The 94,512-nt window shown below is 47.6% G+C and carries 78 protein-coding genes and 1 pseudogene (1 of these 79 only partly in view); 35 read left to right on the forward strand and 44 right to left on the reverse strand.

Going from position 1 to position 94,512, the window contains the following annotated elements:
* Positions 1 to 401: the start of an AraC family transcriptional regulator gene (locus R4537_RS04900; RefSeq protein WP_071179431.1), read on the reverse strand. Its footprint begins 409 nt before the window's first position; the window shows 401 of its 810 coding nt (coding positions 1-401); it begins with the start codon at positions 399 to 401; its stop codon lies beyond the left edge, outside the window.
* Positions 402 to 487: 86 nt separating this feature from the next.
* On the opposite strand from R4537_RS04900, the gene R4537_RS04905 reads away from it, so the two are divergent.
* Positions 488 to 730 carry a hypothetical protein gene (locus R4537_RS04905; RefSeq protein WP_071179432.1) on the forward strand — a complete coding sequence of 81 codons (243 nt, stop codon included), beginning with the start codon at positions 488 to 490 and terminating at the stop codon, positions 728 to 730.
* A 62-nt stretch (positions 731 to 792) separates the two neighbouring features.
* A complete protein-coding gene (locus R4537_RS04910; RefSeq protein ID WP_000733097.1) occupies positions 793 to 1,485 on the forward strand; it encodes an MOSC domain-containing protein in 693 nt (230 codons plus the stop codon).
* Between the two features lie 106 nt (positions 1,486 to 1,591).
* Here the strand turns inward: R4537_RS04910 and R4537_RS04915 are convergent.
* Positions 1,592 to 2,906, reverse strand: a pseudogene (locus R4537_RS04915) (DEAD/DEAH box helicase).
* A gap of 243 nt (positions 2,907 to 3,149) precedes the next feature.
* The gene (gene ctlX, locus R4537_RS04920; RefSeq protein WP_071179434.1) at positions 3,150 to 4,121 is read right to left on the reverse strand and encodes a citrulline utilization hydrolase CtlX; all 972 of its coding nucleotides are present in this window, start codon (positions 4,119 to 4,121) and stop codon (positions 3,150 to 3,152) included.
* A 371-nt stretch (positions 4,122 to 4,492) separates the two neighbouring features.
* Here ctlX and vcaM point away from each other — a divergent pair, with 371 nt between their 5' ends.
* Together vcaM and R4537_RS04930 are read left to right on the forward strand one after the other, a co-directional pair.
* Positions 4,493 to 6,352 (forward strand): multidrug efflux ABC transporter VcaM, encoded by a 1,860-nt coding sequence (gene vcaM / locus R4537_RS04925; protein ID WP_071179435.1) that lies wholly within the window; start codon positions 4,493 to 4,495, stop codon positions 6,350 to 6,352.
* A 151-nt stretch (positions 6,353 to 6,503) separates the two neighbouring features.
* Positions 6,504 to 7,208, forward strand: a complete 705-nt coding sequence (locus tag R4537_RS04930) for a DUF445 domain-containing protein (protein WP_001043276.1) — start codon at positions 6,504 to 6,506, stop codon at positions 7,206 to 7,208.
* A 100-nt stretch (positions 7,209 to 7,308) separates the two neighbouring features.
* Here R4537_RS04930 and R4537_RS04935 read toward each other — a convergent pair whose 3' ends face one another.
* Positions 7,309 to 8,352, reverse strand: coding sequence for an alkene reductase (locus tag R4537_RS04935; protein WP_000129732.1), 1,044 nt, complete (start codon positions 8,350 to 8,352; stop codon positions 7,309 to 7,311).
* 148 nt (positions 8,353 to 8,500) lie between these two features.
* On the opposite strand from R4537_RS04935, the gene R4537_RS04940 reads away from it, so the two are divergent.
* The gene (locus tag R4537_RS04940; RefSeq protein WP_001261552.1) at positions 8,501 to 9,076 is read left to right on the forward strand and encodes a TetR/AcrR family transcriptional regulator; all 576 of its coding nucleotides are present in this window, start codon (positions 8,501 to 8,503) and stop codon (positions 9,074 to 9,076) included.
* A gap of 71 nt (positions 9,077 to 9,147) precedes the next feature.
* On the opposite strand, the gene R4537_RS04945 is transcribed toward R4537_RS04940, so the two are convergent.
* Positions 9,148 to 9,777: a LysE family translocator gene (locus tag R4537_RS04945; protein ID WP_071179436.1), complete on the reverse strand. Its 630-nt coding sequence runs from the start codon at positions 9,775 to 9,777 to the stop codon at positions 9,148 to 9,150.
* Positions 9,778 to 9,980: 203 nt separating this feature from the next.
* Here R4537_RS04945 and R4537_RS04950 point away from each other — a divergent pair, with 203 nt between their 5' ends.
* The 3 genes from R4537_RS04950 to R4537_RS04960 all read left to right on the forward strand — a co-directional run bounded on the left by R4537_RS04950 (position 9,981) and on the right by R4537_RS04960 (position 12,005).
* The gene (locus R4537_RS04950) at positions 9,981 to 10,811 is read left to right on the forward strand and encodes a helix-turn-helix transcriptional regulator (RefSeq protein WP_001283930.1); all 831 of its coding nucleotides are present in this window, start codon (positions 9,981 to 9,983) and stop codon (positions 10,809 to 10,811) included.
* Between the two features lie 160 nt (positions 10,812 to 10,971).
* Complete coding sequence (locus R4537_RS04955) at positions 10,972 to 11,691, forward strand: AzlC family ABC transporter permease (RefSeq protein WP_071179437.1); 720 nt, start codon at positions 10,972 to 10,974, stop codon at positions 11,689 to 11,691.
* The gene (locus R4537_RS04960) at positions 11,688 to 12,005 is read left to right on the forward strand and encodes an AzlD domain-containing protein (RefSeq protein ID WP_000605633.1); all 318 of its coding nucleotides are present in this window, start codon (positions 11,688 to 11,690) and stop codon (positions 12,003 to 12,005) included. The genes R4537_RS04955 and R4537_RS04960 overlap by 4 nt, the downstream gene beginning before the upstream one ends.
* Before the next feature lie 50 nt (positions 12,006 to 12,055).
* Here the strand turns inward: R4537_RS04960 and R4537_RS04965 are convergent, their stop codons facing one another.
* Positions 12,056 to 12,670: a fumarylacetoacetate hydrolase family protein gene (locus R4537_RS04965; protein ID WP_071179438.1), complete on the reverse strand. Its 615-nt coding sequence runs from the start codon at positions 12,668 to 12,670 to the stop codon at positions 12,056 to 12,058.
* 115 nt (positions 12,671 to 12,785) lie between these two features.
* Entirely contained in the window at positions 12,786 to 13,244 is a 459-nt protein-coding gene (ohrR, locus tag R4537_RS04970; RefSeq protein WP_000098098.1) for a transcriptional regulator OhrR, read from the reverse strand.
* Positions 13,245 to 13,354: 110 nt separating this feature from the next.
* On the opposite strand from ohrR, the gene ohr reads away from it, so the two are divergent.
* The 4 genes from ohr (at position 13,355) to R4537_RS04990 (ending at position 16,749) form a co-directional block, all read left to right on the forward strand.
* Positions 13,355 to 13,777, forward strand: coding sequence for an organic hydroperoxide reductase Ohr (ohr, locus tag R4537_RS04975; RefSeq protein WP_000104644.1), 423 nt, complete (start codon positions 13,355 to 13,357; stop codon positions 13,775 to 13,777).
* Positions 13,778 to 14,032: 255 nt separating this feature from the next.
* Entirely contained in the window at positions 14,033 to 15,028 is a 996-nt protein-coding gene (locus R4537_RS04980) for a porin (protein WP_071179439.1), read from the forward strand.
* Positions 15,029 to 15,227: 199 nt separating this feature from the next.
* A complete protein-coding gene (locus tag R4537_RS04985; RefSeq protein WP_071179473.1) occupies positions 15,228 to 16,085 on the forward strand; it encodes a DMT family transporter in 858 nt (285 codons plus the stop codon).
* A gap of 46 nt (positions 16,086 to 16,131) precedes the next feature.
* Positions 16,132 to 16,749: a glutaredoxin domain-containing protein gene (locus R4537_RS04990; RefSeq protein ID WP_071179440.1), complete on the forward strand. Its 618-nt coding sequence runs from the start codon at positions 16,132 to 16,134 to the stop codon at positions 16,747 to 16,749.
* A gap of 132 nt (positions 16,750 to 16,881) precedes the next feature.
* Here the strand turns inward: R4537_RS04990 and R4537_RS04995 are convergent, their stop codons facing one another.
* The 3 genes from R4537_RS04995 to R4537_RS05005 all read right to left on the reverse strand — a co-directional run bounded on the left by R4537_RS04995 (position 16,882) and on the right by R4537_RS05005 (position 18,813).
* Positions 16,882 to 17,016, reverse strand: a complete 135-nt coding sequence (locus R4537_RS04995) for a hypothetical protein (protein ID WP_001058399.1) — start codon at positions 17,014 to 17,016, stop codon at positions 16,882 to 16,884.
* Between the two features lie 102 nt (positions 17,017 to 17,118).
* A complete protein-coding gene (locus R4537_RS05000) occupies positions 17,119 to 17,469 on the reverse strand; it encodes a hypothetical protein (protein ID WP_001187742.1) in 351 nt (116 codons plus the stop codon).
* Positions 17,470 to 17,601: 132 nt separating this feature from the next.
* The gene (locus R4537_RS05005) at positions 17,602 to 18,813 is read right to left on the reverse strand and encodes a multidrug effflux MFS transporter (RefSeq protein ID WP_071179441.1); all 1,212 of its coding nucleotides are present in this window, start codon (positions 18,811 to 18,813) and stop codon (positions 17,602 to 17,604) included.
* An 89-nt stretch (positions 18,814 to 18,902) separates the two neighbouring features.
* On the opposite strand from R4537_RS05005, the gene R4537_RS05010 reads away from it, so the two are divergent.
* Together R4537_RS05010 and R4537_RS05015 are read left to right on the forward strand one after the other, a co-directional pair.
* Positions 18,903 to 19,790 (forward strand): LysR family transcriptional regulator, encoded by an 888-nt coding sequence (locus R4537_RS05010; RefSeq protein ID WP_000383983.1) that lies wholly within the window; start codon positions 18,903 to 18,905, stop codon positions 19,788 to 19,790.
* A gap of 267 nt (positions 19,791 to 20,057) precedes the next feature.
* Positions 20,058 to 21,893 carry a putative bifunctional diguanylate cyclase/phosphodiesterase gene (locus R4537_RS05015; protein WP_000204839.1) on the forward strand — a complete coding sequence of 612 codons (1,836 nt, stop codon included), beginning with the start codon at positions 20,058 to 20,060 and terminating at the stop codon, positions 21,891 to 21,893.
* A gap of 101 nt (positions 21,894 to 21,994) precedes the next feature.
* Here R4537_RS05015 and shyA read toward each other — a convergent pair whose 3' ends face one another.
* Positions 21,995 to 23,245 carry a peptidoglycan DD-endopeptidase ShyA gene (shyA, locus tag R4537_RS05020; protein WP_001227341.1) on the reverse strand — a complete coding sequence of 417 codons (1,251 nt, stop codon included), beginning with the start codon at positions 23,243 to 23,245 and terminating at the stop codon, positions 21,995 to 21,997.
* Between the two features lie 233 nt (positions 23,246 to 23,478).
* Positions 23,479 to 23,778 carry an isoamylase early set domain-containing protein gene (locus R4537_RS05025; protein WP_000608712.1) on the reverse strand — a complete coding sequence of 100 codons (300 nt, stop codon included), beginning with the start codon at positions 23,776 to 23,778 and terminating at the stop codon, positions 23,479 to 23,481.
* Positions 23,779 to 24,115: 337 nt separating this feature from the next.
* Here R4537_RS05025 and R4537_RS05030 point away from each other — a divergent pair, with 337 nt between their 5' ends.
* The 4 genes from R4537_RS05030 to R4537_RS05045 all read left to right on the forward strand — a co-directional run bounded on the left by R4537_RS05030 (position 24,116) and on the right by R4537_RS05045 (position 29,378).
* Positions 24,116 to 25,777 (forward strand): SulP family inorganic anion transporter, encoded by a 1,662-nt coding sequence (locus tag R4537_RS05030; RefSeq protein ID WP_071179442.1) that lies wholly within the window; start codon positions 24,116 to 24,118, stop codon positions 25,775 to 25,777.
* A 435-nt stretch (positions 25,778 to 26,212) separates the two neighbouring features.
* The gene (locus R4537_RS05035; RefSeq protein WP_071179443.1) at positions 26,213 to 27,589 is read left to right on the forward strand and encodes a YjiH family protein; all 1,377 of its coding nucleotides are present in this window, start codon (positions 26,213 to 26,215) and stop codon (positions 27,587 to 27,589) included.
* A gap of 227 nt (positions 27,590 to 27,816) precedes the next feature.
* Positions 27,817 to 28,281 (forward strand): putative pterin-binding protein, encoded by a 465-nt coding sequence (locus R4537_RS05040; RefSeq protein ID WP_071179444.1) that lies wholly within the window; start codon positions 27,817 to 27,819, stop codon positions 28,279 to 28,281.
* Positions 28,278 to 29,378, forward strand: coding sequence for a GGDEF domain-containing protein (locus tag R4537_RS05045; RefSeq protein ID WP_071179445.1), 1,101 nt, complete (start codon positions 28,278 to 28,280; stop codon positions 29,376 to 29,378). The genes R4537_RS05040 and R4537_RS05045 overlap by 4 nt, the downstream gene beginning before the upstream one ends.
* Before the next feature lie 46 nt (positions 29,379 to 29,424).
* On the opposite strand, the gene pstB is transcribed toward R4537_RS05045, so the two are convergent.
* The 4 genes from pstB to R4537_RS05065 form a co-directional block, all read right to left on the reverse strand.
* Positions 29,425 to 30,180: a phosphate ABC transporter ATP-binding protein PstB gene (pstB, locus tag R4537_RS05050; protein ID WP_000858875.1), complete on the reverse strand. Its 756-nt coding sequence runs from the start codon at positions 30,178 to 30,180 to the stop codon at positions 29,425 to 29,427.
* Positions 30,181 to 30,208: 28 nt separating this feature from the next.
* On the reverse strand, positions 30,209 to 31,072 hold the full coding sequence (gene pstA, locus R4537_RS05055; protein ID WP_001912363.1) for a phosphate ABC transporter permease PstA: 864 nt from the start codon (positions 31,070 to 31,072) through the stop codon (positions 30,209 to 30,211).
* A 5-nt stretch (positions 31,073 to 31,077) separates the two neighbouring features.
* Positions 31,078 to 31,998, reverse strand: a complete 921-nt coding sequence (gene pstC / locus R4537_RS05060) for a phosphate ABC transporter permease subunit PstC (protein WP_071179446.1) — start codon at positions 31,996 to 31,998, stop codon at positions 31,078 to 31,080.
* Between the two features lie 78 nt (positions 31,999 to 32,076).
* The gene (locus R4537_RS05065; protein WP_071179447.1) at positions 32,077 to 32,898 is read right to left on the reverse strand and encodes a phosphate ABC transporter substrate-binding protein; all 822 of its coding nucleotides are present in this window, start codon (positions 32,896 to 32,898) and stop codon (positions 32,077 to 32,079) included.
* Positions 32,899 to 33,268: 370 nt separating this feature from the next.
* Here R4537_RS05065 and R4537_RS05070 point away from each other — a divergent pair, with 370 nt between their 5' ends.
* The gene (locus tag R4537_RS05070; RefSeq protein WP_071179448.1) at positions 33,269 to 34,912 is read left to right on the forward strand and encodes a methyl-accepting chemotaxis protein; all 1,644 of its coding nucleotides are present in this window, start codon (positions 33,269 to 33,271) and stop codon (positions 34,910 to 34,912) included.
* Positions 34,913 to 35,030: 118 nt separating this feature from the next.
* Here R4537_RS05070 and R4537_RS05075 read toward each other — a convergent pair whose 3' ends face one another.
* Positions 35,031 to 36,377 (reverse strand): DEAD/DEAH box helicase, encoded by a 1,347-nt coding sequence (locus R4537_RS05075; RefSeq protein ID WP_175463869.1) that lies wholly within the window; start codon positions 36,375 to 36,377, stop codon positions 35,031 to 35,033.
* Between the two features lie 389 nt (positions 36,378 to 36,766).
* On the opposite strand from R4537_RS05075, the gene R4537_RS05080 reads away from it, so the two are divergent.
* Positions 36,767 to 37,015, forward strand: a complete 249-nt coding sequence (locus tag R4537_RS05080; RefSeq protein WP_001038496.1) for an Lpp/OprI family alanine-zipper lipoprotein — start codon at positions 36,767 to 36,769, stop codon at positions 37,013 to 37,015.
* An 85-nt stretch (positions 37,016 to 37,100) separates the two neighbouring features.
* Here R4537_RS05080 and R4537_RS05085 read toward each other — a convergent pair whose 3' ends face one another.
* The 4 genes from R4537_RS05085 to R4537_RS05100 are packed head-to-tail and all read right to left on the reverse strand — an operon-like array spanning position 37,101 to position 41,189.
* Positions 37,101 to 38,021: a L,D-transpeptidase family protein gene (locus R4537_RS05085; RefSeq protein WP_000270234.1), complete on the reverse strand. Its 921-nt coding sequence runs from the start codon at positions 38,019 to 38,021 to the stop codon at positions 37,101 to 37,103.
* 8 nt (positions 38,022 to 38,029) lie between these two features.
* On the reverse strand, positions 38,030 to 39,439 hold the full coding sequence (phrB, locus tag R4537_RS05090; protein ID WP_071179450.1) for a deoxyribodipyrimidine photo-lyase: 1,410 nt from the start codon (positions 39,437 to 39,439) through the stop codon (positions 38,030 to 38,032).
* Between the two features lie 9 nt (positions 39,440 to 39,448).
* Positions 39,449 to 40,246 carry a MerR family transcriptional regulator gene (locus R4537_RS05095; protein ID WP_071179451.1) on the reverse strand — a complete coding sequence of 266 codons (798 nt, stop codon included), beginning with the start codon at positions 40,244 to 40,246 and terminating at the stop codon, positions 39,449 to 39,451.
* Positions 40,236 to 41,189, reverse strand: coding sequence for a YbgA family protein (locus R4537_RS05100; RefSeq protein ID WP_071179452.1), 954 nt, complete (start codon positions 41,187 to 41,189; stop codon positions 40,236 to 40,238). The genes R4537_RS05095 and R4537_RS05100 overlap by 11 nt, the downstream gene beginning before the upstream one ends.
* A 321-nt stretch (positions 41,190 to 41,510) precedes the next feature.
* Here R4537_RS05100 and deoD point away from each other — a divergent pair, with 321 nt between their 5' ends.
* The 4 genes from deoD (at position 41,511) to R4537_RS05120 (ending at position 46,958) form a co-directional block, all read left to right on the forward strand.
* The gene (gene deoD / locus R4537_RS05105) at positions 41,511 to 42,221 is read left to right on the forward strand and encodes a purine-nucleoside phosphorylase (RefSeq protein ID WP_000224891.1); all 711 of its coding nucleotides are present in this window, start codon (positions 41,511 to 41,513) and stop codon (positions 42,219 to 42,221) included.
* Positions 42,222 to 42,285: 64 nt separating this feature from the next.
* Entirely contained in the window at positions 42,286 to 43,755 is a 1,470-nt protein-coding gene (locus R4537_RS05110) for a lactate dehydrogenase (protein WP_071179454.1), read from the forward strand.
* A gap of 154 nt (positions 43,756 to 43,909) precedes the next feature.
* Entirely contained in the window at positions 43,910 to 45,397 is a 1,488-nt protein-coding gene (locus R4537_RS05115) for a tetratricopeptide repeat protein (protein ID WP_071179474.1), read from the forward strand.
* Positions 45,378 to 46,958: a GGDEF domain-containing protein gene (locus R4537_RS05120; RefSeq protein ID WP_071179455.1), complete on the forward strand. Its 1,581-nt coding sequence runs from the start codon at positions 45,378 to 45,380 to the stop codon at positions 46,956 to 46,958. The genes R4537_RS05115 and R4537_RS05120 overlap by 20 nt, the downstream gene beginning before the upstream one ends.
* A gap of 184 nt (positions 46,959 to 47,142) precedes the next feature.
* On the opposite strand, the gene R4537_RS05125 is transcribed toward R4537_RS05120, so the two are convergent.
* Both R4537_RS05125 and R4537_RS05130 read right to left on the reverse strand, forming a co-directional pair.
* Entirely contained in the window at positions 47,143 to 50,262 is a 3,120-nt protein-coding gene (locus R4537_RS05125; RefSeq protein ID WP_235859131.1) for a S41 family peptidase, read from the reverse strand.
* 367 nt (positions 50,263 to 50,629) lie between these two features.
* Positions 50,630 to 50,914, reverse strand: coding sequence for a GNAT family N-acetyltransferase (locus tag R4537_RS05130; protein ID WP_000024340.1), 285 nt, complete (start codon positions 50,912 to 50,914; stop codon positions 50,630 to 50,632).
* Positions 50,915 to 51,045: 131 nt separating this feature from the next.
* On the opposite strand from R4537_RS05130, the gene R4537_RS05135 reads away from it, so the two are divergent.
* Positions 51,046 to 51,813 carry a PilZ domain-containing protein gene (locus tag R4537_RS05135; RefSeq protein WP_071179457.1) on the forward strand — a complete coding sequence of 256 codons (768 nt, stop codon included), beginning with the start codon at positions 51,046 to 51,048 and terminating at the stop codon, positions 51,811 to 51,813.
* A gap of 68 nt (positions 51,814 to 51,881) precedes the next feature.
* On the opposite strand, the gene gltS is transcribed toward R4537_RS05135, so the two are convergent.
* Complete coding sequence (gltS, locus tag R4537_RS05140; protein WP_001071807.1) at positions 51,882 to 53,108, reverse strand: sodium/glutamate symporter; 1,227 nt, start codon at positions 53,106 to 53,108, stop codon at positions 51,882 to 51,884.
* A gap of 553 nt (positions 53,109 to 53,661) precedes the next feature.
* On the opposite strand from gltS, the gene R4537_RS05145 reads away from it, so the two are divergent.
* From R4537_RS05145 to sstT, 5 genes are all read left to right on the forward strand, one after another.
* Complete coding sequence (locus tag R4537_RS05145; protein WP_001108567.1) at positions 53,662 to 54,573, forward strand: polyprenyl-phosphate transporter; 912 nt, start codon at positions 53,662 to 53,664, stop codon at positions 54,571 to 54,573.
* A gap of 201 nt (positions 54,574 to 54,774) precedes the next feature.
* Positions 54,775 to 55,194, forward strand: coding sequence for a hypothetical protein (locus R4537_RS05150; RefSeq protein ID WP_000992654.1), 420 nt, complete (start codon positions 54,775 to 54,777; stop codon positions 55,192 to 55,194).
* A complete protein-coding gene (locus R4537_RS05155; RefSeq protein ID WP_071179458.1) occupies positions 55,191 to 55,772 on the forward strand; it encodes an SCO family protein in 582 nt (193 codons plus the stop codon). The genes R4537_RS05150 and R4537_RS05155 overlap by 4 nt, the downstream gene beginning before the upstream one ends.
* A 13-nt stretch (positions 55,773 to 55,785) precedes the next feature.
* Entirely contained in the window at positions 55,786 to 56,238 is a 453-nt protein-coding gene (locus tag R4537_RS05160) for a copper chaperone PCu(A)C (protein WP_000774101.1), read from the forward strand.
* Between the two features lie 341 nt (positions 56,239 to 56,579).
* Positions 56,580 to 57,797, forward strand: a complete 1,218-nt coding sequence (sstT, locus tag R4537_RS05165) for a serine/threonine transporter SstT (RefSeq protein WP_071179459.1) — start codon at positions 56,580 to 56,582, stop codon at positions 57,795 to 57,797.
* A 52-nt stretch (positions 57,798 to 57,849) separates the two neighbouring features.
* On the opposite strand, the gene R4537_RS05170 is transcribed toward sstT, so the two are convergent.
* The 5 genes from R4537_RS05170 to R4537_RS05190 form a co-directional block, all read right to left on the reverse strand.
* Complete coding sequence (locus tag R4537_RS05170; protein WP_071179460.1) at positions 57,850 to 58,602, reverse strand: phosphatase PAP2 family protein; 753 nt, start codon at positions 58,600 to 58,602, stop codon at positions 57,850 to 57,852.
* A gap of 141 nt (positions 58,603 to 58,743) precedes the next feature.
* Positions 58,744 to 60,621, reverse strand: a complete 1,878-nt coding sequence (locus tag R4537_RS05175; RefSeq protein WP_071179461.1) for a PhoX family protein — start codon at positions 60,619 to 60,621, stop codon at positions 58,744 to 58,746.
* 194 nt (positions 60,622 to 60,815) lie between these two features.
* Positions 60,816 to 61,652, reverse strand: a complete 837-nt coding sequence (locus tag R4537_RS05180; protein ID WP_071179462.1) for an arginase family protein — start codon at positions 61,650 to 61,652, stop codon at positions 60,816 to 60,818.
* 6 nt (positions 61,653 to 61,658) lie between these two features.
* Positions 61,659 to 62,393, reverse strand: coding sequence for an IclR family transcriptional regulator (locus R4537_RS05185; RefSeq protein WP_001006058.1), 735 nt, complete (start codon positions 62,391 to 62,393; stop codon positions 61,659 to 61,661).
* A gap of 376 nt (positions 62,394 to 62,769) precedes the next feature.
* Positions 62,770 to 65,316, reverse strand: coding sequence for a glycosyl hydrolase family 18 protein (locus R4537_RS05190; RefSeq protein ID WP_080483592.1), 2,547 nt, complete (start codon positions 65,314 to 65,316; stop codon positions 62,770 to 62,772).
* 432 nt (positions 65,317 to 65,748) lie between these two features.
* Between R4537_RS05190 and R4537_RS05195 the strand changes: the two genes are divergently transcribed.
* Positions 65,749 to 66,384: a DUF2057 family protein gene (locus R4537_RS05195; protein ID WP_071179464.1), complete on the forward strand. Its 636-nt coding sequence runs from the start codon at positions 65,749 to 65,751 to the stop codon at positions 66,382 to 66,384.
* Positions 66,385 to 66,480: 96 nt separating this feature from the next.
* On the opposite strand, the gene R4537_RS05200 is transcribed toward R4537_RS05195, so the two are convergent.
* Positions 66,481 to 67,869: an SLC13 family permease gene (locus R4537_RS05200; RefSeq protein ID WP_001081270.1), complete on the reverse strand. Its 1,389-nt coding sequence runs from the start codon at positions 67,867 to 67,869 to the stop codon at positions 66,481 to 66,483.
* A gap of 313 nt (positions 67,870 to 68,182) precedes the next feature.
* Here R4537_RS05200 and R4537_RS05205 point away from each other — a divergent pair, with 313 nt between their 5' ends.
* Together R4537_RS05205 and R4537_RS05210 are read left to right on the forward strand one after the other, a co-directional pair.
* Positions 68,183 to 69,139: an AEC family transporter gene (locus R4537_RS05205; protein ID WP_071179465.1), complete on the forward strand. Its 957-nt coding sequence runs from the start codon at positions 68,183 to 68,185 to the stop codon at positions 69,137 to 69,139.
* Positions 69,140 to 69,269: 130 nt separating this feature from the next.
* A complete protein-coding gene (locus tag R4537_RS05210) occupies positions 69,270 to 70,295 on the forward strand; it encodes an acyltransferase (RefSeq protein WP_071179466.1) in 1,026 nt (341 codons plus the stop codon).
* Positions 70,296 to 70,467: 172 nt separating this feature from the next.
* Here R4537_RS05210 and R4537_RS05215 read toward each other — a convergent pair whose 3' ends face one another.
* From R4537_RS05215 to R4537_RS05255, 9 genes are all read right to left on the reverse strand, one after another.
* Positions 70,468 to 70,869: an MAPEG family protein gene (locus R4537_RS05215; protein ID WP_000258882.1), complete on the reverse strand. Its 402-nt coding sequence runs from the start codon at positions 70,867 to 70,869 to the stop codon at positions 70,468 to 70,470.
* Between the two features lie 102 nt (positions 70,870 to 70,971).
* Entirely contained in the window at positions 70,972 to 71,700 is a 729-nt protein-coding gene (locus R4537_RS05220) for a hypothetical protein (RefSeq protein ID WP_071179467.1), read from the reverse strand.
* On the reverse strand, positions 71,701 to 74,961 hold the full coding sequence (locus R4537_RS05225; protein ID WP_071179468.1) for a T6SS effector BTH_I2691 family protein: 3,261 nt from the start codon (positions 74,959 to 74,961) through the stop codon (positions 71,701 to 71,703). It abuts the gene before it with no gap.
* Positions 74,958 to 75,845: a type VI secretion system accessory protein VasW gene (vasW, locus tag R4537_RS05230; RefSeq protein ID WP_071179469.1), complete on the reverse strand. Its 888-nt coding sequence runs from the start codon at positions 75,843 to 75,845 to the stop codon at positions 74,958 to 74,960. The genes R4537_RS05225 and vasW overlap by 4 nt, the downstream gene beginning before the upstream one ends.
* Positions 75,845 to 77,929: a type VI secretion system Vgr family protein gene (locus tag R4537_RS05235; protein WP_338952776.1), complete on the reverse strand. Its 2,085-nt coding sequence runs from the start codon at positions 77,927 to 77,929 to the stop codon at positions 75,845 to 75,847. The genes vasW and R4537_RS05235 overlap by 1 nt, the downstream gene beginning before the upstream one ends.
* Before the next feature lie 127 nt (positions 77,930 to 78,056).
* Positions 78,057 to 78,575: a type VI secretion system effector Hcp-2 gene (gene hcp-2 / locus R4537_RS05240; RefSeq protein ID WP_071179114.1), complete on the reverse strand. Its 519-nt coding sequence runs from the start codon at positions 78,573 to 78,575 to the stop codon at positions 78,057 to 78,059.
* A 394-nt stretch (positions 78,576 to 78,969) separates the two neighbouring features.
* Complete coding sequence (gene glgB / locus R4537_RS05245; RefSeq protein ID WP_071178898.1) at positions 78,970 to 81,159, reverse strand: 1,4-alpha-glucan branching protein GlgB; 2,190 nt, start codon at positions 81,157 to 81,159, stop codon at positions 78,970 to 78,972.
* A gap of 219 nt (positions 81,160 to 81,378) precedes the next feature.
* On the reverse strand, positions 81,379 to 83,559 hold the full coding sequence (gene malQ / locus R4537_RS05250) for a 4-alpha-glucanotransferase (RefSeq protein ID WP_071178899.1): 2,181 nt from the start codon (positions 83,557 to 83,559) through the stop codon (positions 81,379 to 81,381).
* Between the two features lie 85 nt (positions 83,560 to 83,644).
* Entirely contained in the window at positions 83,645 to 86,098 is a 2,454-nt protein-coding gene (locus tag R4537_RS05255; RefSeq protein ID WP_071178900.1) for a glycogen/starch/alpha-glucan phosphorylase, read from the reverse strand.
* Between the two features lie 576 nt (positions 86,099 to 86,674).
* Between R4537_RS05255 and malT the strand changes: the two genes are divergently transcribed.
* Complete coding sequence (gene malT, locus R4537_RS05260) at positions 86,675 to 89,383, forward strand: HTH-type transcriptional regulator MalT (protein ID WP_071178901.1); 2,709 nt, start codon at positions 86,675 to 86,677, stop codon at positions 89,381 to 89,383.
* Between the two features lie 65 nt (positions 89,384 to 89,448).
* Here the strand turns inward: malT and R4537_RS05265 are convergent, their stop codons facing one another.
* Positions 89,449 to 89,805 carry a YibL family ribosome-associated protein gene (locus tag R4537_RS05265; RefSeq protein ID WP_071178902.1) on the reverse strand — a complete coding sequence of 119 codons (357 nt, stop codon included), beginning with the start codon at positions 89,803 to 89,805 and terminating at the stop codon, positions 89,449 to 89,451.
* 279 nt (positions 89,806 to 90,084) lie between these two features.
* Between R4537_RS05265 and R4537_RS05270 the strand changes: the two genes are divergently transcribed.
* Positions 90,085 to 91,746 (forward strand): methyl-accepting chemotaxis protein, encoded by a 1,662-nt coding sequence (locus R4537_RS05270; protein ID WP_071178903.1) that lies wholly within the window; start codon positions 90,085 to 90,087, stop codon positions 91,744 to 91,746.
* A gap of 106 nt (positions 91,747 to 91,852) precedes the next feature.
* Here R4537_RS05270 and R4537_RS05275 read toward each other — a convergent pair whose 3' ends face one another.
* From R4537_RS05275 to R4537_RS05290, 4 genes are all read right to left on the reverse strand, one after another.
* Complete coding sequence (locus tag R4537_RS05275; RefSeq protein ID WP_262359484.1) at positions 91,853 to 92,800, reverse strand: NAD(P)-dependent oxidoreductase; 948 nt, start codon at positions 92,798 to 92,800, stop codon at positions 91,853 to 91,855.
* 42 nt (positions 92,801 to 92,842) lie between these two features.
* Positions 92,843 to 93,562, reverse strand: coding sequence for a YebC/PmpR family DNA-binding transcriptional regulator (locus tag R4537_RS05280; RefSeq protein WP_000533704.1), 720 nt, complete (start codon positions 93,560 to 93,562; stop codon positions 92,843 to 92,845).
* A gap of 87 nt (positions 93,563 to 93,649) precedes the next feature.
* Positions 93,650 to 93,859 (reverse strand): DUF3283 family protein, encoded by a 210-nt coding sequence (locus R4537_RS05285; RefSeq protein ID WP_071178905.1) that lies wholly within the window; start codon positions 93,857 to 93,859, stop codon positions 93,650 to 93,652.
* A gap of 288 nt (positions 93,860 to 94,147) precedes the next feature.
* The gene (locus R4537_RS05290; protein ID WP_000026548.1) at positions 94,148 to 94,345 is read right to left on the reverse strand and encodes a PA3496 family putative envelope integrity protein; all 198 of its coding nucleotides are present in this window, start codon (positions 94,343 to 94,345) and stop codon (positions 94,148 to 94,150) included.
* Between the last annotated feature and the right edge of the window lie 167 nt (positions 94,346 to 94,512).

The following is a 94,512-nucleotide window of genomic DNA, read 5'->3' on the forward strand; positions in this document are numbered from 1 at the left end:
CCGTGGCCTTCACACTGTCTTCGGATCTCTTGTAATAGCTCATTTAAAAATGGCGTGAGTGTGATAGTTCGAACTTTCGGCTCATACTGTGTACCCAAGGCCGGATTGAGATAAATACCGACAAAAGTGGTATGAGTGAGTGCGATAGACTCGTGTTGAATTCCCGCTGGCACAAATAAGGCAGAAGTATGAGGCACGAGATGCTGATAGTGATCAGTCTGGGTTTGGAGTAACCCCTTAATCGGAAAGATAATTTGATGCCATGTATGTTGATGTCGCAAATCAACATAGCCTTTAGGCATATCGATTGTTTTAGTCAAAGCGGGCGAACTTGGGTTAGCAGCCATCATTTGATTGGCTGTCATAACACTGGGTTGTGCTTTTACTTGGCGGCTTGGCATTGTTAACTGTCCTTACATCCCTACTCTGACATTATTAACCTAAGCTATGATACACGCCAGATCCAATAAAACCTTGGAGAATACACATGCGGTATCAAGTTGAAATATCCAAAAACAATCAACTGTTATTCAAAGTGGATATAGATAGCATCAACCAAAATCAATGCGAAACATCACTCAACTTAGTCCTAGAAAAATTCCCGCTAACGGAAGGCTACCATCGCCATGTGCTCTATGCCGACAGCGAAACTCGCTACCTGAAAAGTACCGATAAGAGCATCGAACTTTTAGCGGCAATTCCACTGTTTAAGTCATTAGGTGAACGTTAACGTTATAAACGTTTGCTCAGTCTGTACCAGACTGGATTGGGCAAAAAGAGTTGTTAGGGCATATGAAAAAATTAGGCGTAGTAAACTGCATATTAGCAGGTCAAACCGTGGCATTTGCTCATGGTTCACAAAGTGCTATCGATAAGAAAATCATGCACGGAAGACAACGAGTAACTCAACTTGGCTTTATTAACGACCAACAAGGTGATCCACGCTTTCATGGCGGCATTCAAAAAGCACTGCACATTTATCCAAGTGAGCATTATCCCATTTGGCAACAAGAGCTAGGTAACAAACCGATTTTCCAAACGGTTGGAGCCTTTGGTGAAAACCTCAGTTCAACAGGAATAACAGAAGCTTTCATTTGCTTAAAAGATAAGATTCGTATTGGATCTACCCTCCTCGAAGTCTCTCAAGGGCGTATGCCTTGCTGGAAACTTAATGTTCGATTCAACCAAAAAGATATGGCAACGCGGTTGCAAGATACCTTAAGAACAGGTTGGTACTTCCGTGTATTAGAAGAAGGCGATATCGGCGCAGATGATGAGATACTGCTGTGTGAAAGACCCTATCCGAATTGGTCATTGGCTCGGATTATGAGCGCTGTTTTTACTGGTCAGCTTGATCAAGAAGAATTGAGCGACATTGCCCAGCTGCCGCTTGTCGAGTCATGGGGCAAGCTGATTGCACGCCGTCTAGAAACAGGTCAAGTCGAAGATTGGGAAATGCGTTTGGTTGGCCCAACGGCTAGCTGAGTGCCCGAAAATGAATCAATAAGCCACTCTTTACTCGACAGCTGCAAAGAGTGAGGCTTATTGTTTATCAATTCAAACAAGCCCTCTAACTCGTTATAGCTTGTAGTTAACCACCCCCATTCGTTCGGGGTGATTGGGGCTTCGACTTGCCTTGGAACTGTTTAATACTGCTCTTACTGTTAGTACGACGATTGGCTTGTTTATCACGCGGAGCACGTTTGCTTTCACCCGTTGATGGCTGATCGGTCACTGGGAAACCTTCCAGATTCTGCACAGGTAAATCACGTTGGGTTAGGGTGCGAATGGCATTCAGTGCATCCATTTCTCCGTGACACACTAACGAGAGCGCAATGCCTTGCTGCCCCGCTCTGGCGGTGCGGCCTACACGGTGCACGTACGTTTCTGCGTGCATCGGCAACTCAAAGTTGATCACAACGGGAAGCTGCTCAATATGAATGCCGCGCGCGAGCAGATCGGTGGCAATCAACACTTGGGTTGTGCCGTTTTTAAACTCTGCCAGTGCAACTTCACGCTGCGCTTGGCTTTTATCACCATGCAGCGCAGTGGCTACCACTCCAGCTTTGTTGAGTTTTTTGGTCAAACTATCGGCATTCTCTTTTGCGCCGATAAACACCAGCACTTGCGGCCATTGGTGCTGCTTTAAAAGGTCTACCAAGGCTTGCGTTTTGCTGCCTTTGTTCACCAAATACAGCGTTTCTTGCACTGCTTGGTTGATGCTATTTTCAGGATTAGCAGAGACTTGGGTTGGCGCACGCATCAATTGCTGCGCTTTGAGTTTCAAATCATCAGAGAAGGTCGCAGAACACATCACAGTTTGGCGCACAGTGGCGGTTTGGCTTGCGAGCGCTTGCACTTGCGGCCAAAAGCCCATGTCGAGCAGACGATCGGCTTCGTCTAACACGAGCGTCGTTACGCGGCTCAAGCTCAATCCACTTTGAGTTAAATCAAGCAAACGCCCCGTGGTTGCCACCAGAATATTCGGGTTCTCAGCCAGCGCATTTTGCTGCTCAGTCTTATCTACCCCACCGCACAAGCAGAGCGTGTTCAGTCGTAACGGCGTACCAACCTGAGTGAGCACTTCGCTCACTTGCATGGCTAATTCACGAGTGGGTACCAACACTAAGGCTTGCTGCTCAGGGCTAGTTTTTAAACGTTCAAGCAGAGGCAGACCGTAAGCCAAGGTTTTACCACTTCCCGTATTCGCCAACGCCAACACATCTTTGCCCGTTAACATGGCTGGAATCACCAAAGTTTGAATGGCGGTGGGCTCGGTGATCGCTTTAGGCAGAGCTTGGATTAGATCAGCGCTTAACGCGAGAGAGGAAAATGACATGGGTTGGGTACCTGAGTATTCAAAAAAACAATGTGGGGCGAATTATCGCAGGCGTGGACTTTACCACAAGCGCATTTGAGAATACTCAGTATTTCAAGATCCAAACAACTTGGAGTTGTAGATATACCCTTCCTACTTGAAGCTGCAGCGGTGTTGGCTACGCTCGTTCACCCCAATCACATAGCTTGCCTATGCTCATGGGGATTCACTTACTTGCCGCCTACCTACAACTCCAAGTTGTTTGGGTATAGGTAGCTATATGTAAAGTAAAGGGAGATCACCTCATCTCCCTTTGTTTTGCTGATTCACCTTACGCTTGTTTTGGTAAAAACAACTCGGCCAACATACAGCGCACACTGCCACCGCCGATGGTTTCGATGGTCGGCACCGCAAAAGGCAGCAATTTACCGTGAGTGGCAAGTTGATTGAGTTGCGTAAGCGTAAAGGCTTCATAAGCCGATTGCGACATCGCGATCACTTTCTGGCCGTCAACAGTTTCGAGTTGCAAGATATTGCCGCAAAAGCGGTTCATCTGCTCAATCGAAATCGAAATTACCTGTTTATCTTTAGCCAGCGATTTTACGACAAATCGGCGCTCATATTCGGGGATAGCTTCATCGCAAATCACGCAAAAATGCTCACCTATCGCCATCATCACATTGGTGTGATAAATCGGTGAACCAGACGGCAATCGAGTTTGGAACGACACCACGCGCGAATAGCCGATCTGTTCGGCATACACTTCCAACACTTCACGATCGCAGCGCTGTGAAAGTCCCGCATAAATGGTGCGATTGGGGTGATCCATTACCATCACGCCAGTGCTTTCCAAAAACGCTTGCTGCTCAGTAAACGCCAGCAAAGAGTGCTGTTTTTTCACAGCAAAGCCTTGTTTTTGTAAGGTATCAATCAAAGCTTCAGGGCGCACTTCCAAACGGCGGTTGGCGCACGCCATCGGAAACAAAAACAGCTCGCCCGCCTCAGTGGTGCTGAACCAGTTATTCGGGAACACCGCATCCGGCGTTTCACCTTGGCCTAGGGGATAATCAAATACCACAACTTCAACGCCCGCTTGGCGAAGACCGTTTACCATGGCGTTAAACTCGCTCATAGCGCGCTGCAAAATGGTTTCAGCGCTGAGTGCCAACGGGTTTTGAAAGGCATTATCTTGCGCAGTTTGCGCATTAAAGCCGAACTCTTTTGGCGGCACCATAACGACAGCGCGAGCCGTTTGCGCAGCAGAGCGCGGAATCAACATATTGGGTTGTAGATGAACATTCATAATAGGCACTCATCACCGATTTCACCCCAAAAGTGTAAACAGAATGTTAACTAAAGATTTGCTGATTTTGATGAATTTCAATCGATAAATTTTATCTTTTTACTGGAAAAATGGCTCATAGCAGTCAAACTTGCTGGCGTTATGGATGACATCCGCTGGATTCGCTTAGGAATAACACGCCAAACAGATTGGCTCGCACAACCGAAACCAAACGACTTGGTGTGGTAGCTTCAACTCGCGAGGGTATAACTTCAAGTCACCAATGGATAACGTTATACTGCTTCCGTTTTAACAGAAAATCACATTTTGGCGGACGCTCGCACGCGTGCTCTCTCCCTCACTGCCGCCTTATCACAGCAAGGATCTTGTTCATGTTTAAGCTATTTGAAGGTTTCACCGAACCGTTTCCCAAAGGTGAACCCCAACGCCCACCCAACACTTTGTGGGCTTTTTGTCGCCACTATACTCGCGGGTTTGAAAAACCATTGATCGTGATGGCGTTACTCAGCACAGCGATCGCGATTATCGAGGTCTCTCTGTTTGGCTTTATGGGCCAACTGGTGGACTGGCTTTCCACCAGCTCGCCAGACACCTTTTTAACCGAAAACCAGAGCACTTTGATTGGGTTAGGCTTATTGGTATTGGTCGGCATGCCGCTACTGATCGCCTTCTATTCACTGCTGATCCACCAATCTTTGCTCGGTAACTACCCGATGTCGATCCGTTGGTTGGCGCACCGCTATCTGCTCAAGCAAAGCGTGTCGTTTTATCAAGACGAATTTGCAGGGCGCATCTCAACCAAAGTGATGCAAACGGCGCTCGCGGTACGTGAAACCGTGATGAAAAGTCTCGATGTGTTTGTCTACGTGATGGTTTATTTCACCGCGATTGTAGTGATTTTGGCGCAGGCCGATTGGCGCTTAATGATCCCAATGCTGATTTGGCTAGCGATTTACGTTACGGTGCAAATGTATTACGTGCCTAAGCTGAAAAAAGTGGCTTCCGAGCAAGCCGATGCCCGCTCACTGATGAGCGGCCGTATCGTCGATAGCTACACTAACATTATGACTGTAAAGCTGTTTTCGCATAGTCAACGTGAAACGCAATACGCCGAAGAAGGCATGCAAGATTTTCTGGGCACCGTCCATCGCCAAATGCGTTTGGTGACTGGCTTTAACATTTGGGTAGAAATGGCCAACTACTTGTTGGTATTTACCATTGCAGCCCTGTCGATTTATCTGTGGACCACCAGCGCCATCAGCGTCGGTGCCATTGCGGTTGCGGTCAGTTTATCCTTACGTATCAACGGTATGTCTAAATGGATCATGTGGGAAGTCAGCGCCCTGTTTGAAAATATCGGTACCGTTGTGGATGGCATGACCATGCTTGGCAAACCCATCACCGTCACCGACAAACCTGACGCTAAACCCTTGGTGGTTAAGCATGGTGGCATTACCTTTGATGATGTGAGCTTCCACTACGGTGAAAACAAAGGCGTGATCAACCATCTCAATCTCAACATCAAGCCGGGTGAAAAAGTCGGTTTAGTGGGACGTTCGGGAGCCGGTAAATCGACCTTGGTGAACCTATTATTGCGTTTTCATGATGTAGAGAGCGGCAGGATTCTCATTGATGGTCAACCGATTTCGGAAGTGACCCAAGAATCGCTGCGCAGCAAAATCGGCATGGTGACACAAGATACGTCACTGCTGCACCGCTCCATTCGCGACAACATTTTGTACGGCAATCCGAACGCCACCGAAGAGCAGCTTTTGAAAGCGACAGCGCAAGCCCACGCCCATGAGTTCATCCTCGGTTTGACCGATCCGCATGGTAACAGCGGTTACGATGCACAGGTCGGTGAACGTGGCGTCAAACTCTCCGGCGGGCAACGTCAGCGGGTGGCGATCTCTCGTGTTCTGCTCAAAGATGCACCACTTTTGGTGCTGGATGAAGCGACTTCCGCGCTCGATTCTGAAGTGGAAGCGGCGATTCAAGAGAGCCTCAATGAGCTGATGCAGGGCAAAACCGTGATTGCGATTGCGCACCGTCTGTCGACCATCGCAGCGATGGATCGCCTGATCGTACTCGATAAAGGCCAAATTGTTGAGCAAGGTACTCACCAAGAGTTGATTGCGCAAAACGGCATTTATGCTCACCTGTGGGCGCATCAAACCGGTGGCTTTATCGGTTGTGATGAAGACGAAGTGGAAGAAGCGATACTGGCATAATTCCAATCAGCACAGAATAAGCCCGCGACCATTCGCGGGCTTTTCTATTTCAGGGCTTTTGACTTAGAATTTCGCTACTTTTCCCATGCATTAACCGAGAAGCGCTTGGCCGTTATGCCAAGGTGAGACTTTGAGTAACCAAGAGAGCACCATGAACAAAAGTCTTATTACCAATGTAGTGGCGCTGGCACTGATGGGTGTCGGCTATTTCCTGCCTAACCACTATGCCTTTTACGCAGGGCTGTTTGCCTTTTCTGGCGCGATCACCAACTGGCTCGCCATCCATATGCTGTTTGAAAAAGTGCCGGGACTGTATGGCTCCGGCGTGATTCCCGCACGTTTTGAAGATTTCAAAGCCGCCATCAAAAACCTGATGATGGAGCAGTTTTTTACCGATGCCAATATCGACCGTTTCCTCAATAAAGAGATGAATGGCGCGTTGAACCTTGATTTGCAACCGGTGATCGCCAAAGTCGATTTCAACCCGACCTTTGATTCGCTCGTCGAAGTGATAAGCCAATCCTCCTTCGGTGGCATGCTGGCGATGTTTGGCGGCGCGACCGCGCTTGAGCCACTGAAACAGCCCTTTGTCGAGAAAATGCAAACGGCGCTTGTCGAGATGAGCCAAAGTGAGTCGGTACGTGAAGCCCTAAAAGGGCAACTCGAATCCCCAGCGATGCTGGATGAAATCAAAGCCAATATTGAAGGCATCATAGATCAGCGCTTAAATGAGCTGACTCCGCAACTGGTTAAAGAGATTGTGCAGAAGATGATCAAAGAGCATCTTGGCTGGCTGGTGATTTGGGGCGGCGTGTTTGGTGGCGTGATTGGTCTTGTTTCCGCGGCTTTGGTTTAACCTTGATTTAACCTTGGTTTAAACATCCGCACTGTAAACCTAAAAAATCAGCCCCAATAATGGGGCTGATTTTATCAATAAAGAAAGGTGAAACACCGAGTTAGTAAAGCTCAGTTAACATCGAATCTTGGTACGCTTTTAGCTCTTCCCCCTTTTGAACACGGGCGATGTAATCTGGGTTAGCGATAAATGGACGACCAATCGCGAGCAGATCAAACTCATTATTTTCAATCGCAGTGGCACCCGTTTCTGCGCTAAAACCACCGACACCCATCAGCGTTTTTGAGTAGTGCTGACGCAAGTAAGTCGACACTCGACCACCTAAGAAATCAAAGGTCACGCTGTCATCAAACATCCCTTCATGCAGATAGGCCAAATTGCGTTTTTCCAACTCAGGCAGTAAATAATCAAACACTTCACGATCACGCGGGTCGGCTTTGATGTTGAAATACGCCCCCGGAGACACACGCAGCGCAGTGCGCTCTGCGCCAATACGTGCGATCACCGCATCCACCACTTCCAAAGCAAAACGCGCCATATTGGCCGGCGTTTCGCCGTACTCATCGCTGCGTTGGTTCGAATCAAAATGCAGGAACTGGTCAATGAGATAGCCGTTCGCGCCATGAATCTCGACGCCATCAAAACCCGCCAAGCGTGCATTTTCCGCCGCTTGTGCGTAATCGGCCACCAGTTGCTTTATCTCCGCTTGGCTCGCCGCTTTCGGTACTGTGTACTGCAATTCACGGCGGCGTGGTACGCTGCCTTCGACACCGAGAGCTGAAGGCGCTAGAACGTATTCACCCGCAAAAAAGGCAGGGTGAGCCACGCGTCCGGTATGCCATAACTGAGCGAAAATCTTACCGCCATTGGCATGCACAGCGTCCGTTACTTTTTTCCAGCCGGCAATTTGCGCTTGCGTAAACAGCCCCGGAGTGTTCGGGTAGCCTTGAGCATCGGGGCGAATAATGGTGGCTTCGGAAATGATCAGTCCGGCATCGGCACGGCGTGCGTAATACGCCACCATGGCATCGGTCGGCACCAAATCATCATCAGCCATGCAGCGCGTCAGTGGCGCCATCGCAATTCGGTTGTTTAACGTAATCACATCATTGAGCGCGTATGGCTGAAAAAGAATATCGGTCATTTGAGTTGTCCTGTGGTTGTCTGTTGCGCTTATGCTAGATCATTCTTGAACAATCGTTCAAGAACTTTTTGAATGAACGTTCAAGATACTTTGTCATCGACTCGGTTTAGCGCTAGAATCGCGCCATGTTCGATGAAGAGAGTGTGTTGTGCGAGTAGCTGAATTTGACCGAGAGCAGGTGTTGCGATCCGCGATGGATGAATTTATGTCCAAAGGATTCAACAAAACCAGCATGCAAGATTTAAAACGCGTGACCGGTTTACACCCCGGCTCGATTTACTGCGCGTTTGAAAATAAGCGCGGTTTGCTGATTGCCGCCCTTGAGCAATACACCAAACAACGCGTCTCGGAATTTAATGCGATTTTCGCCGCACATCCCACCATCTTAGCGGGATTAGAGCAGTACATGGCGATGGTGGTGGATGAGTGTGAACGCGATGAGATCAAAGATTGCTTGCTGCAAAAAGCGCTCAATGAACTCTCTTGTCAGGATGAAGAAGTCGAAACGCTGATCCGCGCAACTGTCGGTACTTGGAAGCAAGGCATGCTTGCGCAATTACAAGAAGCACAGCAGCGCGGCGAAATAAACCCAGACAGTGACTGCGTGCTGCTCACCGAATATTTGGTGATGGGCATTTATGGTTTACGCTCGTTTGCCCACACTCGGCCGGAAAAGGGCTTACTCAGAAAGCTCGCCGATAAACTGTTGGACGCGATTCGCTGATCCGCCAGTGTTGGTAATTCCTACAAAAAAGCCACAGATGCGGTCTGTGGCTTTTCACTTTTTTGGCGATATCACACAAAATCGCTGAGCATCCAAAGCGCCAGCAGCAAAAACACCGCGCCCATCACTTTGTGCTGGTAAGTGCGAAAACGCTGATTGTCGACCAGCGAGCGACCAAACACGCCAATCAAAGCTACCAACAGCAAATTAAACAGCAAGCCGCACACATTCAGCAACATACCCAGCGCGAACATCTGTTCGGCGGAGCTCGCTGCGATATTGGTTGAAACAAACTGCGGCAAAAACAGCACAAAGAACACCAAGGCTTTGGGGTTCAGCAAATTGCTCACTAAAGCGCGTTGGTAAAAGGTTTTTGCTACCGCTTGTGCCTCATCCAAGGTGGGCGCTTGCGCCGCATCGGCGCGTAGGCAATCCCACGCCATTTTGAGTAGGTATGCTCCCCCCAACAAATGCAGCACATTGAGCGCCAACGGGTTCATCGCAATCAGTGCGGAAACCCCGAGCGCCGCGAGTAAGGTTAAAATCATCCCTGATGTGGCATTGCCCAAGCTGGCAAACAAACCGACTCGGCGTCCGTAGCTCATACTAGAGCTCGCAATCAGCAGCATATCTGGTCCTGGGATCAGCAACAGCGCCAATACCGCGGTGAGATAAACCGGTAATACCGAAACATCAATCATGTTGAAAATCTTGTTAAAGCTGGAAAGCGGCGGATTTTATAGGAGACATACCGCCATTTCCATATGAAAGATAATCCAAATAAACTCATTTCTAGCCAGAGATAAAATAGTGTGGATTTCGATTAGTACAGAAGCGCAATTTTGTACAAAAACTTTCCAGTACTTTGCAGTAGACTCATTAGGGAAAAACACAAGGAAGCGTGATGAGCGACTCAGCCGGCAAAATTAAAGAGCAAGCAAAATTTCAGATTGCCGAAGAATTTGGCGGCCTTGAGCTGCTTGATGCGCAATATGAAACGCAGAATTTTTCTCGCCACAGCCATGAAGGGTATACCGTGGGTGTGATTGAGCGCGGTGCACAATCTTTTTACCGTACTGGCGGCAATCATATTGCGCCGCAAGACAGCATTATTTTGGTCAACGCCGATGAAGTGCACACCGGACACTCCGCCGTCGAAGGTGGTTGGGCGTATAAAGCCATGTACCCGCTGCCCGAGCAATTTGCCACGGTTGCCAAAGAGATTGGCGCCAATACCGGCGCGCCTTATTTTCCACAAGCGGTGGTGTATGACCCAGAACTCGCGAGCCAACTGCGCTTAGTGTTTGAAACCCTTGAAAAATCGACTAACCGCTTGCTACGTGAAACCTTGATTTACGCAAGCTTAGTCAAGCTGATGACACGCCACGGCCGCACAGCGCCAAAAGCCGATCAACCGCTATCTGCACTGCGGCCATTGTTGCTGGTTAAAGAGTTTCTGGATGACTTTCCACAGGCCGATGTTTCACTCGAAGAGCTGGCACAACTGGCGGGATTAAGTCCTTTTCATCTGGTGCGGACGTTTCAAAAACAGTTTGGTTTGCCACCCCACGCTTATCAAATCCAAGCCCGCTTGCGTCTCGCGAAAACCCTGTTAAAGCAAGGCGTAAGTATCTCGGAAACCGCGCAAGAGTGTGGCTTTCACGATCAAAGCCATCTGCATCGTCACTTTAAAAAAGCGCTCGGCATCACCCCAAAACAGTACGCAAGACCTTAAATAATCCGCACTCATCACCTGCACGCTGCCCACACTGCCGCGCAAGATTATCCAAGCTTATCAGCTTATCTCTGTGTTCTGATAACCCAGACGATACCCAAACCACTTGGAGTTTCAGGTAAGAAGGGTATAAGGTTTTCTTCTATAAATTGGAAAGAGTATGAATAGCCAAGTGTTAACCATTGATGATTCACCTACCCCCACCCGGCTGTTTTGGCAGGGCACAGTCGCTATGCTGCCATTGAGCATTGCGGTATTACCTTGGGGTTTACTGGCCGGCTCGTTTGCGATTGAAGCGGGGTTATCGGTCATCGAGAGCCAAGCCTTGTCTGCAATCTTGTTTGCTGGAGCGGCACAGTTAGTCGCTATCGGCATGTTTAAAACGGGGGCGGGGTTACTGAGTTTGTTGATAGCCACTTTTTTTATTACCTCACGCCATTTTCTGTACAGCGTATCAATGCGCAGCAAAATCAGCCCATTACCCTTGCGCTGGCGGCTGACACTGGGCTTTTTGCTCACCGATGAGCTGTTTGCGATTTGCGGCGCGCAGTCCGACAAGCAGTTTAATCGCTGGTATGCGTTAGGCGCAGGGCTGAGTTTTTATCTGATTTGGAATTTGGCCAGTTTGGCTGGCATTGTCGCAGGCAGCTATCTGCCCGATCTCAATCAGTGGGGATTGGAATTCGCGGTCGCCGCAACTTTCATCGCGATTGTGATCCCGAATATCAAAAGCTGGCCTGTGCTGATTTCGGTACTGACCGCCTTGGTGTTATCGGTGTCACTCACCGTGATGGGGATTGAAGGCAGCTTGATGTTTGCCAGTATTGGCGCCATGCTCGCTGGCTACAGTGCTGAACGTTTATTAGGAGCTCGCCTATGATCATGCTTTCGATATTCGCGATGACAGCACTGGTGTTTCTCAGCCGTTATCTGTTTCTTGAACCTAAGCTGCCCCTGCGTTTGAGCCCCACGTTGCAACGCTTACTTAGCTACTCTGGGCCTGCGGTGCTTACCGCGATTTGGGCGCCGATTGTGTTTATGCCGGAAAAAACCTTGTGGTTAGAGTGGCACAACCCCTATCTTCTCGCCGCACTACTTTCCGGTGTGCTGGCTTGGTTAAGCAAAAATGTCCTGCTGACGACCGTCGTGGGGATGGGGAGTTTCTTACTGCTCAAGCTGGTAGTATTGGCCTAAGCCCGTAAAAACGGGCTTAGTGTATGTTGGGCGAGATAGCGAAAGCCCAGTTATTCAGCCAACCATTCCACTTCAATCAAGGTCTGTTCACCACATTTCAGGCGGCCAACAAAACGGTCGCCTTGATGTACTTCTCCAACGCCTTGTGGTGTACCTGTCATCACCACATCACCATCTTCCAAAGTCAGATAGCTTTTGAGCTCTTGCAATACCGCTTGAGGCGAGTAAAGCATTTGGCTGACATGGCCTTTTTGCACCCGCACGCTGTTGATCAGCAGTTCTAGATTAAGATCTGCCGCATCGAGTCCCTCAAGCGCAACAAATCGGCTCAATACGGCTGCGCCATCAAACGCTTTAGCGCGCTCCCAAGGCAAGCCTTTGGACTTGAGATAACTCTGCATTTGACGCTTGGTCAAATCTAGGCCAATTCCCACCGCGACATATTGCCCCTTTTCGACCAGAAAACAGATCTCTGCTTCATAATGCAAAGGCTCTTGATGGAAGGCGCGCAGCTGCGATGTAACCGCTGATGAAGGCTTATGAAACAGCACCATCTGTTCTGGAATGCTATTGTGCAGTTCCTGAATATGCTCAACATAGTTTCGCCCGACACACAGCACTTTACCGACAGATAGGTTTCGGTTGGCAAATTGGATATGACTCATCTCTCTTCCTTGACCAGACACAAAGCTGCGATTCTAAACTAACCGCTGATAAACTACGCAGAAATCAATCACACAATGATGGAAAATGCGTACCTCAGCCCATTCATTGCCCAAATCAGTCCAGAGTATGGAGAATTTTCTCGCACAGCGTTTTTAGGCTAATCAGCTCCTCTAAACTGAGATCAAATTTACACAGCATTTCATTCGGTACTGAACGTGCCTGTTCTTGCAACGCAAAACCCGCTGGCGTCAAAAATAGCTCACGAACTCGTTCATCACTGCTGCTGCGTCGCCGTTCCACAATTCCTTTCGCTTCCAATCTTTTAAGTAGTGGAGTCAATGTGCCGGAATCCAAATGCAGCTTAATACCGAGATCTTTCACATTTATCCCGTTTTGCTGCCACAGCACCAGCAGCACCAGATATTGCGAATAAGTGATATCCAGTTGTTCAAGCAGCGGACGATAAGCACGGATCACCGCATTCGATGCACTGTAGAGTGGAAAACAGACCTGATTTTCCAGCAGTAATGGATCATGCGTCGGCGTTTGGCAGCTCACTTGTGGAGAAGACATGATTTATCCTCAAAAAATAAATTGCGCACAATATACTTGCAAACAACAAAAGACTCGATATAAGATTGCAAGCAATTAAATTGCACGCAACTTAAATTGAGGAATAAAACATGAGTACGATTTATCAAACTTCCGCCACTGCTTCTGCAGGACGCAATGGAGTAGTCAGCACCGAAGACAAACTGCTTGAGCTCAATCTCAGCTACCCAAAAGAGATGGGTGGAAGCGGTACGGCAACCAACCCAGAGCAACTGTTTGCAGCCGGCTATGCTGCTTGCTTTTCGAACGCGATTTTGCACGTCGCTCGTGAAGCAAAAGTCGCCTTAAAAGAAGCGCCTGTGACCGCCACTGTCGGTATCGGACCCAATGGTCAAGGCGGCTTTGCGCTAAGTGTCGCCCTCGCCGCACACATCGCTTTAGAAGATGAGCAAGCCAGACAGTTGGTGACCGTTGCCCATCAAGTCTGTCCTTATTCCAATGCAGTTCGTGGCAACATTGATGTGCAAGTCAGCGTCAATGGCTTAGCCCTGTAATTTCGATTCCCCATCACTCACCACGGCGAAGCGCTTTTTTTACTCTAGAGAGCATACTTGAAAGCTCATCAGGAGGTACATGCTCCGCCGTGTGATTAAAGCCTGTCATCATTTTGCCTTATCTCTGTCATCCCTGCGCCATAAAAAATCAATCAAAACGTCACCAAATAGAAACGTATTATTCACTTTCAATCAGTACCTTAGCGGCATCACAAGTAGGGCAGTAAAGCCCAATCAAACTAATAGGGTAGAAAAATGAAAAAAGCAGCAATCGCAGTAGCAGTTCTTTCCGCAGTGGTATCTGGCTCAACCTTAGCCGCAACCGTTTATGATGCAGAAGGCACTTCACTCAAAGTGGGTGGTCGTCTGGAGTTCCGTGGTGACTTTAATGGCGACGACAAAGGCAAAGAAATTGAAGGCACAATGCTCAACAAGAGCCGTGTGCGTTTGAATGTAGCGGGTGAAACCGACATTGGTGCGGGCATGAAAGGCTTTGGCTTCTGGGAAGCAGAGCAAAAAGTAAAATCTACGGCTGGCTCAAAATCAGAAAAAGAAACCACATTTGAACAACGCTATATGTACGTGGGTATGAAAGGCGACTTTGGTAGCCTCTCGTTTGGTCGCCAAGATACCGCTGGTGTACAAATCTCCAACTTATCAGATATCGGTACTTTCACTGGCGATCAAAAAGCCTTTATCAATGCGGGTAACGAGCAGATCAACAACACTATCGCGTATGGGTATGACTTTGAAAGCTTCAAGTTAAAAGCCAGCTATATTGCCGATGATGAAAAAAATTCTGATGGTTACGCCATTTCCGGCATTTATTCAACACCCGTTGGCTTAGACATCGGTCTAGGTTATGCCGCCAATGATCTGGGTACAGACAAAGGTTCTGCGGATCAAATCATTGCGGGTTTGGGTTATACAGTGGGTGACCTCTACTTCGGTGCCACTTACACCACAGGTGATAAAGATGACAAAGCAGACACTGAATTTACTGGTATCGAAGTCTCTGCACAGTACAAAATCACTAAACAATTTCGCCTGATTGCGGCTTACCAAACCCAAGAAGAAGAGACCAAGAATGTCACTAAAGACACTGCGGACTTCTTTGAGTTAACTGGCCGCTATGATTTTACAAAAAACTTCCGCTCTTACCTCGCTTACAAAGCGAATGGACTGGATGAAAAAGACACGGGCTATAAAGTCGAAGACACCATCCGCCTAGGTCTACGTTACGATTTTTAATCACACTGCCTTAAACTCCTGAATATTGTCCTTCTTTGGCCAAGCGTTTGCTTGGCCTTTTTTGTTGCAGAATTTCGAACGTCATGAGCAACCACAGCGATTGGTTTTCTCACTGTTACCACGTATGATTCAGCCCACTTTTTGACTACCTCTTTGATTCATGAGCATTAAACATCACCCATTGCAAGGTGCGCTTTGGATGCTGACGGCTGGCCTCGCGTTCGCCATCGTCAATAGCGTCGCACAATACGCCAGCATTCAATTTGGCCTTCCTTCCACCACCGTTGCCTTAGTGCAGTACGCGATTGCGATTGCGGTTATCCTGCCCTATCTCAAAACCTTGGGCATTCGTCAGTCGCTGCGGACTCAGCAGTTTGGCTGGCATCTGCTGCGCGTCTTTCTGGCCGTGATTGGCATTCAGCTCTGGTTGTGGGCTCTCGCGTATCCAGTGCCGATTTGGCAAGGTATTGCGCTGCTGATGACTTCTCCCCTTTTTGCCACCATTGGCTCTGGCTTATGGCTACGCGAAAAAGTGGGCATGGCGCGCTGGGTAGCTACCCTCACCGGATTTATCGGTGCGATGATCATCCTAGAGCCTTGGGCGGATGATTTTAATCTCGCGTCACTGCTCCCTGTCGGCGCAGCCTTTTTCTGGGCGAGTTACTCCTTGATGGTGAAAAAACTCTCCTCTCACGACTCACCGTCCACCATGGTGGTCTATTTACTGCTGCTGATCACCCCGTTTAACGTACTGCTGGCTCTCCCTGATTGGCAAATGCCAAACGGACAAACCGTATGGCTGCTACTGATTGGTGCAGGGGTCATGACTGCGCTTGCTCAATGGGCGATAGCCAAAGCGTATGCGGTAGCAGATGCTTCCTTTGTCCAGCCGTTTGATCACGCCAAGCTTCCCTTAAACGTGCTGGCTGGCTGGTTAGTGTTTGGTTGGGTACCACCGGGCAGACTCTGGCTAGGCGCAGCAATTATCGTGTTATCTGTCGCGTTCATTACTCAATGGGAAACAAAAAAGTCACGGCGTGAAAGAAACATCGCCTAAAACCTTTCCTATCTTTTAATGAAAAGATTTATATGAGGAATACCTGATGACCACGCCAATTAAAGTCACACTCTATCGCTGGGCTGGCAGTTTTGGCCCATTTAAAGTCAACATTCCCTGTGGAGAATGCACGCTGACGAAAGATATTTTAGCCGATACCTTTGCCAATGAATTGGCTGGCGTGCCGATTGAATTAGAGGTGAAAGATTGGCTTAGCTACTGGTGGGAACCTTTAAAGCTTGGTGCATGGCATGCGCCGATTGTGGTCGTAGCAGGCAAAGTGATCAGCCAAGGAGAAGCCCTTAACCGCGGTGTATTGGTGCAATCCATCATCAAAGAGTGGACTAAACAAGACACGTTACAAGGCAATATTGTGTTTGGCAAAGCCACCTGCCCTTACTGCGTGAAAGCCAAGCAGTTGCTTGATACTGCAGGAATCGACTATCGCTACCACGATGTAGTGAAAGAGAGTGCTGCGCTATACCGAATGATCCCAGAAGTCAAAGCGATCATCGGAGAAAAAACACCCGTCACGGTGCCGCAGATCTGGTTAAATGGTCAGTATATTGGGGGCTGTGATGCGTTGGAAAAATGGCTGCAAGATAACCCGCATTCGCTACCTGATAACGTGGTAGAAATCGAAACTACGCGTCTAGCTCAGTAATTCAAATCGTTTGGATATAGCCAACATCAGCAAAAAAATCGCCCCACTCATTTGTGGGGCGATATCATTCTTAGCCTAGCGTTTTCCCGCTTTCGGCTGAACATTCAAACGCAAAAGCTTAATCAAATAAGCTTATTGGCTGAACTTTTGACGCATTCTCTGTAATAAAGAGCGCTTTTTCGTTTTGCTTTTACCAAACTGAGCTTGATGCATCGCTTGTTTAGCGATCATTTGGCCTAGATAAACAGAACCGAGTTCATTATTCATAACACATGCCTCTTGTTGTTGAGTGACATTTTGCGCTCAATATAACAGCGAAAAACAACAAAACAAGAGTATGGTCACGTTTTTTTGTAGTTTTATTACAAATTAATGGCGTTTTGGTTGTTTGTAAGTTTTACCTGCTGCTTGGTAAACGTCTTTTTGCTTGATATCGAAAAAGCCATCAAAGAACCAAGCAACAAATTTCACCACATCGTCACCTTCGTTCATGATGTGTTCGACATATTCTTGTTCTTCGCCCTGCTCATCCACTTCCGTGGTTACATGGTAAATACGTTGCTCACCTTCGACTTCAGCCAAAGCAAACTGACCTGAAAGCGATTGCGCCGCTTCAGCAATCGCCTCGTCTTCACTATTTTTCAGCAGTTCTAAGACTTGCGGTAACGTCGTTTGCTCACATAAAAGTTTAATTAAGGCTTCAAATTGACTCTGTTGCATGGTGTTTCCCCGTAGTAAGCACTTCCCCATAAAAATGAGCGGCGATTATATACACTTCTCCACCTAAGCGGCAGTGAATCTCGATTATCAAACTAACCATCACTAGCCCGAGATTCAAACCAAGCTAGGCAATTACATTGATATTTTCGCTGCGCTAGGCTGCGAGTGCGCTTTTTTCGTTGCGATCAACACACTCAACATCGTGATGCCAACCAGAATATAAAACACGCCCATTGCATTTTGGCTAGTCACCCAATGCTCCACCAAATATCCTCCCAATAAACCTGCGATCCCCATTTGAATCGAGCCAGAAAGCGCTGAAACCGCCCCCGCTTGTGATTTATGAGGTGATAACAAAAGCGTTGTAGCCAATGGAAAAGAGATGCCCTGCGCGATGCTCAGCCAAGTAAAAGCCCAAATCAGGTTAAACACGGAGAATTCGGTCAGCAGCAGCCAAAGGCCCGCAAATACCATCAAGCTAATCGCACACCCCAGCAATTGACGCACCGAAAAACGAGAAGTCAGCATGTTTACAAGCACGCTGCCCAGTAATAAACCTGAAGAGGGAATAATAAGGGTCGAGCCGTAATCGGCTGCAGTCATACCTAGCTGTTTTTGGAGCAGAAAGGGCAAAATGGATAAGGTGACCAAGCTGGCTAAATAACTTAACCAGTTGTAACTTGCACTACTGGTGACTTGTTGATTAGTAAGCAGTTTAGCGTAGTTAATCACAATGCCACGCCATTGAACTCGCCGTTTTGGGTAAGGCAGCGTTTCTGGCAGGATCATCAACCCGAGCGTAAAAATCGCTCCAATATAGAGCAGCACAAAAATAAACACCGACTGCCAGCTTAAATGGTACGCCAGCCATCCGCCAAGGACTGGTGCAATAATTGGCATGATTGACGCGGTGATTGAGAGATATGAGAGAGCTTTGGTCAGATGGAAACCATCATAGCTGTCTCGCAACACACTACGCCCAAGTACCGAAGCACTGCCCGCCCCTAATCCTTGCAATAAGCGTCCAAATTCAAGAGCTTGAAAATGATCCGACATCATCACGCAGAGCACAGTACCTAGCAAATAGATACCTTGCCCAAGCAAAAACGTCGGGCGTCGGCCTACGGCATCGGACAGTGCGCCATAAAATAGCTGTGAGCCACCAAAACCCAGTAAAAAGAGCGTGACGAGCATCTGCGCACTCGCTTGATCGACCTGTAAATCACGGCTAATCAGAGGCAGTGAGGGCAAATAAATGCTCACACCCACTTGGCCAGTAGCGATGATCATCATCGCAAGTAGCATGGGGGTGCGGCGAAAACGAGTAGAGGTTTGTGCGTTCATGGCAGAGAGTCTATATTGGCAACTCTCATTTGATAATCTCGCAAATTGGAAATAAATTAGTTCCAACTAAGAATAAATAAGGGCACGAGATGGACTGGCTGCAGAGCGCAAAAACCTACATCAAAGTCGTTGAGGAAGGCAGTTTCAATGGCGCAGCACGCAAACTCAACACCACCAGTTCGGCGGTCAGTAAGCGTATTCACTGGCTTGAGGAGCGTATTGGAGTTCAACTGCTGAAACGCACGACACGTTCAGTTACGCAGACCGAGGCCGGAGCGCTTTTTTATCAACGAGCCAAAGCACAGTTAGAAAGCTGGCAATCCGTGGTCGATGAAACACGCTCCGTCAACCAAACGCCCGCAGGCTTGCTGCGTATCGGTGCAACCTTAGCGGTCGGCTCTAAATTTTTGATGCAGTACCTCGATGAGTTTTTACAACGCTATCCCGATATCCGCGTTCAGCTCATCACCACCACACCGGGACAATTACCAGAACTGCATCTCGATCTTTTTATCAGCCGTGAAATTGAGCAGCTCAATTCGCTTAGCTTCAAAGCCACTCCCCTATTTGAGTATCAAGCGGCGTTTTATGCCTCTCCGAGCTATTTGGCTAAACATGGCGTTCCACAAACGCTACAGGAGTTAACTGAGCACAATGTGCTGTGCTGGGGGGAGCAAACATTTCGCGAAGTAAAAACAGCGCAAGGCAAACGCCTAACGTTAACGGGCAATTTCGCCACCACCAACCCTGAAGCCTTGTTTTATGCAGGGAAAGCCGGCATGGGGATTATTGTCACTGGGCATATTATGATCAAAGAAGAGCTAAAACAGGGCAATTTGGTTCGCCTATTGCCTGATGTCACTATAGATCAAGCGACCGTATACGCGTACTACCCCAAATTGGAGTACCAACATACCCGTACTCAGCTATTCCTTGATCATTTGAAGCAGAAGTTAGTGCAAAACAAAACCGAATAAGTGATTTTAATATCAATTAACAGATCGAAATTCCTGCCGGCAGTCTAATTTTTTTGCTCAGTAAACGATTGAAATAAAAAAGTAAGCCTAAAAATCCATGACTACTCCATAAAAATTGGGTGGAAAATCATCCAGAACTCATCAATAGTAACTACATGCATATAAATCCAAATGGCTTGGAAGCAAGGACTACCTTCCAACTTATTGGGCAGAGAGCTTCGCCGTGACGAGCTCCATATTGTCAGTTACCGCTAGAGAGATCAGAGTATGACGAGCACTCAATTGAAATCAGAGAAACTGAGTCTGGATGCCATACACCACTTCAATGGGCTTTGCGGTTCAGAGCTACTTTCTCAAGCCACGCAGTTTCTGCATAAAACGTTTAATAGCCACAGTTCAATGGTAATTGAGCTAGACAAAATGCGCTATAAAGCACACAACCTGTCTTGTGCCAGTATTGAACCCAGTGGTTTAGAGCCTGATTACGAATTGCATGGCACACCTTGTGAGCAAGTCGGGTTAATGCAGCAACCTTACTGCTTATTCACACACCAAGTCGCCGAACGATTCCCTACAGATGGCTATCTGGTAGAAAACCAGATTGAAGCCTATCTTGGGATCCCGATTTCGTTCTCCAATGGTGAAAACTACGGCATCCTGATCTCCACCTTTACTCGCCCATTGGAACAGTACGATAACTTAGTTTTGACCCATCAAATTTTGGCTCAAATGATCGCCCATGATTTGGAGTGCCAACAGATCGCCGCTCGCTCGCAAAGTTTAGTCAACCAACTACGCCATGAAATATCCCATGATAATTTAACAGGTCTAATGAATCGTAATGATTTAGCCGAGAAACTGACGGCTCTCGTTCAAGAAGATAGACATCATTTCACCCTGGCCTTTCTTGATATTGATGAATTTCGTTCGATAAACGATCTGCATGGGCACTATTTGGGAGATCTTGTGCTGAAATTTGTCGCGGATGCGATAAAACAAGCCGTCCCCGAAGAAGGATACGCCTTTCGCATCGCCGCTGATGAATTTGCTTTTTTAACCACAGATCGTGAGCCGATGAAAATCTGCCAAACCATACTCAACAAACTGGCGCAAGATTATATCGATCAAGATCGTCGCCTCAAAATTAGTGTCAGTATTGGTATAGCCAAGTACAGTGGTGAAAAACTCAATGCCGATCAATTACTGTTCAATGCAAGTCTCGCTTTAAAAGAGTGTAAACGGAACCATAACACGCGCATTCGTTTCTATGACAACTTACTGAGCAATCAATACTATCGGCGTACACAAATCATTGAAGCTTTGCGTAGTGAATTGAGTAAGCCAATTCATCAAACTGAGCTGTATGTGGTCGTACAACCGATCGTGAAAAAGCATCAAAGCAATTGGGACTATTTTGAGATCTTAACGCGTTGGAATAGCAGTACGCTCGGTGTGGTGACACCACTGGAATTCATTGAAGCAGCAGAGCAATCTGGCCTGATTGTCGAATTTGGCGAACGTATTCTCGAATTGGCCTGCATCGCGAAACAAGAATTAGAACAAGGTATTGACCAAAAAATTCGCTTAAGCATCAACTGCTCCGCCGATGAGCTGACGCATTCCAATCGTTACCTTGAGCATCTATTAAAAACCATTAAAGCCTATGGTTTTCAAGCCGACGAGTTCACCATTGAACTGACAGAAACGGTTTTACTCTCTAAGGCCGCAGAAGTGTGCAGTATTCTCACCATATTGCGTGAATTGGGTTTTAAAATTGCCTTGGATGACTTTGGGACAGGTTATTCGAGCCTTAACTACATCCACAGTTATCCGATTGATTGCATCAAGATTGACGCAGCATTTGTGCGTAACCTACTTACCAACCAAACCTCTGAGAGTATCGTGTGGTTAATTATTCAGCTTGCCAACCAGCTTAAACTCGATCTCGTCGCTGAGGGGGTAGAGAACCAACAAGCGCTGGATAAACTCTATCAAATGGGCTGTGAGCAAATTCAAGGGTATTACTTCAGTCGACCTGATTTACCGAGTGTGATGATTGAACGCTGGCAAAAAGGGACGAATGTAACTCAAATGGCGAATTAACCAATATTCTCAACGCAGGCTTCAATCCAAACGATACGCCAAAACAGCAACGGCTAGAAACGACAAAGCCCCGTGACGGGGCTTTGTATTAACACTCGATTTTATTGCGCTGCTAGCATGCTTTCTTGGCGAGCTAACATCTGGTCAAGCTCTTTGCGCTTGGCAATAAACTGCGCCATCTCCTTCTTCGGCACTGAGCTTGCCATCGGGATATTGGCTTTCATGGCGTTGACAGGACGACCACGCACGATTAACTCATAGTGCAGATGAGGACCGGTCACACGGCCGGTATTACCCGACAATCCTATGCGCTGACCACGCGATACTTTCTGCCCTTTCTTGACCAATATCTTGCTCAAGTGCAGATAGCGCGTCATGTAAGTATTACCGTGCTGAATCACCACATAGTTGCCCGCATAAGGGTGATTACGTGTCATGACCACAACACCATCACCTGAGGTATACACAGGAGTTCCAATTGGCATCGCAAAGTCTGTTCCGTTATGCGGCGCTACGCGCTTGGTCACTGGATGCAGACGTCTCGGGTCAAAGTTTGATGAAATACGCCACTTGCTGTCCACCGGATAACGTTGGAAAGCGCGTTGCAAGCTATCACCATTCTTATCGTAATACTGACCGTCCTGGTGCAGATACGCGGTGATCTCTTTGCCACGGTTGAAGATTTTAATCGCCTGAATTTCAGAATTACCGGTGAGCTTTTCTCCGACGAGCTGACGCGATAGTACGACTTCAAAGCGATCGCCACGACGCAAATCACGGCCAAAATTAATTTTGTCTTTCAGCAGAGTGACGATTTGATCAACATCGGCGGCACCAAGGCCAGCACGATTAGCCGAGAGAGAAAAGCTACCGTCCACTTCACCAATCAGCGGCTCAACCTTCCACGTACCAGGAATTTTGCGCTCTTCAAATTCGTAGCTACCATCGTTTAAACGCGTATAAACGGCGCGGTCAACGAGGCTAAATTCCAGCTCCATTTTGGCCAAGGTGTTATCGCTGCCTTTCCAAAAACGCAGCACGTTACCCGGCCGTAACGTATCAAGAGCGAGGTAGTTTAAGTCAGTTTCCATGACTTTCATTAGCTCGGTATAAGCAAAACCAAGCTGATTAAAAATAGTACTTAGGTTATCACCCGGCTTGATTTCATATTCATAATCCGGATGGCCCACTTTGACCACTTCTACAGTATGTTCTGCTGAAGAGAACTGTACGAGCGGAGATTCTGGAAGAGACAACTCAATACGTTGTTGCCGCGTGGGACTGTTTAGCGAAGAAGATATCGCGGCCACAGCCAAAAGCGGCAAACCTACTAGTGTCGCTTTCTTTCGCATTGAAAGCTCAGAAAATCGCAAAATAATAGATTTAGATATCACCAGTTTACCTGTGGAAAAAAGTCAAAACTCGGCCAAGAGTAAGGGTTTCAGCGCGGTTTGTCACCTACGCTTTCGTCAATTTAAAGCAAAAAAGGCACATTTGTGCCTTTCAAAAATAGAGGATTTTGTGTGCTAGCAGCAACTTAGTTGTTTGTGATTTTTTGAGCTTTCGTCAAAAAATGCTACCCAAATCACTGATAGGTGGTTAACAAACAGTTTTCTTCGCCAAAACCGTTAGCAATATACTGATCGGCATGGGGATCATTGACCCACTCTTGTTTATCGAGCAAATAGCGGAACTGAAATTCACGATCTTTCGGCAAACGAGTTTTAAATTTGAACGTGCTTGATTTGGCCGATTTTTTCATTGGCTCAGGCTGCCAACCTAAAAAATCGGCCACAATCGCCACTTCAGAGGCCGCTTGCGGGGCATCGCATTCAAAAGTGACTTCCACTTCATCTTTTGTTTTAAGGAACTTCTTGTTAATCATGTCAAACTCCATCTTCGAACAAAAAACAACCAACCGAAGGAATCATAGGTAATTTGTTATCTATACTCAACCTACAATCTCTCAATTAAGTGCATATCTTGAAAATCATCGGCGCTCTGTTTTTCCGCATGAAATTCTAATTAATCGCAGTCTTTTCCGTTAATGTTGGGAAAATGTGACGTTACATGAAGTTAATTCAATGAAATTAAAAGATTAATTTTTTGACTCTGCCCGCCTAGCGATAGGTCAGTCAACTGAAGCCGCCCTTTACAGCCTATAAAATGAGCGTAGAATCCTCGGCGTTTTCATTTCCCTATTTTTGTTAAGGTGATCAACTATGTTTGCCATCTATGAATCCTATAAAGCCGGTCAGTTGCAACCCAAACAATGGGTCAACAATATTACAGCGGGATTGATAGTTGGGGTGGTGGCACTGCCGTTAGCCATGGCGTTTGCCATTGCATCGGGAGTAAAACCAGAACAAGGAATTTATACCGCTATCATCGCGGGGATTATTGTTTCCCTGTTTGGTGGTTCACGCGTACAAATCGCCGGCCCAACCGGCGCGTTTATTGTTATTCTTGCAGGCATCGTAGCCGAACACGGCGTGGCTGGATTACAAATTGCCACCATCATGGCGGGCTTTATTCTCGTGGTATTGGGGCTCGCACGATTAGGTAGCATCATTCGCTATATTCCTGACCCGGTTATCGTCGGTTTTACTTCAGGCATTGGGGTGATCATTTGGGTGGGGCAATGGCGTGACTTCTTTGGCCTTCCTGAAATTAAAGGTGGGCACTTTCATCAAAAACTGGTGGCGATTTTTCATGCTTTCCCACAATTCCATCTCACAACAACACTGCTGGCTTTACTGTCTCTGGCTTTAGTGATTTTTGGGCCGAAAATTCCCAAACTCTCAAAAATCCCGGGGCCGCTTTTAGCCCTGGTGGTGGTCACGTCGCTGCAATATGTGGTGGGATTTGAAGGCGTCAGAACCATTGGGTCAGCGTTTGGCGGTATTCCACAAGGCTTACCTGAGTTTGCGCTACCGGATCTTAGCCTAAGCCAAATGATTCAACTGATTGGTCCTGCCTTTGCGATTGCGATGTTAGGTGCAATTGAATCCTTACTCTCCGCCGTAGTTGCTGATGGCATGGCTGGCACCAAACACAACTCGAACCAAGAGTTGGTTGGACAAGGGATTGCGAATATTGTGGCCCCTCTATTTGGTGGTATTGCTGCAACGGGTGCCATTGCGAGAACCGCGACCAACATTCGTAATGGCGGCAATAGCCCAATCGCTGGAGTCATGCACGCGCTGACGCTGGTCATTATTCTGCTCGTACTCGCACCTTTGGCGGTGAATATTCCTCTCGCGACGTTGAGCGCGATTCTATTTGTGGTGGCTTGGAATATGAGTGAAGCGCCGCACTTTGTACAACTGGCTAAGCGCGCACCGCGTGCTGATGTGGCGATTCTACTGCTCACCTTCGGTTTGACCGTGTTTGCCGATCTGGTCGTGGCAGTCAATATCGGTGTGATCATTGCTATGTTGCACTTTGTAAAGCGCATGGCATCGAGCGTTGAAGTGAAGGCCAACGGCTCGCAAGAGATGAGCTACGAACTGGCACAACACGGCAGAAGTACACTGCCTCGTGAACTGGCGGTGTACGCGCTAGAAGGCCCCTTCTTCTTTGCTGCGGCAGAAACGTTTGAACGTGTGATGGGCAGTATTCAAGAAACCCCTCAGATCTTAATCTTGCGTTTAAAATGGGTACCTTTTATGGATATAACGGGTATTCAAACGCTGGAAGAGATGATTCAAAGCTTCCACAAACGTGGAATTAAGGTTTTGATTTCAGGTGCTAATAGTCGAGTCTCACAAAAATTGGTCAAAGCAGGCATAGTCAAACTGGTCGGCGAGCAGAATGTCTATCCCGTTTTTGAAGGCGCTCTCAGCGCAGCATTAACGGAAATTGAAGCCCAACCCACCGAGTGATTGACGTAAACGACTTGATATTTCCGCATCGAGTCGAAGCGAAAGACCATACTTCAACCTAAGCCTCCGAGAGCAAGGAGGCTTTTTTATTTCTATTCTCTTCTTAATCGAAGCTACAGCAGTGCTGACTACCACACTCGTGGCTAACAATATGCTTTACGCCACACAATGACCAAGCAATCGCTTTGCGATCTTATTCATCAACAATGACACTTTTAACAATAAATATACAAAAAACCATCAAAGACTGAAACATCAGGAAATTAATTTGAATGCATACCCAAAATAAATGAATAGTATTGCGTAGGGTGTCAAAAATAGATATTCTTGCGCCCGCTGATTAAATACGGAAATGCAGTGAATTTTTATGCCAAGGTGTGGCGAATTTCGACTGAACAGTGTGTCTGAATGACGCAGCATGAATAGAGATAAATAATGCAAGATAACGCGCAAACCTTAGAGCCACCAGCGAAGGCTGGCACAGGTAATCTGTGGATGTTCCTGATCCCTTCTCTGATCGGGCTTTTCCTCTTTATGGCTCCCATCAGTTACGATGGATCGTTAACCATTCCAGTGGCGGTGTTGGCCAAGTCCGTTCAAGCGCTGTTTGGGGATTCTCTGGTGACTGTCGTTACGGCAATCATCGCCTTTATGTCGGTTGCCTCTGTTATCTGTAAAGTCTTTAAACCAAGTTGGGTCATGTCTCGTCCTTTCTTAAACAGTTTGTTTAATCCTTCTTGGCTTTGGTTAACCGTGCGTGTGATTGGCGGAGCTGCCGTGATCATGACATTTTTCCAAATCGGTCCAAAAGCGATTTGGGAAGAAAATACGGGGGGACTGGTTTTGCAAGGCCTGCTCCCAACGCTATTTTCCGTGTTTATTTTCGCAGGCTTACTGTTACCTTTGCTGCTTAACTTTGGCTTGTTAGAGCTGTTTGGCAGCTTACTGAGCAAAGTGATGCGCCCTTTATTCAATCTACCGGGTCGCAGCGCAATCGACTGTATGGCTTCATGGCTGGGCGATGGTAGCGTAGGCATCCTACTCACCAGTAAACAATACGAAGAAAAATTCTACACCCAACGTGAAGCAGCGGTAGTGGGCACAACCTTCTCTGCGGTATCGATCACTTTTAGCTTAGTGGTGATCGCCCAAGTCGAGCTTGAACACCTATTCCTACCTTTCTATGGTGCGGTCTGTCTAGCTGGTCTCGTGGCTGCAGTCGTGATTCCTCGCCTTCCTCCTTTGTCATGGAAAAAAGATACTTATATCGATGGCAGCAAACCTCATCCTGATGCCGATGCGATCCCGGAAGGTCACAGTGCGTTTTCTTGGGGCATGGAGCTGGCTTTAGCCAAAGCGGCAAAAGTTAAATCCGTCCAATCAGTGATCGGTGAAGGCGTGCGTAACGCGGTCGATATGGTGTTTGGCGTACTGCCTGTCGTGATGGGACTTGGCACTATCGCCTTGGTGATTGCTGAATATACTTCGGTATTCTCCCTGCTTGGCCAACCTTTCATTCCGTTTTTAGAGCTGCTGGGCGTACCAGAGGCTGCCGCAGCTTCAAAAACCATTGTGGTTGGCTTTGCGGATATGTTTATTCCGGCCATTTTAGCGGCTTCCATCGATAACGAAATGACACGCTTTGTGATTGCGGCAATGTCTGTGACTCAGCTTATCTATATGTCTGAAGTCGGTGCACTACTGCTGGGTAGCCGTATTCCAGTCAATATTGTTGAGCTGTTTGTCATTTTTATTTTGCGCACCCTGATCACTCTGCCGGTGATTGCCGCGGTCGCACATCTGCTGTTCTAATCTGTCTCCCTATTAAGAAGCGCCATCAATATGGCGCTTTTCTTATACAAAGTCTCATTTCTGAGTCTTTTTATCATCAATCTTGTTAATATCGGTGATTTTCATATCACCCGACTCCGCCTATAATTCAACCAAATATTAATGATTAGCCGTAAAGTTGTAATCAATACCGCTGCAACTTCAGGTTGAAAAGCAGAACACAATCAAATAGCGCGGAATAACAAATAATGAGATGGATGCTGATCTTGACCTTGTGGTGCAGCTCTTTCGCTTTTGCATCGGACATCACGATACAAGTAGCAGACACACCACCTAAGGTTTTTTCCTTGAAAGAGTTAGCCACTGTACTGCCTGAAGTTTCTTTTACCACTGAACTACCATGGATTCATGGAGCACGCCGCTTCACCGGTTTTAAGGTGGGTGATTTGCTTGAGTATTTACAGCAAGATCAAGTTAATTCGGTGACTTTTATGGCATTGAATAACTACGCTGCTAATATTTCGATAGAGGATATTCAACAGTATGAGCCGATCGTGGCGTACTACATGGACGGTAATGAGATGCAAATTCGCCACAAAGGCCCTTTTTGGTTGGTGTACAACTTAAATAAAAATCCAAAACTCAAGAACTCCGTTTACTACACCCATATGGTTTGGCAGATAAGTCAAATTTTGATTCATAAGAAGCCATGAATACACAAACTCAGAAAACGCTCCATCCGCTGATCTTACATGCCAAAACATTGCTGATCTTCATGTCGGCAGTTCTGATTTTGGCCAATTTGTATTTGATCAACAGTACACGCGATTTATCTAAGTCTTACTCTTCCCATACCAACCAAGCGATCTGGTTCTTATTTCAATTGAATAAAGAGTTTACTGAAATGCTTGCGCTCTCTCCCTACCTATTGGAGTCGGAGAGCAACCAGCGCGATGTGATGGTGAAATATGAACTGACTTGGAGCCGTTTTGATTTGATCCTCAATAGCCCAGAGGCCGACGGCATTATCGGCATGCCCAGCACTCGCGAATTCTTCCAAGCCGCGTTTGCTCGCTTTAAGCAACTTGAACCGCTACTGCTTGCGGCCAAAAACCCAGAAAGCTTACAAACTTTTATTGTTGCCGCACAGCAAGAGCTGGATATTTTTATTCAGTTCATAAACCGCACATTTGGTGTGCAAAGTCCTTTGTACGTAGAGCAAAAAGAGAAACTGAATTACCTCAGTCGCATTCAGTTTGCACTGATGTTGTTAATGTTTAGCTGTGTGGGGCTGGTGAGTTTTATTTTGCATAAAGAGGCCACGCACCACAGGGTTTTAGCCTTAACGGATCCGTTAACAGGGCTAGAAAACCGCACAGCCATGTTCGCCGAATTAGAGCGTCATCGCCGTAGTGGTGGTTTCTCCCTCTTTTTGCTCGATCTGAATGGCTTTAAACAGATTAATGATACTTACGGACATCCAATGGGAGATGCAGTTCTCAAACAGGTCGCCTATCGCTTAAATCATTCCATACCCGCTTTCGATTATCGTGTATTTCGGATGGGAGGAGATGAATTTGCCATCATTTTAAGCAGCATCAATTCCACTGAGCAGATGATGATGCAGCGCATGATCAAACAATGTTTCGACCAAGAATTTGAATTGAGTGGCGATTTACGAGCCAAGCTCAACACCAGTGTCGGGATCAGCACCTATCCGTTGGACAGCACTAATTTAAGCCAGTTGATCCATCTGGCAGATAAAAACATGTATGAAATGAAATTCTTACAAAAAAGCCCCTCATCGTGAGGGGCAAAGTTTACCATCGCTTATAGTTATAATTTGCCAGTATTCATTAACCAAAATCACCATTCACATAACCACGGGTACGGTCATCACGTGGGTTACTGAAAATGACTTGAGTGTCATCGTGTTCAACCAACTCACCCATTAAGAAGAATGCAGTACGGTCTGAAATACGGCGCGCTTGCTGCATTGAGTGAGTCACGATAACGATGGTGTAATTCTTCTTCAGATCTTCCATCAGCTCTTCAATTTTGTGGGTCGCAATCGGGTCAAGTGCCGAAGTCGGCTCATCCATCAAGATCACATCGGGTTCCATGGCAATGGTGCGCGCGATACAAAGACGCTGCTGCTGGCCGCCTGATAAACCAAAGGCATGAGATTTAAGACGATCTTTTACCTCATCCCACAGCGCTGCGCCACGCAGTGAACGTTCAACCACTTCATCAAGATGCTTTTTGTCCTTGATACCTTGCGCACGCAGACCATAGGCCACGTTTTCATAAATACTCATTGGGAATGGGTTGGGTTTTTGGAACACCATACCAACGCGGATACGCAGATCAGACACATCGATATTGCCATACACATCTTGGCCATCCATGGTCAGCTTACCAGTAATCGTGACTCCCTCAATGAGGTCATTCATACGGTTCAGGCAGCGCAACAGGGTTGATTTACCACAACCAGAGGGGCCAATCAGTGCTGTCACTTGACGCGTAGGAATCGGCAGATTAATCGATTTCAGGGCTTGGTTCTCACCGTAAAACAGGTCGAGGTTTTCAATGTTGAATTTGGTCGTTTTCATTGTGTTATCTCTAAATTCTGTCGATGACTTAATAGGTTGCAGTATTGAATCGTTTGGCGATTAACTTGGTAATCATATTGATCAGCAAAACCACAACAATCAGCACAGTGGCGGTGCCATAAGCTTGGTTCCATTCTTCAATGGTGAACAGCTCTGTGGTCAGTTTGTACAAGTGAACGGTCAAGGTGCGTCCAGAATCGAGCAGAGAATCTGGAATACGCGCCACCATACCCGCGGTTAAAAATACCGGGGCAGATTCACCAATGACACGGCCAATACTCAAAATGACAGAAGTTAAAATCCCCGGCATAGCACTTGGCAGAATTAGCCGACGGATGGTGTAAATTTTTGAAGCGCCCACGCCATACGAGCCTTCACGGTAGGTTTGTGGTACCGCCATTAAGGCTTCTTCCGTGGTACGAATAATTACTGGCAGGATCAAGATACTGAGAGTTAATGCACCGGAAAGAATCGAGAAGCCTAAGCCCAAAATCGCCACGAAGAAGGTCATACCAAACAGACCAAAAATGATCGAAGGGATCCCCGCCAGTGACTCGGTACAGAAGCGGATGATTTTGACCAAACGGCTGCCGACTTTGGCATATTCCGTCAAGTAAATCGCCGTCATGATACCGATAGGCGCGGCGACCGCGATCGAAGCAACAACCATATACACGGTCGAGACAATCATCGGGAAAATACCGTGTTCATCGCCCGTGTGGGTGTAATTATCAGTAACGAATTTCCAGTTAACGTGTTGCAGACCGTTGGACAAGATGTACCAGATGATCCAGAACAGGAAGCCGACGGTCAGCGCCGCAGAAATCCAAATAAACGTGCGCAAGATATTGTCTTTGAGCACACGCGCTTGTTTCAGTTTTACGCGATCCATCGTCATTACCTCGCTTTCTCACGGTTTAAATACAGCAACGCACCGTTTAGCATCATAATGAACACCAGCAGTACCACGCCTGTGGCGTAGAGTGCGTTAGCATGAATACCACTGGCGTAAGACATTTCAATCGCAATGTTGGCAGTCAGGGTACGCGCTGAATCGAGTATGCCTTCTGGCATCGCAGGAGCATTTCCCATCACCATGATGATCGCCATGGTTTCACCCAGAGCACGGCCAATACCCAAAATAACGCCCGTCATGATCCCGGAACGAGCCGCAGGAACCAGAAGTTTAAAGATGGTGTAGATGCTTGAAGCACCCAGTGCGAGCGAACCTTCTTTATAAGCACGCGGTACCGCGCGAATCGAGGTTTCAGAGACCGTAATCACGGTGGGAAGAATCATGACGCCTAGCACTATGATGCCCGCCAGAATCGTGTTACCCGCAGGAACATTAAAGACATCTTGAATCAGTGGAACGATGATCACCAAGCCAAAGAAGCCATAGACCACAGAAGGAATACCAGCGAGCAATTCAACCGCTGGGCGTATCACATCCGCCACCCGTTTAGGAGCCACTTCAGCGATAAAAATAGCCGTGAGAACACCAACCGGGACCCCCACAATCACAGCCCCAAAGGTTGAGACGACAGAAGCGACAATCATGGTCGCCACACCAAACAATGCAGGTGGTAACCAGTCTTGTCCAAGCACTATGCCGGTAACTCCCGCCTCTTGGAAAGCTGGGATACTTTCACTAACAATAAAGTAAGCAATGATGGCAAGAGACAGAATGCCGATCACGGCACTGGTTAAAAACAAACCGTGAAAGATACGTTCTTTCCAGTCAACGCGTCGTTGCTCACGCAGACTACGCATAGAGGTATTATCCATAAGCTTGTCACTATTTGTTGCGATGGTCATAAAATCACCTATCGAACTAAGGTCGATGTAAACAAAGTACCCGACCCAAATTGGGTCGGGCAAAGGGAGTAAAGCGTGTTAGTTAACTGCGATGTAGCCTTTGTCAACGACAATTTTCTGTGCTTCTGGAGACAGCATCCAGTCTAAGAATTTCTGTGCTTGTGCTGATGGTTTACCTTGTTGGTAAAGCACGAGGAACGGACGAGAAACTTTGTAAGTACCGTTTTTCACGTTATCAACGCTCGCTTCTACGCCATCGACAGACAGAGCGTGCACTGATGTATCGACAGTACCGAGTGAAATATAACCAATTGCATAAGGGTTAGAAGCAACGATGGTTTTGAGTGCGCCGTTACCGTTCGCGACTTGAGCACGTTGAGAAATGGCAGAGACTTCTTTATCCGCAATTTTCTTTTTCAGAGACATGATGTCTTCGAAAGCACCACGAGTGCCTGAAGCAGTGTCACGAGTTACCGCAACGATAGGCTTATCTTCACCGCCAACTTGTTTCCAGTTGGTGATTTCACCTTTGTAGATTTCAGAAACTTGTTCCGCTGTCAGGCCTTTCACCGCATTGCTTGGGTGAACCACGACTGCGATACCATCAAGCGCAATCGCTTCTTCCATTAATGTTGGCTCTTTTTCAGAGTCTTTCAGATTGCGCGATGACATACCGAGGTCTGCACTGCCATTTTTCGCGGCTTTAACACCCGCAGAAGAGCCTGGGCCTTGTACTTCAATGAAAACTTCAGGATTCTTTTTAGCATAGGTTTCAGAAAACACTTCCATCAATGGGGTAACACTGTTTGAGCCCACAGCTGAAATTGTCTCTTTTGCCATCACTGGAGTTACTGCAAGTGCGCCCATAAGAGCGATAGCACCGATTACTGTCTTTTTCATCACGAATTTCCTATAAGTGGCTGGGTTGCCGTTGTGTTTCACTTGAACGAGGCTCACTTTAGGCGGTGAATATGACAATTATGTTTCACTTAATTGAACCCTCTATGACACCTTTCGCTTATTGTTCATAAAATCCACAGACATAGCGTTTTCACCCAAGCCGTTATCAGGGTTGCAACAAAAAATTCACCCCCAAAGCTAACTATTTCTTCCATCAGCAAAATTAGGATAAAAATGTGATATTAATCAATATTTAATCATCAGACGTAGTTTGCAAGCGATTGCAATCTCATTATTGATGCTTATTATCGGAGGGCATTTATTTTAAATAACGATAATTATTCTTAATAACCTTTAGAAGAGGATCACCATGCGCCAGTTACTCAGCGGCTTGTCTATCAAGCTGCAGGTTGTAGTACCGGTATTTTTCACTCTGTTGTTACTGATCATTGGCATTACGTTCAGCACCTCCAGCTTAAAAACCGCCTTCCACCAAGTTACCGTCTCTACTGAACAGCTCATTACCGATAAAGATAATCTCACCACTCTGATTGATAACACTTACGCGATGCGCATTAGCGCCATTTATAGTCTGTTTCGTCCCGCAGAAGTGACCGCCCTTCCTAATGTGCTCAAAGAAAAACAAGCTGAAAACTTGGCGCTATTACGTAGCCTTGCGGTGGCTCCTGAGCTAAGAACCGAAGTGGCAGAGCTTACACAAGCGATGCAGCGTTATGTGGATTACTCAGTTCAAACCATGATCCCGTTGCTGAACATCGAACATAGTGACCAAGAGAAAGACGAGCGATTTACCGCCCGGTATGAACAGGCCACCGCCGAGTATCGCAAGGTGGGTAATGAGATGATTAAAGCCATCGATGTGCTATCCAATCGCTTAAACCAAGTGGCTATGAAGACTATTGATAAGAGTGGGCAGGAACACGATTCGGTCATGTCTCAATCCACTTTTGCCTTAATCGGTATTTTACTGGTCGCCGCGCTAAGCAGTTGGCTACTGGCGGGCATCATTGTCACTCCAATTCGTCAGTTGCAACAAACGGTGCGTGAAGTCGCAAAAGGCAATTTGCTAGTTAAAGCCCAAGAAGAAGGCAATAACGAAATCACCCTTCTGGCACATGATGTCAACGCTACGGTTACTCAACTGCGCCACACGGTAGAGAGCTTAGTGCGCATCAGTACCGATGTCGCTTCTGCCTCGACCGAATTAGCGACGGTAATGACTCAAGCCAGTGTCAACTCAGATCAAGAAAAGCAGGAAGTTGAACAAGTCGCGTCAGCCGTCAACCAGCTGCAAATCACCGCACAAAGTGTGACCGATCATGCACACAGTGCCGATGGCGCAGCACAGCAAGCCAATCAACTGGCATCCCAAAGTTTACGGATGTTTGAAGAGAGTCACCGCGCAACCGCGAAAATGGCAGAACAACTCACAGAAGCCGCGCAAGTGGTCAATCAACTGAAAGAACAGTCTGAGCGCATTGGTAATGTGACGGAAGTGATCCGTAGTATTTCTGAGCAGACTAACCTTCTGGCACTCAATGCCGCGATTGAAGCGGCTCGCGCGGGTGAAAGCGGGCGTGGCTTTGCTGTAGTGGCCGATGAAGTGCGTATGTTAGCCGCACGCACACAGACCTCGACTCAAGAGATCCAAGCCATTATTGAAGAGCTGCAAAACCAGTCCAATACGGCTAACAGCAGTATGCACTCAAGCTTAAGCCAGCTTGAGCAAAACCAATCTTTAGCAGCCAAAGTCAGTGCATCTCTGACTGAAATCAATCATTCGATCAGTGCCTTGGGACAGATCAACGCACAAGTGGCAACTGCTTCCGAAGAACAAAGCCAAGTGACCAAAGACATTAACCGCAACCTCAGCAATATTTATGAGCTCGTTAGCCAAAATGTTACTGGCATTACTCAATCGGCAGCGGCAAGCCATGAACTCTCCGATCTTGCTGAGCAGCAACACCAGCAGCTCCAGTATTTCCGAGTGTAAACGAGTCGACGTTCTTGATGACATAAAAAAGGTCTGGATAAACCAGACCTTTGTATTTTTCGTGCCACTTATTTTTGGAGCTAACAACATGTCGCTTCAAGTTGGGAGAGCGATAGGCTTAGTCGATGTCGTCTTCCAGATCCACTTCTGGTTTAGACGCGACTTTCTTTTTCGGGATAAAGACCGAGTCACCCACCGCCACATTTTGGTAGAAGCTCTTGTCACGCGGCGCCGCTTTTTTCGCTTTGCTTGGCGCTTTCGCTTTGTTGACCCGCTGACTTGGCGCGGCTTTAGGCTTCGCTTGACGCGGTTTCAACCCTTTAAACTTACCTTCTAAACCAGCTAAAACCTCAAATTGGATCTCTTGCTGTAAAAAAGCTTCCACTCGCTTAAAACTCTCCCAGTCCTTTGGCCCAACAAGAGACATGGCATCCCCTTTATTTCCGGCACGACCAGTACGGCCAACACGGTGAACATACTCTTCGGTATGTTTGGGCATATCAAAGTTGATCACGTGAGTCACCGCGGGAATATCAAGGCCACGTGAAGCAACATCCGTCGTCACGAGAATCTTAAATACCGCACGCTCAAATTGCCCCATGATGGTGTTGCGCTGCGTTTGATTGAGGTTACCACTGAGCGCAACTGCTTTGAGGTTGCTTTGATTGAGCTTCTCTGTCAAGCGATCGGTATCGGCACGCGTTGCTGTAAAGATGATCACTTGACGGTACTCAGCATCGGCCAAAATACGATCAAGCAGCGCTTCCTTGTGATCTAGATGGTCACACAAGTAGAAATGCTGGGTAATGTCTTTATGCTCTTCACTACCTACGCCGATCGCGATGCGTTTCGGTTCATTAAGCAGTTCCATGGCCATATCATTCACATCGGCATGATCTAAGGTTGCTGAGAACATCAAGGTTTGGCGACGACGATGCTTTGCAGCACTATGAATACGGCGCAACTCTTTAGCAAAGCCTAAATCTAACATACGATCCGCTTCATCCAGCACTAGTGTTTCTAGACCTTCCAAAAACAGCGAACGGTGTTCAAGATGATCGGCTAAACGTCCTGGTGTCGCAACAATAAAGCGAGGTCCACGCGCTAAGGCGTTCACTTGGTCATTAAAGTTTTCACCACCCGTGATCAAGGTTGCCGTATAGCTTAAACCACCCAACATAGAGCGCAGCTCACCATACACTTGCTTTGCTAACTCACGGGTTGGAACCAAAATCAAGCCACGCGGATCTTTAGCTGAAAAGGCTTTGGTTTTTAAAGATTTATGCAGCATAGGCAGCACGAATGCCAACGTTTTGCCCGAACCTGTCTTAGATGAGGCCAACAAATCACGTCCCGCAATAGTGAGCGGTATCGCCTGTTGTTGGATCTCAGTCGCTTGTTTGAAATTGTAATGCGCTAGATTTTTCAATAAGCGATTATCTAAGCCTAAATCTTTGAATTGCAAAGTACTCTCCATCTTTGGTTGTGCTTAAAACTGTAAAGCAGATCACGAAAAAGGCCATTATAATAGCGCAAATCGACGTACCATAGATAGCTGACCGACAAAATAATCCCAAAATCCATAAGGCAAGTCTGGGTACACCCAAACTACTTGGAGTTACACGTAGGCGGTAGGAAGGGGATATCGGTTTATCGAATAAAAAACGCATTATTCATAATACAAAAAGTAAGATGTCGGACAATTAATTGATTCATTGTCAAATTCTTGGATTTTTTTAGCTTTTTAGGGCTAGTTTTACGAGAAATAGCGACTACAATAATTCCGTCCATATTTTAATTTTTGATAAGTATAGGACGTCAATAACACCGACTTACCAAGTTAAGGAGTTCTCTATGAACAAGATGTTAATCGCAGCAGCAGCGTCTTCCGTACTTCTACTAGCGGGTTGCGCCTCTGGTCCTGATGAAGCTACCACTGCAAAAATGAACGAAATCAGCACTCAGGTCAGCGAACTGAATTCGCAAGTTGCTGCACTGGCATCAAAAGTGGATCAAGCTGCTGAAGCAGCGAAAGCCGCTCAAGAAGAAGCTGCACGCGCTAACGAACGTATCGACAATATTGCTCAGTCTTACACTAAGTAATCTTTGAGTGATAAAAATTGAAAGAGCCAGCATTTGCTGGCTCTTTTTTTCTCTCATACCACGAACGGTAACCAAAAGAACAAAGTTACTGGGCGATAGTTTCCCACTGCGGTGGAGCAATTTCGACCGGAACCCCGTTTTGTGCTAAAACTGCTGCGCGCGCTTTTGCATCAGAGATTTTATGCTCTTGCAGCCACCAACTCAGCTCTTCTGGTACCACCAAGTTTTTCTTCACGCCATTGCTGCGAGTGAGCGGCTCATGCACTTCAATAAAGACACTGCGATCCGGTTCAAGCGCAACTTTGATAGGCTCGTTGATGATCCGAACTTTTTCTCCACGCTCGACTTGTTGATAAAGCCATTCAATATCTTTCGGATCCATACGAATACAGCCAGCACTCACCCTCATGCCTACGCCAAAATCTTTGTTGGTTCCATGAATCAGATATTCTCCAGAACCATAAGCTAAACGCATCGCGTAATCACCGAGCGGGTTTTCTGGGCCTGCGGGCACGACTGGCGGCAAATCAATCCCTTTGGCTTTGTATTCTTTGCGAATCGATGCTGGCGGCGTCCAAGTTGGGTACTTGCGCTTGCTGCTGATTGACGTTTGCATCACAGGCGTATCGCGGCCGATACGCCCAATGCCGACGGGGAAGATATGCACTATACCTTCATTAGGGCGGAAATAATAAAGGCGCAACTCCGCAAGGTTAATCACAATCCCCTCATACGCCACTTTCGGCAAGATGATTTTTGCGGGAATCGAGATGACAAAACCTTCCTGCGGTAAGAAAGGATCGACCCCACGGTTGGCGGCCATTAATGCTAGGAAGCCAATATCGTATTTTTTTGCAATGTCGGCTAAGGTCTCGCCTTTCTCAACTTTATGATATTGCGTGTTGCCGACTATGCTGCTGCCTTCAATAGGTAGATCAAACACGGCGGCATTGATACTCCAACTGACCGCCAACGCACAACCGATTACCCAAACTTTCCACCACATCTTTTTGGTTATCCCTTCGCTGTTTTATACAAACGTAAGGTTACTTCTCTTTCCTGCTTGTGATCAACTAGTCGCGCAGGATATAACACGCTATTGACAGCCGGATAAGTCCAAGGTTGGTGAATATAGGCCGAAGAGACTGAACGCAGCTCAGGTACCCAACGGCGGATGAAGTCGCCATTCGGGTCAAATTTCTCCCCCTGACTGACCGGATTAAAAATCCGAAAATAGGGCTGCCCATCACACCCAGTGGATGCACACCACTGCCAACCACCATTGTTGGCTGCATAATCACCATCAATCAGGCGACTCATGAAATAGCGCTCACCCCAGCGCCAGTCGATGTGCAGATCTTTGGTAAGAAAGCTCGCCACGATCATCCGTAGCCGATTGTGCATCCATCCTGTTTGGTTCAGTTGGCGCATTGCTGCATCGACGATCGGATATCCTGTCTTGCCTTCACACCAGAGCTGGAACTTTTCGTTATCATTCCACCACTCCAAACGCGCGCCCCACTCCACAAAGTCACGACTTTTCGAAAGATTAGGTTCAATCGCAACCAAATGTTGGTAAAACTCACGCCAGATGAGTTCGCTCAACCAGACTTGTGCCCCTTCACTGAGTTCGCCCATTGATGACTCACGATACAAACGAGCCACGCATTGACGTGCCGATAACACGCCAATCGCCAAGTAAGGTGAGAGCGAACTGGTGCCTTCCCGAGCAGGAAAATCACGCGCTTGATGGTAGTCCTGCACTCGTTCACGGCAAAAATCGCGCAATTGAGCGCGCACAGTCTCAAAGTCCGCAGCCCATGGCATGCTGTCTATTCTGGGGTAATCGAATGTTTGTTCTGGATTCCAAACCAATTCGGCCAACGCACTCGGTACGTCCCAAAGCGCTGCGGGACGACTTTTTCCAATCACAGGCGGCTGAAATAGAGTGAGCCATGCGCGCTTGAAAGGGGTGAACACTTTAAAAAATTCGCCCTGCTTCGTACGCACCGAACCGGGAGGTAATACGCATTTATCATCAAAAGCAGACCATGTTATCCCTTGTTCGCTCAGTAATTGCTGTGCCGATTGATCACGTTGCTGCTCGTCCAATTCGTAATCACGATTGGCGAGAACTTGTGTGGCATTAAGCGTTTTCGCTAACTGGCTAACCGCCACAGCCGCCGCTTGAAAATCCGCGACTTGCTGATAAAAAAGTGTCACGTTAAGCGCAGCAAGCTCTTGTTGCAACTCTGCCAAACGTCGCCAAATCAAATCGGCTTGAATAGGCGCTAGATGGTGCTGATGCCACTGCTCTGGAGTAGCGATATACATCGCCGCAACCGGATCGCCACTGTTTAACGCGGCGGTGAGCGCTGTATTATCAAAGCTGCGCAGATCACGACGAAACCAAACCAGTCTCATACAAACTCCCTAAGATTGTAGCTGTTGTAGCACATTCGACAGTACACACTGCTCGCCAAACTGCTGTTGGAGGCTAGCTAAAGCTGACTGTTGAGCCGCAGGTAGTGCTCGATGGGCGTGCAGAGCCAGAATCTGGTATTGCGCTAATCCCGGATTCTCTAGCAAACCACGAATATCATCGACGGCTTCCAACAGCGTCACTTGGTGACCATTTTCAGCCCACGCCAGAGCCCATAACCAAGCATTCAGCGATCCAGCTTCATCCAAACTAATGCATAAGCATTTGCCTTTCGCCGCCGCTTTGTTCTCGGCATCAAGAATAAAAGCTAACTTGCTGAGCATGAGCGTGCGGAACAGGCCAATCTGTAGTGAACGCAAAGGGCCTTTCACTCGCTCAAGGGCTTCTGTGACGGGTTGTACAAACTGTGCTTGCATCACGCTGAGCGGATACTCTTTAAGCACGGTCGCAATAATCTGCTCCGCTTTGGAACGTTGTAGCGCTGCCAGCGCCGTAAGAAGTGTTTCGCACTCTTCGAGCTGACCCACAGGTTGCGGGATAGACTCACTCTCAGACACCCCACTTTGTAGTAACGCGCCCACTTTTCCAATCGCGACCCCTTTCGCCAACCAACTCTGGATCTGACGGATCATCTCAATATCCTGATCAGTAAACAGGCGATGCCCTTTCTCGGTACGATCGGGTTGCACCAGATTATACCGACGTTGCCACGCACGTAAGGTGACCGGTTTAACCCCAGTGATTTCCGCGACTTCTCTTATCGCGTAACGTTTTTCATCACAAACCATAACGTAGTTTCAACTCCTGAGGATAAGGGTTTAGGTAGCGCTGCTGAGCGAGATAAGCATCAGGAAACAGAGCGAGATAATGTTTGAGTAGCGTTATGGGCGCTAACAGTGGCAGCTCACCCACCCGATAGCTCTCGATCACTTGAGCAAGTTCGGCTTTTTGTAATTTGTTCAGCGAGCGCTTGAAATAACCTTGCAAATGCATCAGCACATTCGTGTTATTTTTGCGGCTGGCACGGTGAGTCAGGGCTTGCATCAAACCTAACCGGTACTCTTGGATAAAAGAATCCAGTGGATACTGTTTCACATTCGCCACTAAGCGGCCTAACGCGCGATACGCCTGCGGGTTATGTGCCATCAGGGTTAATTTGTAGCGAGAGTGAAATTCGACGATTTTTTTCGCGCTCGGTGCATCGCCCATGCTGGTGTAGAAATCATGCAAACAGAAAACTCGGGTGATGTAATTTTCCCGCAAGACCGGATCATTCAATCGACCATCTTCTTCAATCGGTAACCACGGCATTTTTTCCATCAAAATTCGGGTATAGACGCCAACACCCTCTTTTTCGGTGCCATTGTGCTTGTAGACTTTGACACGCTCCATACCACAACTGGGTGATTTTGCGCAGACGATGTAGCCACACAACTCAGCATGTTGTAACTCAGCAACTTTCTGCTGTGAGTAACTCTCTAACGCTGCGGTGTGATCACGCGAGCTGTCTTTGGTTTCCACCAACGCAATCCGTTCATTTTCCGAGATAAGTCGTAATGTGGGACGCGGGACAGGTAGCCCCATTCCCATTTCTGGGCACACAGAAACAAACTCCGCGTAACGATCAAGCTCATTGGTCACGAAGTGGCTAATTTTATGCCCGCCATCGAAGCGTACTTTTGCTCCAAGTAGACAAGCACTGATCCCAATTTTGAGTGGCGTGGTCTGCATACGAGTCTCCAACACTTATCTATACAATGAAAATTTCTGTACAAGATCTATAGCACGTGATTTTGCACTGTACAAATATTTTTTTTGTACAGAATTTTTCAACCCTACCAACCAAACGATTAGCTCAACGTTTGCCTTATCAGTTTCAACAGATTTCGTTATCAATTGGCTATTTCAATTTTAAAAGAGAGTATTTTGTGACAACCCTCTCAAGTAGCCTTGTGGATACTGGCTAGTATTGGCACAACAGATAAGCCTTGAGCCAACAGGATCCGTAATTAGTATCTTTGTCTGTTGGCGAAATTGAATTGGAGAGTAACCATGGCAACCCCACACATTAACGCTCAACCTGGTGATTTTGCTGAAACCGTATTGATGCCGGGCGATCCACTACGTGCGAAATACATTGCAGAAACCTTCTTGGAAGACGTCAAGCAAGTGTGCGATGTACGTAGTATGTTTGGCTTTACAGGCACATACAAAGGCAAAAAAGTCTCTGTGATGGGTCATGGCATGGGCATCCCTTCTTGCAGCATTTATGTACATGAATTGATTGCAGAATATGGTGTGAAAAACATCATTCGTATCGGCAGCTGTGGTGCAGTACGGGATGACGTCAAACTGATGGACGTGGTGATCGGTATGGGTGCATCAACCGACTCAAAAGTGAACCGCATCCGCTTCAGCGGCCATGATTTTGCGGCCATCGCCGACTACGACTTGCTGGAAACGGCGGTTAACCAAGCTCGCGCTCAGCAAGTGCCAGTAAAAGTGGGTAACGTATTTTCTGCCGATCTGTTCTACACCCCTGAGCCTGAGATTTTCGAAAAGATGAAAAAACTCGGCATTTTAGGTGTGGATATGGAAGCGGCGGGTATCTACGGTGTAGCAGCTGATCTCGGCGCACGCGCTCTGACGATTCTGACGGTATCGGATCACATTCTGCGTGGCGAAAAACTCAGCTCAGAAGATCGTCAAAAGTCATTTAATGACATGATGAAAGTTGCGCTTGAAACTGCCATCAACATCTAATCTATCTTGTTCTTACCGTCAGGCCACTCAGCCTGACGGCCTCGAGTACCCCGAGGGGGAGATCGTGCCTAACGACCAACTACCACCGGACGCAGAAGGTTTACAACTCAACTTTTGTAAAACATTGGCGTGTGACAACTTTGGATTGAGTGAAGCAAAACATTACGTTTTGCAACGCGTAAACCCGAAACGGCCAGCGATGGTTTGTCGTGAATGTGGAGCTTTCCCCCCCTTACTTAATAACCGCGATGTGGTGAACGAACTGCACCGCTTACGCCAATTGCACAGTGATGGCCTACCGGCTTGCCATAATCCGGCATGCCCGAACACGGGATTATCGGTCCATACTCACAAACAGCTTTATCACGCCTTTGGTTACAGTGGCGATCGCCAGCGTTATCGTTGCAAAGCCTGCCATTCTACTTTTGTGGATAAATGGTCAGGGGCCAACCATAAACTCCATTTTCAAGAGTCACTGCTTGGGTTGCTGTTTACAGGCTATTCGGTGCGCGAAATATGCCGCAAGCTGTCGATTAATCCGAAAACTTTTTACGACCATCTCGACCATATCGCCAGTCGTTGTCGTCGCAAATTGGCAATGATTGATGCACGCTGGGTAAACCATGCCAAAGCGTATCAATTTGCCTCGCATTACCAACCCTTGCAGGCACACAGCCATAATGGCGTTTACTGGCTTGCTACCGGTGATGCGCAAACGGGTTACATTCTGTGCCAACATCTTAACTACTCTGCCGATGAACAGCCGACGGGCAGCCTAGACCACGACCCTTACCAAACGCCCGCACGTTTTGTACCGCAAGGTTATGCCGCAGAAGCGCAGGCCACACCCCATAAAGCGTTAACCTTGTTACGGGAACGGATTGATAACCGCTACCAACTGATCTTGGCGCGTGCCAACGTCGAAGATCCGATGGGCAACTTGGCACAGTTTCACTACCCCTCAAAAGGCGCAGTGATCCGGCCGCCTTACACCTCCTACGCCCATTATCTGCATGTGCTAGATATGTGCGACCCAGGCAAACGAGTTTCAATCTTCATGCCGCAAGATCCTCTATTGCGTTCTGCGGCGTTAAGCGTCAGCTTGTCTCGTATCCGATGTCAAAATGTTGACCTTATGTACGTAGAAGAAGATCCGGATTGGCAGGCACAAAGTCCACTGGAGAAAACCGATATTGTGCACATGGGGTGGTGGCGTGATCGTTGGGCTATCGCTCATTCAGGCACCAAAGCCAAAGGGATTTGTTACTTAGCGGGCAGCAACCCTGACCCACAACACTGGTTACAGCACGCCTCGATAAGACAAATCGAATACTATCAGAATCGATTCCAGCTCTTGTTCGAGTCCTTCATCAATGAGCCACGTCGTAAACTGCGGCCGGGCGGGATCCAGCCTCTGCTGGACATATTCCGTGCATGGCACAATTTATGCTACCAAGATAAACATGGATTTACTGCGGCACAAAACCTAGGTTTATCGCAGCATCCTCTAACATTAAAGGAACTTTTGTCCTAAATTGCTTAGAGGAAGAGTGTGAGATAACACTAATTATTATCGAATGACTTGATAAAAGTGTCCGTTTTTTCACATGAAATCGTGTTTAATGGTGTCTTCTCCCTATAATGGGTAAGCCATGACGAGCATGAAATCGCCTAAGGACGACTGTATTTTGGACAAAAGCCAATATCTTCTTGAACTAGAAATAGAGCAGCTCAGAGCACGCATCGAATCTGAGCCTGAGAAGGTATTCGTCCAAGCGGAACAGTGCTTAATCCGAGCTCGGCAAATTCACTTTACCTCAGCGATTATCGAATCTTTGATCATTATGTCCCGCTGCCTCTGGTGCAAAATGGACTATCGCACAGGGTTTAAGTACATCAAAGAGGCTTACCAAAATCAGCTCAATCTTGAGACGGACCATTTCCTGCCTGAGATTCTGCATATCCATGCCTTACATCATTGGGGACAAGCCAAATACTACACCGCCCAACAATTTTGGATTAATGCCTTAGAGCAGTCCGCACTCGTGGATGAACCAGAGATTGAGATTGAGTGCCTGATTGGCCTTGGTAACATCTGGCGGATCACGGGCGAATATAAACTCGCATGTTCCACCCACGAACTGGCCGTCAAAGTTGCCAATAACACCCGCATTGATTGGCTGGAAGGCAAAGCGCGAATTTTGTGGGCATGGGATCTGTACCATCTCAATCAGTACGTGGATATGCTGACCGTGCTCGATGGCGCTGAAGAGGTGCTGCAAAACAACAGCAATGTGACATGGCAAGCCGAAGTGTGGGACTTCCGTGGGCTTGCTCTGCTTGGCTTGGAGCGGCTTGAAGATGCCGAAGAAGCCACTCGCAAAGCCCATGAACTGGCGGTTGAAAATAATCTCACTTGGATGAAAGCGCACTCGTTTATCAGCCGTGCTCGTCTAGAACTGCTGCGTAAAAATTTCTCGGTGGCTGCCGAGCTGCTCATCAGTGCGGAAAAAGCGGCCAGTTCATTCGATAACGGCGAGCTTCTTTCGCAGATCTGTTATCAACAATCCCGCGTTGCAGAAGAAAATGGCGACCCTCAGGCGGCCTTAACCGCGTTTAAAAAATACCGTCGCTACACGGTGATGATGCTGCGAGAACAAACTCTTCGCGTGGGCATGGACAAAGCTCGCTCATCGAAACGCCAACTTGAGCAGCGAGCGCGCAAACTGATCAACCGAATTCGTGGACAACACGAGTTTGACCCGGAAAAACATCTCTCCAACGTGGTATCGGAAACCTATTGGTGGGAACAATTGGTACTGTTCAAAACCGAGCTGAAAAAATCCAATCATGCCGTTGTCGTCATTCAGCACCCCAACGCCAAATACATCGATGTGTGCACCGAAGTGATTCACTCACTCTGCGCTCCGCAAGATTTACTGTCGCGGATCAGCAGCGACCGCTTGGGGCTATTGCTGGCAGAAAAAGGTGAGCCGGCACTCGAAATATTCCAAGTAGTGGCCAAAATGATTGAAATTTATCCTTGGCACCGTAAGGGATTAGATGGACCACTCCCCAAAATTATGCTGCAAGATATTCTGTCCTTCCCATTTACGCTGGAACAGTTGATTGGTAGCCAAGCACAGGAAAAGTCGTATGGAAACCCTGCTCAATAAGATCAAAGAAGCGGGACTGGATGCGGCCGCTGTCGCTGGTGAAGAGGCGATCATTTTCTGGAACCATGTCAGACAGCACGTGGCAACCACCGCCCAAGAGCGTGCACAAAGTTACGTCATCAGCGCCGAATACCGCCGCGAAATGAAACAGTGGCAAACCAGTATTGAAGAGCTACGCGCTGCCCTTTCCCTTTTAGAGTTACCCGCAGATCTGGAATTAATGCTCTCAGTTAAACACAGTTTGAGTGAGCGTTTACTCGATCATGGTGAATATGTCGCAGCACTGTCTGAATATGTGGCGATTTCCAATATTGCCGTTGAGCATGGCATGATTGATGACTATGTACTTGCTGTGCTCGGAATGGGCAATTTATGTGATGCTTATGGTGATCACAATCGCGCCTTACGCTACTACCAAAAAATTGACGGCATAGATCATGCGATTTCTAGCCGTTCACTGCGCCTGCGTTACAAGCTATACATGCTGGCTTGCTACATCAGCCTTGGTCGTTATGCGGCGGCCAATGATCTGATCAAAGAGTGTGAAGAGCTGAGCATTCTGGTTAGCGATAAACTGCTGACAGGGCAGATTATGCTCTATCAAGCCAAACTGTATCTACAGCAAGGTAAAGTGCAAAAAGCGATGATGATACTCGCTAATGCTCAGTACTCTTCATCGCTTACTCCATCAGATTGGCTATCAAGCATGCTGCGCATCGAGTTAGCGCATTGCCTCTCTAAAGCGGGTAAGGCGCATTTTGCCACCATGCTGCTGAGTAGCACTGAAAAACGCTTACAAAACATTCATTCACCTTTCCTTGAAAAACGCCTCTATGAAGCGTTCAGCGAAGTGTGTGAACTCGAAGGAATGTACAAAACCGCACTGGTTTACGAAAAGAAAGCATTTCGCATCGAAAGCGATTTGATGAAACGAATCCCCATCAGTGAATTAGGCCCAATTCAGCTGCGCCGCCTGTCACGCTTTGAGCTGCAACTTAAACTGATTTTGTCGGAATTAGAAAATCGTGAGCTTAAAGAAACCACCGAAAGCCAGAAGAATACGGTGTTGCAACTACAGCAAGATGTGTTCACCGACCCACTGACAAAACTGCATAACCGCCGTTGGTTGGACGTGAAGCTGAAAGATCTGCTGCTGCACGAAACCCCGTTTGCTTTCTTAGTCGTTGATATTGACCACTTTAAATCGATCAATGATGAATTGAGTCATTTGGTAGGGGATAAAGCGATTGTCAATGTATCCAGTGAATTGGCGAGTTACTTTAAATTCCGTGGTGCCTCCTGCGTGCGTTTTGGCGGCGAGGAATTTCTGGTGATTTTGGAAAACGTCACCAGTGATATGGCACAAATGCATGCAGAAACCTATCGCCAACGTATTTTTGATTTCCCATGGCAAGACGTGCTTGGCGAACGGGGACTGACGGTCAGTATCGGTATCACCTTGCATCGCGAGGGGGAAAATACCCAACGTACGTTCTACCGCGCTGACAAAGCTTTGTATCGCGCCAAAGCCAATGGCCGTAACCAAGTGTGTGTTGAATAAAGTTCTGACACCCAAGCTACTTGAAATTGCAGGTAGGCGGCAGAGCTTTCATCCCCATGAGCATAGATAAACACTGTGCTTGGGAGGAACGAACGTAGCCAACACCGCTGCAGCTTCAAGTAGGAAGAGGATAGAGTCATCGCCAAAGCCGCTCAATCGAGCGGCTTTTTTGTTGGCTTACTGTTTATTTTGAAGAGATCTCGAGCAGCAGGGCTTCTACGGCGGCAGCCAACTGGCGGTCCTCGCCAGCGACAACCGATTCCGGATCGTTATAAACCAAAATATCTGGGATAATTTCTTGGTTTTCAAACCAACGACCTTGCTCATCCTTGATACCGAGTTGAGGCACTCCGTAGATCAATCCGGGCTCTTGTTGCTGCTCCCAAATCACTGCCGTGCCAGTACCAGGAACCCTTTCGCCCACTAGCTTTCCTAGCCCTTCTTTTTGATAGAAATACGGTACGATCGAACCGTCTGAATAACTGTCTGCGTTGGCGAGCATAATGCTCGGTTTCGCCCAGCGACGCTCAGGGAAAGAGGAGACCACATAACCATCACGTGTCTGCATGACTGAATGTCGTGTTCCAGACAATATCTCCATCACTTGATCATGCAGCCAACCTCCAGCATTAAAACGCACGTCGACCACTAAGCCTAATTTGTCTTTTTCAAGGCCAAACATGTCATTTTGCATCTGCTCAAAACTGGCAGCATCCATCGCGGCAAGATGCACATAGCCAAGGCGTCCATCGGAGAGCGTCTCCACTAACGCTCGGCGCTGTTCAACCCACTGCTCATAAAGCAGCTCACTTTCCTCTTCAAGAGTGATCGGCACTAACGTAAAGTTCTGCGCTTTCTCCTCCCCCGGTACCAGCACACTTAAACGAGTTAATTTACCTTGGGTAAAATTCAGGAACGGATAAATATCCTGTTGATCGCTAATTTCTTTCCCGTTTACAGAGTAAATAATCGCTCCTGCCTTGATCGGAGATTGATAAGTATCTGCAGGGCCTCCGGGTAGCAGTGATTTCACACGCACGCCCTTACCTCGATAACGATCGTCATAGTAAAGCCCTAAGGATGCGGGCTCCTCCCAACTGGAGTTACCAGCCATAAAGAAGGCTCCTGTATGGGAGACATTCAACTCCCCGACCATTTCACTCAGTAACTCGGCAAAATCGCTGTAGGTACGGATGCTCGGCAGATGTTTACGATACAAATCACCGTACTGTTGCCAATCTACACCATGCATTTGCGGGTCATAAAATTTGGTTTGAGTAAGCCGCCAGACATGATCAAACAAGTAGGCGATTTCTGCACGAAAATCGAAATTAGCCTTGGCTTCATACCGGACAAACTTGCTCTCACCCGTCAAGACGTTCAGATTCTCGATACCGTGCTCCCCCATGATCAGAAGGCTCGCATCATCAGAAGCCATCGCAAGTAAAGCCGCATCTTCACTCAAGCGGTTAAACAGCGCCGTCATCTCCCCACTGCGCAGATTGATTTCTGAAATTTGTACAGAGTCTCCCAACTGATAAGCGATGATCAGTGCTTGGTTATCGTGTGTTAAGTGCTTGAAAATAATATTGAGTGAGGTAGGAGTCATACGCATAGTGCGCTGCTTAAGCCCTTTATTTTCCACCACCGTTAACTCTGCTGGTGGGTTTTGGCTAGGCTCAAGGTTTTTCTCTGCAGCGATTTCCTCTTCAAGCCACAACTGCTCTTGGGTTTTATTGAAATTGAATTTGGCTTTGCGATTGAGCGCAACACCGTACACATCATACTGCACCACCATATCATCAATATCGCGCAAACCTTTCGCATCGGTTAGCCAGTAAACCCACTGTCCATCGGCACTAAATTGTGGGGCAAACTCAGAAAAACCACTTTGGCTCAAATTGATAGGCGCTTCACTTCCATCAAATTTAAGTAGCTGAATGTCGCCATTCGACATCGCCCGATCGCGGGTGACGATATACTCGCTATCTGGTGACCACTGGTAACTCAGATCTTTGTCGAAATACGAGTAGAGGGCATGAGCATCCAGCAAGGTATAGGTTTTATCTTGTTCGATGTCATACACTTTGAGCGTATTACGATTCTCGCGATAAACAATCCGTTTAAGATTAGGAGAATAGAGTGGCTGAATGACATCTTGCTCCGTCGTCAGCACCGGCTCTTCGACAATATCCAATGAGGAGGAGAAGCTTTTCCCACCATCATTCACATAACTTTGATAAAGATTCCAACTGCCCTCACGCTCAGAAGCGTAGATCAAACGATACCCATCACTGGAAAAGGAAACATCACGCTCCGCTTCTGGGGTATCGGTGATTCGTTGCGTTAAACCGGAAAGCAAAGAGACCACATACACATCGCCACGTGCCACAATCGCCACTTCAGCGGCATTCGGCGCGACCACCATTTCCGTGGCTTCAAGGTTAAAATTCACATTATGACGGCCATCAGGCATCGCGCTGCGACGAATGGAGACCGGCACTTTTTCTGCTTGCTTAGCACCGGCTTTCAGTCGCCAAATTTCGCCATCAAAACCGTAGGCCAAATCGCCTTGTAAGCTGGCACTTAAGAAACGAACGGGCAGCTTTTGGTGGTCGGTGATTTGTACGGGTTCTGAACCATCAAATCGCTGCTGCCAGACGTTGAAACTGCCCGCTTGTTCAGACAGATAGTACATAGAGGAGCCATCTGCGCTCCACACAGGGTTGCGGTCTTCGCCACGAAAAGTGGTGATTTGGGTATGTTTGCCCGTGAGCGGGGACCATTGCCAAATGTCACGTGTAGCATCGGATACCGCACCTTTACGCCACGGCTGTTCATCAGAGGGTTGATTGGTATACAGGATGTCACTATGGGAAGGCGATATGGCTAAATCACTGATGGCTATAGGTAAAACGCGTTTCTCACGTCCTCCCGCTGCAGGCACCGAGTAAAGCTGAGCCATAAAGCTGCCCTGTTTAACATTCGCATTGGCTTTATCATCGCCCAGTCGGCGAGAAGAGAAATAGAGCTGCTGACCATCAGCCGAAAACGCATACGGAATATCTTTCGCTCCGTGGTAGGTCAAGCGCCGACTCTCACCACCTTGGATCGAGAGAATAAAAACATCACCAAGACCATATCGATCAGCCGTAAAAGCGATGGATTGGCTGTCAGGTGACCAAATCGGCGTTTCGCTGTACACACCACTTTCGGTGAGCGCCACGGCCTCACCGCCTTGAGCGGGCACCAGCCAAATTTGACCTGCATAAGTAAACGCTATCTTTTGACCATCAGGGGACAACGCAATATCCCTCAACCAAGTCGGCCGCGTCTGCGTGGAATCTTCAGTCTGGTCGGAGCTTGCAAAACCGAAATTCGGTATCGCAAACAACGTTAGCGAGAGCACTGAGCTCAGAGCAAAATGCGGCAAATGCATCGCCTTTCCTTATCAATGTGTTGAGTTTCAACAATAAGCTACCTCAATATGACTAGGACGTCTAAATCATTTAAAGCCAGCGATGCTCTTTATACCTTTCCTACTTGAAGCTGCAGCGGTGTTGGCTACGCTCGTTCACCCCAATCACATAGTTTGCCTATGCTCATGAGGATTCACTTACTTGCCGCCTACCTGCAACTCCAAGTTGTTTGGGTATAGCATGACCCTTTCACTAGGGACGATGGCGCAAATGCTGCCACTCAGGGTGACGCTCAAGGTAATGTGCAACATAACTACAGACGGGCACAATCGTTAAACCCGCACGTTCAATTTCAGGCAACACACTTTCCATCATCACTTTGCCGTATCCCTTACCTTGCAGTTCATCAGGTACACGGGTTGAGGTAATATGCAGCACCGCTCCCTGCTGCTGATATTTCACTACGGCTTGATATTCCCCTTCCAAAGCCACGAGATAACAGTGGTTATTGGCATCATGTTGCACTGTATTTGCCATGCTTACTCCCTTTCTGATAGATAGATCAAATTAGTTGGTGACTCGCTGAATTGAATCTACACTTATCTCACCATAGAATTCAATGGACTCTACGACCCCATCGACGTCGTATCGCAACACGGAGAAGTTAAATGAATTCACGGCCCGCTGAAAAAATTGATGATAATGATGGCCAAACAGAAGCTCCACGCAGTAAAACGGTGTCGACCATCAACAGCACGGATGCGCTGGCCATGGTTGAACACAGTAGTGAGCTGACCTTAAGTATTACAACCCCAGTCGGGACAAAATTCGTCTGCCGCACTCCGTTTATTGGTACTCATACGGATAAGTTTTTACTGGTGGAAATGCCCAAAATATCGGCGGACGATCTGCAATATTTCTTCCAAGAAGGGTTTTGGATGAATATTCGCGCGATTTCGCCACGCGGTGAAGGAGCGCTGATCCATTTCCGCAGCCAACTGATGCACATCTTACAAGAGCCTGTTCCCATGGCTTTTCTCTCCATTCCCAATACCATGCAAGTCTCTCAATTACGTAAAGAGCCGAGATTTGAGCTAAATTTAGCCGGCAAAGTACTGTTTGATGAGCATCGTGGGGATTGTGAATTGCGTGATTTATCACGCAGTGGTTGCCGTTTCATCACGCCGCCTTTAGGCAAAACGTACCAAGTTGGGGATTTGGTCGCGTTAGAGATTTTTTCAGACTTGCGGGGCACAAAAACCTTCCCGCCTTTGACCGGAAAAATCTGTAACTTACAGCGCTCACTGCACCATGCTCGTTATGGTTTAGAGTTCAATGAAGAGGGTCGAAATAACGCCAAAAACTTGCTCGCACAGCTTAAGTTTAACGGCACCAAACTGACTCTCAACACCGAGAAGAAAGCGTCACCTATTTAGATAGAAAAACCCCAGCTTCGATTATTTCGGCTGGGGTTTTTGTTTGTAAAGTGGAGGACCAACGGTCGCTATCCCAAAAACGAGATGTATCCCTGCAAGATGATTAGATTAACGATGTCGATAAAGAAAGCACCGACGATCGGCACCACCATAAACGCTTGTGGTGAAGGGCCAAAGCGTTTTACGACCGATCCCATATTCATCACCGCGGTAGGCGTTGCCCCCAAACCAAAACCACAATGCCCAGCCGAAATCACCGCTGCATCATAATTAGCCCCCATCACTTTGAAGGTGACGAAGTAGCAAAAGACGCCCAGCACGACCGATTGAATAGCGAGGATCACCAAAAACGGCAGTGCTAAATCGAAGATATTCCACAATTTCAGGCTCATCAGAGCCATAGCGAGAAACAGCGACAAAGAAACCGTGCCTAAAATATCCACCGTCTCCGCATCCACCTTACGCAGCTTAGTGACTTCGAGCAGATTGGTGATAAAGACACCAATAAACAGGGCGTAAACGAAATCGGGGATCATCAACCAACGAATTTCAAAGGTTTTAACCCAAGCTTCTAGGTATTTTGCTCCGGTAACGCATATGAGCAAGATAAACAAGATTTCAATCACCTTCTTGGCGGTGACTTTATCTTCTTCATATTCGTTATAAGTGACCAGTTCAGGAAAACGAGAGTGGGTTTGTGTGCCGCGCCCATACTCAGATTCAATACCATGTTTATCAACCAGTTTCTGCGCGACTGGACTACCGATAATCCCACCGATGATCAAACCAAAAGTGGCAGATGCCATCGCGATTTCTAACGTATTGGCTAGGCCATAATTTTCGGCAAACGTGTTTGCCCAAGCCGCTCCTGTACCATGGCCTCCGGAGAGTGTGATGGAGCCTGCGATCAAGCCCAGTAAAGGATCTAAGCCTAAACCTGCTGCCAGAGAAACGCCCACACCGTTTTGAATAATGATGAACACCGAAGCCACGGCTAAAAACAGAAACACCTTCGCGCCACCCTTAATCAGTTGGGTGTAGTTGGCCGCAAGGCCCACCGTACTAAAGAACATCAACATGAAGACATTTTGCAGCGGCAGTGAAAATTCCATATCAATACCGTGAAAGTGCAACGCAGTAATCACACAGGCGACGATAAGCCCACCCACAATCGGCTCTGGAATGTTGAACTTGGTTAAAATGGGCAGTTTGGCATTAATAAAGTGACCTAAAAACAGGACACTGATAGCAATAAGAAAAGACTCTAATGCTCCAATTGAAATGATCTGATTCATAGTACCTCTTTATTATTCAGGCTCATCTCTCCTTGATAAGCGGGTGTCTTGACCCGTTAGGCGACACCAGAACACAACATCAGCGATAGTTATCCTCTAATAAACGGCCACAAGGCCACATAAAGCAATGATATTGCACGGACAAATTTCCATTTAATGCTAATTATCAACAAAAAAGCAGTGAAAATAGCGGGCGATCATACCCAAAAGACAAAAAAATAGCCAATCGCAAGAACCGCGATTGGCTTATATATGATGTGAACAATACTATTCACTAACAACGTCAGTTGGCTAGGTGACCCTCGGCTTAACAAGGGTCACCTAAACTAATGCACGAAGCGTGCCAACTAATTAACCCCTGATTTTTGTGATACTTTGTCAGAAAACTCTCACTCATCTCATCATTTGTTGCAATTTGCAAATTGCAATTTGCAACAAACCGCAATATGAATATGAACCTTATTGTTAAGCATGCGGGAGACACATCGCGTCTGGCTGCAAGTTAACAAAGAACAGGTATAATGACGGCCTTATTCAATTGGCAGGAAAAACAATGAACTACTTGAGCACCTATTTAAAAGGTCTAGCTATGGGCGCCGCTGATGTGGTACCGGGTGTATCAGGCGGCACCATCGCCTTTATTACTGGCATTTACGATACTCTGCTTGAAAGCATTCGCCGCATCAATCCTAGCTTACTCAAGGTATGGAAAGCGCAAGGTTTGGCGGGGGTATTTCGTCACATCAACGGCCTGTTTTTGATCACGCTATTCGGTGGCATTTTTACCAGCATCGCAACCTTAGCCAAACTTATCTCTTGGCTATTAGTCACGCATCCTATTCCTATTTGGTCATTCTTCTTCGGCCTGATTTTGGTGTCGGTATGGCATATGCTGCGCCAAGTCGAACAAAAAAAGCTTTCTCGTCTCCTGTGGCTGATTGCCGGAGCCATTTTCGCCTACGGCATTACCGTGCTTAAACCACTACACCTTGAGCCCACTTACATCAATGTGCTGATTTCTGGTGCGATTGCGATTTGTGCCATGATCCTGCCTGGCATTTCCGGCAGCTTTATCTTACTGCTGATCGGTATGTATGCACCTGTTTTGGGCGCAGTGAAAACCTTCCAACTGGATATTCTGCTGATTTTCTTAACCGGATGTGTGATTGGGTTGCTCAGTTTTTCCCATGTTCTGTCATGGCTTTTACGCCGTTACCGCGATGTGACTCTGACTTTCCTAACCGGATTGATGCTCGGCACTCTGCCTAAAATTTGGCCATGGAAAGAAACGCTCTCTTGGCGGGTCAATTCCAGCGGAGAGCAAGTACCACTACTGCAACGCAACCTATCACCGTTTGAATTTGAAACGCTTACGTCACAGCCATCACAGTGGTTGTTAGCGCTGGTGCTCATGCTAGCCGCGGTCGCTTTAGTTCTCGGTTTAGAAAAATATGCCGAAAAGTAGCCAACCGCTTTGAAACTGGCTCACCACCGCACAATGCGGTGGTGAAGTTACCTTACTAGAACTGCGGTTTCTGCAAGTAGAAAGACAATATCACCTTGATTTTTCTAAGAGCCACGGCACATTTCCTCGGTGTTCAATCTCGAAACGGATAGAGAGCATGCTAACATCTTCCCCACTCACGCAACTTCGGAATACGATGTGATGAACGCACTGAAAGGGATTGCGATCCTGCTGGCTCTTGGGGCTGGCTTTTTTGCCAGCGACCTTGTTGCTTGGTTCCAGTCGCCTCAACCTGATCTTAACGATTACTGTCAACTATCACAGCAAAGCTGTGAGCAAGCGGGTGTCACCATGACCCTAGCTCAAGATAAAGCCCACCCATTAGTTGCCAATCGGCTCACCGTACACTGGCCCAATACGGATGCACAAAATTTGATCCTCACTTTAGAGGGACTTGAGATGAATATGGGCAGTGCCAAGTTTTCTTTATCCTCCAACGGTGATGGCCTATACAGCGCCGACATTATTCTGCCCGTTTGTACTTCGGATGCGATGACTTGGATTGGTGAGCTTAGCGATGGCAAACAGACGGTTTACCCAGCAATTAGGATGGAACGATGAGTAAGAATTGGTCATTGATATTAGTGGTGGCGTTTACCCTAGGATTTGGTGTCAAAGCCTATTTGGATAGCCAACACAAATTAGCCGCACAGGTGACTACCCCACTGACCTTATCGGGAGAAAATCAGCAAGCTGTCGCCATTTTCGATCAAGCCGACCCACGAATTCGAATTGTCTATTTTGGCTTTACACGTTGTCCAGATGTCTGCCCAACCTCTTTAGCTATGCTCTCCGCAGCCTTAAACCAAGTCGATGATAAAACGAAGGCGCAGTTACGCCCGATGTTTATCTCCCTTGATCCAGAGCGAGATGATGCCAAACTCGCCGCACAATACGCCCACTACTTTCATCCAATGATTGAAGGTTTATCTGGCTCCGTTGCAACCACCAACCAGATTGCGCAAAAGTACGGTGTGATTTTTCGTAAAACCGAATTGCCCAATTCGGAGCTGAAATACACCTTAGATCACAGCTCTTATTTCTATTTCTTGCAGCCGGATGGCACCTTGATCAATAAAGTGCCGCATACCCAAGACCCCACACCCATCGTGGATGCCATAAAGAAAATCATTCAATAAAAAGGATAATTTAATGAAACTGAATACCTTGCTTCTTTCTAGCCTGCTGCTTAGTACATCTGCCTTAGCTCAATCAGACATCATGATTCACCAAGCTTATGCGCGCGCGACTCCGCCTGCCGCAGTCAATAGCGCCTTTTTTGGTGAAGTCATGAACCACAGTGATGTGGAGCGCTACATTGTTTCCGCCAGCAGCGAAGTGGCTGCCAAAGTGGAGCTGCATGACGTCATTAAAGAAGGCGATGTGATGAAAATGCGCCAAGTTCCTGAGTTTGTGATCCCCGCTCAAGGGACTTTAGTGCTCAAACCGGGCAGTTTTCACATCATGCTGCTTGAATTGAAAAAGCCACTGCAAGAAGGCGAGAACATCGAAGTGGAAATCACATTTAAAAACGGTGAGAAGCAAATGATTACAGCACCGGTGAAAAAAGTGATGTCCGGTATGGCTGAGCACAGCTCACACTAAGCCTCTTGGATGCATACCTCGCTCAACAACAAACCTTCGACCAGATTGCAGTCCAAAGTGCGAGAGTTTCAAGTTGGAAGCGAATATCTCAAAAATTAAGGGTGATGGATTCACCCTTTTTTGTTGCCCTTGTTATACCCAGACAACAAAAACGATAAGGAATCCCTGCATTATCAACGTTAAGCAACAAATTACTTACTTCCTCTCAAAATACACAACTTATCACGGCAAATATCAATTATCGGTAGACACATTATCTTGTGCGGTTAATATTGGAGCCCTTCAGGATTAATGACTGAAGCTACAATAATTCAAATTTTTTATGATTCGCAGGGATAACTATGCAGAACAACTCGTTTCTAGCCCGTTTGGTGCGTGGAAATCTGGTCTTACAAATTTTAGCCGGCATCCTATTAGGTGCAGCGCTGGCTACTTTTTCACCAGAATACGCTCAAAAAGTGGGATTAATTGGTAATTTATTCGTAGGCGCACTGAAAGCCGTTGCTCCAGTGCTCGTGTTTATTTTGGTGGCTTCTTCCATCGCCAACCAGAAGAAAAACCAACACACCTACATGCGTCCAATCGTTGTGCTGTACCTATTTGGCACCTTTTCAGCAGCACTGACCGCGGTTATTTTAAGTTTCCTATTTCCGACCACGCTCGCACTCGCAACCGGAGTTGAAGGCGCAACACCGCCACAAGGCATTGCAGAAGTACTCAACACCTTGTTGTTTAAGCTGGTCGATAACCCAGTCAGCGCTTTGATGAATGCGAACTACATCGGCATTCTAGCTTGGGGCGTGGGTTTAGGTTTGGCACTGCACCATTCTTCATCGACCACCAAAACGGTGTTTGAAGACCTTAGCCACGGCATCTCCCAAATCGTGCGTTTTATCATTCGTCTCGCACCATTCGGTATTTTTGGCTTAGTGGCTTCAACGTTTGCTACCACAGGCTTTGATGCACTTGTTGGTTATGCGCAGTTGCTGGCGGTTCTACTTGGCGCAATGGCCTTTATCGCTCTGGTCGTCAATCCAATGATTGTCTACTACAAAATTCGCCGTAACCCTTTCCCTCTGGTTTTACAATGCCTACGTGAAAGTGGGGTTACTGCATTTTTCACGCGTTCAAGTGCTGCCAATATTCCGGTCAACATGGCACTGTGCGAAAAACTCAAACTCGATGAAGATACTTACTCAGTCTCTATCCCATTGGGAGCGACTATCAACATGGCGGGCGCAGCAATTACTATCACAGTACTGACTCTTGCTGCGGTACACACCATGGGTATTGAAGTGGATCTGATGACAGCATTACTTCTCAGTGTGGTTGCAGCGGTCTCGGCTTGTGGTGCTTCTGGAGTGGCGGGCGGTTCATTGCTCCTTATTCCACTCGCGTGTGGTTTGTTTGGGATCTCCAATGACATCGCGATGCAGGTTGTTGCGGTAGGTTTCATCATCGGCGTGATTCAAGACTCAGCCGAAACAGCTCTGAACAGCTCAACCGACGTACTCTTCACGGCAGCCGTATGCCAAGCAGAGCATGAAAAGCGCGCTTAACCTAAGCTAAGTGATTAATGAAAAGAAAAAATGGGCATTAAATGCCCATTTTTTATACCAGATGCCAACGTCGTAACCACGGCTTAAAACGTGGGTGTTGCAATGAATATTGCTGCGGAACCAATAAGTACAATACACCGACCAACAAAGCTGCACCAAGCAGATCCACCGGATGGTGCATACCAAGCCACAATCGACTATACGCGACTCCGCTCACCCAAATCAGCAGCGTACCGAGACTGAGATAGCGCTTTTTTTCCACCAATAAGCTACCAAAATAGAGTAAACAGACCATCGCAAACACCGTGTGCCCAGATGGGAAAGAAAAATCTGTTTCGCCCTGCCAGTGCATCACCCGCCAAGGGCTCACTTTCTCTTCCATCTCCAACAGTAAGGCTTCTTGTTTGGGTTGCGCTAACTTATAGAAATGGCCCGCATTAGGCAGCAGCAAGGATTGGGTCATCAGTTCCGTGTATGGCCTCGGCTCTTGAGTAACCGCTTTCATACCCACTTTCAGCACCATGGCTAAACCAAGTAACAGCATTAATTGAATGGATTTATTCAGCCATTGATGACGAGGAATTTGGCAACGCCACCCAACCCAGCACACCAAAAAAAGCAATGTGAATAGAAAGCCCTCTTTACCTGCAGAATGCGTTAAGTACGTCATTGCTCGGCCAACTGAATCACTCACAGGTTGCGTAAAATCCAACTGCAGCGACAACAGAGTTAAAGGAATTAATAGAAGGATAAATGTCAGCAGTAAAACCAAGGCACGTTTGCAGCTCATGATGCGTGCTTTCATAACCATTCTCCAATCAAATACAGTATGGGCATTGTAGAAAACCTCTATTCGGTAATGCCAATATCGTGTCAATTTGCTGGAAAAAAACATCCCAAGAAGAGGCTGATTCTTCTTGGGATGAAAAGGGTAATTGAAAACGTTTTATGCGCCGATCACACCGCCATCATCACGGGTGATCATCATAATGGTTGAACGAGGTTTGCTTGTACCACCGTAAGGGAAATGCGATGGAGCAGCCTCCTCACCTGGGTGCTGAACACCAACAAACATGGTTTTGTGATCAGGGCTAAAGGTTAATCCCGTGATCTCACATGCGATGGGGCCTGTTAAGAAGCGTTTCACTTCACCCGTGATTGGGTCGCCACACAGCATTTGGTTATTCCCCTGCCCAGCAAAGTCACCTTGGTTAGAGTAATTACCATCGGTTTGGATCCACAAACGACCTGCCGCGTCAAAACCAATACCATCTGGGCTGTTAAACATATTCTCTGCTGAAATATTTTCACTTCCAGCGTATGGCGTTCCAGCGTGAACGGTAGGGTTACCGGCAATTAAATAGAGATCCCAAGCGAACACGTCACTGGTGTGATCCCCTTGTGCTGGCATCCAACGAACGATCTGTCCGTAGTTATTATTCTCGCGTGGGTTAGGGCCACCAACAGGTTGACCTTCTTTACCACGATTTCTGTTGTTGGTAAGCGTACAAAACACATGCTTTTTATCAGGATGCACTGCCACCCATTCTGGACGATCCATGGTCGTTGCCCCCACTTGGGTCGCCGCCTGGCGAGCAAAAATCAGCACTTCGGCTTGATCTTTGAAGCCATTTTCAGGAGTGAGACCATTCTTGCCAAAGCTCAGCTCCATCCAGCGTCCGCTACCTTTCAATTCGTTATCGTTGATATCGAATTTGGCCACATAAAGTGTACCTTCCTCAAGCAGTTTACGGTTTTGCTCATCATTGCCAGCTTGATAGCGATATTTCGAAACAAACTTGTAGATATGTTCACCACGCTCATCATCACCTAAATAAACAACTACATATCCATCATTATTAACGACAAGCTCAGCATTTTCGTGCTTAAAGCGTCCTAAAGCCGTGCGTTTTAGTGGCGTTGAGTTAGGATTATGCGGATCAATTTCCACTACCCAACCGAAGCGATTGGGCTCATTAGGATTTTTTGCAACATCAAAGCGAGGATCATGTTTATGCCACTGGTATTCCGATTGTTCAGCTTTCACGCCATAACGCTTCAGTTGATCACTGAGTTTTACTTGCTCATCGTCAGAACCAAAATAGCCGTTAAAGTTCTCTTCACAAGTTAAATAGGTACCCCAAGGCGTTAAACCATTTGCGCAGTTATTGAAAGTACCCAGTGGATTAAGCCCAGTTGGATCGTCACGAGTTTTCAATAAATCATGCCCAGCAGCAGGGCCTGTCATCAACATAGGTGTATAAGCTGTGATACGACGGTTGCGTTTTCCGGAGCGATCAATTTGCCAAGTATTTCCTCGCTTGGTGATTTCCACGATAGTCACACCATGTGCTGCCTGCGCTTTACGTACATCATCCGCAGTCATCGCTTTACCTTGATGATCAAACAGATACTCGTAGTTGGTGTATTCATTGTTGATCGCGAGCACACCGCGATCTTCGCTGATCGGGAAAAAACTCATACCGTCTGTATTATCGCCAAACTGTTTCTCTTGTGCTTTTGAGTCTTGCTTGCCGCTTTGATCAAATTCAGGTGCATTAGCAAAAATAGGATCGCCCCAAGACATCAGCGGTGTTGCTTTGTAGCCTTTAGGTACAATCACTTTATCTTCTGTTGAAACAGGAATCGCTGAGAAATTAAGTAGGCTTGATTTAGATGGCGCAGCCACCGCACTCGCAACCGGATTTAAGGCTAAAAACGAACCGGCACTCACTGCCGCACTACCTGCTAAAAAATGGCGTCTAGACAGTTGCGCTTCAATCATTTCACTAAACTGGGATTCTTGCTCATCACGCTTCCACATTGGGGGCTCCTTGACTTTATGTTTATATCCTGAGAATTCAGGTTAATTAGATGTTGCGCAAGAGTAGCTGCCCAAGATGACTGCTCGGTGAAATTTCTGTTGCTAAAAAATGACAATAATAAAATAAAACAAAGAATTAGGGCGAAATCTCTTTCAAGATTGCGCCCTACTTTTGATTGGGAATGAGTAAAAAATTACGCTGCATGCACCAAGTGCGGGACCAGATTTATCAGTTCATCGACAATTTCTTTGGCCTGCTTTGAGTAAATCAGCTTATCTTTTGCGCCGACCAACTGGATGTAACGAACTTTGCCAGACAGTACCATTTGTCGCAGCACACGTAACACCACTTGATTGTCCAAAACCTTATGGGTTTCCAAACCGTTCCCAGGGACTAAAGAAGCAAGGTCAATATTGATCACCAACTGCTCACAGTGTTCAATATAACTACTCAGTTGGGCTTTGAGTTGAGTGCGATTTAAAAAACCACACTCTTCATGACTGGCCCAATCGCACCCCAGATCCTCGGCATACTCTAAGGTCTGGGCGTGGGTGTGCTCTGTATCAATCCCAATACAAAACAGCTTAGCTTGTGCAAAACGCGATAAAGCAAAGTGAAAAGCGCTGCCCACTTGCAGATCCAGTGTTTGCTTAAGTTCAAAGCCATGTCCGATATGCACCATTCCTACACTGGCGCCGTCTTGCGTTAACGCAGGCAAACTGTGCAATAGAATTTCATGGCAGTTAGCAAATCCAACAGGAATAACTCCCAACGCCACGGATTGATTCAAGGCTTGTTGGTATTTAGCCTGAGTTTGGCCATCCAACACATAATGACTGGCATCGGCGTATTTCGGCGTAGATTGCTGCTGATACAACCAATCTGAAGCGACATCTAGGCTTTGCTGCGCAAACTCAAACTCTACCAGCGACATCGGCTTTACGCGCTGACACACGGTCATAAAGCCAAACGTAGACGTTGGATGACTGGATGTACGATGTAAACGGTAGCGTTTGAATAAGCTAAGCATGATCAATTACCTTTCTGGTGGCAACGCCCGTGCGGCTTGCAATACATGTAAAATTATCCGTTGCTTGTTGCTTTCGACTCGGTGGGCTGGAGCCATCACCGAAATTGCACCAATCAACTTACTCCCTTTCATCACCGGAGCACTGATCCCCGAAACACCGGGATCAATTTCAGAGGTACTCACGGCATATCCATGACGACGTATTTTTTCAAACTCGCTCTGCCACTTGTCTAACGTCGGATCTTCGCCAAAATAACGCAGGATCTTTTCACAACGAGCTGCAGGCATGTACGCCAACATTACTTTAGATGAGGCACCTCGAAGCAGTGGTTGACTTTGACCCTGGACGAAGCTGCATCGAAGCGCCTGCATACTTTCTCTTTGGCTAACGCATAGGGCTCGATAACCGACAGGCACCATATACGCGGCCATTTCCCCAGTCTGTTTTTGTAGACGACTTAACACAGCTTCAACCGCATCGAGGTTATGTTGGCTGGTTTCGTAACTTCTCATCAGCAGCAATGCCGCCGGACCGATGATCAAGGTTTTGTCGTGCGGACTCTCTTCAATCAAGTTCCACTCTTTCAGCAGCTTCAAATGTCGATACAGGCTACTAAGCGGTACTTGCAGTTGTTCACTGAGTCCTTTTGCAGAGACAGGTTCTGGGTTTACTGCGACTTGCATCAGCAATTGCAGTGATTTTTCATTAACTTGGTTTGCTGAAATCTTTGTTTCGTTCATGTGTGCTTTTTAGCCTTTAATGGTGGGCACCTCAAATCTTGATTCTTGTATATCGAGAAATAGAGAAGAATTAAAGGATTGCATTCCCAATCAGTGAGAATGAGAGAGAAATTGAGCAAATTAACCAGAAAAATAAGGCTGACTCAGTCCAAAAACAAAGCCTGTTCAACGCAGCGACGCCTCTTTTGCTTTGCCGCTGTTTGTGCTTTGGGGAAGGGGTCGCATCACGCTATTCCCTTATCCAGCAAGAGAATGGCAATTCCCTTTACGACGAATGCATGGCGAGAGTGCACCAATAGAAAGAGGCTCTGCCTGTGCAGAGCCTCTCTTATCTGTTGAGAATCGTTACGTCTGAGGCCAGCTCAGATGCAGCCGATTAATGAGTAGAACAACTCGCGGCACCGAGGTCTTTCCATACACCCCACTGGCCTGACTTACTTGGGTCTTCTCCGCGGGTCCACCATTTGGCTTCCCACGTCTTACCTGCCCAAGTCACTTTCTGACCACCAGTATAAATGGCATCGGCATTCCACAAGTTAGTACACGCATCACCACCGCCAACTTTTTTCTCAACCAATACTGAGGTTGACGCCTTGCTGGTCGCTTTACCATCACTTACCGTCACAGTGAAGCTTAAGCTGGTGTCTTGGCTATACTCACCGGCGACAAACGTCACTTTGGCTCCTTGCACGGTGGCGTTAATGCCGACAGGCAGATCCCAAGTAAAACTCAGCGGATCTTGGTCAGCATCACTCGACGCGGAAGCATCGACCACCACTGTTGCTCCGGCTTTGGCTGATGCAGGAGCAGAAACTGCCGCAACAGGTGCCGTGTTCACAGGTGTGGTGGACTTCGGATTGACGGTGACCACCACAGTATCGGTTGCCGTAGCGCCTTTGTTATCTGTCACGGTCAGTTTGAAAGTAAGCGTCTGCTTCTCAGTCACTTCTGCAGCGTTAAAACTCGCTTTAGCACTGTTTGCCCCCGTCAAGGTCACCGCAGGACCTGCGGTTTGCTCCCACAAGTAACTTGCAATACTTCCATCACTGTCTTTTGAAGCGCTGCCATCCAAAGATACGGCGGCTGGCCCCGTAACCGTGATGTCCGCTCCAGCATTCGCAACCGGTGCTTTGTTTACTGGCGGTGTCGTTGTGCCACCCGCTAAACCTTCATGCATTGCATTCAGGATGTCACCATTGTCTGCATCGATTTCCCATGAGAACAGACCCGCTAAGCCAAGGTTACGTACGTAAGCCCCTTTTGCTTTCACAGAGCGATCATCATCAAAAGTGACGAGCTGACCGGTAGTACGGTTCCAAACCCAAGGTGCTTCTGCTTGCTCATCGTAGCCGTATTCAAAACCATTCACGCCAGTTTTATTAGCGCCGAGCATGTAAGTTTTGATCCCTTTGTAATCAATAACGCCTGCTTCCCAAACACCTTGTGTACTAGTGCCTTTCAACTTGCCATTACCAACGCCGGTCATTGGGTCGTTAGGATCTTTCAGTGAAGCCGGGGTCACACCTTCCCAACCACGGCCATACATAGCCGCACCAACAACAAGTTTGCTAGGTGGAACACCTTGGGCGAGCAGCAGTTGAATACCGTTATCGGTCGTGTATGCAGGGCCTTTGTACGGCTCGCCATTTTCATCCACGCCTTTACCGTCACATTGGCCAGGGCGCATAAATGAACCACAGTACAGCGCCGTTTGGTGACCCAGTACGTTATTCCAGCCGCCGTAGAAGTCATAAGTCATTGCGAAGATATAATCCATGTGCTGAACGGCTTGGCCGTAGTTCACATCTTCAATCTTGTCATGACCAACACCGATAGCCGACGTCAGTTCATACTTACGACCCGTTTCCGCTTCAAGCTCATCTAGCATAGCTCGCAGTTCTGCCATCAATGCTATATATGCTGGACCATCTTTTACAGGATCACCAAGATCTGGGGCTTGGCCGCCGCCGCCAGGGAATTCCCAGTCAATATCTACGCCATCGTAGAATTTCCACGTTTGCAGGAAACGTTTCACAGAAGCGACAAACACATCACGCTTCGCTTTATCGGTAAAGCTAAAGAAGGGATCTGAGAGTGTCCAGCCACCAATCGATGGAAGAATTTTAAGGTCAGGATAGGTTTTCTTCAGCGCCATCAGCATGGCGTAGTTACCTTTGATCGGTGAGCTGTATTGGTGACCCGCTTGTGGAAAACTCTTTTGATATGCAGCCCAAGGATCGTGAATGACCACTTCAAAATCTGGCACACCTTTACACGCAGTTTGCAGAGCATTAAAGCTATTGCCACCAACCGATTTCAACGATTCGTTTGGACCACAGATCGGAATAAAACCATACAAAATATGGGTCAGGTTTTGACCTGGGATGTTATCCACTGTGTATTTACGATCATAAATCCCCCACTCCACAAAATAACTGCCAACCACAGTATTTTGGGGAATGGTATAAGACTTGTTGTTAGGGTCTACATTCATCTTCAATGGTTTTAGGTGTGAACCATCGGTATCCGCAATAGTGATTTCGCTTGGTGCACTCTTAGTACAACCAGTGGCGTCACACGCTTCAATCACCAATTGATAAACGCCGCCCTTAGGATAGGTAAATTTGGCGGTAGTTTGGCTACCGCTGATAGGGCCAGTTGCCACTTCAACCCCATCAAAATAGATTTTATAAGTGTTGCCCGTCACACCGCTCCATTGGTTGAACTTGAGCGTGATCGGTGCTTCCTCATGGTATTTGACCATTTGGTTGTAACCTGCGGTGGTTTCCATCGCGAGTTCAATTTTCGAAAATTGCAGATTGTTCGACCCATACACGTCAACACTAGGAGCCGAGGGTGCTGCCATCGCGGTACTCGCTAAAGCACAAGCGATACTTGCGGCGCACAAAGTCATTCGATTCATAAGTTTTATCTCTCTTCCTTAGATGTTTCACTTTTTACACAAGCTGCCAATCTACGCATGAAATCCATGACAGCCTCGAACGTCAGTATCAGAGAGACTTTTTTATTTGCGAAAAAAAATTAATCACTTTTCGAGTCACAAGTCGCTAATTTTCCGAAACCCGCGAGGAGTTGCAGAAATTAAGCAATCTTGAGTCAAGAATTCAGAATTTTGACAAAACGAATTGGAATTATGAATTGATTTACGCTATCAGACTGCAGGTTGGCAGCACATATACCTTATCTTGTACGAAATGCATCCAGCTCAGTTTTCTTGTTAAGTTTCAGTGAATTTGCTTCACTTTGTGAGAGGAAAACCTTGCCTTTTCGCTATCAAAAGCGCACCCTTTGCCGCACTCGTCACAGAACGAAATACACCAAAAAGGATTGAAAAATGAAATCAATGCAGCGTCTTACTTGTTTGCTTGCCCTTTGTTTTGCTGCTTCAGCAAGTGCCAAAGTCACTATGGAGATCCCAGATACAATTGATCTACTGGTTGTGAATGGGAGCAGCCCTAAATTCTCTGGCGGCTTTTTTAATGCCACGAAAAAGCTAGAATTGGACGATGGTGAACAGCAAATTGTCTTTCGTTACTCACCTTATTTCAGCCAAGGCAATGATCGTATCATCATCGATAGTGAAGTGGTGATTGCGACTTTTGACGCTGCCAACCAAGAGCTCCGTTTTGATATGCCTAAGTATCGAGATGCACCGCAGGCGACTAAAGCCATCAAAACAATGCAGTGGCAACTGCTTGATCAAAAAGGTAAGACCATTGATCTTCGCCAGGATCGTCTCATCAAAGAAGGCATGCAGATTGGACGTAACTTTGAGTTTGAAACCGCTGAATATAATAAGAAAGGGGGCGTGGCAGCCTTAACCAGCTCAATGGCGGTTCAGCCTATCGCTCAGCAAGAGATTTCCAATGCGACGGCCATGGCTGCAGCCGAAGAAATGCTGCACTTTTGGTATAACAAAGCGGATACTGAGACCAAAGCTCGCTTTAAAGCCTTTGTCAATCAACAGTAAATACTCATTTTTCTGCTGATTGTTCTGCACAAAACGGAATACAAAACTAAACGAGGCCCCAAGGGCCTCGTTTTTTATCGTTTTATAAACAGTGACTTACTGCCAAAATAGCATCGCAATCGCGGTGAGCAGCCCAATACATGCAATATTGAGATAAAGCCCAACGCGCATCATCTCGCTCTGCTTGATATGACCGGAGGCAAACACAATAGCATTCGGCGGGGTTGCCACTGGCAGCATAAAGGCGCAAGAGGCCGCAACCGCAATCAATACCGACAAGAGCACTGGTGACATGCCAAACGCTTCAGCCACGGTGGCAAATACAGGGATCAGCAGAGCCGCACTAGCGGTGTTACTCGCAAACTCAGTTAAAAACACCACAAAGGTCGCCACGACTAGAATCACCACGAAGATCCCCATATGGGAAACCATATCGCTCAGAGCGTTGGCTAAAAATACACTGGTTCCGGTCTGTTTCAGCACATTACTCAAACACAGGCCGCCACCAAACAGCAGCAATACGCCCCAATCAGCGGTTTTCTGGATCTCTTTCCAATGCACAACACGTGCAAAGCTGAGCATTAAAATCGCTCCTAGCGCCACCAGCGTATCAAAGCTTTTGAAACCACCCAGTGCAGCGTTAATTGGGCTACTGAAAATCCATAAAAATACGGTTAAACCAAAGATACCAAGGGTAACGACTTTACCTTTGTCCCAATTGACCGGAGCACGGTCCAATTCAAACGTGCCATTGAGTGTCGGCTTTAACAGGAAGTAAAGGATTGCAATCGCCATTGGCAACATCATCATCGCCGTCGGTAAACCAAACTTCATCCAGTCAGTAAACGAGAGGCCGACCTCAGCCGCCGCAATCGCATTCGGAGGACTACCAACCAGAGTCGCGATACCGCCAATACTTGCGCTGTAAGCGACGCCCAACAGAACAAACACGTAAGTGCTGCGTTGTTTATCTGCATCGACTTTACTCAATACCCCCAACACGAGAGGCAACATCATGGCGGCTGTGGCGGTATTACTGATCCACATCGAGAGCAGCGCGGTCACACCAAACAGCATAAACACCGCCACACTCATTTTGCCTTGCGCCATTGCGAGGACTTTATCGGCAATCACTTTATCCAGTCCTTGATGGTGCATGGCTGCTGCCAGTGCAAAACCACCTAAAAATAGGAAAATGATCGAGTTGGCAAAGTTATTCAGCGCCGCTTGGGTTTCGAAAATACCGAAAAAAACTGCCATCACGGGGACAAGAATCGCGGTGACCGTCACGTGCAGCGCTTCGGTTAACCAAAGCACCGCAATGAAGGCGAGCATACTGATCCCCAACACCACATTGTGTTCAAAGGGGAGAAAATGGTAGAGCGCGAGAAAGAGTGCAACATCCGCCAAAACAATCAGGCTGTTACGATGAAGGAACCATTCTCGGGTATTGGTGGGCAAAGGGACACTATCGTTTCTGTTCATTATTATTTTCCTTATGAGGGCCTTTAGGCGACGCCATGATCCCACAGATTTAAACAGAAAAGATAATTATCATTGCAAAATTGTTAAGCTTATCAAAAGCGCGATTACAAATTTAACATATTGAAATTATTTGAAATTCATTGTTGGAACACTTTGCAATCAGGAAAGTTATACAAGCGTTTAAAACTTATTCACCACTTGGATGCTAGATGCACAAAAATCGCTCACTGAGAATTGCCGCAAATTCCAATTTGTCTTCACCGCGATCTGTGGAAGAATGCAAAGCTTGCGAGCGTATATCCAAAGGATTGATATGACAGACATCATTGCTCAACTACAGTTTTCCGCCACCATCACAGGCCCCATCTGCCTTATGCTCGGTTTGGGGGTGCTTTTTAAACGGATTAACCTGATCAATGAGAATTTTATTGAAGTCGCGTCGCGGATTGTTTTTCAGGTCACTCTTCCAGCGATGCTGTTTTTGAGCATCGTCAGTTCAAAGCACGATTTTTCCTCAAGCACTTCCTTAGTGGTATACAGCTTAATTGCCAATATGCTGTTTTTTCTCTTCACTCTCTTTAGCACTCGAAAACTGATCGACAGACCTCATGATTGGGGAGTCATCACGCAAGGTGGTTTTCGAGCCAACACCGCGATTATTGGATTGGCTTATGTTGCCAACACTTATGGCAACGCGGGGGTCGCCCTTGCGGCTATCTACGTCGCCTCGACCACGATTTTGTTCAACATTCAGGCGGTGATTGCTCTCACACCACGTGGAGAAAGTAATGGTTGGCAAGCGGGAAAATTGATGTTTAAAACACTCACCAAAAACCCGTTAATCATCTCGATTGTGCTTGGTTTTCTATGTTATCTCGCCAGTGTACCGATCCCTAAAATTGTCACTGATGCTGGCCACTACTTTGCCAATATGACCTTGCCACTGGCCCTACTTTGTACGGGCGGCTCGCTGAATCTCAACTCGTTGAAAGACGATCGCCATTCTGCCTGGTTTGCGACCGGTTATAAGCTAATTCTCTCACCTTTACTGATTACCGGTGGCGCTTGGCTACTTGGCTTTCGAGGCTTAGATCTCGGCCTACTCTTTTTGATGACCTCCGCGCCCACAGCAGCAGCCAGTTATGTGATGGCAAGAGCCATGGGTGGAAATGCGACACTGGCAGCCAATATTATCGCCCTGACCACTGTGTTTTCACTCTTTACCTGTACGCTTGGTATTTTCCTGCTTTCTAGTTTTAGTGTGATCTAATCACCACAGATGAGTACTGGATCGCAAATTGGCGATCTCCTTTTTTGACAGCAAAAAAAGGCGATGGAAATCAAAAGAATGACCATTTGATTAACGTAATGTCGGCCTTTTCATTTTGCCGAGTGTCGTTATGCCTAATCATCCGAAAATCGCCAGCCTTGAGCTTGGGCGAGTGATCGCCATGCTGGCCATTATTGCTTTGCATTGCCAACTGTTTACCACTTATTGGTACACCAATGAAGAACCATGGGTGGCCTACTTATTTAACCAATCCACCCGTTTTGCTGTTCCACTGTTTTTCCTTATTTCGGGCTATTTGCTCCAACCCAAACTCAGCCAGAACCCAATGCAAACCTTGCGTAATTACTGCTCACCATTACTGAGGATATGGGTGATTTGGAGTGTGATTAGCTTGTTGATGCCTTTTAATCTTGAAGTAGTGGCTAATCAAGGCTATCTCGCTGAGCGTTCAGGTTATTGGGGATTTTTGCTGCAACACCCGCTTAACTCACTATTTGAAGGCGGACTGGTACACCTTTGGTTTTTACCTGCACTGATGATTGCGGTTGCCATCATGGCACTGCTGATCCGCCAACAAAAAACACACTGGATGCTACCGTTTGCCATCGGGTTATACCTCTACGGTGAATTTGCAGGAAGCAGCGCCGTCGTCACTGGCATGAGTGCGCCCATCTATACACGTAACGGCCCATTTTTCAGCACTTTGTTTGTCGTGGTCGGTTATCTGATTCGTGAAAGGCACATCCTGTGGCAATCGCGCTCTGCGTTGTTATTGGCGATGCTGGGAATGGCTTTTCACTTCATCGAAGCCTATGGCTTACATCAACACGGGCAGGTGTTTAACACCAATGATTATCTGTTTGGCACCGCTTTGTGGGCAATTGGGCTGTTTCTTTTCCTACTCGCCAAACCCGATCTAGGCCGAAAGCCTTGGGTATTTTCACTATCACAAAGCATCCTCGGCTTTTACGTCAGTCACTTGTTAGTGGTGATCATGATGATGAACCTTGCCAGATTTTTAGGGCTTACTGGATTAGAAAAAGACACACTGGTTCTATTTGGCACTTTGCTCACCACTTATCTACTCGTGAAAGGCTTAGAACGTACACCACTTAAGCACCTGTTATTTCGATAGCAATAAACGTGCAACCGCAAAGGGAGCGAACGCTCCCTTTACTGTTTACCGGAAATAGTACTTATCCCCAAACAACTTGGAGTTGCAGGTAGGCGGCAAATGAGTTCATCCCCATGAGCATAGACAAACTCTGTGATTGGGGTGAACGAGCGAAGCCAACACCGCTGCAGCTTCAAGTAGGAAGGGGATAGAAGAACTTGCTATAAGGCAATACCCATAGGTTTAACACCATCAGTACCGCTAAGCAGCCAAAAGTGAGCTGCATACCGCGCACACGATTAGGAATGGTGGCTTTAAACATCGAATCAGCGTGTAACACCCGCCCTACCACAAAGGCCACGCCGAGTGCGTGAATCCACCATACATTAACGCCATTCATTTCAGCTAAACCGAGTAGGATTAGGAAAATGGGAATGTATTCCGTCGCATTACTCTGCGCACTGCGCGCCCGGACTAAGGCATCCACACCACCATCGGCAAACAGCACCTGATGTTTACGCCGCTGACGAATCACCTGTACGGCTAAATAAATCAACCAGCCGCACAGCACGACGGCATATCCTGTTGTGACCATAATCTATCCTTATTTCTTATTGGCTTGACACGATGAGTGTAAGTGCAAATCAGAGAAAAACAAAAGCGCCGCAATGCGGCGCCGAGCGTAAGTGGTTCTGAGCTATTCCTCTTTCAGCTCTTGATGATATTTACGATGCTCAAATTGATCATTAACCCGCTGTAGCGGACAATAATCGATATTATTGTGCACATTTTTTATTAACGCCATAACGCGGGTTTTCTCATCAAATGAATTAAAATAAACTTTCCCTATAAATATAAATATTGGGTCTCTCACTAATTCTGTATTAAAGATCAGCATCTTTTCTTTGATGGGATCAAAAACAATCAATTGCTCGGCAAAGTAAAACTCGTTCTGATGTACCGTTGGACGAAAATTAGTTAAACCAAAAGCCAACAGGGCAAAACCGCCTGCACCAACAAACGCTAACGGGCCAACGACGGCTAAGGCTAACAAACAGACCGCAATCCCCACCCAAGCAAAACCACGCACAAAAGTGTAGGCCGCATCTGGGATCACTTCTTGATCCGTATAATGAATCCCAGCTTTCGTTAAACTGTAGCAATAACGGTGGTCGGGCATAAAAAGATATCTCACCGCGGCCATGCCCGCTGCGCCAAAGCTGATAAAGCCCCAAAACTCTGTGCTGTTAAAAGCAATATCCCCAAACAAAAGAAACAGTGAGGGAAGCAAAAAACCAGCAAAAATAGCGCAAAACCAGCGAGCCATATTACTGATGTCTCCTGTTGTACACTCCCACTGATGGATCACCTCACTACTGTGCAAATTTTGCTTTAACAACTCTAACTCTTGTTTATCAATTAACATTTAACCCTTTCCTACAACGAGATTTCTTGTGGCAATATCATTCGCCTCTGCAGATTGTAAATCCAATTCTCCGGCGTGAGTTCCGCGGGCGCAAAATTTGAGACGCTGTACCTGGACCCAGCGCAGGGGCAGTTCAACGCAAACTCCGACAGTATCCTTCTCACTGCCACCCAGTGTAATACGATACACTGGCTGATTATCTTCAATACTCCATTTGCCCTGTTGTTCATTGATGAGTATTGGTGTTACCGCCTCTCTTTGCCGTTGATAATATGCCGGCTGCGCTGGCAAACGGGTGATTTGTAAGCCTATCGTCTGCCCCTTAAGATAATCGGGTAACGTGAGTTCTAACTGCCATTGTAAAGAACCTGAATCCATCCATTGCGCTGCTTTACGTTGCGTAACTTGACTCAACCGAAGACTCGGACGATGGAGAAGGCGCTCTAACTCGGTCAATTCTTGGCCCACTGCCCAATGAGCACTCTCTTTTCCCCACGTCGATTTTGATAACCAGATTTCTAACTCTGAGCGTTTAAACACATTGGTCAAAATCACCCCGATCAAATAGACAATACCAATCACAGCAAAACCGGTGAGCATCCAGCCAGCATTGATGGCAGCAATTGATGAGAAACCTAAGATGTTCTGTGTCAACCTCATTGTTTGAGCAACAAAAATCAGCATTTGTGCACCTGTCGCTCCACCTTTTAATAAATAGCCTAAGCGCTCAAGCTCGGTTTTACTGCTGTCATTAAACTTACCCCAGCTTTCCCATGCCTCTAACCCGCTGGCAATCATGCCCACGGTAGCCACCAAAGCGATCGATTTAGAAAAAGTTTTTAGGGCATCTTTGGCTTTAAGACTGGATGTCTCACCTAAGACTTCTTTAAGAGAAAGTGCTAAAAGTTGCTTATTACTGGTTATCGTCTTCCAAGCGCGCCCCGCACTGATGGCACCAGCGGCCACAATGGTATAGCCAGTGGCATAAATGGCTTCGCCCAACGCCGGATTCTTCGAAGGATCCCAACTGGGGTATTGTGCGACCTTATAGCGGATGTTCTCCAAAACCGCCATGGTATTCCATAGGTTCAGCGCAAACAGCAAGCCCCCTAATCCTCCCAGTTTCTGACTCACCGACGCGCTACTGGTTTTGACGTTTTTCGATAGCGCGCTCAGTTTCTCATTTACCGACTGCTGAAAAGTGTTCATCGCCGCTTGGTTTTTGAGCGTCAGCATCATCGGCAGTTCACTACTGAGTAATTGCCCTAGCTTACGTTGTGCGGATTGCGCGGTCGCAATTTGATGGTTTTTCGGACTCACATTACCGGGTTTGAGTTCCAGAGCATCATTCATCTCTTGCAAAATGGCATTCAGCTTAGTCTCAAATTGCTTAAGCTCAGCCGCATATTTGGGATTATGTTGCAACACCGCCTCTTCTCGAACTAGGCTTTCCACCAACAGTAAACGAAGGTTAGCCAGCAAACTGGGCGTCCCTCCTTTAGGCTGGTTCTGATAAGGAAACAGCAACTCCATCACCGCTTGCCAACTCTCTTTGGCTTGATTGGCGACCGCTTTTTGCAGTGCACTAAAACTCGATTGAACGGGTTCAATCCATTTCTTAAACCATGCTTTCTCCTGAATACGTCCATCCCCCGTGAACGTATCCCAGTTAGCGATTGCAGTCGAAAACGCAACCATATCACTAGGACTACTTGTAGAGAGAAAAGCGGTGCTAAACCCTTGGATATGGTTGTTAATGGCTTGATTTGCCTGCAGGGAAAAGCCGGTTGACGCGAGGGCCATGAGGTTTTTCGGTGAATCAAAACTGAGATCTTTTTTTAGGATCTCAAGCGATTTTTCATCATGATTGACTTGCGTAACCACCACTAAAAATTGGCTAGTTAATGCTAACAAATACGCTTGCTGAACCTCATCTTGGTTATCCATACCAAACAGAAGCGGGTCAAGGCCGAGCTGGTTGAAGGCAGACATAAACTGCGCATAGTGTTGTTTAATCTGTTCATCCAATCCTTTGAGCTCGGTGTAATGCTCCACCAAAAAGTTATCTAAATCCGCCCAACGCACTTCATCAATAAAGCTGTTGTCTTTTTTGCGCCACTTGCGCATCTGAGCACTGGTGGGTTCAAAGCGATAGAGTGTTTTCAATTCCGCCAGTTTCTGCTCCGCTTGCTGCTGCATGAAGGCATAGTTTCCCGATGGGGAATGCCCTTCACTGGCTAAATGATGAGATTCGATTTCGGCCAATTTTGCCTTAGCACAATATTCAGTAATGGCTCTTTCTAGCTCTAAAATACGGATCGGATCTTGTTTTACAAAATCGGGAATTTCTTTTTCTTCAAGACGAATTCGGCCTAATGTGCGTGTCAGCTCTGCCATCTGCATTTTATGCTGTTGCGTTTCATCACCAACCGCTTTAGTTCGCTTTGCTACTTGGGTAGTAAAAGTAACAAATAAATCTGACACGTCCGCTAAAGGGTCATTCAGCGCCACAAATAAACCGCAGTTTTGCTCCGGCAAATCTTGCAGATAATCTTTGCTGCTTACCACCGCTTTGTCGGCAACGAATTTGAATTCCGTACCTTTCACCGCTTCTTCACTTTTCTCTACTGGTAATGAAGGGGTACAGGTATCTTTAAAAATATCCTGCTCTGCTGGCGTCCCGATGTCCGCCACATAGTCTTCAAGATACTGAGCAAAATGCGCATGAGGGTGAGTACCATTGGACTCAAACTGTTTAAGGCTCACTTTACGCATCACAGCATGACGGCTGCTGGTATTGGAGCGCATATGCTCACACACTCGCCACGTCCATCGTTGATGCGCATAACCGATAGAGAGCGTGTGCTGGGCGGGATAGAGTAAACAGCTTTTGCTTTCACCTTTCGAACCGCGCTCGTGAGTGGGTTTGTTTGCCTCATCATCAGACCAATCAATTTTGGTCAACTTGCAGCCAACGACTTCATATTCGTGCAGTGTTTTTGCTGTTTCATCATAGACATAGAGCCAGCCATCACGCAGTTGCCTTAAAGTGTAACTGCGCTGCTTGATAGAGAATTGACCTTTCCACTGTCGATCCGCTTTGGGTAAAGGGTGTAATGCTTGACCTTGATCATCATAAACATCAAAGGCGTAACGAACAGGAATTATCCCTATTAACGGCTGTTTAAAAGGACATGCACTGGCGGGATTTTGCGCATCATTGGTCTGTCCTGTTTTCGCAGCTTGATTGGGATTACTCATCCTTGTACCTCCTGTGATGATTGTGAATGTTGATAAGCCAGCTCTGCGGCAGCTTCAATGCGTTGCGAAGGCGTACGACTTGAAGCCTGATGCAACAAAGGATCAATCTCGGGATACTTCCCTTTTTCAAGAGCATCAACACCTAAAAACCCCAACACATTAAAAAACAGCATTAAATCTCGCTCACTGCTAAAGCCCTGCTGGTAAGCCCATTGAGCATGACGATGAAATAGTTCAGGGTCAGACTGCCACTGCTGCGCTAAATCCGGGAACCACTGCTGCACATGCCGCTCGACCGTTTCTAAGGTATTAAGCCATGTGATGTTGCCAAGCCGTTGCCACTGCTCATCGGTTAACTTGAATCGCACAGGAGTGTCTTGAGTCTCCGTCAGTTCTGGTCGTTGCACATATTGCCAACCTTGACGTGTCGGCAACCAAGCTCGATTGATCACTTTCCACAGCGGTTGGCATTGGGTACTCAAAAGTACATAAGCGCATTCACTGTTCGCCATTTTAAGAAACACCGTTGAACCATAAGGGGACTCCACTTGGATCAAACGACGCAGTTGTTCAGCAATCTCTTCAATAGAGTCTAAAGAAGCAAAAAAGAACCCAGCTAACCCTTGATTCTGCTCAAGGAACCAGGTTTTAACCGTATCCGTTGCTAACACGAGATAAGGAGACACCTCTTTAAGCTGCTCAAAAGGCGGAAAAAGGTACAAAGGCTCCAAAACCAATTCACCCGATAGACGATACAAGGCTTGTGCTAGATGGCTGATTTGAGCACCATCAACCAAAAGGTAAAGCCTTTCTTGTGTATCCATTTCCATCTCTGGAACCGAGCTCACCCAGTTATGCACGACAAAGGAATTTGTTGAACGCATTAATTTCCCTTGGCCTCTTCACACACTTCACACACAGGTGCAGGACCTTTGAGTGCTTCAATTTGTCGCGCCTTAAGTAAAGGCGACATAGACTGCTGAGTGGGAGTTACCGCCGCTAGCTCAATCTCTTGCGGCGTTTTAGCTTTATCCACCCCTTGTGGCAACTCGGCCATTTTACCGCCATAGCCTGAGCCACTGCCTGCGCTGCCGCCAGAGTTGAGGTTAATAGCAGAGCCGACGACGTGCACACCGCCAGCATCGACTTTAATAAAACTACCGCCGGCTTTGATGGTGAGCTCGTTGCCTGCTTCCAAGACCAGTTTATTACCCGCTTTAAGGTGAACCTCAGTACCCGCATCGTAAATCGCTTTGCTGCCGATTTTTTGCTGCAATGAACCGCCGATTTCGCTGCTGCTGTCGAGTTTGACGAGCGTACGGCTTTCTCCCTCCACCGTCAGGTGTTGGTTGTGCTTAATCTCGGTGAACTGGTCGTTTTCAACGGTCAGGTGTTGGTCGTGACGAATGACCGTGGTGTGGTCGTTTTCAATCAAACCATCGAAGTCTTTCTGCGCATGCAGGTAGATTTGCTCTTTGCCTGCTTGGTCTTCAAAACTGAGCTCGTTAAAGCCCTCCCCTTGGTGCGTCTCGGTGCGCAGCACAGTTTTGGTTTTATGCTCAGGCAGGGTATACGGCGGTGTGTTGGTCGCATGATAGGTGCGGCCAGTGATAATCGGTTGGTCAGGGTCACCGTTTAAAAACTCTACAATCACTTCATGACCGATGCGCGGAATGGCGATAAAGCCGTATTGGCTGCCTGCCCAACCTTGTGACACCCGTACCCAACAGGAGCTTTGCTCGTTACCGTTCGAGTAGCGGTCCCACGGGAAATGGATTTTCACCCGCCCGTGTTCATCACAGAAGATTTCTTCGCCTTCAGGACCGACGACCGTGGCTATCATTGGACCATCAACTTGCGGTTTGGGTTGTGGCTCAGCGCGCCAGTGAAGATGCCCCGGAATTAAGCTGAACTGATTACTGTAGGTCGTTGCACCACTGCCGCCCTCTTCTTGTAACGCTTGCGGCTGCTCACCTTGGTGGTTAATCGACACCACCACCCAATCGCGGTTCATCGCGGGGTCAAGGTGCTCTTGTAGGTCAAACTTATAGCCAGCACGCAGCAGCGGCTCGTTACTCTGCCCTGTTGCAGTATGGGCATGGCGGCGCAGGTAGTCTAAACGGATTTGGCTAAAGGCGGCGCCGTTCACATCGTCTTTGTAGCGCCCCGGCGCATCAAAATGTTGGTAGCGGGTTTGCTGATAGCCAAGCTCTGTGCCTTGTACGGTATGCAAGAAGGAGTACGCCGGTTTTTTGAAGCTGTAGTCTTTGAGCTGAACTTCGCTCACTTCTGCTTGGGTGCGATAGGTTAAGCCGTGGATATACGGCGTATCCATCGTACCGCCCGCTAAGGCGTTGTACGGGATGGGCTCCGGCAGTTTGCTTAAGCTGTCACTGGCATCACTGAAATAGAGGGTATGTTTGCCCGCTTCATGGACAAAGCTGTACACCAAGCCTTCTTCAGCGGCGAGGCGGTGCAGAAAGTCGATGTCGCTTTCGCGGTACTGCACACAAAACTCACGCTGCACGCAATCACGCTTGAGCGCAAAAGCGTAATCGTGGATGCCCATTTCTTGCAGCAAGATAGAGAGAATTTCAGGGACGGTTTGCTTTTGAAAGATGCGGCTGTTGTGGCGCAAGGATAAGCGCTCTAAGGCAGGCACTAAAGTGAGTTCGTAGAAGGTGTGGTGATGGCCGATATCGCCTTGGCTGAAAGCACGTACAATGCCGTGCACGCGCTGCACCAACTGTGAATTACGGTAAAGCTTGAGCTCCGCACGCTTATCGACCATCTGCTCAGCAGTCAGATTGGATGCCCGACTCGCCAGTTGCACTTGATAGCGAAACCCGTAACAGGCTTGCCCTAAAAAAACACTGTTAGAGAGTGACTCCTGCCCGTGGAAGCCTCTGACCACCAGAGTCTCATCTTCCAGCCCTTCCACCTCAATGCTGTACGCTAATGTCGCCATCCTGCCTTTCCTTCCCCTACATTAAAAATGGCAAAACCTTAAACCCACAATACCGCGCCAAACGATACTCTGGGTTTAAGGTTCACAGCCGCCCACCCGAAGGTGAGCGACATACTCGCAGCGTAAATTACGCTTCGATTGGCTTACGCCAGTCATCCGCACCTGAAGTACCCGCGTTAACGTGGTCCCAAGTGATTTTGCGGTAAGACAGAGACACAGTCACATTCTGAGTAAAGTCAGATTTTGCTGGGTCTTGGCAGTGTGGCATTTCACAGTGGATATCGATGATAGACGCGTTTTCCAGCTTAGTGGTGAAGAAGTTTTCTTGTTTGCCTTCGATAGAAGTACGGTACCACTTCAGCTCAACCGACTTCAGCTTCTCACCTGAAGAGAGCGCGTTGTACAGCAGAGGAACTGCTTTGTTCAGCGCCACAGTGAATTTGAATGGCTTGTGCACACGTTGGCCTGAAGGCTGACCAGATTGTGGGTCAGTCGGTACAGTCACAACGTGGTCAAACTGCTGAACCAGCATCTCATCTTCGTGGCCTTCAACGAATGAATCGCCGATAGAGTCAGCAGTACATGCACCTGCAGTGATAAGACCCTGAGTTTGGCCTTCGATAGAGATATAACATGGAGTTGGCATGGCTATTTCCTTTCAATAAATCATTTTTAAGTCAATGAATGAGTTAACGCGCTCTGCGCACCGTCGCGATACAAAGAGCAAGTGGGATGCCAACTTTCACACTATTTAAAATCAATAAGTTATAGAAACAACCCCATCAACAAAGCAAAAAGCTGCCCAACGCTGAGCAAGATCTTGCTTGGCGGGCAAAAAGTCACGAGTTTAGGAAGCAGAGATCTTTGGCAAAGATCCCGTATTCAGAAAGATCAACTCACCACTTAGCGCTGCAGGTAAAAGATCATGAGTAGGGCATCAACAAAAAAACCGCCGCAGCGGTTTTTTTCATAAGGTATACCCAAACTACTTGCCGTTGCCGCTCCAAGTAGGAAAGGTATATAACGACAAACGGGAAGAGCTACTTCGCACTCCATTGATAAAATAGCGTCGCGAGCGGCGGCACACTCAATAGCAGCGATTGATCCAGACCTTCACTGCTGATCGCTTCAGTGCTCACATCCTGCAATACCCGATAATCACTGCCGTTGTACTGCTTAGCATCGGTATTGAGCAACAAGCGGTACTTCCCTGTTTTAGGAACGCCTAAGCGAAATGCCTGCTGTGGAACAGGCGTGAAGTTGGTGATCACTAACACACGGTTGCCGGCTTCATCCATCCGTTCATGGGCGATCACGCTGAGATCGGCATTATCTTGTAAGCGCCATTCGAAGCCACGCGGATCGCAATCAAGCTGATGCAACGCGGTTTGGGCTTGGTACAGATGGTTCAAATCGCGCACCAAACGCTGGATCCCGGCATGGCGCTCAAATTGCGTTAAGAACCACTGCAACTGACCATCGTGATCCCACTCCGCAGTCTGTCCTAACTCGGTACCCATAAAGTTGAGTTTTTTGCCCGGCTGACCATACATATAACCCAAGTAGGCGCGTAAGTTGGCGGTTTGCTGCCACTCATCACCCGGCATTTTGTACATAAGTGAGCGCTTACCATACACCACTTCATCGTGTGATAAAGAGAGCACATAGTTTTCACTAAACGCGTAAATCAGCGGGAAAGTCAGGGTATTGTGGTGGTATTTGCGATGCACCGGATCCTCTTTGATATACGACAAGCTATCGTGCATCCAGCCCATGTTCCACTTAAAACCAAACCCGAGGCCGCCCATAAAGGTCGGGGCAGAAACGCCAGGAAACGCAGTCGACTCTTCGGCAATCGTCATCGCATTCGGGAAGTGTTTGTACACCTCCTCGTTCATCCATTTGAAGGTAGCAATCGCATCGTAGTTTTCGCGTCCACCATCAACATTCGGGATCCATTGATCATGGCTACGCGAATAATCGAGATAGAGCATCGATGCGACCGCATCAACGCGAATGCCATCGATATGGAACATCTCAAACCAATACAGCGCATTAGCGACTAAGAAACGGCGCACATGCTCGCGACCAAGATCGTAGATGTAAGAGTTCCAGTCTTGGTGCCAACCGCGACGTGGATCCGGATCATGGAATAAGGGCGTGCCATCAAAATTGGCCAGACCGTGAGAATCCGACGGGAAGTGCGCAGGCACCCAATCGAGCACCACACCAATCCCCGCTTGGTGGCACAAATCGACAAAATATTTGAAATCATCTGGCGAGCCGTAACGGCTAGTAGGCGCAAACAGACCAACCGGTTGATAGCCCCAAGAACCATAAAATGGGTGCTCAGCGACAGGCATTAACTCAACATGGGTATAACCCATCTCAACCAGATAAGGCACCAATTGATCGGCCAATTCACGATAATTGAGGAATTCACCGTTTTCGCCTCGCTTCCATGAGCCAACGTGCAGCTCATAAAACGAGAGCGCTTGTTTACGCTTTTCAGTCACAGGGCGCTGCTGCCAAGCCGTATCTTGCCACTGATAACGACGGTGATCATAAGTCACAGAAGCAAAAGAAGGGTATTGCTCAGCATAAAAACCCCACGGATCCGCTTTATGCGGCAGACCTTCTCCATGTGGGCCTTTCAGCTCAAATTTGTATTGCGTGCCTTCCGGCAAGCCGGGGATAAAAATTCCCCAAATACCGTAATCGAGACGCTGCATCGGATGGCGACGCCCATCCCAATGGTTAAACGCACCAATCAAACTGCACGCCGCAGCGTGAGGGGCATACACCAGAAAACGTACGCCAGAGACCATTTTTCCATCACGCTCTAGGGTGACAAACTGCGCCCCCATATGGTGATACATCTGCTTTGGCGTATGCAGATCTTCATATTCAGCGTAGAGGCCGTGATATTGATACGGATCATCGAGTAACTGCTCGGTACCCGCCCAATCGACAGCCAATTGGTAGCGGGTAAAACGCAGATTACGGCCATCTTTTAGCACAAAGCCGCCCTCGCCTTCACGCTCTAACGCCACACGAGCTTGTCCTTCAACCACCAACGCGACGTTGTCAGCACCCGGCATCCACACTCGCAGCGCACCTTGTTCAGCGGGAATGTAAGGGCCTAGAAATGAAAAGGGATCAGCAAACGCTGCACGCGCCAACTGATCATAAAATTGTTGAACCTTGGATGATTTTTTTGTGATCTTCAAACCTGACTCCTAACCTAACTAGCGAATATCCCCTTCCGGCTTAAAGATCGGCGTGTTAGCGCCTCTTCAAGTTCTTTGGGTATAGTTATTTGGGTATAACAGAAAGCCCGCAAAGCGCGGGCAAAGCGTGTGTCCATCTTACCGGACTTCTTAAGGAGGAAAGAGTGACCAACCCTCAACTTCTTTCGGTCATAGTTAAGAAATTGGTCACTGAGTTCCTTATTGGCTGGCTTTGCTGCGTACTTCGGTCAGGCGTGCCGCAATGCGGTTCACTTCTTCGCGCGCAAAAATCTCGTCCAGATTCATCGATAACTTACGTCGCCAGTTCGGGTATTCGTTGACCGTTCCGGGAATATTGACCGGCTTATCCATCTCTAGCCAATCTTCCAACTGCACGCTCAGTAACGCGGAAGAACCTGCCGCCACATGCAGTTGCAGTGCTTCACTCAAGTAGGAATCCATCGGAACCTGAGTCGCATTACGTCCAACACCATCCGGCAGATAGCCGTGCCACGCCACCGAATCGAGAATGCCCTGTTTGGATTTCAAGCGAGAGTCAAACAAACCTTGCAGCTGCTCTTCATCGGGATAGAGGCCAATCTCACGTCCCATTTTAAGATCATCACAGTGCCAGAAGCCGCGCAGGGTTGGCATGTCATGAGTACAGAGTGCCGCCATGGATTGCTCTGCGTAATGCCCCGGAGAAACGTAACCGCCGTCTTCCTTCGACGTTTCGAAGAAGAAGACTTTGTACGAATGTACGCCTGCATCGCGCAGCAGCTCAACGATTTCATCCGGTACGGTTCCCAGATCTTCGCCAATCACGCTGCACTGGTGACGGTGAGATTCGAGCGCCAAAATCGCCAACATATCTTTGACTGGATAGTAGATGTACGCACCTTTCGTCGCGTTTTCACCTTTAGGTACCCACCACAAACGCAGCAAACCCAGTACATGGTCGATACGTAGTGCGCCGCAATGCTTCATATTGGCACGCAGCAGCTTGATGTACGCATCGTATGCGGTAGCTTGCAGCACCTGTGGATTAAGCGGCGGCAAGCCCCAGTTTTGCCCCAAAGGCCCAAGAATATCGGGTGGTGCGCCAATACTCACGTCTTGCAATAAATTTCCATGATCCGCCCAAGTTTCACTACCAGAATCAGCGACGCCAACGGCGAGATCGCGGTATAAGCCAACCGCCATGCCTTTTTCTTCAGCCAGTGATTGCACTTCGTGGATCTGTGTATCGGCAATCCACTGTAAGTACATGTAGATGTGCACCGCATCTTGATGATCTTCAATAAATTTTTGTACCGAACCATTATCAAAACGGCGATATTTCTCTGGGAAAACAGGCCAGCCCCACACCGATGCATCTTGTGCATGTAGTTCGGCATGCAGCGCATCAAACGCCGCTTGATGCAGCAAGCTTTCTCCGCCCTCTTCCACAAACTTTAAGAACGCGTGTGCGCGATCGGTCTGCTTATCCAGATGACGTTTTTTAAATTCGGCAAACAGCAGGGGTAAGACGCTCATTTTAAGCTCAGCCACTTCGCTGTAGTTTACCCAATGGGCATCACGCACTTTTTGTAGGCGCTGCTGGAACTCTGGACTACCCACTTTTTGCTGCGCTTCGGCGCTGAGGGCAAATTCAGGTACTGAGCTCACATCAATGTACAGAATGTTGAGCCAACGGCGAGAGGATGGGCTGTACGGGCTTGCGCCCTCTGGGTTGGCTGGAAACAGCGCATGGATCGGGTTTAAACCAACAAAATCGCCGCCGCGTGATGCAATATCCGCCACGAGCTGTTTCAAATCACCAAAGTCTCCCATGCCCCAGTTGTGCTGGGTACGCAGGGTATAAAGTTGAACGCTCGGTCCCCACAGCTTTTTGCCTTGTGCCAAGGCTGGTTGCTTGTAGCAAGCTTGTGGCGTCACAATAAGTGCCATTTCGTAAGGTGCTTTACGACGCTTACGGGCAATCAATAAGGTGTGATAACCCAAAGGCAGATCGTTAGGCAGAGCAAACACCAGTGGACCGCCTTCGGCACGTTCATCACGTACAATTTGTGATTGCAGATAGCCTTCCAGCACCTCGCCTTGCTCAGTCTGCAAGCGCCAATCAAATTCGCTTTCGCGCGCACTCACGCCAAGGTAGAGCGGGACTTCGATCGCCGAACCTTGATGTACAACGAGTACTGGATCCACCACATCTTTTTTGTGTTTCTTCTCTGCCGATTGCAGCAAAGCTTCATCGCTGCTGGTGTCATAGCCAAGAGACGCCAAAAGACGACGGATCGTGTCGTCTTCCACTTGAGCTTCGCTGCCCCACGCGCTGACGTATCGATCGGCAATTTTTGCCATTGCAGCGACTTGTTTTAATGCATTGTCTTGATTCATCGCTCTCTCCGAAGGGACTGCTTTCCCCTTCCGTGTAGGGTATGTAAAAAAGGTGAGCCAGAGGGGTCTGACTCACCAAAGGGGCTTAACGCTGTACAGCGCTCAGTTTCCAAATGTTATTCACGTAATCACGGATACTACGATCTGAGCTGAATTTGCCCACTAAAGCGGTGTTAAGAATGGCTTTCTTCGCCCAGCCCGCTTGGTCACGATACTGTTTATCGATCGCTTCATGCGCTTTCACGTAAGAGGCGAAATCTGCCAGCACCAAATACGGGTCGCCGCCATCGAGCAAGCTATCATAGGTCGCGCGCAGTTTGCCCGGAGCACCCGGCGTAAACTCTTCACCCACCAGCAGATCCAGCGATGCTTTGAGGAGCGGATCGGCATGATAGAAATCGTATGGGTTGTAGCCACGCGCTTTCAGTGCTTCTACGCCATCCACTTCCAAACCGAAGATATAGATGTTGTCATCGCCCACTTCTTCACGAATTTCGACGTTCGCGCCGTCCATGGTACCTATGGTTAGAGCACCGTTGAGCGCCATCTTCATGTTGCCAGTACCGGATGCTTCTTTACCTGCGGTTGAGATCTGCTCAGACACATCTGCCGCTGGAATGATGATTTCGGCCATGCTGACGCGATAGTCAGGGATGAATACCACTTTCAGTTTGTTGCCAACCCGCGGATCGTTGTTCACTTTCTGCGCGATCATGTTGATGGCGTAGATGATCTCTTTCGCCAAGTGGTAGCCCGGCGCCGCTTTTGCCGCGAAGAACACCACACGTGGATGCATGTCAAAGCTTGGATCATTGATGAGGCGGTGATAGAGCGACAAAATATGCAGCATATTGAGATGCTGACGCTTGTACTCATGCAGACGTTTGATCTGCACATCAAAAATCGCATTGGTATCGAGCTCGATGCCCATGTGATCTTTCACCCACTCAGCCAGACGCGCTTTGTTGGCTTTTTTCACTTCCATAAAGCGTTTTTGGAACGCCGCATCTTCCGCGTACTGCGCCACTTTGGTCAGTTGATCCAGCTTCGCAGGCCACTCATGGCCAATCTTCTCTGAAATCAGCGCCGACAAACCTGGGTTACAGAACTTCAGCCAGCGACGTGGAGTGATACCGTTAGTCACGTTCTGGATTTTGCCCGGATAGAGCTCAACAAATTCAGGGAATAGGTCACGCTTGACCAATTCTGAGTGCAGCGCCGCTACGCCGTTCACCGCATAAGAGCCGACCACACACAGGTTGGCCATGCGCACCATGCGGTGGAAACCTTCTTCGATGATCGAGAGCTTTTGCTGTTTCGCGACATCACCCGGCCATTTGGCACGCACTTGTTGCAAGAAACGGTGGTTGATCTCGTAGATGATCTCCATGTGACGTGGCAGCAGGCGTTGGATCAGTGACTCGCTCCACGTTTCCAGCGCTTCTGGCAGCAGAGTGTGGTTGGTGTAAGCAAAAGTGTGTGAACAGATCGCCCACGCCGCTTCCCACGACATCAGCTTTTCATCGATCAGAATGCGCATCAGCTCAGGAATCGCGATGGTTGGGTGCGTATCGTTAAGCTGAATGGTTTCGTATTTCGGCAGATCTGCCAACGCGTGCCCTGCCGCCTCATGGCGACGCAGAATATCGCGCACCGACGCTGCACTGTGGAAATACTGCTGCATCAAACGCAGGGTTTTGCCTTTTTCGTGGTTGTCATTCGGATACAGGACTTTGGTGATGTTACCAGCATCGATCAGCGCGTGCTGCGCTTCAAAGTAGTTACCGTTATTGAAGCTTTCTAGCGAGAAAGGTGCGATTGCGCGACACTCCCACAAACGCAGCGGGTAAACCGTATCACTTTGGTAGCCAACAATCGGCAGATCCCACGGCATCGCTTGCACCAGCATGCCCGGTACCCAACGACGACGCTCTTTGCCATTTTCATTGACGACTTCAACGTGGCCGTAAAAGCCAATCTCCTGCTTCAGCTCAGGACGCGCCACTTCCCATGGGTAGCCTTCGACTCCACACCATGCATCCGGCGCTTCTTTTTGACGACCTTCTTCAAAAGACTGTTTAAACAAACCATATTCGTAATGCAGACCGTAACCCACGGTCGGGTATTCTTGCGCCGCGCAAGAGTCCATAAAACAGGCGGCAAGACGGCCTAAACCACCGTTGCCTAGAGAAGGGTCTCGCTCTTCTTCCAGCAAGTCGCTCAGGTTCTGGCCAAGCTCATCCATCGCTTGTGCAACCGCTTCATACACGCCCATGCTGATCAAGTTGTTGCCCGTTAAGCGGCCAATCAAAAACTCCAGCGATAGGTAGTTCAAGCTTTTGCTATTGAGGATGCGTTCATCCTGTTCGGTTTCCAGCAAATCAAACGTGGTAAATTCAGCAAGGGCACGTCCCATCGCCAAATACCAAGCACGCGCCGAAGCGTGCTCTACTGTTGTGGCATAAGTCGCGGTCAAATGACGCTTTATGTTTTCTTGGAACAACTTCTTGTCAAACTGTTTCTGTTGAGTAGGTTTCATTGTGAACTCTCACTGTTTGGTTCTAATCCATCTGAGCCCTATCCTGCCTCTACGACTTTTGCAAAACATCCTCCCACTTTTCTCATCAATTGGGAGGAGGAGCCAAGGCGTAGAGGCGCAGGAGACCGGTAGTGAGTGATCTAGCTCCCATCAATGCGCCGTTCAGCCAGAGATAGCAGTGATTCGGATCACACCACCTGCCGATTAACCATAGCTAGGCTTTATGAAAAGTCAGAAAACGAGCCATCACTCATTTGCCCACTCTGCTAAATAGATCACAATAATTTCTCAGTTGTTACCCATTTTTCACTAAATAGCGTAGAGGCTTAAGCAATATGGTCCGTTTCAAAAAGATTGATTAGTGATAAGAATCACAAATATAGGGCGTAGTAACGTGCGAAACGTGAAGAAGACAAAAAACTCAGTATGGATCAATAAACGCACGGAATGACTTCAAGTAACATTCGCCCATCTGAGTGTGATGCGCCTCGCGTATTCACCTCCCCTTAGGCTTGGAACTTGCGTTTCAAGTTAAAAGAGCATGAGGCTCTGACAAAAATAGACGAGAGAAAGAAGATGTGGATCCCTTCGAAACTGACTCGCCCGGGACGTTTGCATAACGCCATCGTCCGCCCCCGTGTGCTGGATTTATTACAACACGCCACCTGTTATAAATTGGTGCTGTTTCGTTCCCCCGCCGGCTATGGCAAAACCACCATGGCCGCGCAGTGGCTTGCCGACAAGCCTAATCTGGGGTGGTACAGCATTGATGATAGCGATAACGATCCGTTCCGCTTTATGAACTACCTGCTGCAAGCGATTAATAAAGCAACCCATAACGCCTGCCCCAATGCGCAAAAATTGGCAGAGAAGCGTCAGTTTTCGTCATTGCATTCGCTGTTTAGTGAAGTGTTTGCCGAGATGGCCGACTACCACGGCGAATGTTATGTGGTGCTGGACGATTACCACCTGATCCATGATGAAACCATTCACGAAGCGATGCGCTTTTTCTTAAAGCACATGCCCGATAACTTAACCTTGGTGGTCACCAGCCGTTCAACCCCACCTTTGGGTACGGCTAATCTGCGCGTGCGTGATTTAATGATTGAGATCGGCAATGAGCTTTTGGCTTTTGATACCGAAGAGACGACCCGCTTTTTCAACCAACGCGTTTCCGATGGGATTGATGCGCTGACGGCGAATCACCTACGCGATTATGTGGAAGGTTGGCCTTCTGCGATGCAGCTCATCGCTCTCCAAGCGCAGCATCAGCACCGCACGCTCGCTCAAACCATCGAATCAGTTTCGCACTTTAACCATGCGCATCTTTGGGATTATCTGGTCGAAGAAGTGTTTGATCTGCTCGACGATGAAACCCGCTATTTCTTGATGCAGTGTTCGGTACTCGATCATTTTGACGATGCATTAGTCAGCAGCTTAACAGGGCGCGATGATGCACTGGCAATGATTGAGTCACTTAACCGCTTCGGGCTATTTATCTCACCGCTGGAAGGGGAAACTAACTGGTATCGCTTCCACAATCTGTTTGCTGAATTTTTAGCGCACCAACGTCAAGCGCGCATTCCGCAGCAAGAGCAAGATTTGCAACGCGCCGCCGCCAAAGCGTGGTTAGAAGCCGCGGCACCTCATCAAGCACTGCGTCATGCTCATTTAGCACAAGACACTGAGCTGCTGGCGAGCATTTTGAGCCAATATGGTTGGAAAATGTTTAACCAAGGCGAACTCGAAGTGTTGGAAGCGGCGATCAATCAACTCTCGCCGACCCAACTGTACCGCGAGCCTAAATTGTGCATGTTGCAAGCTTGGCTGGCGCAGAGCCAGCATAGATACAATGATGTCGGCGCACTGCTTGCCAAAGCGGCGAAAGAGATGAAAGCGCTCAACGTTGAACTCTCCACCAAAGAGCAAGGCGAATTTAACGCGCTGCGTGCCCAAGTCGCGATTAACCAAAACGAACCAGAAAAAGCGCTGGAACTAGCTGAACTCGCGTTAAGCCAGTTGGATCACACGACCTATCGCAGCCGCATTGTCGCGACCTCTGTCGTCGGTGAAGTGAACCACGTATTAGGTCATCTCAGCCGTGCGCTCTCCATGATGCAGCAGACCGAGAAACTGGCACGCCAATATCAGGTATATCACCAAGCTTTATGGGCACTACTGCAACAGAGCGAAATTCTACTGGCGCAAGGGTATGTGCAAGCGGCTTACGAAGTTCAGGATAACGCGTTTAAGTTGATTGAAGAGCAGCAACTGCATCAAGTACCGCTGCATGAATTTTTGCTGCGGATTCGCGCGCAAATTTTATGGTGCTGGAACCGCTTAGATGAAGCCGAACAAGCCGCTTATAAGGGGCTGAGCGTGCTAGAAAACCATTCGCAAAGTAAGCACCTGCACTGTTACTCGATGCTAGCCAGAATCACTATCGGGCGTGGTGAATTGGATAAAGCAGGACGCTTTATTGAACAGATCCAGCACCTCCTCAAGCAATCGACTTACCATGTGGATTGGACGGCGAATGCATCCCTCTCTTTGCTGCTTTACTGGCAAGTCAAAGAAAACAGTACCGAGATCCGTCAGTGGCTACAGTCCAGCACTCGGCCGGATAAGGCGTGTAACCACTTCTCCCAATTGCAGTGGCGTAATATCGCGCGCGCACAAATCCAACTCGGTGAACTCAGCGAAGCGCGCCATACCTTGGACTTTATTCAAGAGCAAGCGCAAGAATATCAACTCGTCACCGACACCAATCGTAATTTGATTGTAGAAGCGCTGCTTGCCATCACCGAAGGAGATGATCTGCAAGCCTGCGATAAGCTCAAACAAGCACTGCGCCTCACCAATCAAACTGGCATGATAGGTAATTTCTTAATTGATGGCAGCAAGATTGGTTACCTGCTTGAAAAGCTGGTGCAAAGAGGTGAGCTAGGGGATTTGGAACGCCATCGTGCCCACCTGCTGCTCAAGGAGATCTCCACCACTCAGCGCAGCCGCTCGATTCATTTTGATGAAGAGTTTGTCGAAAAGCTGGTGAATCACCCGAACATTCCAGAGCTTGTGCGCACTAGCCCACTCACGCAGCGTGAATGGCAAGTGCTTGGGCTCATTTACTCCGGCTTCAGTAATGAGCAGATTGCCCATGAGTTGGATGTGGCAGGTACCACCATCAAAACCCACATTCGTAATCTGTATCAGAAGCTCAATATCGCCAACCGCAAAGAAGCGGTACAAACGGCCGAGCAGCTATTGCAGTTGATGGGCTACTAAATTGACCTGACAAACACAAAAGAGCCAGCAAACGCTGGCTCTTTTTATCTCAATGCTTTGTGTGATCAAAAAGGCTTAGGCGCAAACCCAGTCATCACTTCGACACGCAATGCTTTACCGATTTTGGTGGTCGGATGCACGATCACTAACCCTTTCACCGACTTTTTCAGCTTACCTAAATCCGCTTGCTCAAGCTTAGTCAACTCACGAGAGAAAGGCATATCGGTAATCGTTTTACGCATTTTATTGAGATCGTAATCTTGCTTGCCTTTCACGCTATTCAAACGCTTAGTCAAGGCTTCTAATTCATCGGTAAACTTGCTGACCATCTCTGAATCGGCACGACTTTTTGCGGCATCCAACTTACGGCGGCAAGTATCGATGCGATTGTTGAGTTGTTGAATATCGGTTTTAAGGTTCATGATGGTCGCTCTATCGAACTGAAAGGGCGCAGAGTATAGCACGCTCTCTTTGCTTATACTCAAACATCTTCCGTTACTCACTACACAATATCCCTTTTTGAACTAGGCTTATTAATAAAGTTCTCATATACCCAAACGACTTGGAGTTGCAGATAGGTGGCAAGCCAGTTGATCCCCATGAGCATAAGCAGACGATGTGATTGGGGTAAACGGACTTAGCCAACACCGCTACCGCTTCAAAGAGGAAGGGGACAACAACTAACGAAGTGAGCCACGACTATGAGCCTGACGATTCGACAACGCCTGTACATCCTTTCTTTGGTGCCTTTACTCACCATAGCATTAAGTATGATGTACGTTACCTTCAATGAAACCAGCAAGCTTAGCCAGGAGCAGATGCGCAATACCCGTGAAGCAATGATGGAAATGAAGCAAACTGAGCTGAAATCCTATTTACAAATCGCGGATACCGCGCTGAACGCTTTAAAATCACGCCAAGCACCTCTAGAAGAAGCTTTAGCTATCCTTCGTGAAATCGAATTCGCTAATAGTGGCTATCTATTTGGTTATGATTCAAAAGGTACTCGCCTGTTATTGGGGAAAGCCACAAACGGCTTAGGCGATAACTTTATCAACATGCAAGACACCCAAGGCAACTACCTGATTAAGGATTTGCTGAAGAATGCCAAATTAAACCAATTCACGACCTATTATTTCCCCAAACCCGGAGAACAGACTCCCTTACCTAAACTGAGTTATTCTGTCTATCTCCCGCAGTGGGATCTCACTATAGGGACCGGTTTTTACACTGACGATGTCGATGCCGAAATTGCAAAGATGGAAGCTCGCACAGAGGAGCAGCTAAAACGAGGACTGTATACATTGGCTGGCATTACGCTGCTCATTGTCATTCTGGTTAGCGTGATGGCAATAATGATTAACCGAAGCATCATGCGCCCACTGGAGCTGTTTGATAATTCCATTAGTTCATTTGCCAGTGGCGATGCGGATTTAACCGCGCGCATGGAAAAATTCACTGTTCCTGAATTTCATAAATTGAGCCACAACTTCAACCGTTTTGTAGAGAGCTTGCAAAACATCATTAAACGGGTCAATCAAGTTGGACAGCAAGTAGTGGAAGAGACCAACGCCATGAGCCAACGAGCCACTCAAGTTGACCATTTGGCGTCGAATCAGAGAGAAGAGACCGAACAAGTGGCCACCGCGATGACCGAGATGACGACAACCGCTCAAGAGATCTCTAACAACGCGAATAATGCCGCGCAGTCAGCCAAAGATGCCGAAGATAATGCGACCGACGTTCATAACATCGTTAATGCGGCAGCTCGCTCAGTCCAAGCCTTAGCAGAAGAAGTCGCTGATGCGAGCAGCGTTATTGCCAAACTTGAAGGCGATGTCAATAACATCACTAGCTCATTGGCCGTGATTCAAGATATTGCCGAACAGACGAACCTACTCGCCCTCAACGCAGCAATTGAAGCTGCGCGCGCGGGAGAGCAAGGTCGCGGGTTTGCGGTGGTCGCCGATGAAGTCCGTAAGCTTGCTAGCCGCACCCAAGAGAGTACTCAGCAAATTCACACAATGATCCAACAGTTGAAAGCGGGCTCAGACGCGGCCGTAAAAGCGATGGAATCGAGCCAACAGCGCAGCATTACTACCGTGCGTGAAGCCAACGCGGCGGCCGAAGCACTCCAAAAAATCCAAGCGTCAATTGGCACTATTATGGATATGAACGCCTTAATCGCGACAGCAACCGAAGAGCAGAGCATTGTCGGACAAGAGATCTCACAGCGTATTGTGGTAATTTCTGACCAAAGTAGCGAATCGGCGGATTTAGCGAACCAGAACCGTCAAGGTAGCCAGACATTAAATGGACGAGCTCACGAGCTGTATGAGCTGGTGGCGCGCTTTAAGGTGTGAGTTGTTTACAGTGTAAATTGAACCGCTATACCACAAACTGCACCAAGGTCACTGATGACTCAAAGCGCCTCTCACACTGAGGCGCTTTTTGTGGTCAGCATGGCTATTATTTCTTAGCAGCGTCTTTTACCGCTTGAATCAGCACGGAAGTATCCATACGACCTAACCCCTGCTCAGAAAGGCGCTGGTAAGCAGTCATAGTGTTTTCTGTCATCGGTAATCTCAGGCCTAACTGCGCGGCTTCATCCAGGCAGAAACCCAAATCTTTGATCATCCAATCAATCGCAAAGCCAAAATCAAACTTCTCTTGGCTCATGGTCAGCGCGCGATTTTCCATCTGCCAAGAGCCAGCCGCCCCATTTTTCAAACACGCCACCAGATTCGGGATATCTAAACCGGCTTGCTCTGCCAACATCAGTCCTTCAGACAGACCATTCAGCACACCTGCAATACAGATCTGATTGACCATCTTAGCGCGCTGGCCCTGCCCTGCCGCCCCCATCAAAACCGAAGAGCGCCCGTAAGCGGCAAAAATAGGTTGCATGTCAGCAAAGAGCGCTTCGTCGCCACCACACATGATGGTCAAGGCGCCATTCTCAGCACCAGCCTGACCGCCAGAAACAGGGGCATCCATAAAACGTAAACCCGCTTGCTGCGCCGCTGTTGACAACTCTTCAGCCAACAGTGCGGAGGTCGTGGTGTGATCGATCAATACTGCGCCCGGTTTCATCGCGGGAATAGCGCCTGTGGCTGCCGTGGTCATGCTGCGTACATCATCGTCATTGCCGACGCAAGTGAGTACTACGTCCGCGTTCTTGACACATTCCGCTACCGTTTCAGCATACTGTCCGCCAAACTGTTTCGCCCACGCCACCGCCTTCGCCTGAGTACGATTAAACACCGTGACCTCAAAACCGGCTTTTTGTAGATGTCCCGCCATGGGATACCCCATCACGCCTAATCCAATAAAGCTGACTCTCATCTTGTTCTCCTTATGATTTTTGTTTTTATACGCAAACGACTTGGTGCTGAAAGTAGGACGCTGATATCCCAAAATGAAAAAGCCGAGCTTTCGCTCGGCTTTTTAAGATAACGATTATTCGATATCCGCGTTGTGGTACACCTGCTGTACGTCATCGCAGTCATCCAGCATATCGAGGAACTTCTGGAATTTTTCTGCGTCTTCACCACTTACGACTGTGCGGTTTTGTGGAACGAAAGTGATCTCTTCCACATCCAGAGTCAGGTCTGGGAATGCTTCGTTCAGCGCGGTTTTTACTTTGAAGAATTCGGTGTTAGGTGCGAATACGGTGATCACGCCATCTTCTTGCTCGATGTCTGTCACTTCTGCGTCAGCCATCATCAACGCTTCAAGAATCGCTTCTTCATCATCGCCTTGGAATTGGAAAACCGCTTGGTGATCAAACATGTGTGCAACCACACCTGGAGTACCAATTTTCGCGCCTGTTTTCACGAAGCATTGGCGAACGTCCTGGTATGTGCGGTTACCGTTGTCGCTTAGACAGTCAACGATCACACTTGCGCCACCAGGGCCAAAACCTTCGTAACGTGCTGGTTGGTAATCTTCACCCGCACCACCGCTGGCTTTATCCAGTGCTTTTTCGATAACGTGTGCTGGTACTTGGTCTTTTTTCGCTTTCGTGATCAGATGACGCAGCGATAAGTTCATGTCAGGGTCAGTACCGCCGTTTTTCGCACAAACGTAAATCTCTTTACCGTATTTTGAGTAAACTTTAATCTTTGCGCCTTGAGTTTTCGCCATTGAGGCTTTGCGCACTTCAAAACTTCTTCCCATTGGGATGTTCTCTCTAATTCAATGTGTTGCGACGGATTTTATCAGAAGGCTTGCTGTTTGCAATTTGCCACCTGCAGAGCATAGACGCTACGCAACGCCCATCACTCTTTTGTACTTCTCTATCGACTGTTGAAACCACTGTTTTTCGCTTTCAGAAGCAATCTTGGCCATCTGCTTAGTGATCTCTTCCGGTCCCGCTTTTGCTTGCTTAAGTCGCCAAACAAGGTAAGAAGCTTGTTTATCAAGTTCTACTCTGTTTTTTTCTACCGCAGTCAGTAATGCAAGGTTGAAAGACATTAGTAAGCCCACAGTCAATAAAATCGTGGGGCGAAATATAACATAGGAATGCGGAAAATTAAGAGTCAAAATGTTGCTTTGGGTGCTTAAAATCAACTATACCCAAACAACTTGGAGTTGCAGGTAGGCGGCAAGAGAGTGAATCCCCATGAGCATAGATAAACTATGTGATTGGGGTGAGCGAACGTAGCCAACACCCCTTCAGCTTCAAGTAGGAAGGGTATAAAGCAATAAAAATAAGTAAGGGTGACCTAAGTCACCCTTCATCGATATCTGTGATACCAAAGGCTAGTGCAACAAACCCAGCTCTTTAGCTTCCTCGATAGTCAGGCCGCTTTCGCGTATCTCACGTAGCGTTTCAATACGGCGTCGAGCTTCCGCTGACTTCAAGTTTTTGGTTGGTCGCTGTGATTCAATTTCCTCAATTGAATCCCATTTGTTGGCAATGTTCGTCATGTCATCATGGTCAATAGAATTAATGGACATAAATACCTCCGAAAAACCATGCTAGGAACAACTAATCTGTAGCAAAGGCGCAGTGCTTTGTTAAGTAGATTTAATCCATATTGTGATTATGACAATACTTCAGAAATCCTATCAATAGAACTATAGATATTCTTTTTGATAATCCCCAAACTCACCGCTAAATTGGT

The sequence above is a fragment of the Vibrio paracholerae genome (assembly GCF_037672085.1).
Taxonomy (GTDB): domain Bacteria; phylum Pseudomonadota; class Gammaproteobacteria; order Enterobacterales; family Vibrionaceae; genus Vibrio; species Vibrio cholerae.

What these genes read in the sequence shown, in the direction of transcription:
- R4537_RS04905 (WP_071179432.1), top strand. Translation starts at nt 488, where the DNA reads ATGCGGTATCAAGTTGAAATATCCAAAAACAATCAACTGTTATTCAAA.
- R4537_RS04910 (WP_000733097.1), top strand. Translation starts at nt 793, where the DNA reads ATGAAAAAATTAGGCGTAGTAAACTGCATATTAGCAGGTCAAACCGTG.
- ctlX (WP_071179434.1), bottom strand. Translation starts at nt 4,121, where the DNA reads ATGAATGTTCATCTACAACCCAATATGTTGATTCCGCGCTCTGCTGCG.
- vcaM (WP_071179435.1), top strand. Translation starts at nt 4,493, where the DNA reads ATGTTTAAGCTATTTGAAGGTTTCACCGAACCGTTTCCCAAAGGTGAA.
- R4537_RS04930 (WP_001043276.1), top strand. Translation starts at nt 6,504, where the DNA reads ATGAACAAAAGTCTTATTACCAATGTAGTGGCGCTGGCACTGATGGGT.
- R4537_RS04935 (WP_000129732.1), bottom strand. Translation starts at nt 8,352, where the DNA reads ATGACCGATATTCTTTTTCAGCCATACGCGCTCAATGATGTGATTACG.
- R4537_RS04945 (WP_071179436.1), bottom strand. Translation starts at nt 9,777, where the DNA reads ATGATTGATGTTTCGGTATTACCGGTTTATCTCACCGCGGTATTGGCG.
- R4537_RS04950 (WP_001283930.1), top strand. Translation starts at nt 9,981, where the DNA reads ATGAGCGACTCAGCCGGCAAAATTAAAGAGCAAGCAAAATTTCAGATT.
- R4537_RS04955 (WP_071179437.1), top strand. Translation starts at nt 10,972, where the DNA reads ATGAATAGCCAAGTGTTAACCATTGATGATTCACCTACCCCCACCCGG.
- R4537_RS04960 (WP_000605633.1), top strand. Translation starts at nt 11,688, where the DNA reads ATGATCATGCTTTCGATATTCGCGATGACAGCACTGGTGTTTCTCAGC.
- R4537_RS04965 (WP_071179438.1), bottom strand. Translation starts at nt 12,670, where the DNA reads ATGAGTCATATCCAATTTGCCAACCGAAACCTATCTGTCGGTAAAGTG.
- ohrR (WP_000098098.1), bottom strand. Translation starts at nt 13,244, where the DNA reads ATGTCTTCTCCACAAGTGAGCTGCCAAACGCCGACGCATGATCCATTA.
- ohr (WP_000104644.1), top strand. Translation starts at nt 13,355, where the DNA reads ATGAGTACGATTTATCAAACTTCCGCCACTGCTTCTGCAGGACGCAAT.
- R4537_RS04980 (WP_071179439.1), top strand. Translation starts at nt 14,033, where the DNA reads ATGAAAAAAGCAGCAATCGCAGTAGCAGTTCTTTCCGCAGTGGTATCT.
- R4537_RS04985 (WP_071179473.1), top strand. Translation starts at nt 15,228, where the DNA reads ATGCTGACGGCTGGCCTCGCGTTCGCCATCGTCAATAGCGTCGCACAA.
- R4537_RS04990 (WP_071179440.1), top strand. Translation starts at nt 16,132, where the DNA reads ATGACCACGCCAATTAAAGTCACACTCTATCGCTGGGCTGGCAGTTTT.
- R4537_RS04995 (WP_001058399.1), bottom strand. Translation starts at nt 17,016, where the DNA reads ATGAATAATGAACTCGGTTCTGTTTATCTAGGCCAAATGATCGCTAAA.
- R4537_RS05000 (WP_001187742.1), bottom strand. Translation starts at nt 17,469, where the DNA reads ATGCAACAGAGTCAATTTGAAGCCTTAATTAAACTTTTATGTGAGCAA.
- R4537_RS05005 (WP_071179441.1), bottom strand. Translation starts at nt 18,813, where the DNA reads ATGAACGCACAAACCTCTACTCGTTTTCGCCGCACCCCCATGCTACTT.
- R4537_RS05010 (WP_000383983.1), top strand. Translation starts at nt 18,903, where the DNA reads ATGGACTGGCTGCAGAGCGCAAAAACCTACATCAAAGTCGTTGAGGAA.
- R4537_RS05015 (WP_000204839.1), top strand. Translation starts at nt 20,058, where the DNA reads ATGACGAGCACTCAATTGAAATCAGAGAAACTGAGTCTGGATGCCATA.
- shyA (WP_001227341.1), bottom strand. Translation starts at nt 23,245, where the DNA reads ATGCGAAAGAAAGCGACACTAGTAGGTTTGCCGCTTTTGGCTGTGGCC.
- R4537_RS05025 (WP_000608712.1), bottom strand. Translation starts at nt 23,778, where the DNA reads ATGATTAACAAGAAGTTCCTTAAAACAAAAGATGAAGTGGAAGTCACT.
- R4537_RS05030 (WP_071179442.1), top strand. Translation starts at nt 24,116, where the DNA reads ATGTTTGCCATCTATGAATCCTATAAAGCCGGTCAGTTGCAACCCAAA.
- R4537_RS05035 (WP_071179443.1), top strand. Translation starts at nt 26,213, where the DNA reads ATGCAAGATAACGCGCAAACCTTAGAGCCACCAGCGAAGGCTGGCACA.
- R4537_RS05040 (WP_071179444.1), top strand. Translation starts at nt 27,817, where the DNA reads ATGAGATGGATGCTGATCTTGACCTTGTGGTGCAGCTCTTTCGCTTTT.
- R4537_RS05045 (WP_071179445.1), top strand. Translation starts at nt 28,278, where the DNA reads ATGAATACACAAACTCAGAAAACGCTCCATCCGCTGATCTTACATGCC.
- pstB (WP_000858875.1), bottom strand. Translation starts at nt 30,180, where the DNA reads ATGAAAACGACCAAATTCAACATTGAAAACCTCGACCTGTTTTACGGT.
- pstA (WP_001912363.1), bottom strand. Translation starts at nt 31,072, where the DNA reads ATGGATCGCGTAAAACTGAAACAAGCGCGTGTGCTCAAAGACAATATC.
- pstC (WP_071179446.1), bottom strand. Translation starts at nt 31,998, where the DNA reads ATGACCATCGCAACAAATAGTGACAAGCTTATGGATAATACCTCTATG.
- R4537_RS05065 (WP_071179447.1), bottom strand. Translation starts at nt 32,898, where the DNA reads ATGAAAAAGACAGTAATCGGTGCTATCGCTCTTATGGGCGCACTTGCA.
- R4537_RS05070 (WP_071179448.1), top strand. Translation starts at nt 33,269, where the DNA reads ATGCGCCAGTTACTCAGCGGCTTGTCTATCAAGCTGCAGGTTGTAGTA.
- R4537_RS05080 (WP_001038496.1), top strand. Translation starts at nt 36,767, where the DNA reads ATGAACAAGATGTTAATCGCAGCAGCAGCGTCTTCCGTACTTCTACTA.
- R4537_RS05085 (WP_000270234.1), bottom strand. Translation starts at nt 38,021, where the DNA reads ATGTGGTGGAAAGTTTGGGTAATCGGTTGTGCGTTGGCGGTCAGTTGG.
- phrB (WP_071179450.1), bottom strand. Translation starts at nt 39,439, where the DNA reads ATGAGACTGGTTTGGTTTCGTCGTGATCTGCGCAGCTTTGATAATACA.
- R4537_RS05095 (WP_071179451.1), bottom strand. Translation starts at nt 40,246, where the DNA reads ATGGTTTGTGATGAAAAACGTTACGCGATAAGAGAAGTCGCGGAAATC.
- R4537_RS05100 (WP_071179452.1), bottom strand. Translation starts at nt 41,189, where the DNA reads ATGCAGACCACGCCACTCAAAATTGGGATCAGTGCTTGTCTACTTGGA.
- deoD (WP_000224891.1), top strand. Translation starts at nt 41,511, where the DNA reads ATGGCAACCCCACACATTAACGCTCAACCTGGTGATTTTGCTGAAACC.
- R4537_RS05120 (WP_071179455.1), top strand. Translation starts at nt 45,378, where the DNA reads ATGGAAACCCTGCTCAATAAGATCAAAGAAGCGGGACTGGATGCGGCC.
- R4537_RS05130 (WP_000024340.1), bottom strand. Translation starts at nt 50,914, where the DNA reads ATGGCAAATACAGTGCAACATGATGCCAATAACCACTGTTATCTCGTG.
- R4537_RS05135 (WP_071179457.1), top strand. Translation starts at nt 51,046, where the DNA reads ATGAATTCACGGCCCGCTGAAAAAATTGATGATAATGATGGCCAAACA.
- gltS (WP_001071807.1), bottom strand. Translation starts at nt 53,108, where the DNA reads ATGAATCAGATCATTTCAATTGGAGCATTAGAGTCTTTTCTTATTGCT.
- R4537_RS05145 (WP_001108567.1), top strand. Translation starts at nt 53,662, where the DNA reads ATGAACTACTTGAGCACCTATTTAAAAGGTCTAGCTATGGGCGCCGCT.
- R4537_RS05150 (WP_000992654.1), top strand. Translation starts at nt 54,775, where the DNA reads ATGAACGCACTGAAAGGGATTGCGATCCTGCTGGCTCTTGGGGCTGGC.
- R4537_RS05155 (WP_071179458.1), top strand. Translation starts at nt 55,191, where the DNA reads ATGAGTAAGAATTGGTCATTGATATTAGTGGTGGCGTTTACCCTAGGA.
- R4537_RS05160 (WP_000774101.1), top strand. Translation starts at nt 55,786, where the DNA reads ATGAAACTGAATACCTTGCTTCTTTCTAGCCTGCTGCTTAGTACATCT.
- sstT (WP_071179459.1), top strand. Translation starts at nt 56,580, where the DNA reads ATGCAGAACAACTCGTTTCTAGCCCGTTTGGTGCGTGGAAATCTGGTC.
- R4537_RS05170 (WP_071179460.1), bottom strand. Translation starts at nt 58,602, where the DNA reads ATGAAAGCACGCATCATGAGCTGCAAACGTGCCTTGGTTTTACTGCTG.
- R4537_RS05175 (WP_071179461.1), bottom strand. Translation starts at nt 60,621, where the DNA reads ATGTGGAAGCGTGATGAGCAAGAATCCCAGTTTAGTGAAATGATTGAA.
- R4537_RS05180 (WP_071179462.1), bottom strand. Translation starts at nt 61,652, where the DNA reads ATGCTTAGCTTATTCAAACGCTACCGTTTACATCGTACATCCAGTCAT.
- R4537_RS05185 (WP_001006058.1), bottom strand. Translation starts at nt 62,393, where the DNA reads ATGAACGAAACAAAGATTTCAGCAAACCAAGTTAATGAAAAATCACTG.
- R4537_RS05190 (WP_080483592.1), bottom strand. Translation starts at nt 65,316, where the DNA reads ATGAATCGAATGACTTTGTGCGCCGCAAGTATCGCTTGTGCTTTAGCG.
- R4537_RS05195 (WP_071179464.1), top strand. Translation starts at nt 65,749, where the DNA reads ATGAAATCAATGCAGCGTCTTACTTGTTTGCTTGCCCTTTGTTTTGCT.
- R4537_RS05200 (WP_001081270.1), bottom strand. Translation starts at nt 67,869, where the DNA reads ATGAACAGAAACGATAGTGTCCCTTTGCCCACCAATACCCGAGAATGG.
- R4537_RS05205 (WP_071179465.1), top strand. Translation starts at nt 68,183, where the DNA reads ATGACAGACATCATTGCTCAACTACAGTTTTCCGCCACCATCACAGGC.
- R4537_RS05210 (WP_071179466.1), top strand. Translation starts at nt 69,270, where the DNA reads ATGCCTAATCATCCGAAAATCGCCAGCCTTGAGCTTGGGCGAGTGATC.
- R4537_RS05215 (WP_000258882.1), bottom strand. Translation starts at nt 70,869, where the DNA reads ATGGTCACAACAGGATATGCCGTCGTGCTGTGCGGCTGGTTGATTTAT.
- R4537_RS05220 (WP_071179467.1), bottom strand. Translation starts at nt 71,700, where the DNA reads ATGTTAATTGATAAACAAGAGTTAGAGTTGTTAAAGCAAAATTTGCAC.
- R4537_RS05225 (WP_071179468.1), bottom strand. Translation starts at nt 74,961, where the DNA reads ATGAGTAATCCCAATCAAGCTGCGAAAACAGGACAGACCAATGATGCG.
- vasW (WP_071179469.1), bottom strand. Translation starts at nt 75,845, where the DNA reads ATGCGTTCAACAAATTCCTTTGTCGTGCATAACTGGGTGAGCTCGGTT.
- R4537_RS05235 (WP_338952776.1), bottom strand. Translation starts at nt 77,929, where the DNA reads ATGGCGACATTAGCGTACAGCATTGAGGTGGAAGGGCTGGAAGATGAG.
- hcp-2 (WP_071179114.1), bottom strand. Translation starts at nt 78,575, where the DNA reads ATGCCAACTCCATGTTATATCTCTATCGAAGGCCAAACTCAGGGTCTT.
- malQ (WP_071178899.1), bottom strand. Translation starts at nt 83,559, where the DNA reads ATGAATCAAGACAATGCATTAAAACAAGTCGCTGCAATGGCAAAAATT.
- R4537_RS05255 (WP_071178900.1), bottom strand. Translation starts at nt 86,098, where the DNA reads ATGAAACCTACTCAACAGAAACAGTTTGACAAGAAGTTGTTCCAAGAA.
- malT (WP_071178901.1), top strand. Translation starts at nt 86,675, where the DNA reads ATGTGGATCCCTTCGAAACTGACTCGCCCGGGACGTTTGCATAACGCC.
- R4537_RS05265 (WP_071178902.1), bottom strand. Translation starts at nt 89,805, where the DNA reads ATGAACCTTAAAACCGATATTCAACAACTCAACAATCGCATCGATACT.
- R4537_RS05270 (WP_071178903.1), top strand. Translation starts at nt 90,085, where the DNA reads ATGAGCCTGACGATTCGACAACGCCTGTACATCCTTTCTTTGGTGCCT.
- R4537_RS05280 (WP_000533704.1), bottom strand. Translation starts at nt 93,562, where the DNA reads ATGGGAAGAAGTTTTGAAGTGCGCAAAGCCTCAATGGCGAAAACTCAA.
- R4537_RS05285 (WP_071178905.1), bottom strand. Translation starts at nt 93,859, where the DNA reads ATGTCTTTCAACCTTGCATTACTGACTGCGGTAGAAAAAAACAGAGTA.
- R4537_RS05290 (WP_000026548.1), bottom strand. Translation starts at nt 94,345, where the DNA reads ATGTCCATTAATTCTATTGACCATGATGACATGACGAACATTGCCAAC.